A 115343-nucleotide genomic window follows, 5' to 3' on the forward strand; every position below is an offset into this window, starting at 1 on the left:
CACCCCGGTATTGTTCCGGAGGTGGGGCTTTTCGCTGTGCGCCATCAGGGACTCGAACCCCGAACCCGCTGATTAAGAGTCAGCTGCTCTGCCAATTGAGCTAATGGCGCTTGGTGTTTCTGTCTCCGGGCCGTTGTCCCGGCGACGAAGAGAAGATTACACACCTCAGAAGATCGCGCCAAATCGCCTGGTCAGGGGCCTTTCGCGGCGCTGGCGCTGTAACGGACGGCGCGGTGGGGGCGATTCGGTATTCGAACGTTATCGACGTCGGGGGGCGTCGTAGAGCCTGCTCGGAATGTGGGCTGGCAAGATTGTTTTCACATGGGTTACCTGCAGTTTTGGTGTCTGTGGGGAGGCGGAGCGGAGAGTGGCAGTGCAACAAGAACAAGTGACGAGTCCGCGTCGGCGGCGGACCGGGGCGGTACTGGGGTTGATGGTCGTCGGGCTTATGGCCTTCGTCACTGCCTGCTCGCCTGGATCGGGTGGCGGGGCCGACGAAGTGCCGATCGACTCGAACCCACTCGCCGCACTCATCAAACCGACCGTGTCGGCCAGCGTGGAAGACGGCGGCGTCGGTTTCTCTCCGATCGACCCGGTCACGGTGTCGGTGGTCAACGGCAAGCTCGAATCGGTGACCCTCCTCACCCCGGAGGGAGAGCCGGTCTCCGGTGCGATCGAGGACGATGCGACCTGGGTGAACACCGAGCCGCTCGGGTACAACCGCCAGTACGTTCTCGAAGCCGTCGCTTACGGGCTCGGAGGTGCGACCACCTCGAGCCTGTCGTTCACGACATCGTCTCCGTCGAATCTCACCCAGCCGTACGTGATGCCCGGTGAAGGTTCTGTCGTCGGTATCGGTCAGCCGGTTGCGGTGCAGTTCGACGAGAACATCCCGAATCGCCTCGCTGCCGAGGAAGCGATCACCGTCACGACGAACCCGCCGGTGGAGGGTGCGTTCTACTGGGTCAACAACCGCGAAGTGCGGTGGCGGCCGGAGCACTACTGGACGCCGGGCACCACCGTTTCGGTCGATGTGAAGGCTTACGGCAAGGATCTGGGCGACGGCCTGTTCGGCCAGTCCGATGTCGCGACCTCGTTCACGATCGGCGACTCGGTGATCATCAGGGTCGACGACAACACCAAACAGGTGGTCGTCAACCGCAACGGTGCCGATGTGATCACGATGCCGACTTCGATGGGGAAGAACGACACACCCACCCCCAACGGCATCTACACGATCGGCGACCGGTTCGATCACATGATCATGGACTCGTCGACGTACGGAGTGGCCGTTGACTCGTCTGAGGGGTACCGCACACCGGTCGACTGGGCCACCCGCATGTCCTACAGCGGTATCTTCTTCCACTCGGCTCCATGGTCACTCGGCGACCAGGGGTACCGCAACACCAGCCACGGGTGCCTGAACCTGAGTCCCGCGAACGCCAAGTGGATCTTCGACAACACCAAACGCGGCGATATCGTCATCGTGAGCAACACCGTTGGTGGGGTGCTGTCCGGCACCGATGGGCTCGGCGACTGGAACATTCCGTGGGCCACCTGGAAAGCCGGCAACGCGAATGCATAGCCGGTGACCGGCATTCGAACGTGGCTCAGCGCTGTTGCGGCGCTGGGCCTCGTTGTTCCTCAGCTGATCGGGTCGCACATTGCGACCGCCGCACCCGCTGGGCCGGAACCCGGCGCACTCGTGTCGGTCGGATCGCTTCCGGCCGAACTTTCCCTTCCCGGCGTCGCCGTCGCCGAGAAGATCGAGTACCGCACCCAATGGCGTTCGGGTGAGCCCACCGTCGCCACGGGCGCGCTGTTCGTGCCGGAAGGCGACGCTCCCGACAGTGGCTGGCCTGTCGTCGCCTGGGCGCACGGGACCACCGGTGTCGGTGACGACTGTTCGCTGACGACCCGTACCCCCCGCTCCGATGTCGAGAAGATGTATCTCGGCCACTGGCTCGACCAGGGTTACGCGGTGGTGGCGGCCGACTATCCAGGGCTCGGTTCGGAGGGCCTCCACCGGTACCTCGATGGCAAGAGTGCCGCGAACAGTGTCGTCGACAGTGTTCGCGCCGCCCGCGCAGCCGATCCGTCCCTGTCCGACAGTTGGGTGGTGATCGGACATTCGCAGGGTGGTCACGCGGCCCTGCACACCGCCCACATCGCGACCTCCCGGGCGCCGGAACTCGACTTCCGGGGCACCGTGGCCACCGGGGCGCCTGCCAATCTCGAGTCGGCGTTCACCCTCGGAGTTCCCGGGTTCCCGGATCCTGGTCTGTGGGGGCTGGTGTCGTTCAGTGGGTACTTGTTCTCGGGAGTGCGCGACGCTTATCCCGATGTCGACATCGACAGCTACTTCACTCCGGCCGGTCAGGAAATCCTCGATCAGGCGGAGGTGCTCTGCTACGACGATCTGGACGCGGTCGCGCAATCGGTGAGCATCGGTGACCTGCCGGCGCGTCCGATGTTCGAAGGAGAGTTGCCCGCAGTCCTCGCCGACTATCTGGCGGTCCCCACCGACGGCTACGACCGCCCGATCTTCCTCGGCCACGGCATACACGATGTGATGGTGCCGATCCCGTTGTCGGCGAAACTGGCCTCGGACATGACGGCGTCGGGTACGGATGTGGATTATCGCGTCTATATGGCGGGGCACTTCACGGCCATCGAACGGTCGATGCCTGATACGACGCCGTTCGTCGCAGGACTCTTCGCGCAGTAGAAAAGAGGGCCGAAGGAAAGAACCCCGACCGGAATCCGGTCGGGGTTCTTCTTGAGGGGTGAGTGACGGGACTCGAACCCGCGACAGCCAGGATCACAACCTGGTGCTCTACCAACTGAACTACACTCACCATCGCAATCGCGAACGGTCTTCGACCGCGTGCGCTTGCGGTACAGATACTAGCGTGACTTTGCCGGAAACACCGAATCGCCTGGTCAGGCGGGTCCGAGATCCTTCACGACGGCGATGAGCTCTGCGGACGTCGGTCCGGGCTCAGGGACGAACGCGGTACGCCGGTAGTAGCGCAGTTCGCGGATCGATTCCTTGATGTCGGCCAGTGCGCGGTGCGAGAGCCCCTTCTCGGGCTGGCCGAAGTAGATCCGCGGGAACCAGCGTCGTGTCAGCTCCTTGATCGAGCTGACATCCACCATCCGGTAGTGGAGGAAGCCGTCCAACTCGGGCATGTCCCGTGCGATGAAGGTGCGATCGGTTCCGATCGAGTTACCTGCCAGCGGTGCGGTGCCCGGCTCCGCGACGTGCTCCCGGATGTAGTCGAGCACAAGTTTCTCTGCCTCGGCAAGACTGACCGTCGAGCGGCGCACCTCCTCCGTGAGTCCGGACTTCGCGTGCATCTGCTGCACCACGTCCGGCATGGAGGCGAGCGCGTCGTCGTCGGCGTGGATGACGATGTCCACTCCGTCGCCCAGCACATTGAGGTCGCTATCGGTGACCAGCGCGGCAATCTCGATCAGCTTGTCGCTGCCGATCCGCAGCCCGGTCATCTCACAATCGATCCATACGAGTTTGTCCTGCACGACTCACAGAGTAGCGAGGCGGAGGAACGGCTAAGGTCGTCGGTGGGGTGCGCCGAGGTCTGTCACACATCGATAGGGGATATCGGATGGCCGAAACTTCGCGTCCGAGCACAACGATCGCCGATGGTTATGCCGTCATCGGAGAAGCACTGGAACTGGGTGCTGTAGTGCACGACGGTGCGGTCGATCCGGCAGCCCACGTGCGGATACCGTTGGCAACCTTGAATCGGCACGGTCTGGTTGCCGGCGCCACGGGCACCGGCAAGACGAAGACCCTGCAACTCATTGCCGAACAGCTCTCGTCTGCGGGTGTGCCTGTCGTGATTGCCGACGTCAAGGGCGACCTGTCGGGGCTGTCTGCGGCAGGGGAGACGAGTGATGTGCTCGCCGGCCGTGCGGTGGACACGGGCGACGACGGGTGGAACCCGACCGGTTTTCCGGTGCGGTTCTTTTCACTGGGAACCGAGGGTGTGGGGATCCCGGTTCGCGCGACCGTCACCGCGTTCGGTCCGATCTTGCTGAGCAAGGTGCTCGACCTGAACGCGACCCAGGAATCCACGCTCGGACTGATCTTCTATTGGGCCGACAAGAACGGTCTCGCTCTGCTCGACCTGAAGGATCTGCGCCAGACCATCGCACACCTGACGAGCGACGAGGGGAAGGCGGAACTTCAGGGGATCGGCGGGGTCTCCAAGGCGACTGCCGGCGTGATCCTGCGCGCGATCGTCAACCTGGAGGCTGCTGGCGGCGACACGTTCTTCGGGGAGCCCGAACTCGAAACCGAGGACCTGCTCGATGTCGTCGGTGGGCAGGGGGTACTCAATCTGATCGAGCTCGGTGATCAGGCGATGCGTCCGCGCTTGTTCTCCACTTTCCTGATGTGGCTGCTGGCAGATCTGTTCCAAGCACTGCCGGAAGTCGGCGACCTCGACAAACCGAAACTGGTATTCGTATTGGACGAGGCCCACCTGCTGTTCGCGGATGCCTCCGACGCGTTCCTCCAGCAGGTCGAGCAAACGGTGAAGCTGATCAGGTCGAAGGGTGTCGGCGTGATCTTCTGCACCCAGCTGCCCACCGATATTCCGAACGCGGTGCTCTCGCAACTCGGCGCGCGGGTGCAGCATGCGCTGCGCGCATTCACCCCCGATGACCAGAAAGCACTGGCGAAGACGGCCCGTACGTACCCGATGACGGAGTTCTACGACCTCGAGGAAGTGCTTACGACGTTGGGGACGGGTGAGGCTGTTGTCACGGTGCTGTCCGAGATGGGAGCCCCGACGCCCGTTGCGTGGACGCGTATCCGCCCGCCTCGATCGCTGATGGACACGGTCGGTGAGAACGCCATGCGGGCGGCGGCGCAGGCGAGCCCGATGTACGGGAAGTACGGCCGCACCATCGATCGCGAGTCGGCGTACGAGAAGCTCACCGCGACAGTGGCGGGCGCACCGAACAACGATCCGGATTTCGAGGCGCCACCTGTTCCGGACTACGCCGCAGAGCAGGCACCCGCCGCACCGCCCGACGAGGGACCGTCCATCGTCGAGCAGGTGCTCGGTAGCAGTGCGGTGAAGGGGTTTCTGCGGTCGGCAGCGTCGGCGGCGGGCCGGGAGATCTCACGGAGCATCTTCGGGACCGGCAGGCGCCGCCGACGCTAGACGCTAGACGTTCGCGGTGACGCGCGCCTCGGCAGAGCGGAGCGTGCCCGGGATGCGTAGACGCTCGGTTCGAGGGGCCACGACCTTGTCTTCGGGTTCGTCCTTTTTCTCGGCTTCGAAATCATTGCGCAGGAAGGATTCTCGGGAATCGTCGAGGATCTCCAGCCACGGTGCGGGGAGCGGCGGTGCGGTGGTTCCGGTGAGGGTGGACGTATAGCTACGGTTGCGGTAGCCCATGATGTCGGCCTTCTTGTCCTTCTTCCACTGCTTGAACACCTCACCCTGGCGCTCGACGTGGAACTCGGGATAGTCGGTCGCATCGACGAGATCCCGGATGTACGCGGCCTGGAAGTCGATGTCCTCGATCGGGTTGCTCAGAGCCTCTTCGCGGGTTCGCCACGACTCGATATCTGCGTCGCGACTGTCGAAGTCGGGCAACGCGATCCGGCCGAGCATCACGTCGCGGGCGTACCACGCCTGCGCGTCGAACATGTTGAACGTGAAGTACTGGTCCTGCATGCCGAGGTACATCAGGCGCGGGTTGTTCTGGAAGAAGATGCCCTTGTAGATGTTTCGCGGGTACAGCCGGTTGTTGGTACGCAGTCGCAGCTCGTCGGGCAGGAACGGGAAGTGGTGCTGGTAGCCGGTGCAGAGCACGATGGCGTCGACCTCGCGGGTGCTGCCGTCCTTGAAATGTGCTGTGCTGCCGTCGACATGCGTGAGCAGTGGCACTTCGGAGAACGCATCGGGCCAGTCATGTCCCATCGGCGCGGAGCGGTAACTGAAGGTGACCTGCTTTGCACCGTACTTGTAGCACTGCGTTCCGATGTCCTCGGCCGAGTAACTGCTGCCGACGAGAAGCAGTCGCTTGCCTGCGAACTCGGCGGCGTCACGGAAATCGTGCGCGTGCAGGACGCGCCCGGGGAACCGGTCGAGGCCCTCGAATTCGGGCACGTTCGGAGTGGAGAAGTGCCCGGTGGCGACGACCACGTAGTCGAATTCGTCGGATTCGAGTTCGCCCTTGTCGTGGTCCATCACGGTAACGGTGAACTTCTTGGTCTGTTCGGAGTAGTCGACCCACCGCACCGCTGTGTTGAACCGGACGTACTTGCGCACATCGCTTTTCTCTACCCGACCCATGATGTAGTCGAGGAGGACCGCGCGCGGCGGGTACGAAGGGATGGGTCGTCCGAAATGCTCCTCGAAGGAGTAGTCGGCGAACTCGAGGCATTCCTTGGGGCCGTTGGACCACAGGTACCGGTACATGCTCGCGTGAACCGGTTCGCCGTGTGCATCGAGGCCGGTGCGCCACGTGTAGTTCCACATTCCGCCCCAGTCTGCCTGCTTCTCGAAGCACACGATGTCGGGGACGTCGTCGAGACCGGCTTTCCGTGCTGCCTCGAAGGCGCGCAGCTGCGCGAGCCCACTCGGTCCTGCTCCAAGAATTGCGATCTTCGGCGACAAAGTACTACTCCTGTGTTTGTGAAAATTTTCCGTAACTACTTGTTAACACAGGTATCGATTTGTGGGAATTTGCGCGACTCATGCCAACTGCACCCTGGTCGACAGGGAAACAGCAGATGGGAGTAGGTGAGGCGAAGCGGAAAGAGCACCCTCGGGAAGTGAGGGGGATCACTGTAATGCGCCAGGACCGGCATCCGATGCGAGATGCGCCGGACGCCGGTCGGGGACATGTGCGAGGCGTCAGCCTCCGAGCTTCTTGTAGAACGCGCCGGCGATAGGGGCGGAGATGGACCGGGGAGCAAACTGTCCCGCGGCCGACATCGCCTTCGAGATCACGCCGGGAACGATGCGCATGCGGTTCTGTGCGAGTGCGTCCAACGACACCTTCGCGGTGTGTTCACTCGAAATCCACAGGAAGTCGGGAACGATCCGATCGACGATCGACGCCTCGGACGGATCCGGAACCTCGGTGCGCACAGGTCCGGGAGCCAGCAGCGTGACATGCACGCCGCTGCCCTTGAGTTCCCCGCGAAGCGATTCGGAGAAGGTGTTCACGAACGCCTTGGTCGCGGCGTAGGTCGCGTTGTTGGGGATTGCCATGTTGCCTGCCGCAGACCCGACCATCAGGATCGCGCCCGACTTGCGCTCCACCATCCCGGGAAGAACCGCGAGAGTCAGATCATGCACCGCAACCGCATTGAGTTCGACCTGCGCCCGCTCATAGGACGGATCCAGCTCGGCCACAGCACCGAACGTGGCGATACCCGCGTTGTTGCACAGAATGCTGATCCGTCGCGAGGACAACTCGTCGACGAGATCGGTACGGGCCTCGGGGGCGGACAGGTCGCATGCGCGCACGTCGACTTCGACGCCGTGTGCGGACCTGAGCTCGGTCGCGAGCTCCTCCATGACGTCGCCACGTCGCGCGACGAGGATCAGTGAATGCCCGCGCGCCGCGAGCTCGGTGGCCAGCGCCTCGCCGATACCGGAGGAGGCTCCGGTGACAACGGCACGGGCATCGGGGTGGGGGTTCGGCAGAGTCACGGCGTTCAGCCTAGCCGGGCAGCGGCACTCGTTCGAACGGCCGACCCCCCGTGCCGGTCACGCGTTCTTCTTGTCTTTCTTGACCTGACGGCGCGCACCCGCGGCGATCGTCGATGCTTCGTATTTCTTGCGGCCGGACGAATCGCGGGTGGAATCGACGCGTGACTTTCCCTCCGATTTCACCTTGCCTTTGCCCTTGCCACCTGCGCCGTCCGACGGCACCGGGGAATCACTCCGGGCGAGCGCCAGCTGCTCTTCTTTGAGCTGCTGGGCAGACTGGCGTGCCACCTTGGCCAGCCGACGGCTGACCCGCGCAAGGGCGTCCTCGAACAGCTCGGCTTTACCGGCATTGCGCTTGTTCGCTGCGCGACCCGAGGCGCGGGACTTCTTCTCACCGACCTTTTCTGCGCCGCTTCTGCGGTAGAGCTTGACGTACTTGTTGCGCGCCCGGCGGGTCCGAGTGTGCAGGTCGATGAGGTCGTCTTCGGTGAGTTCGGCAATCTGCGACTTCTTCGTTTCCCGGATGAGGACGAATTCGTCCTCGGACAGCGTGTTCGGAAGCTTTGCCATCTTCGATTCCCATCGTCGCGATAATTCGCTGCTACGCAGCAGACTATCGGAATGGACAGGTCGGCGACCGGTCTTCTGGTCCGAGAAAGCAGGTCTTGTCCGATCTCGGATTCCGGTCGAACGAGAACGGGGTCGGTCGCCCCCGACGTCGACCGACCCCGCACCCAGAGACCCGATCCGGAGTGACACCTATCCCGTTGCGTACTCGACGACGGGGTCGCCGGGGGTGTCGGTGGTGGTGTACGACGGCCCCATGTACTCCTGGATCCCGCCCCGGACCTGGTTGATACGCGCCCCGCCTGCCCCAGCGTGGTCATCGGCCGAGAAGCGGAACGGGACGAGGTTCGGTCCGTCGAAACCGTTCTCGGTGATCGCGGCGACGATCGATTCGCGGGTCGGGTTCTCACCGGCAGCTTCGAGCGCCTGCACGAACAGATGCGCCATCGACATTCCGTAGACGATGTTGCCGTCGAACTCGGCCCCGCCGTTGTACTTGTCGTTGATCTCCCGGAACAGGGTGGTCCATTCGTCGTCTTCACTGAAGTGGGACGGCAGATAGTTGGTGCTCAGCAGGCCTTCCGCGAGGGGAGCGGCCTCACCGAGCGTCTTGGACAATGTCACGAGGTCACCGCCGACCGACGCGGTGGTCCACTGCGGAGCGAACCCCAGACGACCCGCGGTGCCGATCGCCAGCGCGGTGAATCCGGGGATCGTGGCGAGCATGACCACCTCGCATCCCGCGGCCTGAAGGGCTCCGATCTGGGGTGCGACGTTGGTGTTGCTCGTGGAGTAGGTCTGGCGTTCGACGACGTTCTCGGCACCGACGATCTGCTCGACCCCGTCGAGGTAGTCGGCTCCGAAGTCGTCGTCCTGGCCGAACGTGCAGATCTTCTTGTCGGGAAGGTTCTTGTCGACGTAGTCGGTCATGACCTTCGCTTCGACCGTGTAGTCGGCGTTGTATCCGAAGGTCAGCGGGTACTTGTCGGGCTGGTTCCAGGTCCGCGACCCGGACGCGACGAAAAGGTCGGGCACGCCGTTGGTGTCGAGGAAATCGAGAACGCCCGAGTGTGTGGGTGTGCCCAGTCCGCCCAGGATCGCGAAGACCTGGTCCTGCAGCACCAGTTCGCGCACCACCTGCTGGGTGTTCGCCGGGTTGTAGCCGTCGTCGAGCACCTTGTATTCGATGGTGCGTCCGTGCACACCTCCCTGCTCGTTGACGTGGTCGAAGTACGCCTGGGTTGCGGCCGGGATCTTCGAGTAGCCGGCCGCAGCGGGCCCGGTCATCGGCATGTGGGTGCCGATGAGCACCGACGTGTCGGTGATACCGGTGGTGTCACCCTCGCCTGCGGAGCCGCCCGTCGCGCTGGTGCCGCTGCCGCATCCGGCTGCGGTGAGAGCCGCGGTCGCCGCGAGTGCGACGATCGGGATCAAGTGTCGCCGGGATCTGATCATCGGTGTGCCTCAGCTTTCGGTGTGGTGGAGACGGGAACGGGCGCGGGAACCGAACCCGATCGGTGGCACGGGGCGCGCCCGCGCGGTGACACGGCGTGCACAGCGCGTGAGAGCAGACCCTGAAGGCCTGCGGGAGCTACGAGAACGACGGCGATCACGGCAAGGCCGAACAGTGCGATCGCGAGATTGCCGTCGAGGCGCTCGGCCAGCGCCGGCGACATGTGCAGAGAATCGGTGACTGCCGCAACGAGTGCGGGCAGCACGACGAGCAGCACCGCACCCCACACCGCGCCGAGCAGGGAACCGAGGCCGCCGATGACCACGCCCATCAGCAGGAACAGGGAGAACGTCACACCGAATGCACCGGGCGACGCGCTCTGCGTCACCATCGCCAGAACGCCGCCGCCGAGTCCCGCGGCTCCGGAGCTCGCCACGAAGGTGGCGATCTTGGTGCGGGTGACGTCGATTCCGGAGAGTCGGGCGGCGATCTCGTCGTCGCGCACAGCCTGCATCCGTCGCCCGAATTCGCCGGAGGTCAGGTTGGACAGCGCGAGGACGGTCACTGCCGCAGCGAGAACCGCGATGGTGGCATGCCACTGTTCGACGGTGAACAAGGCGGCGATCCCACTCGGTGGGCCTTCGACGTACGCCCACAGTCCCTGATCTCCGCCGAGCAGACCCGAGAACGTGGTGGTGATCGACGGGATCGCGACGACGAGGGCGAGGGTGAGACCAGCGAGATACGGGCCGTGCAACCGTGCGGCGGCCGCACCGACGATCACTCCCACGACCGAGGTGAGGACGACCGCGGCGGCCAGGGGGACGAGCAGTACGGCGATCCCGGTGGCGCCCGCATCGCCCATACTGTTGGCGGTGAGTGCGAATGTGTAAGCGCCGCATGCCATCAGCGCTCCGTGGCCGAGGGAGAGCTGACCGTTGCGCCCGATGAGTACCGTCAATCCCGCTGTGGCACACACGTACGCGGCGATCGTGGCCAGTTGGTAGTTGCGGAACGGCGGTAGGACGAAGACCGCGACGATCACCACTGCGGTCGCGCCGACGATCAATGCCGTGCGGGTCACGGATGTGGCGAGTTGTGTCGACGACATGTCAGACCTGCCTTGTCGCTGTGCCGGAGAAGATGCCCTGGGGTCGGATCAGGAGGACTCCGAGCAACGCCAGGAGCACGGCGAGGGGCGCGATGCTCCCGCTGAGGTATCCGCTGACGTAGCCGAGCAGCAGGCCGGTGACCAGGCCACCGATGACTGCGCCGACCGGGCTGTCGAGTCCGCCGATCACCGCTGCCGTGAACGCGAAGATGAACACGAGGTCGACGGCGTGTGGGTTGAGTCCGAGTTCGGTGGGGACGACCAGCAGAGCCGCCAGGGCTCCGACGGCGCCGGCCAGGGCCCAGCCGAGGGTGAGCATCGCCGAGACCTTCACACCCAGCAGCCGCGACACGTCCGGTGCGAACGCGGAGGCGCGCATCTTCAGGCCGGTGTCGGTCCGTGTGAACAGGTACGCCAACGCGAGGACCACGATGCCGACCGTGATGAACACGAACAGGTCGTAGGGGGAGAGCACGGCGACGTCGCCGAACCGGAACGGTTCGCGGCTGAACGGCAGTTGCATCGGACGGAAGTCGTTGCCGTAGATCATGCCGAGCACTGCATGCAGCACCATCACCACACCGAGCGCAACGATGACGGCGGCCAAGGGGCGGTTGGTGTCGAGGCGGCGCATGAGCACCCGTTCGACGAGCCCGCCGAGGACGAATCCGCCTGCGATGGCGGCGATGAGGCCGTACCAATACGACCCCGTCGCGGAGGTGACCGAGTATGCGATGTAGGTCGTGGCTGCTGCCATCGCACCCTGCGCAAAGTTGATCACCCGGGTCCCGCGCCAGATGAGGACGAGCGCGAGGGCGAACGCAGCGAAGACGGCTCCGCGGGCGAGACCATCGACGGTGAGAAACAGGAATCTGTCCATGGTGTCTCCTCAGAAACCCAGGTATGCGGTGCGGAACTCGGGGTCGTGCGCGAGTTCCGCGGCGGATGTGGCGACCGTGACGCGCCCCAGTGACAGCACGATCGCCTGATCGGCGACGGGGAGAGCGCTGTGGACGTTCTGCTCGACGAGTACGACCGTGAGTCCGGTGCGGTCGCGCAGGTCGCGCAGGGTGGTCATGATCAGGTCCACGATGCGCGGGGCGAGGCCGAGTGAGGGTTCGTCGAGCAGGAGCAACGTCGGTCGTGCGACGAGTGCGCGGCCGATCGCGAGCATCTGTCGTTCCCCGCCGGAGAGTTGGTGCCCCGAGCTGTCGCGGCGCCGGGAGAGCGGCTCGAACATCTCGTACATCTCGGCGACTGCGCGGGCGGCGTCGGCGCGGTCCTTTCGCCACAGGCCGCCGAGCCGGAGATTCTCGTCGACGGTGAGTTCGCCGATCACGCCGCGTCCTTCGGGTACGTGGGCTACACCGTGGTGCACGAGCTTCTCGGTGGGTACCCCGACCAGAGACGTGCCTGAGACACTGATCGTGCCTTGGATGGCAGGGAGTGACCCGGAGAGTGCGCGCAGCAGTGTCGTCTTGCCTGCGCCGTTGGGACCCACCACAGCAGCGATCGTGCCTGCGGGTACCTCGAAGCAGACGTCGTGGAGGACTGGCACGGGACCGTAACCTGCCGTGAGGTTTTCGACCTGGAGCAGTGGAGTGCTCATGAAGCCTCCCGGTCGCCGAGGTACGCCTGGGCAACCACGGGATCGGCTTTGATCTCGTCGGGTGTGCCTTGCGAGATCACCCGGCCGAAGTCGAGGACCGCTATGTGGTCGCACACCGACATGATCAGGTCGACGTTGTGCTCGACGAGCATGACGGAGACGACGCTGTCTGCGCGCTGCGGCAGAGCTCTGATGAGTTCACGCAGGTCGTCGATATCGGTCTGGTCGAGTCCGCCGGCGGGTTCGTCCAGAAGTAGGAGGGTGGGGTCGGAGATGAGTGCGCGCGCGATCGCGACCTTCTTTGCGACCGGATAGGGAAGCGCAGGCGGGAGGGTATGTGCGTAGCTGCCGATGCCGAGTTCGTCGAGCAGGTTCGAGGCGTCGGCGACGGCCTGTCGATTGCGGTGGGCTGCGGGGGGTAGTCCGAGCATGCCGGCGACGAACGGCGAACGATGTCGCCCGGAGGCGCCTGCGGCGACGTTCTCGACGGCGGTGAGTCCGGCGAACAGGCCGAGGCCCTGCAGGGTCCGGGAGACGCCTCGGGCGGCGAGTCGGTGTGGGACGGGAGTGAACGGCTTCCCGTCGAGCGACATGGTGCCGTCGCCGGGGCGGATGAACCCGCAGATGACGTTGAACAATGTGGTCTTGCCTGCGCCGTTCGGCCCCATGATCCCGACGACGGATCCGGCGGGGACCTGCAGGGAGACGTCGTCGAGGGCGACGATACCTCCGAAGCGAACTCCGATACCGGCCAGTTCGAGGCGCGCGGTATCGGCACTGTCGGTGCGAGAAAGAGTCTGTAGCTGCACTTGCGATGCACCTTCTGATTTGTGATCCGCGAATGATGGGTGCGAATCATGTTGAAGTTGAGATCGACATCACGTTAGCCGAAAGATTACAACACTGACAGTGTAGATTCCTACTGTCCGACGAAAGTTTGGTATTCAGCGTGGTCTAGCCAGGCGCGAAGTATGCGGCCGTGCGTCCGCTCCGCTGGCAGACTGTGTGGGATCCAGAGGTGTCACGAACGAAACGAGGAAGTGTGGGGATGAACGGCTCCGACGGCCGGACCGCCCGTGCCGAGCGCACCCGCCGGTTGGTCATCGAGGCGCACATCCGGCTCATCGAGGGTGGCGAACTGAAGCCGACCGGCGGTCAGATTGCCGAGGCTGCGGGGGTCTCACTTCGCGCACTGTGGGCCAACTTCAGCGATCTCGAAACATTGTTCGCTGCGACAGGAGAGGAGGTCTTGCGCCGTCAGGATTCCCAGTTCGTTCCGGTGGCTCCGGAGCTGCCTCTTCCTGACCGGATCGAGGCGTTCTGCGCTCAGCGGGCGCGGCTACTCGAATACGTTGCGCCGCAGGCGCGGGCCGCTGGGCTTCGTGAATCGGTCTCGCCACAGCTCCGTGCGAATCGACTGCTGCACATCAATCGTGTGACCGACGAGATCGAGGTCCTGTTTGCGCGCGAGCTCACCCTCTTGACTCGTCACCGCCGCACCCGGACAGTGCAGGCGCTCGGGATTGCCTCCACCTGGGCATCATGGTCGGTGCTGCGCGACGAATACGAGCTCACCGTGGACGAAGCGGTCGCGGTCATGCGCCAGTCGGTCTCCGCGCTCCTGGCAGCAGCTGTTCACGTCGCATTGGGATGATGCGGGTCCGGTCGGGCTCACGAGTTGCGCGGTCCGCCCGTGGTTCTCAGCTTCTTCTGGACACGACGGCCCTGTGCAACCATGAGTGGGACGGCTGCGAGGCCGAATCGGGGCAGCGCGTCGCCCAACCGGGCGACGACTCCACGCCAACGCGGAATCGTGGTGACGAGTCGAGGTTTGTCGAGCACGGAGCGCACCGCATCGACGACGTCGTCGACCCCCAGCAGCTTTCCTGAGAACGACAGCGCCGAGGCCGGATCGTCCAGCTTGTCGTGCAGCATCGGTGTCCAGATGCCGTCCGGGCAGACACAGGAGATGTCGATGTTCGTGATGCCGCGGGACCGGAGATCGGCCATGGTGCTCAGGCTGAATCCGAGAGCTGCGTGTTTGGACGCCGCGTACACCGCTTCGCCGGGCACGGCGGTCAGGCCGGCGAGCGAGACGATGTTGACCACGTGGCCACTGCCGGTGTCTCGCATGGCAGTAATGGCGGCAACGGTCCCGTTGATCGTGCCGAGTGCGTTGACCTCGATCATCAGCCGGCGGGTCGCTTCGTCCTGCTCCCAGGCCGGGCCGGTGAGCAACACTCCGGCATTGTTCACCCACAGATCGAGACGTCCCGCGTGTTCGATGATCGCCTTGCGGGCGGCGTCGACCTGGGCATGGTCACGGACGTCGACCGCCAGAGCTATGGTGCGGCTGCCTAGTTCGTCGGCTGTCGCCTGCGCAGTCGCGGGGTCGACGTCGGTGACCAGCACCCGGTAGCCACGCTCGACGAGGAGGGCAGCGATCTTCTTGCCCAGACCACGGCCTGCTCCGGTGACCACTGCGCCTGCGCGAGCACGACTCATCGCTGCCCGGCCTCGATCGTGCCGTACTCGATACCGCCGTGAACGTAGGTCGGTACGACAGGCCACTGCCGCTTGCGCGGAGCAAGCTCGCTCGAGGGCAGAATCTGGAGCCAGCGAGGGTCGGTCTTGCAGGGGTCGGCGAGCGTCTTCTCCTTGATCATCGAATCGTACTGATCGAGAGAATCTTCCAGCGTGTTCGCGTTGGGGCAGATCTCGCGGCCGAATCGCTCGTGGTACTTGCGCACACCGGGAATCCTCGAGAGCTCCGGCTGCCAGTTGTCCAGAGCAATACCGTTCTCCGACGAGACCCAGACCCCGTCCGGAGTGTTGACCACCAGAGAATGGTTGCCGTCGGTATGGCCGGGCGTCCACAGGAGCGCGATTCCCGGGCCGAGTTCGATGTCGCCGTCGAATGTCACGAATTTGGCGGGATCCACCCCGGCGAGCCCGCCGTCGACGTACCACGCCCATTGCATGGGGTGGAGGGACTGCAAGGTGGCCAGCTCGCGCCTGTGCACCAGCATTTTCGCGTCGCCGAACAGCGCTCTGCGTGGTTCGGTCTCGCCTTCGATGACCTCGGTGGAACCCAGGATCATCCGTGGGTCCTGCACGTGAAGGTGGTCGAAGGTGCAGAAGTCGATGTCGTCCGGTGCCAGGCCGAGCTTCTCGAGCACCTCGCCCGGCTCGTTGTAGTAGCTCAGGACGAGTTTCTCCGCGAGGTGGCCACCGGGGATCTTGTCGATGAGCGCGCGCAGGTTTCGGTAGAACGGGGCTTCGGCCGACCCATCAGGCACGGTGGGTTCGAACACCAGTGTGCGCGCGGTGCCGTTCCAGTCGTCGTACTGAACGACGATCATGCGGTTGATCATCGAGATCAGGGGGAGGGTCGGTACCGACACGGCGTTGTGGAAGGCGTATTCGACCGGGTACGGTGCTGCGGCGATATCGACCGACTTGATCGCACGGATGCGACCCTGAGACGTGAAGCGTTGCTTGTACATTTGCGCGGCGCGGCGCACGGCTTTCAGACGCTCACCCCGTGGCCAGACGTCGTGTACACCCTCGAACTCGGGGATGGTGCGTGCCCCGATGTTCGAAAGCTCGACGTCGGTTCGCTCTGCCTGAGTCGCCATCAGATCACTCCTTGCGCCTGAATCGTTCTCGGTCCAGGGTGCAAGGCGCGTCTCGAGAAAACTTGTTTCAGCGCGACAATCCGGTTTCGACGGTGTTGCGGAGTTCTCTGGGGCTCATCCCGTACCAGCGCCGGACCGCATGGCTGAGAGTGGCCTGTTCGGTGAAACCGACGAGTCCGGTCACCTGCGAGAACGGCACATTGCCGGTAGTGATGAGTCGATGGGCAGTGTCGCGGCGAATGGCGTCGAGAACCGTGTCGAAGGTGGTGTCCTCCGCGGCGAGCCACCGTTGCAATGTTCGAGGGTGCATCGCGAGCGCGCGCGCAACCTCGGGCAGGGACGGCGGCGCGGACAATGTCGCGGCGAGGATGCTGCGCACGCGCGCAGGCAAGTCGGTTGCCGGGTCGGAAAAGTTCTCTACCAGGAATTGGAAAGCGTATTGCCGAATGGTCTCGTCGGCATGCGCGAAGCGTTCGTCCAGGATCCGCCTGTCGACACAGATGGCGGCGACCGCGCGGCCGAACTTCACGTCGCTGCCGAAGAAGTCGGTGTATCGGCGGACGGATGAGAGCGGACGGTGTGGGATCTCGACCGATCGGAGTCCGATCCGGCCTCCGATGAGCAGTTCCGCGATCCGGAAGAAGAGGCCGAGTCCCAGCTCGATGCCCTGCCGTGAGTACGACGATTCCCGGAGATCCTTGCGGTACGTCAACGCGACGACCCCGCGACGGCCGTAGGGGTCGGGCTCAACGTCCACCCTGAGTGCGGGACTGTGTACGTACAGGAACCGCGACGCGCAATGGAGTGCTTCGGCCACGGTCGAGGACTTCTGGATCGCCAATGCGAGCGGTCCGAGAACACTCACGTCCTGCACCGCTGCCAGCCGCAGACCGAGGTCGGGACATTCCAGCTCGGTCGCAGCGGTCTCGAGCATCAAGTCGTGTGCATCGATCGGGATGAGTTCGTCATCGGACGTGAGGAGTTTCCGAGACAGCGCGAACCGCCCGAGCAGCCGATCCGGATCGCCGCCGAGTTCTTCGACCAACGACGCGAATCCGCGAAGGCTGGCGGCGCGGATCTTCGGGACCATGAGACGACAGACTAACCACTGCGTGCGCGCAGTCGCATCGCCGACCGGTCGCTCATAAGCTGCGGGGCATGAACGCACATACGGACTTCAGACCCGGCACGGGTACTGACGCGACACGTCGGCAGGTCTTCGCATGGGGCCTGTGGGACTGGGGTTCGGCAGCATTCAACGCGGTGATCCTCACTTTCGTGTTCTCGGTGTACCTGACCGACGCGGTCGGCGATGATCTTCCCGGGTCGATCTCGGCGAGTACCTGGCTCGGTTGGGCTCTCGGCATCGCAGGATTCGCCATCGCCGTACTCGCGCCCGTGTCGGGACAGAAGTACGACGCGAGCGGACGCCGGAAGCGTTCGTTGGGGGTTCTGACCTTCGCGACAGTGGCGTTGATGGCAGCAATGTTCTTCGTTCGGGACGACCACCATTTCCTGTGGCTCGGGCTTGTACTCCTCGGAGCAGGCTCGGTGATCTTCGAACTCGCCAATGTTCCGTACAACGCGATGCTCAGTCAGGTCTCCACCGAGAAGAACATCGGCCGGGTCTCCGGATTCGGCTGGTCCATGGGCTATTTCGGTGGCATTGTGCTCTTGCTGTTGTGTTACACGGGGTTCATCGCCGGAGACGGCGACACCCGAGGATTCCTGTCGATCACCACCGGCGACGGACTCAACATCCGGCTGGTGGCATTGCTCGCTGCGGTGTGGTTCGCGGTGTTCGCCTTGCCGGTGTTGTTTGCCGTGCCCGAAAAACCCCACCAACGTTCCGACGACGACCGCCGGGTGGGTTTCGTCGAGTCGTACCGTGTGCTGTGGAACGATCTGAAGGAGCTGTGGAACGAGGACCGGCGCACCGTCTGGTATCTCGGTGCGTCCGCCTTGTTCCGCGACGGCCTTGCGGGGGTGTTCACCTTCGGGGCGGTCCTCGCGGTCACCGTGTACGAGATCAGCGCCGCCGACGTGTTGTTGTTCGGCGTGGCCGCAAACGTGGTGTCGGCGGTCGGTGCGCTCGTAGCGGGCCGCGTCGACGATCGGGTCGGCCCGAAGGCAGTCATCGTCGCTTCGTTGGCGTCGATGATCGTGGTCGGTGGGGTGTTGTTGGTGGTGTCCGGGCCTCTGATGTTCTGGGTCTTCGGCCTTCTTCTGTGCCTGTTCGTCGGCCCCGCCCAGTCGTCGGCGCGTACCTTCCTCGTTCGCATCACCCCGGCCGGCCGCGAAGGCCAGATGTTCGGTCTCTATGCCACTACAGGCCGTGCAGTGTCGTTCCTGGCGCCGACGTTGTTCGGATTCTTCGCGTGGTGGTTCGGCGCGGACCGGGCGGGCATCGCGGGTCTGCTTCTCGTGCTGGCGTCGGGTCTGGTCGCGCTGCTCGCCGTGCGTGCACCCGAACGCTCAGTTGTCGGCTGACAACGCGCTGACCACCCGCTCTGCCGCATTGCGATGGCCCGCTGCATTGGGGTGCAGTGGGATACCCGGAGATGACGGAACGATCCCTTCCATCCACCGCTGCTCGGGGGTGGCGCACGCGTCGTGCCCGATCGTCGATGTGCGAAGGTCCACGAATCGGGCTCCGGCGCCGACGACCTGCTCGGCCATCACCGTGTTGAGCCGGTCGATCTTGGACTGCAGATATGTGGCGTCCTGCGGCCACATCTGTTGTTCCGGAAAGCATCCGCCGTCACGGATCCCCGTCGGGTAGCCGACGAACACGATGTCTGCGTGCGGTGACCGCGTCCGGATTTCCTCGACTATCACGGCATACCTGGACGCGAAGGTGTCGATCGCGATGTCGTAGGGATCGGGCCGGCCGGAATTGCTCTCCGCGCACGACACACCCTGCGGGGGAGGAGCGACATTGGTGCAGGAGATCGCCAGCTGGACCAGGCCGATGTCGTTTCCGCCGATTCCGACCGTGACGAGGTCGGTGTGGGGCCGCAGAGCGTCGTACTGCGGTGGCACTGCCGAGCGGGTCAGGACGGAGATCTGTCGACCATGCAGATCGCTGGAGACGGCACCGCTGCACGAGGCGTCGACGAATTCGGCGACGCCGAGCGTTTCGGCTACCAGGGTGGGGTAGTTCACTTCGGAACGTCCGCACTCGTCGCTCGTGCTCGGTGGGATTCCCGGCCCGGCCACGAACGAATCACCCAGCGCGACGTACGACCCGATCGCCTGCTCCGCCGATGCCGGTGGTGCGACGCTCAGAGCAACAACTCCGGCCGCTGCGAAGGCGGCTGCAGAGAATCGACATTCGATCGACCAGCGCACGTGTCCCCCCGTCGTCTGATGACGATCATCATGACGGGGTGTGCCTGATCTGTCAGGAGAATGGGCCTCAGGCTCACAACAGTCGATGAGAAATCCGATACTCCCTCATACTCACTGATATCTCCTCCGACCTCCTTCGCCCCCGAGGTGACCACGGAATACCGCAGCACCCTGCAAAACGAAAGTTCACCTCCCCCGGCCGTCGGACCGGTTCCGCTCCCCGCACCATCGCAGAAACAACCCTCGTGCATCCCGGGACACCCCGTCACACACACCCCAGGCGCCGCGGTGCGGGCCGAACAGAACATGTCGGTACCCCGGCGTTATCGTCACCGCCGAGACCGCACACCCACATCACCGGGCGATGACGAGAAGGGACGCGATGGCCGGCACCGACCCGACCGAGCGACGCCGGTCCGCGTTCACCACCAGCCCCATACGGCGGTCGACGACACCACCGGCAACCCGATCGGGCTCGACGACATCGACAGCCGGGGCCGGGCACTACCGACACACGGACACGTCGTCGCCGCCCGCCTCGGCTGGACCCTCACCTACCCCGACGGGTGTTATGTGCCATCGCGGGTGTCGCGGGTGGTCACCGCACAGGCCACCGCGACGCTACGGACCTTGACCTACCGCGACACCGCGATCGCGTCGCTCTCGGCCCGCTTCGATCCCGCCACCGGACACATCGCCCCGCCGGCGAGCGGGGAGGCGTACGTGCCGCCGGGGTTCGCCCGGGGTGTACGACGGCAACTGGTCGCCCGTACCCGCAGGCGCGAGGAGGTGAGCTCGGGTACAGCAACCGACCCTGACCCTCGACGGGCGGGGGCTGTTGCTGCGGTGCGCGGCCACCGAAGTCGTCCCCGCCGGTGACCTGAGCAGTGCCACGGTGGGGGTGGACTGGTCACCGGCCACGCTCGGGGCCGCCGCGATCGTCACCGGCGGCGGCGACGGCCTGGTGTCCGATTTTCGGGGTTACACCTACGACGACCGCGGCCTCGGCATCAAAGTCGCCCGCCTGCAGACCGAAGGCCAATTCCTGCACCGCAAGGCAGCCCGCCTACGCCAACTGGCCGAGAACGCGCCACCGCAGGCACGAGTGGAACTCGAAGCGAAGATCGCGGTGCTCGACGCCAATCGCACCGCGGTCGGTGCCAAGCGGGGGGAAGATCAATCGGGAACTCGCGTTTCATTTCGCGCGTCAGGTCACCGACTACGCGGTCGCCGCCGATACGACAGTGATCGCGGTCGAAGATCTCGCGAGTCTCGAACCGCGTGGGCGTGGCCGGGTGAACAACACTCGGGCTGCGCAGTCCGCGCGCCGAAAGGCCGCCGATGCATTGGCGTACACCGCCGCGGGGGTGGGTGTGGTGGCGGTGACGGTGCCGGCGAAAGGGTCGTCGGCGTGGTGTCCGGGCTGCAACGAGGAACTGGCACGGCCGGGTGGCTATCACCATGCGTGGTGTGAATCCTGCCGACTGGGTGGGGATCGTGATCATGTGGCGGCGGTGAACCTTGCCAAACGCGCCCTCCTCGGCCGAGGGGCTGCGGTCCGGACTCGTGCCGGTGGTCGGGAGATCCGCACCACCATGCATGCCCCGGTGCACAAGTGCCGGGACAAGACCGGCCCGACTCCGGGGAGGCCGCGGCATCGCAGGATGTTTCGGGTAGCCGTGAGGGACGTGGGTCTGGACTGCCTGGCATGTTGGTGGCAGGAAGTATCAGGTTTACGTAGACGCTTTGAAATACACCAATTGATGGGCGGTGGCGAGCAATGTGTCGCTCGAGCCCCACAGATGCGCGGTCTGATCGAAGTAGTTCTGACCGAACCGGTGGCTGCGGGCTGTGGCGAGGATCGGATGATCCGACTGGGCTTCGATCTCGGCGGCGTCCGCGTGGAAATAGATCGTCAGCGTCACCGTGCCTGCGGGGAGCGCGTGGCCGCGGCGCAGGAACGCGCGGGGATAGAACACGTCGCACAGGGCGGTCAGAGAGGTGAAGTCGAGTGGGCGCGCGGGCTCGTCACGGACCCAGAGGGTGGAGGTGGAATCGGGGTGCGGGGCGGCGTCGGCGCCGGGAATCGGGCCCTCGACGAACCGCATCTCGTAGTTCTTGCCCCACGCAACGAAATCGGGGAAGGGGGTGGCCGCCACCTCGTCCGCAGGTGGTGCGGTGGGCGCGGCGAGCTCGGTCGATGCCCAGGTGTCCTTACGATTGCCGAACACCGCGGTAGCGGTGGTCGTGACAGACCCGCCCTGGGTCAGCTCGACCACCCAGTGCTGGCTCGAGCGATTGGTGCGCACCGGCCGGGCGACAACCTCGAACTCCCCGTACGCGATCGCCGCGGCGAAGTTGACCGTCAGTGACAGCGGTGTCCCGAGAACCTCGGGATGAAGCCGGACGGCCTGCAGCATCGTGGCGGCCGTGACACCGCCGAAAGGGCCGACCATGTTCGCGTACGCGGGGTGGGTGTTTCCGGTATAACGACCCGCATCGATGGCGGTGAGCTCTACAGCGGCGTCGAAGACGTGGACGGCGTTCTCGGTTTCGGGCATGACGTCATGAAACCAGAGTCGGCGGTGCTCCTCGATTCCCGCCCGGGTAAGTGGGTCGGCAGGTGTGGCGCATTGGTCACTGCCACGGTGTGGCGCACAGTTCCTGACGTGCTTTGTTCCAGAAGGGGGTGAGCTCGACGGATCCGGCGTCCGGGTGCGTGCGCTGCCCCAGCTCGATGAACTCGAGGACCGTCATTCCCGCCGTGCGTGAGTACACGCATGCTTGCAGGGCCAGCTCGGCCGCCTCCGCGAAGGGCAAGGAGTTACCCCACGGCCCGAGGTCGGTCGAGTCCACGAAGGTGTCGAGATCCGTGCCCCGACGGTTGTATTCGAGCTGGGTTTCGTAATCACATGGCTTGCGGAACAGGGCGGCGCAGGTCGTGGACTGCCCGTCCAGGACGAACGCGCTGTTGTCGAGGGTGCGCAGAGGTGGGTCCTTCGGCCCGTCCCACGCAATGAAGAACGCTGCCACAGCAGCCGCGATCAACACAACCAGCAACAGCGCGCCCCGTTTCATGGTGATCTCCTCACCGGCAGTTCCTCATCGACCTTGTCTCCTCATCGACTTTGTCCCACCTGGTGGCCGATGGCGGCCGTGACGGCACCGGGAGCTTCGTCCGGGATCCAGTGCGATACGCCGTCGAGCACCTCGAACGTGTAGTCGGCGTCGACGTAGTGACCGCAGAGTTCCGCGGCGAACCGGCCGACCGCGGCATCATCGGTACTCCAGATGTAGGTGGTGGGGACCTTCACCGGAGGGAGCGCGCCGGTGTCGGGGGTCATCGCCCGATACCAGTTGAGGGTGGCGGTGAGCGCGCCCGGTCGCCGGAGCACGCGCACGTATTCGTCGACTGCGTCGGCTGCTACTCCTTCGCCGTAGAGGGCGCGCAACCGGTGCGCGTCGTCGGCGAGCAGGACGTGCTCGGCCTTGCCGGCTTCACGGAACAGGGAGAAGTACGTCGAGCGTGCTTTCTGGTCCTCGTCTTCGCGCAACGCCGCTCCGAACGCAGCCAGGTGCGGAATCGACAGTGCGGTCAGTGATCGCACCCGCGCGGGATGATGTGCCGCCACGTGCCATGCGACCGACGAACCCCAGTCGTGTCCGACGATGTGCGCGTCGTGGACATCGAATGCGTCGAGAATTCCGAGAACATCCGCGCGCAGGTGATCGATCCTGTAGTCCATGACCGCGGTCGGGCGGGCGCCGGGGGAGTAGCCGCGCTGATCAGGTAGCAGTACCCGCATACCGTTGCGGACAAGTTCCTCGGCCACCGCGTTCCAGCACCGCGAGGTCTGGGGGAAACCGTGCAGCAGTACGATCGGTGGTCCGTCGTTCGGGCCCGCGGACCGGACGTCGAAGGTCAGGTCGCCGAGCGTGACGGCAGTCGACTCGAACCCTGCTGAATCGCACGCTACTGTTTCGGGCACCCTTCAACGGTACGTCCCGAAGTCAGTCGTGGAGCGGATTCCACGCGGCCATTCCGAGCATGATCAGGCGCATCTGCTTCTCTGCGCGCGTGAGGACCTCCGCTTCTGCGGCGCGTCCGGGGGCGACGGCGAGCAGGTCCAACACGACTTCGAACATGGAAGTGACGAGCAGGTCGGCGGCCATCTCGAGATCGTCGGATTCCCATCCGGCGAGTTGGGGGATACGGGCGAGGTCGACTGCGAGTTCGCGGGTGAGCAGGCGCAGTTCGACCGTGAAGGCCCGCGCCACTTCCGGGTGACCACCGTGACGTTCGCGCGCGAGAAATCGGAAGGCGAGTTCGTGGTCGCGCACCTGCCCGAGTAGTGCGGCCAGCGATGCTTGGGCGTTGGAAGGGCCCGGATTGCGACGCGCGTCGCGCAGGACGGAGCGCAGCAACCGCATGGTGTCGTCGGCGAGTGCGACGCCGAGCTCCTCCATCGACGCGAAATGGCGATAGAACGCCGTGGGCACGATGCCGACCGATCGGGCCACCTCGCGCAGGCTCACGCTCGCGAAACTGCGGTCCGAGGACAACTCGAGCGCGGCGTCGAGGATCGCCTGGCGGGTGCGCTCCTTGCGTTCGGCCCGGCTGGTCGGTTCAGGGGTGGAGGCTACGGGCACGGTCCCGAGTGTAGGCAGGCGGCGTGTTGCGCGGTCGTGTCGCCCCCTCGTGGGGTGTTACCGCTGTCACAGCAGGGTTGACAGCGTCCGGTCCGCTCCTGGCACACTGAGTTCAGTGTACGAATGTGCACTGAAATAGCGCCTCCGGATCAGGAAGGGTGGACACCATGACCTCGACCCAAGCGCCGAGCCGTGCCCCAATCAGAGGAAAAGCCAGAAAACTCCTGGTCGGAGCGCTTGGTGCACTGTCCTCACCGCACCATCTCGACCGCTACCTGGAACTTGCCGACCCGCTGCTCGCGACCGCGTCGAATCGGGCGAGGATCACCCATATCGATACAAGTGTGCACGGATCGACGACGCTGGCAGTACGGCCAGCACGGCCCTGCCGGTTCGTTCCGGGGCAACACGTCCAGTTCGCCATGGTGATCGATGGAGTGCGGCACGTGCGTACGTTCTCACCTGCGATCATGCCTGGATCGCGCGAGATGGTGTTCACCGTCGGTACGCGGCACGGAGGGCTCGTATCGGGTCATCTCGCGGAACACGCGCGGGTCGGAGATATTGTCGAAGTCGGTGACGGCGCGGGGGACTTCGTGCTCCCGAAGTCGCGACCCTCGCGTCTGCTGATGATCAGCGGCGGGTCCGGTATCACTCCCGTGTTGTCGATGTTGGGATCGCTTGCTGAAAGCGGCGCGACCGCGGTCACGTTCGTGCACTACGCGCGTAGTCCGGGGCACGTCCCCCGCCGCGCAGAACTCGATGCACTGTCCTCGCTTCCCAACGTCGAGGTCGTGCTGGTCCATACCCGTGGCGAGGGTGGGCACCTGCGCGGTCGGTTCGAACGCGCGCACCTCGATGCGGTCGCACCGTGGTTCGCCGACACCCCTACCTATGTATGCGGGCCGTCCGGATTGGTCGGGAGAGTGCGCGAGCTGTATGCCGAGACCGGCTCCACGGAGCTGTTGCACACCGAAGAGTTCACGCCGCCCGCATACGTCGTCGACCCTGACGATGTGTCGGGGTCGGTGTCGTTCGCCGAATCCGGAATCGTCGCTGCGAACAGTGGCGCGACTGTTCTGGAGCAGGCCGAGAATGCGGGACTCACACCGGAACACGGCTGCCGCATGGGAATTTGTCACACCTGCACCGCGATCCGGTCGTCCGGATGCACGCGCGATATCAGGACGGGCGAGACCGACTCCGAACCGGGCGCGCGCATCCAGATCTGTGTTAGCGCGCCGATCGGCAACGTCACCGTCGAGCTCTGACGAAAACCACAGTCGAACACAGACGACAATTCATTTGAGAACCGAACACATTGGAGGACAGCATGTTCGGATTGACCATTCCGGCGATCCCGTTTCTGCCGTTCCTGTCGCGCAGCCGTGCGGAACCCGCCGTCGCGGAACCGATCGTGCTCGATCGCGATCAGATCGACGAGATCGGACGCGAACTGGACGCGCTGCGGGAGCGTACCGTTGCCTCGCTCGGCGCCGAGGATCGCGACTACATCTACCGGATCATCAAGGCCCAGAGGGGGTTCGAGGTGGCCGGTCGTGGACTGTTGTTCCTCGGCTTCTTCCCTCCGGCGTGGGTGGCCGGTGTCGCCGCGCTCAGTGTGTCGAAGATTCTCGACAACATGGAGATCGGCCACAACGTGATGCACGGCCAGTACGACTGGATGCGCGAGCCGTCGCTGAACTCTCGCACCTTCGAATGGGACACGGTCTGTCCGTCGGATCAGTGGCGGCACTCGCACAACTACATGCATCACACCTACACCAACATCGTGGGGAAGGATCGGGATATCGGATACGGGATCCTTCGGATGGACCCCGCGCAGAAGTGGCATCCGTACTACCTCGGAAACCCATTGTATGCAACAGCTTTGATGCTCTTGTTCGAATGGGGGGTGATGCTCCACGACGCGGAGGTGGAGCGATTGGTCTCGCGTGAACGGAACTGGCGCGACGTGATCCCACTGGCGAAGGGCTGGTGGCGCAAGGTGCGGCGTCAGGTGGTCAAGGACTACATCGCGTTCCCGTTGTTGAGCGGCCCGATGTTCGTTCCGACACTGGTCGGGAATGCGACCGCCAACCTGGTCCGCAACCTGTGGACCTTCTCGATCATCTTCTGCGGCCACTTCCCGTCGGGAGTGCAGTCCTTCTCGAAGGAAGAGACCGCGAACGAGACACGCGGCGAGTGGTACGTCCGTCAGATGCTGGGGAGCGCGAACATCACCGGCACCCCGTTGTTCCACATCATGTCGGGCAACCTGTCGCATCAGATCGAACACCACCTGTTCCCGGATCTGCCGGCGCACCGGTATCCAGAGCTGGCACCGCAGGTGCAAGCGCTGTGCGAGAAGCACGGATTGCCCTACAACACCGGCGGCCTGTTCGCGCAGGTCTCGTCCGTTTGGCGGAAGATCTTCCGGTTCGCTCTTCCGCCTTCGCTGGTGTCGCCGGAGCCGGAGACGACGGTGTTCCTCGATCGGGCGCCCAGTTCCGAGCGCGGAATCGAGACGGCGGGTACTCTCGCGCGGGACAACGCGTGAGGGGATCCGGCATGGTTGGAAGATTCGAGCGAAACAAGGACGTGATCCAGGAGGTCACCGAATCGACGGCGACACATGTCGGGGCCATCGCCAGCATCATCGCCGGCGCGGTCCGCGACGTGACCCGTGAAATAGGTGACCTGATCACCGAAGGAATCGAGATGCGCGAAGCCTCACGGAAGGCGCGCAGTGATCATCGCAGTGACGAGGTTTTCGGCAAGGACGAGAACCGCGACGAGCAGTAAGCCCCGCAGCCCTGGTGGACGACCACCAGGGCTGCGGGGCTCCACAGCAGGTCTGCGACCTTCGTCAGATGACGCCGAGCGCGAACATCGCGTCGGCCACCTTCACGAAGCCGGCGATGTTGGCGCCGTGCACGTAGTCACCCGGCTTGCCGTACTCGGCGGCGGTCTCGATGCAACGACCGTGGATGTCGGCCATGATGCCTGCGAGACGCTCATCGGTGTAGTCGAAGTGCCACGAATCGCGCGAGGCGTTCTGCTGCATCTCCAGCGCGGAGGTGGCGACGCCGCCTGCGTTGGCTGCCTTGCCGGGAGCGAAACGGACACCCGCCTCACGGAACACAGAGATACCGCCCGGGGTGGTCGGCATGTTCGCGCCCTCGGCGACGACCTTGACGCCATTCTTGACGAGGGTCTTGGCGGCATCCTCGTCGAGTTCGTTCTGGGTGGCGCAGGGGAGTGCGACGTCGCACGGCACGGTCCAGATGTTGCCTTCGGCGAAGAACTCGGCGTCGGTGCGCTCGTCTGCGTACTCGCAGATGCGGCCGCGACGGACTTCCTTGATCTCCCTCAGCAGCGCACAGTCGATGCCGTTCTTGTCGTAGATGTAACCCGACGAGTCCGAGCACGCGACGACCTTGCCGCCGAGCTGATGGATCTTCTCGATCGCGTAGATCGCGACGTTGCCGGAGCCCGACACCACAGCGGTCGATCCCTCGAGCGAGTAGCCACGTGCCTTGGCCATCTCGGCCACGAAGTACGCGACGCCGTAGCCGGTGGCTTCCTTGCGGACCTGCGATCCGCCCCAGGTGAGGCCCTTGCCGGTGAGGACACCCGACTCGTACGAGTTCGTCAGACGCTTGTACTGACCGAACAGGTAGCCGATCTCGCGGCCGCCAACGCCGATGTCGCCTGCGGGAACGTCGGTGTACTCACCGATGTGGCGGTGCAGCTCGGTCATGAACGACTGGCAGAAGCGCATGATCTCCTGCTCGGAGCGACCCTTGGGATCGAAGTCCGAGCCGCCCTTGCCGCCGCCGATGGGCAGGCCGGTGAGCGCGTTCTTGAAGATCTGCTCGAAGCCGAGGAACTTGACGATGCCGAGGTTGACGCTCGGGTGGAAGCGCAGTCCGCCTTTGTAGGGACCGAGCACGCTGTTGTACTGCACGCGGAAGCCGCGGTTGACGTGCACCTGCCCGTTGTCGTCGATCCACGGCACGCGGAAGATGATCTGCCGCTCAGGCTCGCAGAGACGCTCGATGAGCCCGGAATCGAAGTAGGACGGGTGTCGTTCCAGTACGACGTGCAGAGACTCGAACACCTCGGCCGCAGCCTGATGGAACTCGGGTTCACCCGCGTTGCGGGCCTTGACCTGTTCGTAGATCTCTTCGATGCGGTCCGAGGTCGACACGCCCACCTACCTGACTGTGAGAAGACTGTTACACCGTATTTACGTCGTGAACTATAGGGGCCGACCAATACTGTCTGGTAATCCGGTCCGCTTGTGCGAGAAGGAACACAGCTGTCGAGGAACGTGGAAATGAGAGTCTGTGAGGCGCACGGGACGCATGTTCTCGATCGCGTCGGGTGCTCGAGCAGCACGTACGAGTCTACCGGCGCGCGCGAATGAACGTCTCGATACTTCGAAGTGATGCATGGCTGTGACCAGTGCGTACGGTGCGATGCAGGGCGTCTTGCCCGTTCGAGCGAGTCCGGTCTGGTGAGGTTCTTGGGATGTGGGTGCCCCCGGCAGGACTCGAACCTGCGACCTAGAGATTAGAAGGCTCTTGCTCTATCCAGCTGAGCTACGGGGGCGCGGCCAGAATCTTAACGGGACCGCGGTGTCGGGTGCAGGCAGGGTCGACTACAGGGCGCGGGTGGGTCCCGGTTCTCCGGAATCCCCGACGTCGCCGGTCTCGGTGGCGTCGCGAATCGACACGTCGTCGCTCGCATCTGCCTTGTCGCTCTGCAACCTTTGCATCACGTGGTCGACCCCGATGCCCAGCAGTACCGCGACGCAGATCGAGACCACCGCACCGAGTAGCGGTTGCTCGTGGAAGAACCCGCCCACGAGACGCCCCATCATCGACGAGTACACCGCCCAGGTGATCCCTCCGATGATGGTCAGCGGCACGAACTTCTTGCGCGGGTAGCGTGTCGCCCCCGCGGTCATGTTCACCGCGATCCGGCCGATCGGGATGTACCGGGCCGTGATGATGATCGCGGCTCCGCGCTTGTCGAGTCCCCTGCGAGCCCAGGCGAACGCTGCTCGGGCTTTGGGTTTGCGCATCCACGCGAACCGCTCGGTACCGACCTTCTGTCCGATCGTGTAAGCGATGTTGTCGCCGACGATTGCGCCCAGTGCTGCGAGGGGAATGACCGCCCACAGATACGGCTTGCCCGTGGAACCCGAGAGTGACGCGAGGGTGACCAGGATGGTCTCGCTCGGTACCGGAGGGAAGAAACCGTCGAGGATGCAGACGAAGAACAAGAGTGGATAGACCCACAGGGCTGCTGCCTGGCCGATGATGAATTCGTTGATCACGTCCATTGAGGCGGTGATGCTCCTGTCGGGTCACGAGGTTGCTGCTTCCACGGTATTCGTAGTCAAGGGTGAACACATCAGGGTGACCCCCGATCTCGGTCTCTGGTGCAGCCCTCGATCGCACATTGAGATGTGATCATCAGCACTCTCGTCGGGTATCGGAACGAGGTTGGTCGCAAAAGTCCGATTTCGGCGCGGAGCTCGGAGATCGGCACTACCCTGGGCGGCACGGGATATGGGGATGCATCGGCGCGACCGGTGTGGCTTGATTCACCTAGGTCGGGAGTGGGACATGCAGGTTCCGGGCCCTTTCGAATACGAGCGTGCTACCGGCGTGGAGCACGCCATAGCGTTGCTGGACCGCTTGGGGGAGGAAGCCCGAGTCGTTGCCGGCGGGCACAGTCTCCTGCCCATGATGAAGCTCCGGCTCGCCAATCCTGAGTATCTGATCGACATCAACGATCTGGACGAACTCGCGTATCTCGAGATCGAGCCGGAGTCGGTCCGAATCGGAGCGCTCACCCGTCACCGTGTACTGCTCGAATCCGACGACCTCGCCGCCGTGTTCCCGATCTTCCGGGACGCAGAGGAAGTGATCGCGGATCCGGTGGTGCGCAATCGTGGCACGATCGGCGGCTCGCTGTGTCAGGCCGACCCGGCCGAGGATCTCTCGACGGTGTGCTCGGTACTCGACGCCGTATGTGTCGTTCGCGGTCCGTCGGGGGTGCGTGAGCTGCCGTTCGCAGAGTTCCATCTCGGCCCGTATGAAACAGCGGTGGCTCCGAACGAGCTTCTCGTCGAGATCCGCTTGCCACGCAAGGGGCCCTGCTCGAGCGCCTACGCGAAGGTGGAGCGTCGCGCAGGCGACTGGGCCGTCGCTGCGGTAGGCGCCGCGGTGTGGATTGCCGACGGCGTGTTCTCCGACGCCCGCATCGGACTCACGGCAGTCCGCGCCGATGACGATGCCCTCGCTGCGATCGGAGATCTGCTTCACGGCAGCGCCCCGACGGAAGAGCTCTTCCGCGACGCCGGAGCACTTGCATCGGCTGCCTGCTCGCCGGAATCAGACCAGCGTGGCACCGCCGAATACAAGCGTCACCTCGCGTCGGAACTGACCGTACGGACACTGCGCCGCGCGGCCGAACGACTCGACTTGCTCGAAGGGAATCGACATCGATGAGAATCTCGATGACCGTCAATGGTCAAGACGTCGAGGCCGACGTCGAACCACGCACGCTGCTCGTACATTTCCTCCGTGACCACCTGGGGCTGACCGGAACCCACTGGGGGTGCGACACCAGTAACTGCGGAACGTGCGTCGTCGCGATCGACGGCGAACCCGTCAAGTCCTGCACGACACTCGCTGCGATGACCGCAGGCCACGATGTGCGGACCGTCGAGGGCCTCGAGCAGGATGGCGTCCTCGACCCGGTGCAGGAGGGATTCATGCAGTGTCACGGACTCCAATGCGGCTTCTGCACGCCAGGCATGATGATCACGGCCCGTGCGCTGCTCGACCGCGACCCCGACCCGGACGAAGCCACGATCCGCAAGGCGATCTCCGGACAGATATGCCGGTGCACCGGCTACACCACGATCGTCCGCTCGGTGCGCTGGGCGGCCGAGCACACAGACCAGGATGCTCACTCGTCCCAGAACGCGAGGGCCACCTCATGACCGCCGTCGATCCCGGCTTCGAAGCCTCGGTGACCGAGGACAACGACCACAAGCCCTGCGGACACGGCCGGATGCTCCGCAAGGAGGACCCCCGCTTCATCCGCGGACAGGGCCACTACGTCGACGACGTTCAGCTGCCGGGGATGCTGCACCTCGCGGTGCTGCGCTCCCCGGTCGCGCATGCTCGGATCAACGGCATCGACACCTCCGCGGCATTGGCGCACCCGTTGGTCAAGGCCGTCATCACCGGCGCCGATCTCGCAGAGAAGGGCCTGGCGTGGATGCCGACCCTGTCGAACGACGTGCAGGCAGTACTCGCCACCGACAAGGTGCGGTTCCACGGACAGGAAGTCGCGTTCGTCGTCGCGGAGGACCGCTACTCTGCCCGCGATGCGCTCGAACTCATCGATGTCGACTACGACATCCTCGATCCGGTCGTCGATGTCCGCACTGCCCTGTCGCCCGATGTGCCCGTCATCCGGGACGACCTCGACGGCAAGACCGACAATCACTGCTTCGACTGGGAAGCCGGCGATGCCGCCGCGACCGATGCGGTGTTTGCGCGCGCCGACGTCATCACCCGTCAGGAGATCGTCTACCCGCGAGTGCATCCTGCGCCGATGGAGACCTGCGGTGCCGTCGCCGACTACAACCGGGTCACCGGAAAGCTGACGCTCTGGTCGACATCCCAGGCACCGCACGCCCATCGCACACTGTATGCGCTGGTCGCCGGCTTGCCCGAACACAAGATCCAAGTGATCTCACCCGACATCGGCGGTGGATTCGGCAACAAAGTGCCGATCTACCCCGGTTACGTGGGTGCGATCGTCGCATCACTGATCCTGGGCAAGCCCGTCAAGTGGATGGAGGATCGCAGCGAGAACCTGATGAGCACAGGTTTCGCGCGTGACTACATCATGGTCGGCGAGATCGCGGCGACCGATGACGGGAAGATCCTCGCGATCCGGTCGCGGGTCCTCGCTGATCACGGCGCCTTCAATGCCACCGCCGCCCCAGTGAAATATCCGGCCGGGTTCTTCGGCGTGTTCACCGGAAGCTACGACATCGACGCGGCCTACTGCCACATGACGGCCGTCTACACGAACAAGGCGCCCGGCGGCGTCGCGTACGCGTGTTCGTTCCGGATCACCGAGGCCGTGTACTTCGTCGAACGACTCGTCGACTGCCTCGCATTCGACCTCGGAATGGATCCGGCAGAGCTACGGCTGAAGAACCTGCTGCGGCCCGACCAGTTCCCCTACACCAGCAAAACCGGCTGGAAGTACGACTCGGGCGACTACGAGACAACGATGCGCAAGGCCATGGACATGATCGGCTACGAGGACCTGCGCCGTGAACAGGCAGAGCGGCGTTCCCGCGGCGAACTCATGGGTATCGGCATGGCGTTCTTCACCGAAGCAGTCGGCGCCGGCCCCCGCAAGGACATGGACATCCTCGGACTCGGCATGGCCGACGGCTGCGAATTGCGTGTCCACCCCACTGGTAAAGCAGTGGTGCGGTTGTCGGTGCAGAGCCAGGGGCAGGGACACGAGACCACCTTCGCGCAGATCGTCGCTGAGGAGATCGGCATCCCTCCGCAGGACATCGATGTCGTTCACGGAGACACCGACAACACCCCGTTCGGTCTCGGCACCTACGGAAGCCGATCCACCCCGGTGTCGGGGGCGGCCGCCGCCCTCGTCGCCCGCAAGGTACGCGACAAGGCGAAGATCATCGCATCGGGCATGCTCGAGGTTTCCGTCGCCGACCTGGAATGGGAGAAAGGCTCGTTCCACGTCAAGGGCGACCCGTCCGCGGCCGTGACGATCCAGGACATCGCGATGCGCGCGCACGGCGCAGGCGATCTTCCCGAAGGGCTCGAAGGTGGTCTCGAGGCCCAGATCTGTTACAACCCCGAGAATCTCACCTACCCGTACGGCGCATATTTCTGCGTCGTCGACATCGATCCCGGCACCGCCGAGGTGACAGTCCGCCGATTCCTCGCCGTCGACGACTGCGGCACCCGCATCAACCCGATGATCATCGAGGGACAGGTCCACGGCGGAATCGTCGACGGAATCGGTATGGCCCTCATGGAGATGATCGCGTTCGACGAGAACGGCACCTGCCTCGGTGGCTCGTTCATGGACTATCTGATCCCCACCGCGCTCGAGGTCCCGACACTGGAGACCGGGCACACCGTCACCCCGTCGCAGCACCATCCGATCGGTGCGAAGGGAATCGGTGAATCCGCGACGGTCGGTTCGCCGCCCGCGATCGTCAATGCAGTCCTGGATGCGTTGAAGCCGCTCGGGGTGAAGCACGCGGACATGCCGCTGACCCCGTCACGGGTGTGGGAAGCGATGCAGGGGCGGGCGACACCCCCGATCTGACGAACGTCCGGGCGCGAGAGGAGACGCGGGAATGGATCTGAGCATCCGTGAGACACAGTTGCACGAGAAACGGCTCCCGTTCGTTCGGGCGACCGTGGTGCGCGCGCAGCCACCGACCTCGGCGCACTCCGGTGATTGCGCGCTCGTTCTCGTAGACGGCACGATCGAAGGGTTCGTGGGCGGGCAGTGCACCGAGTCGTCGGTGCGTGCCGCCGCTCAGCAGGTGCTCGACCGAGGCGAAAGCCTGCTTCTGCGGGTAGTGCCCGCCGATTCGAAAGGATTCCCCGAGACGCCGGGTGCGACCATTGCGGTCAACCCCTGCATGTCGGGCGGGGCGATGGAGATCTTCCTCGAGCCGCAGCTGCCGCCCACGCTGGTCGCCGTGTCCGGCACATCTCCGGTAGCGCAGGCGGTCGAGGATTTCGCCCGCCGGGTCGGGTACACGGTCGAAGCGGTACACCGATCCTCCGTTCCGTCGGGCGCGTCGGTCGTGATCCTTGCGATGCACGGCGGCGACGAAGCAGGTGTGATCCGCAGCGCGCTCGATGCCGGCGCCGGGTACATCGGACTCGTCGCAAGCCGGACACGCGGTGCCGCCGTCCTCGACGAACTCGAGCTGACCTCCGATGAACGCGCCCGGATCCATACCCCCGCGGGACTCGATGTCGGGGCGCGGACCGCGGCGGAGATAGGGCTGTCGATCGTCACCGACATCGTGCGGGTGGTGCGTAGCGGCGAACTCGCCCGAGCGCCGCGAACGGTCCGTTCGGCGACACGGACCGCAGTCGACCCGGTGTGCGGGATGACGGTGACGGTGACGGACTCGACGCCACACCTCGTCGTCGCAGACACCGACGTGTGGTTCTGCTGTCCCGGTTGCCGACGCGCCTACCAGAAGGAACACGCAGCGTGACCGACCCTGCTCGACCGTGGGCCTTCGATGACGTCGACGATGTCGTCGCACGGTTCGATGCCCGAGACCATCTCCTCGACGAGGGCACTGCGAGCGCAATGTATCTGGCGGTCGAACTGGGCCGGCCGCTGCTTCTCGAGGGGGAACCCGGTGTCGGCAAGACCACGGCGGCGAAGGTGCTCGCAGAGATCTTGGGGAGTCCACTGATCCGATTGCAGTGCTACGAGGGACTGTCGATCTCGGAAGCGTTGTACGACTGGAACTATCGACGTCAACTACTTGCGATTCGGCTTGCCGAAGCGCACGGGACCACGCCGACGGAAGACGACCTGTACACCGAGGAATACCTGCTCGAGCGTCCGATCCTGCAGTGCGTCAGACATCGGGGTGACGCTCCGGCTGTTCTACTGGTAGACGAGATCGACCGCGCCGACGACGAATTCGAGGCTCTCCTGCTCGAGTTCCTCGGTGAATTCACCGTCACCGTACCGGAACTGGGAACACTCACTGCTGCACAGCGACCGGTGGTCGTGCTGACGTCCAACCGCAGTCGCGATCTGCACGACGCGTTGCGGAGGCGCTGCCTGTATCACTGGATCGACTATCCGGACCGTGAGCGTGCCGTCGCGATTCTGCGGCGCACAGTCCCGGAGGCCAGTGCAGCGCTGATCGAGCGGGCCACCGATTTCGTTGCGACCGTGCGCGCACTCGACCTGGACAAGGCACCCGGCATCGCGGAGACCATCGACTGGGTGTCCGCGCTCTCGGCTCTCGGTGTCTCGGATCTGGCGCGTCCCGGCGCCGGTGTGTCGTTGGCGGCGCTCGCCAAGACCCCCGACGATCGCGACGTCGTGGGGGAGGCGTTCAGCGAGTTCTTGGTGGCCGGCGCACCGTGACCGCTTTTCTCCTCCCGGGTATCGATCTGGCGGCATTCGCGGTGGGGCTCGCAGATCGGCTTCGCCGATCCGGCATTCCCGTCACGGTCGATGGTGCCGCGACTCTCACGCGTGCGCTGCGTCTACAACCTCCGCGTACTCGTGCGCAGCTGTACTGGACCGCGCGGCTCACTCTCGTCGACCGACGCGAGAACCTCGAGAAGTTCGACGCCGTGTTCTCAGCGGTGTTCGACCACGGTGCGGTGCCGATGGATCCTCATGCTCGCCGCACCGGACCCCATGACGGCGGGCACACTCGGCCCTCGACGAACCCGGCGAATGTGAGCCGCCGTCGAGCCGGGAGGAAGTCCGACGTGCCATGGGTGACCCGCACCGTCACCGGTACGTTCAGCGACGACCGATCCCCGCCTGCGACACGACCCGGCGACCGGATTCCCAGCGCCCTCGAGGCGGTCGCCGATCAGCGGTTCTCCGACCTCGATCCCGCTCGTCTGGCAGAGATCGCCTCATGGCTCGAGCACGCTGCGGTGACGTGGCCGACCCGGGTCGGCCGCCGCCGCGCACCGCATCACAGCGGACACCTCGATCTGCGCGCGAGCATCGCGGCGTCGCGGTACACAGGCTACGAGCCGGCACGACTCGTCCACACCCGCCCTGAGCGGCGTCGCCGGCGACTCGTGTTGTTCTGCGACGTGAGCCGCTCGATGCGTGCCTACGTCGACATCTATCTACACCTGATGCGCGCTGTCGTGCGCACCGGAGATGCCGAGGTCTTCGCATTCTCGACCACGGCGACCCGTCTGACACCGACGTTGAAGAACCGGTCTGTCGAGCAGGCGATCGACGCCGTCAACGACCACGTCGAGACGCGTTTCGGCGGGACCCGCATCGCGGGATCGCTGTCCTCCGTCCTCCGCTCACATCGTGGCCACGTGCTGCGCGGCGCGATAGTCGTGATCGCGTCGGATGGGTGGGACAGCGACGATCCCGACGACCTGGCACGTGTGATGAGACAGATCCGTCGCCGCGCGCACCGGGTGGTGTGGCTCAACCCGCGTGCGGGTCTGCGCGATTTCGCCCCGGCAACAGGGTCGATGACGGCGGCCCTGCCGCACTGCGACGCCCTGCTACCTGCGGACACTCTCGATGCGCTGCACGACGCGATCGATGTGGTCGCCGGTGCGCAGCTCGCGAGACTCCGCACATCGCCGCTCGAGGGGACAATGGTGTCGTAGGTGTCGCTGCGCCCGGTGTCACCTCCACGCGTAATTACCTGCCCACAGACTTGCCGTGGTCATGGGTGCCGCCGGTGCTTTCACCGCTGCCGCCCGTTCGCGGAGTCTGCGGAGCACGCCATGTGGGCGCGGTGTATCGCGCTCGACCGCCTTGTGGGCCTCGATCATTGCGACCTCACCGCGTCGAACATTTCGCAACGTCGGTGACATGCGAGTGCCTGCGTCGAGAACTGCTCGAACCGCAGGCATCTCGTCCGCCAGACGGACATACGCCGCGTCCAGCGATGTGCCGTCCTCGAGCGCTTGATCGAGGCGGACAGCGAGGTGCGTGGTCCAATGACGCTGCAAGGTGAGCAGGACGTTGTCTCCGGATCCGAAAAGCTCTATCGCGCCGTGGATCTCATCGAACCGGAGCGACGCATCGAGATCTTCTTGTGCTCGGGTGAGCACGTCGTCGAGTACAGCCCGCCGTGCTCGGTATGTTTCCCAGGTCATCCCCGTCAACCCCCTGAATCGGTTCGAGCGCTGCCTTCGAAGGAAACGCTACGGAGATTCGGCCCCTCTTTCGTCGTGCCACCGTCGAGTCTTTCTCTCCTACCGTGGGTGGAGAAGGGATCCGCTCCAGGAACGACGCCGCAGCGGATTTCTCCGCCTACGCTGATCGTGTGGAATTGATGGCGTACCTCCGTCGTCGTATCGCATCGAGCGGCTACGACTATCCGGTCGGTGTGATGCTGTTCGGCCACATCGGGTTGGTCGTCGTCGCCGGTATCGCGGTCGCGCAGCGTGACGGGATCGTGCCGCCTGGGTGGGTGCTCCTGTTCGGGCTGATCGCCGCGACAGCACCGATCCTCGGCGACGCGATCGAACCGGATTCGATGCTCGTGCGACTACTCATGGGATTCGTGGTGCTGGCGGCGACCTCGTTGCTGCTGGTGCAGCCACCGGACTCGGCCTTCGATTTCGCCCCACTCGTGCTCGTGTTGATGGTCGGTGAGATCGCGGCCATGACGCCCTTCTCGATCAGCGTCGGGGCGTTGGCCGCGGCCGCGGCAACGCTCTCGGCGTTCGCCTTCGCCGGTCATCTCGAGGGCGTGCTGTACTACCTCGGCGGCGTCGTGCTCGGGTGGATCGTCGGGCGCCTGCTTCTCACCCAGTTGCGCCTTCTACACCAGGAGCGCGCCTCGCGAGCGATCCAGGCCGAACAGGCCGCGACCTCCGAGCGCCAACGCATCGCCCGCGAGGTCCACGACGTCGTGGCGCATTCGTTGAGTGTCACGCTGCTGCATCTGACGGCTGCTCGTCGCGCGCTGGAGCAGGACCGGGACATCGACGAGGCCGTCGATGCCCTGACCGACGCAGAGAGATTGGGGCGCGAAGCGATGGCCGACATCCGACGCACAGTGGGCCTTCTCGATGCGGGACCCTCGGGTACCAGACCGGAACCGACGATCGGGGACATCCCAGAGTTGATCGACGACTTCCGTCGTGCGGGTCTGCCCGTGACATTCGAGATGTCGGGAGACGTGGACGTGGCCTCCGGCGCCATCGGCCACGGAATCTTCCGCATCTGCCAGGAATCGCTGGCCAACATCGTCAAACATGCCCCCGCAGCGAAGACGGATGTGCGGCTCGAGATCGGAGCGCAGGTGCTGACTCTGCAGATCCACAACGATCTCCGCGCTCCGGCGATGCCCCCGAGTGGTGGGGTGGGCTCGGGGCTGCGCGGCATGCGGCAGCGCGCGGCGCTGCTCGGCGGTCAACTACGTGCCGGCCCGGACGGCGGAGGGTGGTCCGTACACGCTCGTGTTCCGCTCGCGGCAGACTCGTGCCCGATCGTGCGCCGCATCCCGGGGCTGACGTGACCGCCCCGGAGATCGGGGTGCTCCTCGTCGACGACCAAGAACTCGTACGGTCCGGTCTGCGACGCATCCTCCGTCGCAAGGACGGGTTCGTGATCGTCGCCGAGTGCGGCGACGGCGCCGAGGTACCTGCGGCCGTGGTCGAACACAACCCTGACGTCGTCGTCATGGACATCAGGATGAAGAACGTCGACGGCATCCAGGCGACTCGTGCGCTTCGACACCTCGAGACCTCACCGCCGGTGCTCGTGCTCACGACGTTCGACGACGACGAACTGCTGTCCGGCGCCCTGCGTGCCGGTGCGGAGGGATTCATTCTGAAGGATTCGCCGGCGGAGGACCTCATCCGCGCGGTGCGGAGGGTCGCGGCGGGGGACGGCTTCCTCGACCCCACGGTGACCGGTCGTGTGCTCTCGACCTATCGCACCGCCGCGCAGCCCACGGGGAACGTCGGTCCTGGGCTCGACGGGCTGACCGCCCGTGAGGTCGATGTGCTCGCGCTCATCGGGCGCGGATTCAGCAACGCGGAGATCGCGCAGGAACTCGGTATCGCCGGTGTGACGGTGAAGAGTCACGTCGGCCACATCTTCGTCAAACTCGATCTCCGCGACCGCGCCGCCGCCATCGTGTATGCCTTCGACCACGGTGTCGTCACCCCAGGGGAATCGCTTCGTGAGTGAGCATCGCCGGGTGACACGAGTCTCCGACGGGGCGTCGTAGCCGGGTTCGGCGGGGTCTTACCCTGGTAGGTATGGCAACACCGGATCTCGAGCGGGAGGCGCCGCAGCCCGCGCCGGCCTCTGCGCGCAGCAGCACCTCGGCGCTGTTCGTTCTCTTCGGCATTGTCGCGGCGATCGTCGCGGCGATCGTCGTGGGTCTGTCGGCAGCGCAGGCGCTGGTCCTGCTCGGTATCCCCGACCCCGGTCCGCTCACCACCTACGGCTTACCGATGGTGCGTGCGGTGTCGGAGATCGCAACGGTTCTGACCATCGGATCGTTGTTCTTCGCCGCGTTCCTCGTGCCGCCGCAGGCGAACGGGGTCCTCGACGTCGGCGGGTATCGCGCGGTGCGGACCGCCGGCGCATCCGCGATGGTGTGGGCCGTCACGGCCGCGCTGATGGTTCCGTTGACACTGTCGGACACCTCGGGCCAGCCGCTGTCCGAGGCGATCCGGCCGGAGAACCTGTTCTCGGCGCTCGGTCAGGTCGAGACGTCCCTCGCATGGGCTTGGACCACGGTGCTTGCGCTGATCACTGCGATCCTGATCCGGCTCGCACTGCGCTGGTCGTGGACTCCGTATCTGCTGTTGCTCTCGATCGTGGCGTTGATGCCGATCGCATTGACGGGACACTCGTCCACCGGCGGCTCCCACGATATGGCCACGAACAGCCTGGTATTGCATCTTGTGGCTGCGTCGGTGTGGGCAGGCGGGTTGTTCGCGGTGCTCGCCCACGCCTGGCGCAGAGGTGACCACTCCGACCTGGCTGCCCGGAGATTCTCGTTCGTGGCGTCGATCGCGTTCGTGGTCATGGCGATCAGCGGTGTCATCAATTCGGCGGTGCGCGTGCCGTTCGAGGACTTGTTCACCACCACGTACGGTCGGCTGGTGGTCGCGAAGACGGTGGCTCTGGTCGTGCTCGGAATCTTCGGCTGGGCGCAGCGACGGCGCGCACTTCCCGACCTCGAAGCCGATCCGACGAACCGCGGCGCGTTCGTGCGGTTCGCCGCGGTCGAGTCCCTCATCCTCGCCGCGACCGTCGGTCTGGCGGTGGGACTCGGGCGCACCCCGCCGCCCCCGCCGGCGGCATCACCCTCGGTACTGGAGGTGGAACTCGGCTACAACCTCGACGCACCGCCCACGTTCATGAACCTGTTCTTCGGCGAGTGGCGATTCGATCTGATCTTCGGCACGGCAGCGCTGGTGCTCGCGGCCGGTTACGCGATCGGGCTGCGGACGCTTCGCAAGCGCGGCGACACGTGGCCGATCGGTCGGTCCATCGCGTGGTTCGCAGGATGCTTCGTCCTGCTCGTGACGACCAGTTCCGGTGTCGGGATGTACTCGCCGGCCATGTTCAGTGTCCATATGGGCGCTCACATGGCGATGTCGATGCTCACTCCGGTGCTGCTTGCCCTCGGTGGTGCGATGACGCTCGCGTTGCGTGCGTTCAAACCTGCAGGGCGCGGTGCGCCTCCCGGGCCGCGCGAATGGATCCTCGAGTTCCTGCACAGCCCCCCGTCACGCTTCTTCACCCACCCGCTCGTCGCTTCCGTGATGTTCGTCGGCGGGTTCTATGCCCTGTACCTGGGCGGGATCTTCACCACGTTTGCCGACAGTCACACCGCGCACGTGCTGATGAACCTGCACTTCCTGTTGAGCGGCTATCTCTTCTACTGGGTGGTGATCGGGGTCGACCCGGCACCGCGCGATGTGCAGCCCGTGACGAAGCTGGCGATGGTGTTCGGGTCGCTGCCGTTCCACGCGTTCTTCGGCGTGACGCTGATGAGCATGGGTTCGGTCATGGCCGAGTCCTACTATCGCGGGCTGGCCCTGCCGTGGAACGCCGATCTGTTCTCGGATCAGAAGGTCGGTGGCAGTATCGCGTGGTCGGCGGGGGAAATTCCGCTCGTCCTCGTGATGATCGCGCTCCTGGTGCAGTGGTCGAAGAGTGACGAACGCACGGCACGTCGGGTGGATCGCGCCGCCGATCGCGACGATGATGCAGATCTGGCCGCGCACAATGCGATGTTCGCCGAACTGGCGCGGCGGGACCGGGAGAACAGTTAGCGGTCAGCGAAGCGGACGAACCGGCGTGCGTTGCACGTAAGGTGCTCGGTGTGTCGAGCCGAAATGGGATCAGCGCACCTGCTGCGCGCTGGCGGGTGGCACCGACCGTCACCGGCGTCGTGATGTGTCTTCTACTTGCCGCCGCTGTGATGGTTGCACCACCGGCTCACGCACAGGAAGCGCCCGGCGCCGTCGTCTCGGTCGAATCGCTGCCCGGCGAACTGTCGGTGCCAGGTGCCTCGACCATCCGGAAGATCACCTACCGGACGCAATGGCGTTCCGGGGCGGACACCGTCGGTACCGGTGTGCTGTTCTTACCGCCCGGCGAGGCACCCGAGGGTGGGTGGCCGATACTCGCGTGGGCGCATGGCACGACCGGACTGTCGGATTCCTGCGCCCCATCGCGTAACCCGCGCAGTGCCCGCGACACTGCTTACCTCGACCACTGGCTTGGACAGGGCTACGCGGTGGTGGCAGCGGATTACCCCGGGCTGGGCAGTGAGGGGCTGCACCGTTATCTGGACGGACAGAGCGCCGCGAACAGCATCGTCGACCTCGTTCGCGCCGCCCGCACAGCCGAACCGACCCTGTCTGCCGAGTGGGTCGTGGTCGGACAGTCGCAGGGTGGCCACGCCGCGCTCCACACCGCGCACCTCGCGACCACCCGTGCGCCCGAACTCGACTTCCGCGGCACGGTGACCACCGGTGCACCGTCCAATCTCGAACTGGTCTTCCCTCTCGGTTTCCCCGGATTCCCCGATCTCGGTCTCGACGGCCTCACCACGTTCAGTGCCTACATCTTCGCCGGGCTCCGTGACGCGGATCCGGGCCTGGGCCTCGACAGCTATCTCAGCGATACCGGCCGTGAGGTGCTCGCCGCGGCCGAGGACCTCTGCTATGACGAGTTGACCGAGCGCTACGCTGGCGTGGACATCGGCGACCTGCTGACGAGACCGCTCTCCGACGACCGCTTCCGTTCCGCGTTCACCGACTACCTCGGAGTTCCCGTCACGGGATTCGACCGGCCGATGTTCCTCGCCCAGGGGCTACGCGACACGATGGTGCCGGCTCCGTTGTCGTTCAAGCTCGCCGCCGACCTGACCGCCGGGGGTGCAGCACCGCTGTTCCGGACCTACCCGACGGGGCATTCGGAGACGATGGCTGCGTCGCTGCCCGACACCACACCTTTCGTCGCGGACCTGTTCTCCGCACCCTGACCCCAGGCTTCGTGGCCCGATGTCACCTCGGGTGCGTTGAACTGTATGAATGTCACCTTCGGCCATGGCGGTGCGACGTCAGAGCCGCAGGATATGGGATCTGCGCGCGGGGCGGATACGCTGGTCGTCATGGCGGAGTTCATATACACGATGAAGAAGGTGCGCAAGGCGCACGGTGACAAGGTGATTCTCGATGACGTCACCATGAGCTTCTACCCGGGCGCGAAGATCGGTGTCGTCGGGCCCAACGGCGCGGGTAAGTCGTCGATCCTCAAGATCATGGCGGGTCTGGACCAGCCCAGCAACGGCGAGGCATTCCTCGATCCGGAGGCGACCGTCGGCATCCTGCTGCAGGAGCCCCCGCTCAACGAGGAGAAGACGGTCAAGCAGAACGTCGAGGAGGGCCTCGGCGAGATCAAGGTCAAGCTCGACCGGTTCAACGAGATCGCCGAGCTCATGGCCACCGACTACTCGGACGAGCTCATGGACGAGATGGGCAAGCTGCAGGAGGAGCTCGACCACGCCAACGCATGGGACATCGACTCGCAGCTCGAACAGGCCATGGATGCGCTGCGCTGCCCGCCGCCGGACGAGCCTGTCACCCACCTTTCCGGTGGTGAGCGCCGCCGTGTCGCGCTGTGCAAGCTGCTGCTGAGCAAGCCCGACCTGCTGCTCCTCGACGAGCCCACCAACCACCTCGACGCCGAGTCGGTGCTGTGGCTCGAGCAGTTCCTCGCGACGTACCCCGGCGCAGTCCTGGCCGTGACTCACGACCGGTACTTCCTCGACCACGTCGCCCAGTGGATCTGTGAGGTCGACCGCGGCAAGCTGCACCCCTACGAGGGCAACTACTCGACCTACCTCGAGAAGAAGGCCGAGCGCCTCGAGGTCCAGGGAAAGAAGGACCAGAAGCTGCAGAAGCGCCTCAAGGAGGAGCTCGAGTGGGTCCGCTCCGGTGCGAAGGCAAGGCAGACGAAGAACAAGGCGCGTCTCGCTCGTTACGAGGAGATGGCGACCGAAGCCGAGAAGCATCGCAAGCTCGACTTCGAGGAGATTCAGATCCCGACGCCTCCGCGTCTGGGCAACGTCGTCGTCGAGGTCGAGCACCTGGACAAGGGCTTCGACGGCCGCGTCCTGATCAAGGACCTGTCGTTCACGCTCCCGCGTAACGGCATCGTCGGCGTCATCGGTCCCAACGGTGTCGGTAAGACCACGCTGTTCAAGACCATCGTCGGTCTCGAAGAGCCCGACAGCGGCACCGTCAAGGTCGGTGAGACGGTCAAACTCAGCTACGTCGACCAGTCCCGCGCGAACATCGACCCGAAGAAGACCGTGTTCGAGGTGGTCTCCGACGGACTCGACTTCATCGAGGTCGGCCAGAACGAGATGCCGTCCCGCGCGTACGTCTCCGCCTTCGGGTTCAAGGGGCCGGACCAGCAGAAGAAAGCCGAGGTGCTCTCCGGTGGTGAGCGCAACCGCCTGAACCTGGCGTTGACCCTCAAAGAGGGTGGCAACCTGATCCTGCTCGACGAGCCGACCAACGACCTCGACGTCGAGACCCTCAGTTCGCTCGAGAACGCGCTCCAGCAGTTCCCGGGTTGTGCTGTCGTGATCTCCCACGACCGTTGGTTCCTCGACCGCACCTGTACCCACATCCTGGCGTGGGAAGGGAATGTCGAAGAGGGCAAATGGTTCTGGTTCGAAGGAAACTTCGAAGCGTACGAGGCGAACAAGGTCGAGCGTCTCGGTGCCGAGGCGGCACGTCCGCACCGGGTCACCCACCGGAAGCTGACGCGTGACTGAGCGGTCCGTGCCCGGCGACTCGGTCGAGCCCTACCGGTCGCAGATCGAGGTCCGTTGGGCGGATTCGGACCGGCTCGGACATGTCAACAACACCAAGGTCGTCGAGTACATGCAGGAAGGGCGGATCAAGTTCCTGCAGTCCGGTGAGCTGAGGCGGGGCGCGATCGCCGTGAGGAAAATGGACGTCGAGTTCCTGAGACCCATCAAGGACGAGTCGGGCCCGCTCACGATCGAGATCGTCGCCCTGCATGTGGGAAACACCTCCTACACACTCAGGCATACGGTGCTCGACCGCGACGGTGGCGTGTGTGCTCGCGGCGACGCGGTCCTGGTCGGGTTCGACGTGGCGACCGAGCGTCCGCGACCCATCACCGACGGTGAACGCGAGGTCCTCGCCCGGCATCGGGTTGTCGCGACGAGCTGACCACAGGATCGGATCGGTGACTGCGCGCGCTTTCACCTCCTGGCATCGGACGCCGCGGATAGGCTCGACAACGGGCCCATCCGCGGCGTCTGCGGTTTCGGCGGCAAGCGAGGGGAGTGATGTCGATGTCGGAATCTGCGGATTCGCGAGATCTTTCGTCGACGGTGCGAGTTCTGAAGCACGCGTATCTGCAGTCCCCTGACGGAATAGGCGACCTCGAGGCTGCTGCAGCGGCGCATCTGGCTCTCGGACTCGACCGTCCTGCGGGCGCGACAGCGACGCGCGTGTACCGGGCGGACGAGGCGGCCGGTGCAGCAGTCCAGATCGTCACCGACGACATGCCGCTGCTCGTGGAGTCCACCACTGCATTGCTCTCGCGTCTCGGCGCGACCATTGCCGCGCTCGTCCACCCGGTCTTCGCGGTGGACCGCGACTCGGACGGGGTGCTTCTCGCAATGACACCGGATGGTGCGCTGCAGAGCGACGCGCCCGCCGAATCGTGGATTCATATCCAGCTGCAACCGTCCACACCGCCGGACGTCCTCGCCGGAATCGAAGGCGAGATCGACGGTGTACTCGACGATGTGCGACAGGTCGTCATCGACAGCGACGCCATGAGCACCGTGCAGAACCGGCTCGCCGAGGAACTCGACGTACTCGTTGCAGACCCGCCGGCGACCCAGTCCGCGGACGACCTCACCGAAACAGCGGAGTTGCTGCGATGGCTCGCTCGCGGGAACTACGCGATGCTCGGGTATCGCTGCTACGAATTCGACGAACCCGACACTTCCGGCGTGTGCCGTTCCCGCGCTGTCCCGGACAGCGGCCTCGGTGTGCTGCGCACACTCTCCGACACGGACGACCCGATCGACCTGCCCTCCGAGGTGAATCCAGACCGGCGGCCACTGCTGGTGCTCACTCAAGGTGCTCGTCCGGCGACTGTGCACCGCTCTGTGTATCCGTACTTCGTCGGAGTCGGGATCCTCGATGACGAGGGCCGAACCGTCGGCGAGCACCGCTTCCTCGGCATCCTCACTGTGACGGCAATGCACGAGAACATCCTCGATATCCCGCTGCTCCGACGGCGTGCACGCGGCGTGATCGCACGCGCAGGTGTCGAGCTGTCGTCGTACGGCGGGCAGTCGATGCTCGAGATCATGCAGACCCTGCCGCGTGCAGAGTTGCTGTCCATGGACCCGGACACCCTCTACGAGACGGTGACCTCCGTCGTGGAGATCCGCCGACAGGTGCGGCTCTTCGTTCGGGTGGACACGTACGGACGATATGTATCGTGCCTGGTGTACCTTCCCCGCGATCGATACACGACGAAGGTCCGGGTCCGGATGCAGAACGTACTGCTCCACGAATTCGGCGGTGGCACTCTCGATTACACCGCACGGGTGTCCGAAGGTGACTTGGCGCTGTTACACGTGACCGTCCGGTTCCCCGAGCATGTACGTCCTCAGGTCGACACCTCCGAGAGCAACAGGCAACGAATACAGTCACTCCTCGCGGAGGCCAGTCGCAGCTGGGAAGATCGGATCACGGAGGTCGCAGGGTCCCGTCCGATGGTGGACCCCGCACTGGTCCAGCGGTACGTCGATGCCGCTCCCGAGGCATACAAAGAGGACTTCAGTTCCGAACGCGCACTCGCCGACCTGATGCGCCTCGAAGCGCTCGGTCCCGGCGACTTCGACACCTACGTCTACCGCTCCGACACCGACGACCACCGCAGCTGGCGTTTCACCCTGTACGTCGGAGCGGAACCGGTGACGCTCGGCCGTGTGCTCCCGGTGTTGCAAAGCCTCGGTGTGGAAGTCGTCGACGAGCGGCCCTACTTGTTGCCGCGATCCGATGGCGTCGACTGCTGGATCTACGACTTCGGCCTGCACCTTCCGAGCGATGTCGATCCCGGCCTGTTCGACACCGACCACACACTCGCCGCCCGGATCACCGATATGTTCGCTGCGGTGTGGCGTGGCCACGCCGAGACGGACCGTTTCAACGAACTCGTACTTCGCGCCGGTCTCACCTGGCGGCAGGTCACGATGCTCCGCGCGTACGCGAAATTCCTTCGGCAGACAGGGTTTCCGTACAGCCAATACAACATCGAAGGTGTCCTGCTCGGCACACCCGATACGACGACGCTACTCGTAGAACTGTTCGCTGCCCGCTTCGATCCCGATCACGCATCCGAGGTACGCGAGCAGGCCATCACCGATGAACTGCTCGAGAAGATCGACGCGGTCACCGCACTCGTGGCCGATCGCATCCTGCGGGCGGTGCTGTCGTTGATCCGATCCACTTTGCGAACCAACTTCTTCGTGCCGGAGATTGACGACGAGGCGCGCGGCCGGACCCTGGCGTTCAAGTTCGACCCCAGCGGCATCTCGGAGCTCCCGGAGCCGCGGCCGAAGTTCGAGGTATTCGTGTACTCACCGGATGTCGAGGGTGTGCACATGCGCTTCGGCGCCGTCGCGCGCGGCGGCCTCCGCTGGTCGGATCGACACGAAGATTTCCGCACCGAGATCCTCGGCCTCGTGAAGGCGCAGGCGGTGAAGAACGCGGTGATCGTCCCGGTCGGAGCGAAAGGCGGGTTCGTCGTCAAGCGTCCACCGGCACCCACCGGCGATGCGACCACGGACCGGCAGGCAGCACGCGCTTCCGGCGAAGCCTGCTACCGGCGATTCATCGCCGCCCTGCTCGACCTCACCGACAACCTCGACCGCACGAGTGGCACCGCGACTCCGCCGCGGCGAGTGGTGCGACACGACGACGACGACACCTATCTGGTGGTTGCTGCGGACAAGGGCACCGCGACCTTCTCGGATCTCGCCAACTCGGTTGCCGCCGAATACGGGTACTGGCTCGGTGATGCATTCGCATCGGGAGGGTCGGCCGGGTACGACCACAAGGAGATGGGGATCACCGCGCGCGGTGCATGGGAGAGCGTCAAGCGGCACTTCCGTGAACTCGGCGTGGACACCCAGAGCCAGGACTTCACCGCGGTCGGAGTCGGCGACATGAGCGGCGATGTGTTCGGCAACGGGATGCTGCTCAGCAAACACATCCGGTTGGTCGCCGCGTTCGATCATCGCCACATCTTCCTCGACCCGAACCCTCGGGCGGCACCCTCGTTCGCGGAACGCAGCAGGCTTTTCGAGATGCCGCGCTCGTCCTGGGCGGATTACAACCCGGCCCTGATCGGAACCGGCGGGGGAGTGTGGGAGCGCACCCGCAAATCGATTCCGATCAGCGAACAGGGTCGCGCGGCGCTGGGGTTGCCCGGTCACGTCACCGAACTCACCCCCTCCGAACTGATCCGCGCGATCCTGCGTTCACCCGTCGATCTGTTGTGGAACGGAGGTATCGGTACCTACATCAAGGCGCGAACCGAATCGCACGCCGACGTCGGTGACAAGGGCAACGACACGGTTCGCGTGGACGGCGCGGATCTGCGTGTCCGGGTGATCGGAGAGGGAGGAAACCTCGGGGTCACCCAGCTCGGGCGGATCGAGTACGCGCGCAACGGCGGAAAGATCAACACCGATGCCATCGACAACTCCGCCGGTGTCGACTGCTCCGACCACGAGGTCAACATCAAGATCCTGCTCGACTCGATGGTCACCTCCGGCGACCTCGACCTCGCGGAACGCAACCCACTGCTCGCCTCGATGACAGACGATGTCGCCGAACTCGTGCTCGCGGACAACATCGGCCAGAACGGTGTCCTCGGCCTGGAACGAGCATCGGCACCCGCGTTGCTCGGCGTCCACCAACGGCTCATCGCCGAACTGGAGAAAGAGAGGCGAGTCGACCGTGTCCTCGACGCACTCCCCGACGACACCGAGATCGAACAGCGTCACGCCGACGGAGAAGGACTGAGCTCGCCGGAACTCTCGCAACTGCTCGCCCACGTCAAGCTCGCCCTCGTCGATGACCTGCTCGACACCGACCTGCCCGACAGCGACACATTCGCGACCCGGTTACCCGCCTACTTTCCGCCCGCACTCCGCACGAAGTTCCGTACGGGTATCAAGGCACATCCACTCCGCAGACAGATCGTCGCGACGATTCTCGCCAACGACACTGTCGACAACGGCGGTGTGTCCTTCGTCTTCCGCCTCTGCGAGGAGACAGGGGCCTCGCGTACCGACGCCGTCCGAGCGTTCGCCGCGGTCACCGAGATCTTCGGCCTGCGCGGGATCTGGGACCGGATCCGCGCGGCCGACCTGCCCACCGACCTCGCGGACGAGTTGCTGCTCGAATCCCGTCGTGTCCTCGACCGTGCGTCGCGGTGGCTCTTGTCGAATCGGCCCCAGCCACTGGCCGTGGGCGCGGAGATCAGCCGTTACCGGCAGTTGTTCGCGAATCTTGCTCCGCTGGTGGGGGGGTGGATGCGCGGTCACCACGTACTGGATCTGGAGGAACGGACGCGGCACATCCTGTCGCACGAGGCGCCTCCGGAACTGGTCGCGATGGTGTACCGCCTACTCGATCAGTTCCCGATTCTCGACGTCATCGACATCGCGGACATCGTCGAACGGAAGGAGGACGAGGTCGCGGAGCTGTACTACGCGATGGATGCGCACCTCGGCATCGACCGGCTGCTGTCCGCGGTCACGGAACTCGAACGCGGCGACCGGTGGCATTCCCTTGCACGACTCGCACTGCGCGACGAACTGTACGGATCGTTGCGCACGCTCGTCCTCGATGTCCTCACCGGGGCGGAGCCGGGGGAGACCTGCCCGGAGATGATCGAGGACTGGGAGATGTCGAACGGCTCGCGGCTCGTGCGCGCGAGGTCGGCACTCGACGAGATCTTCGCATCTGGGAGTCTGGACTTGGCCACCCTGTCAGTGGCCGCACGGCAGATCAGGAGCATGGTGCGCACTGGCGCACCCGATCGGAGGTAGACGCGTGAGTGATGCGCGCCAGCAGTTCGGATTCCATACGGAAGTGACCGTGCGATGGTCCGACATGGACGTCTTCCAGCACATCAACCACGCGCGGATGGTGACTCTGCTCGAAGAAGCCCGCATACCGTGGCTCTTCGCCGACGGGCGACCCACCCAGAGTCTCCGCGAGGGCGCCGTGATCGCCGACCTCCACGTCCGCTATCGCAGACAGCTGCGACACGACGACGGCCCCCTCGACGTCATGATGTGGACCGAAAAGGTGCGCGCCGTCGACTTCACGATCGGTTACGAGGTTCGGCCCGGCGGTGCGCCCGCCGACGCGGCACCCTCGATCGTCGCGTCCACCCAGATCGCCGCATTCGACATCGACGCGCAGAAACTCCGTCGGCTCACCGACGAGGAACGCGCCTACCTGCTGCGGTGGCAGCGTGACTGACCTCACGCCGAGTTTCGGGGAGCGGGCGGTCGCACTGGCCGGAGAGAGCGACCGCACCGATCTCGCCGCCTTCCTCACCCGCGCACTGCGTCTCGACGAGGCCGCGGTCGTGAGGCTGCGGCGTCGCGGTGATGACGTGCTCAGCGCGTGGATCATGACGGGATTCGATGTGCTCGCGGCTCGGATCGTGAGAGGAACCGTCCACCCCGCAGACCTCTGCGTCGCCGCCGATTCGCTGCGCACCGCGCTCACCGCGTCGCTGGGAACTGCGAAGGCGATCGATCCGGGATGGGCGATGGACTCGGCATGGCGCGGGGCGCTGCCGCCGGACGAGGGATTTGCACACGTCGATGATGTTCCGGCCAGGGTTCTCGTCGAACTGGCCCAGCAAGGCGTCGCACTGACACGCGACGCGGGAGCGCAGGGGCCGCCCGCGTCGCTGCTCGCACAGGAGGTGCTCGAGGTCAGCGGCGGCGAGACCGTCGTCGGCGTGCCCATGCGGATGGTGTTCGCGCTCGGTGCGATGGGGTTCGTGCCCACCACCGGCCGTGACTCGATGGCCGCTGACGACATTGCCGCCGACGAGGTCGTACGGGTGCGGGCGTCGAACACCTGGATCCGCCTCGACGCCCGATACGGATCCGTCTACCTGCGCAGAAGTGGAGGTCTCGGTCTGACCGTTCTCTGACGAACGTCCGGATCGAGACCTGGACCGATCACACCGGCGAGTTCATCAATGAATCCGCCGCCATATCGATGTAGTCGACAAGTTGACGACGATGCGCGGAGTCGAGTGTCCGATCGTCGATCGATGCGATCGCGGTGTGCATGCATCGCAACCAGGCGTCGCGCTCGAGGGGGCCGATCTTGAACGGATGATGGCGCATCCGCAGTCGCGGGTGACCGCGCTCGTCCGAATAAGTGCGTGGACCACCCCAGTACTGTTCGAGGAACATCCGCATGCGGCGCTCCGCCGGGCCGAGATCCTCCTCGGGGTAGAGGGGCCGGACGATCTCGTCCTTAGCCACCTCTTCGTAGAAGCGCGCGACGATCCTGCGGAACGTGTCGGCGCCGCCGATTTCGTCGTAGAAGGTCTGCTGGTCGGTCATCGTCTTCTGCTTACCTCCCTCTCACCGGCCATTGTGCCCGTACGGGCACGAGCGCGCCCGTACGGGGTCGCGTACCTCGCCGTATCCATGACACAGGATGTTCATCGGACAGTCCTTGATTCGTCCGCGGAAATCGGGTGCGATTCGGAGGTATCCGTGGTGCACTGTTTCCAGTCTTCCGGAGGTCGTATGAAGCACGGCAGCACAGCACATCGACAACTCCCGCCCGCGGACGTCCCGATCGGGGCGCCGGGGGCCACCACCTTGCGCGTGGTACGCGATGACGTCGGTCTTCCCGATTGGGTGAAACTTCGGGTGTTGCTGCTCAATGCCACCTACGAGCCGCTCACCGCACTGCCCGCACGACGCGCTGTTGTTCTCATGGCCGGCGGTAAGGCCGACACCGTGCACGACGACCCGCTTGCACCGATGGTCCGATCGGCCGAATGGTCGGTGCAGTTGCCGTCGGTGATCCGGTTGCGCACCTACGTCCGGGTTCCCTATCACGCTCGGGTACCTATGACCCGGGCCGCTCTCATGCACCGCGACGGCAATCGCTGCGCGTACTGCGGATCCAAGGCCGAGACCATCGATCATGTCGTTCCCCGCAGTCGCGGTGGTGCGCACGCCTGGGAGAACTGCGTGGCATGCTGTGCGCCCTGCAACCACAAGAAGGCCGACAAACTACTCAGCGAACTCGGATGGACGTTGCGTGCGTCGCTGGTTCCGCCGAAAGGCAGGCACTGGCGACTGCTGGCCACGCTGCAGGACCTGCATCCGACCTGGCTTCCATACCTGGGCGAGGGTGCCGCCTGACCGGCGAGTCCTGGCAATTGCGCTCTCGTCGGGACCAAATCCGGGGCATGTGAGGTCTTTCGCAGCCACCTGGGATACCTTCTCCGTGTGAGCATTCTCGAGACAACGCTGATATTCGTCGGCATCCCGCTGCTGATCGTTCTGGTCTTCGGGGCTATCTCCTGGACCGCGCCTCGCAAGCCCGGCCCGGCCGCGTCCGACCACCCCTACAAGCTCGGCGACGAATGGAACCACAGTGCACTGCTGTGGACCGCCGCCGACGAGGTGACCGAGCACGGTCGTCACGCGCATCACGGACACGTGGCCGGTGCACCGGCAGAGCTGATCGGAGGTACCGCAAGTGGCAAGTGGTGACGTGATTCATGCCCCGGCGCGCAGCGACGCGCCGCTGCCGCACGCTGCGGCTCTGACCTCGAGCGGCCGAATCTCCGAAGCTCGTGCCGACGGCATCGAGTTCGCAGGCCCGCCGTTCGCGGACGACGAGATGGTCGCTCTCGACGACACGCTCACGTCTGCGATCCGCGCCACCGGTGTGCGCTTCAACGTATACGTTGCCGATGCCTCGGACCCGGCTGCGGCGACCGACACGATCTTCCCGTCGACGCCCGAAGCCGAGAACTCGGTGCTCATCGCGGTGTACCCGAATCAGAAGGCTGTCGAGGTCCGTAGCGGACGCGATGCCGCTCAGGTCACCGACCGGATCGCTCAGCTCGGCGTAACCGCAGCGGTCGGGCCGTTCGGTCAGGGACAGCTCATCGACGGCATCATCAGCGCCGTTCGCGTGATCGCCAACGCGATCATCGCCCCGTAGGACCCGCTTCGGCCCGATGTCACCTTCGGTCACTTCGAGTGACCGAAGGTGACATCGGGCCGTATGCGTTCTACGTCAGGACGCGTCGAACGCCTGTGCCCGCAGCGACCGCACGATCCCGGCGCGCCCCTCGGTGATCAATCGGCGCAGCGCAGGAGGACGATCACCGGCAAGGAATTCGTCGGCCGCAGCGACCGAGGCCTCACTGATCGACCAGGACGGATACAGGCCCACGACGACGGTCTGCGCGACCTCACTGGACCGGCGCTCCCACACATCGGGCACCTCCGCGAAATACCGCTCCACGTAGGCCTCGAGCAGCTCCGACTGACCGGCAGGCGCGAAACCGCCGATGATCGAACGAGCAGTGATGTTCGGAACGGTGTCGTCGCCGACCACCGTCCGCCAAACCTGGGCTTTGACCTCTTCCTGCGGACGAGCCGCGCGTGCCGCCGCTGCCTGCCGGGCACCGGCCGCAGTCGGGTCGCGCTCGGCTTCCGCATCGATGAACGGCGACTCCACTCCCTCTGCGTCGACTTCACCTGCGGCTGCGAGCGCCTGCACGAGACGCCACCGCAAATCGGTGTCGACAACCAGGCCGGGCAGTCCGACCTTCGCCGGATCACCGCCGAGCAACTCTTCGAAGACTTCGGTGTGCCACGGTGAGAGCCGAGCTGTGGACAGTGCGTTGACGAAGGCGAGCTGATGGTCCGACCCCGGCTCCGCTTCACGTGCCAGCTCGAGTAGCCGGTTCGCGTAGTCGCTCCAACCCGAGGCGTCGGCCCATGTGGGGTCGGCGTAGCTGCCGACCGCCGTGTGCGCCTGCATCAACAGACGTTGCACGACGCCCACCTCGGTCTCCGCGGCGATACCGCGCTGCACCAGTGCAACGAAATCGCGCGCTTTGAGTTCGGCCTGCCGGGTCATCTCCCACGCCGCCGACCACACCAGCGTGCGTGGCAGCGGCTCGGCGATGTCGCCGACGCGGTCGATCACCGTAGCGAGCGACTCGTCGTCGAGCCGGACCGAGCAGTAGGTCAGATCGTCGTCGTTGACGAGCACGAATTTGCCGCGACCTACGCCGACGAGCTCGGGGATGTCGGTGCTTGCGGCGGCGTCGACATCGACCTCGACGCGGTGCGTGCGCACGAGAGCGCCCGAACCGTCGTCGTCGTAGACACCGATGGCGAGCCGATGCACGCGGAACTCACCGGCTCCTGGCTGCGCGCCCTCCTGCACGACGGCGAAACGCGTGAACTTGCCGTCGGCGTCGAGCTCGAAGTCGGGGCGCAGAATGTTCAGACCTGTCGTCTTGAGCCACTGGGCACCCCACCCCGACAGGTCCCGGCCGGAAGACTTCTCCAGCGCGGCCAGCAGATCGTCGAAGGTTGCGTTGCCGAAGGCGTGGTCGCGGAAGTATGCGCGCAGGCCTTCGAGGAACGGTTCCTGCCCGACGTAGGCGACGAGCTGCTTGAGCACCGAGGCGCCCTTCGCATAGGTGATGCCGTCGAAGTTGACCTCGACGGCGGCGAGGTCGGGGATGTCCGCGGCGATCGGGTGGGTGGACGGCAGCTGATCCTGCCGATACGCCCATGACTTCTCGACGTTGGCGAACGTCGTCCACGCGTTGGTGTACTCGGTGGCCGAGGCCTGCGAGAGGACGGATGCGAACGTCGCGAAGGACTCGTTGAGCCACAGGTCGTCCCACCAGCGCATGGTGACCAGATCGCCGAACCACATGTGTGCCATCTCGTGCAGGATGGTTTCGGCGCGTCGCTCGTAGGAATAGCGGGTGACCTTGGAACGGAAGACGTAGTCCTCGAGGAACGTCACAGCGCCGGCGTTCTCCATTGCGCCGGCATTGAACTCCGGCACGAACAGCTGGTCGTACTTGCCGAAGGCGTACGGCATGCCGAAGTTCTCGTGATAGAAGCCGAAGCCCTGTTTGGTTTCCGTGAACAGGCGCTCAGCGTCCATGAACTCGGCCAGGGACGCGCGGCAGTAGAGGCCGAGAGGGATCGTGCCGTGCTCGTCGGTGTAGGTGTCGGTCCACTCGGCGTACGGGCCCGCGATGAGCGCGACGAGGTAGGTGCTCATCCGCGGCGTGGTGCGGAAGTGGTGCTGACCGGGCGTCGCCGCGGTGGTCTGCACGGTCTCCGAGTTCGAGATCACCTTCCAGTCGACGGGCGCGGTCACGGACAGAGTGAAGGTGGCCTTCAGATCGGGCTGGTCGAAACACGCGAACATCCGCTTGGCGTCGGCCGTCTCGAACTGCGAGTACAGGTACACCGCGTCGTCGGTCGGGTCAACGAACCGATGTAGACCCTCGCCGGTGTTCGTGTACAGGCAGTCTGCGTCGACCACGAGTTCGTTGCGCGCGGCGAGTCCGGACAGCGCGATGCCGGTGTCCTCGCTGTATCCGGACACGTCCACGGGGGAGCCGTTGAGTGTTGCCGAATGCACGGTCTGCGCGATCAGATCGATGAAGGTGGACGCACCCTCGGTCGCATCGAACGTCACCGTGGTGACGGAGCGGAATGTGGTGGCTCCCGGCCCTCCGGACCCATCGGTGAGGTCGAGGACGACGGTGTAGTTGTCGACGCGCAGGACCGCTGCCCGCTCGGCGGCCTGCTCACGGGTCAGGTTCGGTGGTGCCACAGAAGAACTCCTTCTCACGACGGGATGTCGGTCGGGATCCATCCCATCATGGTGGGGCCGTGTTCAGGTGGCGACGTCCGCCAACGGCACGTTCGCGTCGGCAAGACGAACGGCGTCGACGCGCGAACCCGACGAGATGAGCGTGCGGATGTCGTCGCCCGCGTCCCAGACGTTCACGTTCATGCCTGCCCTCACCGTGTTGTCGTCGTCGAGCCAGAACGCGAGGAATTCGTGTTTTGCTACGTCTCCTCGCGTGACCACGTGTGCGTCGGACGGGGCGAGCCCGACGTACTCCATCCCGAGGTCGTACTGGTCGGTGAAGAAGTAGGGCAGCCTGTCGTAGGAGGCGTCGATTCCGAGCATCGTGGCCGCGGCCACCGCAGGCTGATTGAGAGCGTTGGCCCAGTGCTCCACCCGGACACGGCACCCGAGTCCGGGATGCTCGGCCGCCGCGATGTCGCCGACCGCAACGATGTCGGGATCGCTGGTGGCCAGTGATGCGTCGACGAGCACTCCGGTGTCGACCTCGAGACCGGCGTCCCGGGCGAGTTCGACATTCGGTGCGGCGCCGACAGCGACGAGCACAGCGTCGGCGTGCACCGGAGTGCCGTCAGCGAGAACGACGCCGGCAGCGCGCCCGCCCGCGACGGCGATCTCGGATACGGACGTCCCGAGCCGCAGGTCCACACCGTGCGACCGGTGCAACTCGGCGAACACCGCACCCATCTCGGGGCCGAGCGCCGCATACAGGGGAGTCTGCGCCGATTCGATCACCGTTACTTCGGCGCCGCGGCCCCGCGAGCCCGCCGCGATCTCGAGGCCGATCCAACCGGCCCCGATGATCGCCAGGCGAGCGGCAGGGCCGTTGTCGCGGCGGATCGCGGCGAGAAGTTCGTCGGCTTCCCCGACGGTGCGTAGGACGTGAACTCCCGGCGCATCGGCGCCGGGCAGGGGGAGACGCCGGGATCGTGATCCGGTCGCGAGTGCCAGCTTGTCGTAGTGGACGGTCGAGCCGTCCGGCAACGAAACCGTGTGCGCGGCGGGATCGATCGCGGTGACCGTCGTCCCGAGACGAAGGTCGACACGATGGTCCCGGTACCAGTCGCCGCGCTGCACAGTGAAGTCGAGAAGTCGCTTGGCGCCGGCGAAATACTCCTTCGACAGCGGCGGTCGCTCGTACGGCAGATGCTCTTCGGCGCCGATCAGTACGACCTGCCCCGGAAAATCGCGTGCACGCAGTTCCTCCGCCACCTTTGCACCGGCGAGTCCGGCACCGACGATCACGAAGGTCTTCTCACCAGACATCGCATGACCTCTCGTTCGCTTGTCCGTACGCGATGGCGCTTACTCGCCCGATGCGCTACGTCCCGGTCTTCGTGTCCGACGGTACGGGGACCGCGCGTTGCTGCGGCGAAGATCGGGAAGAATGCCCCGCTGGACTGTGTTGCACTCCGTGCAACCCGACCCGTGTGAGGAGACCGTCTTGAGCAACCAGACAACCGGTGCCGCCGGTAAGGACACCGCCGACTTCTGGTTCGACCCGCTTTGCCCGTGGTGCTGGATCACCTCGCGGTGGATTCTCGAAGTAACCAAGGTCCGCGATATCGAAGCACGCTTCCATGTCATGAGCCTCGCCGTCCTCAACGAAGGCCGTGAGCTGCCCGACGCCTACGCCGAGATGATGAAGACGGCGTGGGGGCCGGTGCGTGTGGCGATCGCCGCATCCCAGAAGTATGGCGACGAGATTCTCGAGAGTCTCTACACCGCGATGGGCACCCGCATCCACAATGAGGGAAACAAGGACTTCACCGACGTCATCGCCGGTGCCCTTGCAGAGCTCGACCTCGACCCCGTCCTCGCCCAGGCCGCCGACAGTCAGGACTATGACGAGGCGCTACGCGCAAGTCACGCGGCGGGGATGGACGCAGTGGGCCCGGACGTGGGCACCCCCACGATCCACGTCAACGGTGTTGCGTTCTTCGGGCCGGTGCTGTCGAAGATCCCGCGTGGTGAAGACGCGGGCAAGGTGTGGGATGGGGTCGTTGCGCTCGCTTCGTACCCGCACTTCTTCGAACTCAAGCGCAGCCGCGACGAGGATCCGGCCTTCGACTGACGGGCCTTCGACTGACGAGGCGCGCTCGAAAAGGTGTCCTCCAGCTCAGGCGGAGGTGGAGGACACCTTTCTGCGGAGGTTTGTCAGCCCAGGGTCTTCTCGAGGTCGTCGAGGATGGTGTTCGCACCGACAACGCCGATGCCGACCATCCAGGTCTCGTCCTCGAACTCGTGGACGTTTCCTGCTGCGACACCGGGCTGTGCGCCCCACAGCCCGGTCACCGCTGCCATCGTGGTTGCTGCCGGATCGCCTCCGGGGTTGGTGAAGAAGACCACCTCGCCGTCGATCTCGGTGTAGTTCTCGGGGCTGAGTTCGAGCATCGAGTACTCGTTCCAGGCGCGGTCCGCGCCGAGATCGTAGCCGACCTGGGTGAGGATCGTGCCGGAGAAGGTGTCGGGACCGTACAGACGGAAGTTGTCCGGCCGGAACCGCACCATCGAGGCGGTCTGTCCTTCGGCACCGATCTCGTCACCGATCTGTGCGGCGCGTTCCTCGACCCCGGTGAGCAACGTTTCCATCTGATCCGTCTCGCCCACTGCGGCGGCGGTGATGCGCGCCTGCTCCTCCCAGTCGGTTCCCGAGTTCACGGAGAAGACCGTCGGCGCGATCGCCGAGAGCTGCTCGTAGAGCGCCTCGTGTCGTACCTGCGCGCCGATGATGAGATCGGGGTTCAGGCTTGCGATGGCCTCGAGGTCGGGCTCCATCGTCGGGCCGACGATCTCGGTGTCCTCGAGATCTTCGGCGAGGTACGCGGGGACACCGGTCGCGGCACCGGATTCGGTGGCACCGACCGGCGTGATCCCCAGCGCAACGAGGGCGTCGAGGTGCGGAGAGTCGATGACGACGATCCGTTCCGGCGTGCCCTCGATCGTGGTCTCGCCCATGGCGTGCTCGACGGTGTAGGACTCGGCAGAGGCAGTCGTGTCGTCGGACGAACTCGTGCCACACGCCGACAGGAGAAGTGCGGTGACGGCGGCGGCCGCGCCGAGGATGAGGCGTGCCGATCGGCTTTGTGTTGTGAACATTCGCTCAATCTAGCGGGTTAGGTGAGGTAACCCTATGTGAAGGGGTGGCGTGATTCCGTGCTCCTCGCAGTGCTTGTCTAGACTCTGTTCATGCGCGTTTACCTGGGAGCCGACCATGCCGGTTTCGAACGGAAGAATCAGATCATCGAGCACCTGACGGCGAACGGTCACGAAGCCGTCGATTGCGGTGCCTTCGAATACGACGCACTCGACGACTACCCGGCGTTCTGCATCGAGGCCGCGCGCCGCACGGTTGCGGACCCGGGCAGCCTCGGCCTCGTCCTCGGCGGCAGCGGCAACGGCGAGCAGATCGCCGCGAACAAGGTTCCTGGTGCGCGCTGCGCGCTGGCCTGGAGCGTCGAGACGGCCAAACTTGCCCGTGAGCACAACAATGCCCAGCTGATCGGTATCGGCGGCCGGATGCACTCGCTCGAGGAGACACTCGCGATCGTCGATGCTTTCCTGTCGACGGAGTGGTCGAACGAGGAACGCCACCAGCGGCGCATCGATATTCTCGCGGCATACGAGAAGTCCGGCGACGCACCCGCAGTGCCGGGCGCGAACTGACCGGTGCCCGAAGGACACATCCTGCACCGGCTCGCCCGGTTGCACCACGAGTGGTACGCGGGTGCGCCGGTGCGGGTGTCCAGCCCCCAGGGGCGCTTCGCCGACGGCGCAGCCGCGGTGACCGGACGGGTCCTCACGCACGCCGACGCGTGGGGTAAGCACCTGTTCCATCACTACGAGGGCGCGCTGACCGTGCATGTGCACCTCGGAATCTATGGCGCGTTCACCGATTCCGAGCTCCCACTCGGCGAACCCACCGGGCAGGTCCGCATGCGGATGACCGGTTCGGGACACGGCAGTGATCTGCGCGGACCGGCCGCATGCGAGGTCCTCACCGAGGGCGAGGTCGACGCCATCGAAGCGCGCCTCGGCCCGGACCCGTTGCGTGCCGACGCCGATCCGGAGCAGGCGTGGGCGAGGATCAGCCGCTCCCGCAGCCCGATCGGGGGTCTGCTCATGGACCAAACGGTCATCGCCGGAATCGGCAATGTGTACCGCGCCGAAGTGTTGTTCCGGCACGGAATCCACCCCGAACGACCCGGTAGGAATCTCTCACGTGCCGAATTCGATGAGATCTGGGCCGATCTCGTCGAGTTGATGCAGGTGGGGATGGCGCGGGGCCGCATGCACGTCGTGCGTTCCGAACACGACCACGGCGCACCCGCATATGCGAAGGACCGGCCCCGCACCTATGTGTACCGGCGAGCGGGGGAGCCGTGCCGGGTGTGCAGCACGCCGGTGCTCCACAAGGTGATGGGAGCGCGGAACCTGTTCTGGTGCGAGGTCTGCCAACCGAAGTGAACGTGTGATCGGTAGGTCAGAACCCGTCGAACCCGAAGTCGCCGAATCCGCCGTCGCCGCCACCGACATCACCGATCCCGCCGTCGGAACCGCCTCCGTCGAAACCGCTGCCGTCGTCGCCGACGTGATCGCCCGCGACGCCGTCCGAACCGTCCGCCGCTCCACTCTCGAACTCCTGCGCACCGTACGGCACTCCCGCCATGCCCGTGAACAACGACGAGAACAGCAGCATCGACCCGACGCCCCACGCACCCGCGACGAGCGCAGGCTTCCACCACGGCTCGGAGTACCATCCCGCCGGAACCGGACGGCCCGCGACACGGCCACCCGGGTAGTAGTTCGGAGTGCGCGCTGACGGCGATGGTGACGCTGCCACCTGGCGGCCCTCGAACTCGACCTGCCGGTCCTCCGTCACGGCACCAGCAGACTTCTGGCCGTCCAGCGTGGGGATCTCGGGCCCGGGGTCCATGTCCATCGCGATGCGTGCGGCGCGAATGTAGTACAGACCCTCGAGCGCGGTCTGTTTCGCCAGGCGCGCTTGGACGGCGGACCGGGCCTGGTCGATCTGCGAACCGGCCGCTGTGTAGCGCTCGGCGGCGTCGGCGAGTGCCTGACGGGACGCGTCGTCGGTGCCGGTGAGGTTGTAGACCTGGCCTCCGAGCCGTTCGATGGCCTGTCGGGCCTCGGCTTTGGCGTCGTCGAGGTTGCCGGCGGCCTGGCGAGTGGTGGATTTCTGTGAGCGTGCCACGAAGTACACGACTACTGCCACAACGGCGAGGATCAGCAGGAGTTCCACGGTGAGTCCCTACGACGAGGTCTTCCGGTCTGCGCTCCAGCGTACCGATTCGGTCAGCTGTCGAGGACGGTCCGCAGACCCGTGCGCAGGCATTCGTCGAACACGGTGCGGTCGGGCACCGCGGCGGGGTCGACAGTGAGGCCGACACAACACATGTCCAGGTACGACATCAGGGTTGCGTTGATCGCAGACCCCAGGGTGCGGCCGAAACCGTAGTACCGCGCGATGCCGGCGCCCGCCACGAACAGGGGGGTCGCCGAACCGGGGACCGTGCAGGTCAGCACATCGTCGTGACCGAACATCCGCGTACTGGGAAGTGCGTTCGGGTCGTCGGGCATGCCCGCGGTCACACGGTCGATGCGCTGCATCAAGGCGACTGGTCCGTCCTCGATCTCGGTGCCGCCGAGGCTGACCTGAGCGGGTTCCTCGGATCCGGCGCCAGGGGTCGCGGCGAACGGATCGTCCGCGGGGGAGCCGTGCACGTGCCGATACGACGCGTATCCGAGCAACACAGCGGCTGCGACACCACTTTCGAGTCCGCAACCGGCGCGCTTCGCTGCGGCGTGCATCTCGCCGCGGGGGATGTCGAGGGTATGAAGTCGGTGCGGGCCGCTCGTCGGATAGGCATGGTGCGGGAGTGGTTGCGAAGCCGGTGCGACGATTGCTTTCACCAGGTCGGTGGTGCTGCCCACGAGAAGTTCGGTCGACGAGCGAATCGCTTCCGCAGTGTGTTCCGACATGCTGCGCAGCCACGTCCATACCGAGCCGTGGTGTTCGCGGCCGTTCTGCCCGGGTGCACCGTGTCCGCCCCGTTCGGGACGAACGATGCTGATCACGAGTGCAGCCTGGCCACCGGTCAGACCGTCCACGAGCGTGAGGCCCCAGCTCGCACGATGGCTCTCCATGGTCTCGGGGACGGTGGGCGTCAGCGCCAGCACGTCCGGAAAGCCGGCGGTGCCGGTCAGCGATATCCGGTCGAGGTGCCACGGTGTGTCGTCGTGATCAGCGCTGCGGCGGGTGACCTCGAGTCCGATGGGAACCTCGACCACCCGGTGCCGGAACGCCGCTGCTTCCAGATTCCCGGGCGCGAGCATCGCGGTGACACGATCCCATTCCGGCACGGCGTCGAGGAGCACTGCTGCGACGACGGACGACCGCGAGGCGGCGGCGGCCTCCGCCGCGCCGGACCTCATCGACGTGCGGTGGGGTGTCGCGCTCACACTGGCGACGCTCTCACAGCGGACGGGTGTTCGGTCTCGGATTCGAGTCGGCTTCGAGGGATCGAGTCGAAACGGTGATCCGGGCGGTGCAGAAACGAGAACCGCCCGAGATCTCGACGAGATCCGGGCGGTTCGCTGGAGGGGATGACGGGAATCGAACCCGCGTAGCCAGTTTGGAAGACTGGGGCTCTACCATTGAGCTACATCCCCGTGCCTGTGGCTTCGTCGGTGCTCACCGGGTAGTTTTCCGATGTTCTCCGGCGTTTGCCGCTTGCAGGATGAGACTGTACCGAACCCGGCTTTGGAATTCATAATCGGGGGGCCGTAGGATTCAGTCCGGCCCCCGGCGCCATGGCGGGAGCACTAGGTACGACGGGATGTGGCGCAGCTTGGTAGCGCATCCGCTTTGGGAGCGGAGGGTCGCAGGTTCGAATCCTGTCATCCCGACCAGATCGAACAGCGTCAGGGCGCTCAGTAGTGAGAACGAACGACCGACAAGAGCACGACAAGAAGGAGTCATGTCCGTGAAGAGCACCGTCGAGCAGCTGAGCCCGACGCGAGTCCGTATCAACGTTGAGGTGCCCTTCGAGGAGCTCCAGCCTGATTTCGACCGCGCCTTCAAGTCCCTCGCAGGTCAGGTGCGGATCCCCGGGTTCCGTCCCGGCAAGGCCCCGCGCAAGATTCTCGAGGCTCGCGTCGGTCGCGGTGCGGTGCTCGAGCAGGTCGTCAACGACGCGATCCAGTCGCGCTACTCCGAGGCAGTGACCACGAACGAAGTCAAGGCGATCGGTCAGCCGGAGATCGACATCACGAAGCTCGAGGACAACGTCGAACTCGTCTTCGCTGCGGAGGTCGACGTACGCCCCGAGGTCACCCTCCCCGACTTCTCCGAGATCGCGGTCACCGTCGATCCCGTCGAGATCTCCGACGAGGACATCGAAGAGCAGTTGCTGTCGCTGCGGCAGCGTTTCGGCACTCTGACCGGTGTCGAGCGCGCTGTGCAGGACGGCGACTTCGTCTCGATCGACCTGTCTGCCACTGTCGACGGCGAAGAGGTCACTGAGGCTGCCACCGAGGGGCTGTCCCACGAGGTCGGCTCCGGCCAGCTCATCGAGGGCCTCGACGAGGCCATCGTCGGTCTCGAGGCCGGCGGGTCGAAGGAGTTCACCTCCACGCTCGTCGCAGGTGAGTACGCGGGCAAGGAAGCCGTCGTCACCGTCAAGGTGAACACGGTCAAGGAGCGCGAACTTCCGGCTGAGGACGACGAGTTCGCCCAGCTCGCGAGCGAGTTCGACACCCTCGACGAACTGAAGGCAAACCTGCGTGAGCGTGTCGGCCGCGTCAAGCAGGTCGAGCAGGCAGGTCAGATCCGCGACAAGGTGCTCGAAGAACTCCTCGAGAAGGTCGAGGTGCCGCTGCCCGAGGCCGTCGTCCAGGCCGAGATCGACAGTGCACTGCACGACGCGATCCACGAGCTCGACCACGACGAGGCCGAGCTCGACAAGCTGCTCGAGGCCCAGGGTTCGAGCCGCGAAGAGTTCGACAAGGAAGCTCGCGAGTCCGCAGAGCGGTCCGTCAAGACCCAGCTGCTTCTCGATGCGATCGCCGAGTCGGAGAACACGACGGTCGAGCAGGAAGAGCTCACCGAGCGGATCTTCTTCCAGGCACAGCGCTACGGCATTCCGCCGGAGCAGTTCATCCAGCAGATCAGCCAGGCCAACCAGCTCGGCGCGATCTTCGCGGACGTTCGTCGCGGCAAGGCTCTCGGCACCGTCGTCGACCGTGTCGCGGTCACCGACACCACCGGCGCGACCGTCGACACCTCCGAGCTCTTCGGTGGCCCGAAGGCCGACTCGGATGAAGCTGCCGAGGACGCCGAGGCGGCCGAGGAGAAGGCATCCGAGTAATCGGATCTTTTCCGCTTTGAGCGAAGAAGGGCGGCACCGGGCATCCGGTGCCGCCCTGTTTCGTTACTGTCAATGACAGCAATCCACGATTGACGAGAAGGCAGGTACCCGTGACTCCTCAGAATCCGGCGACATCCATCGGCCCGACGATGACCTCGGCCACCGCTGGGCTGAACCTCAGCGACTCGGTGTACGAACGCCTGCTCCGCGAGCGCATCATCTTCCTCGGCACCCAGGTCGACGACGACATCGCCAACAAGCTCTGTGCACAGATCCTGTTGCTGTCGGCGGAAGACCCTACCCGCGACATCTCGCTGTACATCAACTCCCCGGGTGGTTCGGTCACCTCGGGTATGGCGATCTACGACACGATGAAGTTCGTGGAGTGCGATGTGGCGACCTTTGCGATGGGGCTGGCTGCGTCGATGGGGCAGTTCCTCCTCTCGGCAGGCACCAAGGGCAAGCGTTACGCTCTGCCGCACGCGCGGATCATGATGCACCAGCCGTCCGCCGGTATCGGTGGTACTGCCAGCGATATCGCCATCATGGCCGAGCAGTTCGCACACACCAAGCGTGAGATGGCCGAGCTGATCGCCGAGCACACCGGGCAGACCGTCGAGCAGATCACCCTCGACTCGGACCGCGACCGCTGGTTCACGGCACAGCAGGCACTCGAATACGGCTTCGTCGACCACGTCGTCGCGCGGGCCCAGCAGGCCGGCGGCACGTCGAGCTAGTCCCCGAGGCCCCGACCCGCTCCACGTCCCACACTTTCTTGGAGAAGCGATGACCAACATGTTCGATCCGCGCCAACTCGGCGGCCAGGCCCCGAATTCACCGGCGAGCCGTTACATCCTCCCGTCGTTCATCGAGCACTCGAGCTACGGCGTCAAGGAATCCAACCCGTACAACAAGCTCTTCGAAGAGCGCATCATCTTCCTGGGCGTTCAGGTCGACGACGCGTCCGCGAACGATGTCATGGCTCAGCTGCTCGTGCTCGAGTCGCTCGATCCCGACCGCGACATCACCATGTACATCAATTCACCCGGTGGTTCGTTCACGTCGCTGATGGCGATCTACGACACCATGCAGTACGTCCGCGCCGACATCACCACCGTGTGCCTCGGCCAGGCGGCCTCGGCGGCAGCTGTGCTGCTCGCGGCAGGTACCCCGGGTAAGCGCCTTGCGCTGCCGAACGCCCGCGTGCTCATCCACCAGCCGGCCACCGGCGGCATCCAGGGTCAGGTCTCGGACCTGGAGATCCAGGCCGCTGAGATCGAGCGTATGCGCCGCTTGATGGAGACGACGCTGGCCAAGCACACCGGTAAGGATCCCGAACAGATTCGCAAGGACACCGATCGGGACAAGATCCTCACCGCTGCCGAGGCGGTCGAGTACGGTCTGATCGACAACGTGCTCGAGTACCGCAAGTTGTCTGCTCAGGCATAGTCACGCCCGGCCCGGTCGAACCTCCGAGTGTGTTCGACCGGGCCGTTGTGCAGGGTGTGAGCTGCGCCGCTGTCGGCGCGCACAAATCTGACCGGAAACGCGGAGAACCTGTCGACCCGCGTACCGAAGTCCGGGTACGGTCGATCAAAGGGCCCGCTCCCCGGGCCGGCGTTCGTCGACGGACACGGGATCGGTTGCACGCACACGAGGAAGTAGGGACCTGACAGATGGCACGTATCGGTGACGGCGGGGATCTGCTCAAGTGCTCGTTCTGCGGAAAGAGCCAGAAGCAGGTCAAGAAGCTCATTGCGGGCCCCGGGGTCTACATCTGCGACGAGTGCATCGACCTCTGCAACGAGATCATCGAAGAGGAACTCGCCGAAACGAGCGAGGTCAAGCTCGACGAACTGCCCAAGCCGGCCGAAATCCGGGAGTTCCTCGACAATTATGTGATCGGCCAGGATTCTGCAAAGAGGTCGCTTGCGGTGGCCGTCTACAACCATTACAAGCGCATCCAGGCCGGCGACAAGACGCGCGACTCACGCGGTGAGTCGGTCGAACTCGCCAAGTCGAATATTCTTCTGCTCGGACCCACGGGCTGTGGCAAGACCTACCTCGCCCAAACTCTCGCGAAGATGCTCAACGTGCCGTTCGCGATCGCCGATGCCACCGCTCTCACGGAGGCCGGATATGTCGGTGAGGACGTCGAGAACATCCTCCTCAAACTGATTCAGGCCGCCGACTACGACGTCAAGCGCGCCGAGACCGGCATCATCTACATCGACGAGGTCGACAAGATTGCGCGCAAGAGCGAGAATCCGTCGATCACTCGCGATGTGTCGGGCGAGGGTGTCCAGCAGGCGCTGCTGAAGATCCTCGAGGGTACGCAGGCGTCGGTGCCACCGCAGGGCGGCCGGAAGCATCCGCACCAGGAATTCATCCAGATCGACACCACGAATGTGCTGTTCATCGTGGCCGGTGCTTTTGCGGGTCTCGAGCGCATTGTTTCCGATCGCGTCGGCAAGCGGGGCATCGGTTTCGGCGCCGAGGTGCGGTCGAAGGCCGAGATCGACACCACCGATCACTTCGCCGATGTCATGCCGGAAGATCTGATCAAGTTCGGGCTCATTCCCGAGTTCATCGGTCGCCTGCCGATTGTCGCGTCGGTGACCAATCTCGACAAGGACTCGCTCGTCGAGATTCTGTCGGAGCCGAAGAACGCACTCGTCAAGCAGTACGTGCGTCTGTTCGAGATGGACGGGGTGGAACTCGATTTCACCAGGGACGGGCTCGAGGCCGTCGCCGACCAGGCGATTCTGCGCGGTACCGGTGCCCGCGGGCTCCGTGCGATCATCGAAGAAGTCCTGCTGCCGGTGATGTACGACATCCCGAGCCGCGATGACGTCGAGAAGGTTGTCATCACCGCAGAAACCGTGACCGACAACGTGCTCCCGACGATCGTGCCACGCAAGCCCGACCGCGAACGCCGCGACAAGAGCGCCTGAGTCCGACCACACGACTCGGCCCCGGCAGGAAATCCTGCCGGGGCCGAGTCGTGTGAGCTGCCGAACCGATCAGCGCAGTTTGATGCTGCCGCCGTCGACCATCAGTGTTTGGCCGGTCATGTACGAAGCGTCGTCGCTGGCAAGGAACACTGCGACACGCCCGATATCGGATTCCGGATCTCCGAACCGGTGCAGCGGCGTCTTGGCGAGCAGGACGTCCTCGACGCCCGGATTCGCCTCGATGTACGCCTGCACACCTTCGGTCAAGGCCAGCGGCGAGATGAGATTGACGTTGATGTTGTCGGAGGCCCACTCGTTGGCAGCAACCCGGCTGATCCCGCGGATCGCTTCCTTCGCCGCGGCGTACGAGGCCTGCGTGACGTTACCGTCGATGCCGGCTCCGGACGCAAAGTTGATCACCGAACCCTGATTCGCAGCGAGTTCTGCGTGTGCGGCCTGCATGAGCCAGAGGGTCGGATAGAAGCCCGTGCCGAAGGACAGGTCGAACATTTCCTGCGTGGTCTCGAGCAGCGGTGCCTGGCGCGACACGTGCGCGTTGTTGACGAGGACGTCGACCTTCCCGAATGCTTGAATCGCGGCATCGACAATCGTTGCGGCGCTGTTTTTCTGGGAAATGTCTGCGTTGATGAACTTTCCCGCGCCGTCGAGTTCGGCCTCGAGGTCGGTGCCCTTGACTTCGTCGATGTCGACGAAGAGGACGTGAGCACCCTCCTTGGTGAATGCTCGGACGATACCGCGACCGATACCGCCGGCTCCGCCGGTGACGATCGCGACTTTCCCTGCAAGTCTCATGCCGTGCTCCTTCGAGTGACGTGATCAGTCGACTGCGAGTGCGGCCTTCTCCAGTTCCGCAATGCTGTAGGCAGCGTACGTCTCGTACTGGCCGCGACCGGTGAAGTACGACGACAGCTGCTCGTCGAGTTCTTCGACAGTGAAAGCGGAACCTGCGGCGTCGAAACGATTTTCGAGCTTCGGGGAGGCCATGAGTGCGACCATCTTGCCGTACACCACGAACACCTGGCCGTTGATCTCGTGCGAGGCGGGTGAGGCCAGGTACGACACGAGCGTGCCGACGCGCTCGGGTGCGAGTGGGTCGAGACCGGTGTTCGCAGCGTCTGCCTCGCCGAATGCCTCGGCGGTCATGGCCGTCCGGGCGCGCGGGCAGATCGCGTTCGCGGTGACGCCGTAGCGGGAGAGTCCCTGTGCGGTGGACAGCGTCAGGGCGGTGATGCCCGCCTTGGCGGCCGAGTAGTTGGGCTGTCCGGCGGAGCCGAACAGGAACGCTTCCGATGAGGTGTTGATGATGCGGCCGTACACGGGGTCACCGGTCTCCTTGCTGGCTGCGCGCCAGTGGACCGCGGCAGCGTGGGAGGTCGCGGCGTGGCCCTTGAGGTGCACGCGAATTACGTCGTCCCAATCGGATTCGGTGAGGTTGAAGATCATTTTGTCGCGAATGATGCCGGCATTGTTGACGAGGATGTCGAACGAGCCGAACGCCTTGACGGACTCCTCGATGAGGCGGCCACCGAGCGACCAGTCGGAGACGTCACCGGTCACGGCGATCGCCTGTCCGCCTGCCGCAATGATCTCTTCCGCGACTGCGTGTGCTGCGTCGCCCATGTCGTTGACGACGACCGCGGCACCGGCTGTGGCCAGTGCGAGCGCCTCGGAGCGGCCGAGGCCGGCTCCGGCGCCCGTGACCACTGCCGCGCGTCCGGCCAGGCTGACAGATTCACCCATGGAGAGTCTCCCGTGTTCGGTCGGTTCGGCTCCTCGGAATCGGCTCCGAACCAAAATTAGTATTCATTCTAGTTTGAGTGCGGTGGGTTCGGCGCGTGGATGTTGTCCCGCTGTGCGGGAGTGGGTTGACCGGGCGAGGCGGATCCTGCTGACCAGGACGGAAGCGCTCGAGCGGTGTTGCCCGATCTACTGTCGGCCGTCGACCGGGCAAAGGAAGAGGTGAGGAATGCCCAGGCTCTCAGAGGCTCGTGATGCGGCCGAGCCGAGTTCGATGGAACAGCGTGCGCGGCACGGGCGGATCCTGAAGGCGGCTGCCCAGCTCGGTGCGGAGAAAGAACTCGAACGTGTCCAGATGCAGGAGGTTGCGAGGCTGGCCGGCGTCGCGATAGGCACGCTCTACCGCTACTTCCCGTCGAAGACCCACCTGTTCGTTGCGGTCATGGTCGACCAGATCGACCGGATGGGCGCCCAGCTCTCGAGGCGTGCGCACGCCGCGATGGCGCCTTCGGAGGCGGTGTGCGATGCGCTGCTGCAGGCGACGCGCGCACTGTTGCGTACGCCGCGGCTCGCGACGGCCATGATTCAGTCGGCCGCGATGTCGAACGCGGCCACGATCCCCGATGTAGCGAGAATCGACCAGCAGTTCGACCGGTTGCTTCTCGGCGCTGTGCGGATCGAGGAGCCGACAGTCCTGGACGCGACCGTGCTCCGGCTCGTCGTCGCGTTGTGGTTCGGGCTGGTGCAGTCTGCGCTCAATGGGCGTACGTCGATCCCCGAGATTGAATCGGATCTGCGGGTCGCGTGCGATCGATTGCTCGGTGACCTCGTCTGACGAATCCGGCTGCACCGAGTCGTGTTCGTGACCAGGGTGGTCCCGCTCGGTGGGACAGCGCAGGTCCTCGCTCCACCTCAGAAATAGAATAAATTTCAGTAACGTAGAAACGCAGTTTTCAGTAGCTCGGTAATGCAGGGAGTGGCATGAACAACGTCGTCATCGTCGAAGCCGCACGGACGCCGATCGGGCGTCGCCGCGGCCAGCTGGCAGGGGTGCACCCCGCAGTGCTGCTGGGTGCGGCCCAGAAGGCAGTCCTGGACCGGACCGGGCTTCCCGCGGAGCAGGTCGGCCAACTCGTCGGTGGCGCCGTGACCCAGGCGGGGGAGCAGTCGAACAACGTGACGCGGCAGGCGTGGCTTCACGCCGGCCTCCCGTACACGACCGCAGCGACCACCATCGACTGCGCCTGCAGCTCGTCGCAGCAGGCTGTGCACATGGTTGCCGGCCTGATCGCCTCCGGCCAGGCCGACGCCGGGATCGGTTGCGGTGTAGAGGTGATGAGCCGGGTATTCCTCGGTCAGGCCAACGCTCCCGGTACGGGAAACCCGTACCCTGCCGACTGGTCCATCGACATGGGCGACCAGTTCACCTCCGCCGAGCGCATCGCCGACCTGCGTGGCATCAAGCGCGACGACGTCGACGCATTCGGACTCGAATCGCAGCGGCGGGCAGCCCAGGCGTGGGCCGAGGGCCGGTTCGACCGCGAGATCGTTCCGGTGGAGGCGCCCGTCGTCACGAAGGAAGGCGAGCCCACCGGTGAGACCGCGACGGTCACCCGCGACGGCGGGCTCCGTGAGACCACTGCGGAGGGCCTGGCGGGTCTGAAGCCCGTCATCGAGGGCGGCATCCACACTGCCGGTAACTCGTCGCAGGTCAGCGACGGCGCCGCGGCAGTGCTTCTCATGAGCGAAGACAAGGCCCGTGAGTCGGGTCTGCGTCCGCGGGCACGTATCCTCGCCTCCACCCTGGTCGGCTCCGACCCGTACTACCACCTCGACGGTCCGATCGACTCCACCCGAGCAGTCCTCGAGCGCACCGGAATGTCGTTGTCGGACATCGACATCATCGAGATCAACGAGGCTTTCGCGTCTGTCGTGCTGTCGTGGGCCCAGGTCCACGGAGCCGACATGGACAAGGTCAACGTCAACGGCGGTGCGATCGCCCTCGGGCACCCGGTCGGCTCCACCGGGTCCCGCCTGATCACCACTGCGCTGCACGAACTCGAACGCTCGAATCGCTCGACCGCGCTGATCACGATGTGCGCGGGTGGCGCACTCTCCACCGCGACCATCATCGAACGTATCTAGCCGTCCCGCTGCCGCACCTGCCGGGTAACGCTCACGCACATTTCCTGCTTCCATCGAAGGACCGGTTCATGACCATTGGATTGAGTGACGACGATCGCGACCTTCGCGATTCCGTCCGCGGCTGGGCCGCACGACACGCCACGCCCGAAGCGATCCGCGATGCGGTCGAGGCCAAGACCGAGGCCCGACCTTCGTACTGGGCTTCGCTCGCCGAACTCGGCATGCTGGGGCTGCACCTGCCCGAAGAGGTCGGCGGTGCAGGGTGCGGTCTGCTCGAAACCGCTATCGTCGCGGAGGAACTCGGCCGTGCGATGGTTCCCGGACCATTCTTGCCGACCGTTGTGGTCTCCGCAGTTCTGCACGAGGCCGGGCGTCCCGACCGGCTCGCCGCGCTGTCCGACGGTTCACTGTTCGGTGGTCTCACCCTGCAGCCCGGCGGACTGAAGATCGTCCGAGACGGCGCCACCGTCGTACTGTCCGGCACGTCGAGCTATGTGCTCGGTGGGCAGGTCGCCGACGTCTTCCTGCTCGCAGCCGACGATGACGGCACCCTCGCGTTCGTCGTCGTCGACCGTGACCGCCTCGACGTGACCGACCTGCCGAGTTATGACGTCGTACGGCGCAATGCCGAGGTCACGGTGGACGGTCTTGTCCTCTCCGACTGCGACATCCTGACACTGGATTCGCAGCGTGTCGTAGACATCGCCGTCACGCTGTTCGCGGCAGAGACGGCCGGCCTCGCCGACTGGGCCACCACCACAGCTGCCGACTACGCCCGCGTCCGTCGGCAGTTCGGCCGTGTCATCGGTCAATTCCAGGGTGTCAAGCACACCGTCGCACGGATGCTCGGCCTCGCAGAGCAGGCCCGCGTCACCGCGTGGGACGCGGCCCGTGCGCTGGGAGAGGACATCTCGGCCGACGAGGCCTCGCTCGCGGTCGCTGTGGCTGCGGCGACCGCCCTCGAAGCGGGCTTCCAGGTCACGAGGACCTGCATCCAGGTCCTGGGCGGCATCGGCTACACGTGGGAGCACGATGCTCACTTGTACCTGCGGCGCGCGCAGTCCCTGCGGATCCTGTCGGGCTCCACGGCATCATGGAAGCGCCGGGTCGCGGGACTCACCCTCGAGGGCACCCGCCGGGTCCTGAGCATCGATCTGCCGACGGAGGCCGAGCAGATCCGCGCCGACATCCGCGCAGAACTCGAGCCCGCCAAATCAATCGAAGGTGCCGCGCAGAAGGCCTACCTGGCCGAGAAGGGCTACACCACACCGCATCTGCCTGCGCCGTGGGGCAAGACGGCCGATGCCGTCACCCAGCTCGTCATCGCCGAGGAACTGCGCAGCGCCGAGCTTCGACCGCACGACATGATCATCGGCAACTGGGTAGTACCGACCCTGATCGCGCACGGCAACGAGGAGCAGCTCGCACGGTTCCTTCCGGGATCGCTGCGTGGTGACATCGTCTGGTGCCAGCTGTTCTCCGAACCCGGTGCCGGGTCCGATCTCGCCGGCCTGTCCACCAAGGCCGTCAAGGTCGATGGCGGATGGAAGCTCCAGGGCCAGAAGGTGTGGACGTCGATGGCCCGCGTTGCGGACTGGGGCATCTGCCTGGCACGCACCGACGCCGACGCACCCAAGCACAAGGGCCTGTCCTACTTCCTCATAGACATCAGGAATTCCCCGGGCCTCGACATTCGTCCGCTGCGGGAGATCACCGGCGAGGCACTGTTCAACGAGGTGTTCTTCGACGACGTGTTCGTACCCGACGAGTGCCTGGTCGGCGAGCCCGGTGACGGCTGGAAACTCGCCCGCACCACCCTCGCCAACGAGCGCGTGTCGCTGTCGAACGACTCCTCACTCGGCTCCGGCGGCGAGGCGCTCCTGACACTCGCATCGACGATCCCGGGTGGAGTGGACGACGAACAACTCACAGTGCTGGGCAAGGTGCTGTGTGATGCGCAGTCCGGTGGGCTCATGGCTCTGCGCACCACGCTGCGGTCGCTGACCGGCGCGCAGCCGGGTGCCGAGTCGTCGATCGCGAAGCTCCTCGGCGTCGAACATCTCCAGCAGGTGTGGGAGGTCGCGATGGAGTGGGCCGGCCCGACTTCTCTACTCGGGGAGCAGGACCGGCTGTCCGCAACACAGATGTTCCTCAACGCGCAGTGCATGTCCATCGCCGGTGGCACGACGAACGTCCAGCTGAACATCATCGGCGAGCGGATACTCGGTCTGCCCCGCGACCCCGAACCCGGAATGTGAGACAACCGACATGCCGATAGATGTGAATGCCGCACTGACGGCAGTACCGACCGTCCGTGAGGCCGCCTGGACCGAGCGCGACGTGATGCTCTACCACCTCGGCCTCGGAGCCGGTGCCGACTCGCTGGACCCGGCCGAGCTGGGATGGGTGTACGAGAAGAACCTGAAGGTCGTGCCCACCTTCGCGATGGTGGCGGGGCAGGGGATCTCGGCCGGGAACGTCACCCCGGTGGGGATGAACCTGCCGGGTATCGACATCGACCTGCGCAAGATTCTCCACGGTGGGCAGTCACTCACGGTGCACGCTCCGATACCGGCCTCCGGCGCCGCAACGATTTCGTCGCGCGTGGCGGACGTATGGGACAAGGGCAAGGCTGCAGTGATCGTGCTCGAGCAGTCCGCCCACACCGCAGACGGAAGCCCGTTATGGACCTCCGCGATGCAGATCTGGGCGCGTGGCGAAGGTGGGTTCGGTGGCGAGGCAGGTCCGGAGGCGAGCGGTTCCGCGCCCGAGCGGGATGCCGACAAGGTCCTCGTGTCGCACACCGGCCCCGCACAGGCCTTGGTCTACCGGCTCAGCGCCGACATGAACCCACTGCACGCCGACCCCGAGTTCGCGAAGATGGCCGGTTTCGATCGGCCCATCCTGCACGGCCTCGCGTCGTACGGCGTCGTGTGCAAGGCAGTCGTCGATGGTGTCCTCGACGGTGACCCGACCCGGGTGAAGTCGTTCTCGGTGCGCTTCGCCGGGTCGCTGTACCCGGGGGAGACCATCGAGACCTCGGTGTGGCGCGACGGTGATGTCCTCACTCTGCTGGCGACGTGCCCGGAGCGAGACGGACAGCCGGTACTCACCCACGCGACGATGGAGGTCCGATGAGAGTCGATCCCGCTACGCACCCCACCGTCGGAAACGCTCCCGATGGCACGGTGCTCACGTCGGCGCCACAGGACTCCGCTGTCGACCGTGCTACCGCAGCCGCGCGCCGCGTGGTCGATGCTCTGCTGCGTACCGATCGCTCCAACGCGAATCTCGAGCGTGTCGCCGAGGAACTCGACAGCATCGCCGAGCACCTCGAGGAGCACGCACCAGAGGTGCAGGAACGCCTGATCGACATGTGGCACGGCGAAGGGGTCACACGGCACGATCCCGTCACGGGCCCCGAGAACGCACTCGCTCCGCCGCTCGTGCTAGCGGGCCGTGACGACGGGTGGGTCGAAGGTGTCGTCGAGCTGACATTCCCGTACCAGGGTCCCCCCGGGCACGTCCACGGAGGCGTCGCTGCGCTGTTGATCGACCACACCCTGGGTGTCGCGAACGCGTGGGCCGGACGAAGCGGTGCCACTGCGCAGCTCAATGTCCGCTACCACCGCCCGACCCCACTTTTCGAGCCGTTGACCGTTCGTGGCCGTCTGGTCGAAGAGAACGGCCGCAAGATCAACACCGTGGGTGAGATCGCAACTGCTGATGGCACGGTGTGCGTGTCCGTCGAGGCGCTCTTCATCGACAAGACCGTTCCCCGCCCCCGCTGACGCAGCGGCGCGACCCCCGTGCGTGTTTCTGGTAGCGGGAGCTACCGGAAACACGCACGGGCATCGACGAAGGAGGTGCCTGGATGGGCAAGTTGGACGGGCGGGTGGCGATCGTCACCGGCGCCGCAATGGGTATCGGCCGCGGTGTTGCGGGTGCACTGGCGCGTGAAGGTGCGAACGTCATCGTTGCCGACATCGATGAGACGGCGGGAGCCGGCACCGCGAAATGGCTCATCGACGAGTGGGGCGTGCAGGCGAAGGCCACGCGCACCGATGTCACCGATCGTGATCAGGTGCACGCAATGGTCGACGCTGCCACAGCGGAGTTCGGGCGGCTCGACATCCTGGTCAACAACGCCTGGCGCCCGCTGGGCTACGCACGGCTCGAGAAGACCGCCGAAGAGAACATGCGGGCCGGTTTCGACATGGGTGTGATGGCGGCGTTCTGGGCGATGCAGCGCGCGTACCCGGCACTTGCCGAACACGGGACCGGTCGAGTGATAAACATGTGCAGCCTCAACGGCGTCAATGCCCACATGTACTCGGTGTACTACAACACCGCCAAGGAAGCGCTACGCAGTATGACGCGCACAGCGGCGCGCGAGTGGGCACCGAAGCACGTGTGCTGCAACGTGATCTGCCCGGGGGCGAAGAGTGCGGCCTACGAACGCGTCGCCGCGGCGAATCCGCAGATGGCCGCGGCACAGGAAGCCGCCAATCCGATGGGGCGGATCGGTGATCCGCTCGATGACATCGGTACCGTCGCCGCGTTCCTGGCGAGTGATGATGCTCGCTACCTGACGGGCAATACCCTGTTCGTCGATGGCGGAAGCCATATCAACGGAGTGCAGTGGGCCCCAGAGGTCGACTGACCTCCCGTAAACGAATCGAATGCTCGATCTGCCCGGCTACGGCTGCGGCAGGTCGAGCATTCTGTTTGCGAGCTGCAGGATCTCTGCCTCGAACGATGCGGAATCGGGTGCGGCGCCGGTCTCCTGAGCGCGCTCGAACGCAGCAAAGGCGCCGATGACGAAGCGCACCATCAAGCTCACTCGACGTCGAGCATCTGGCTCGGGAAGGTCGAGTCGGTCCGCGATCCTGATCAACAGGTGCGACAGCACGTCGAGTGAGGCGTCCGAAGGGTAGTAGTCGGCCTGAACGCCGGTGGACACGGGCGTCGAGAGGACGTCGAGTGGCGCTGTGGACAGCCACTGTTCGTTGAATCGCGCCCAGTAGCTCGGCTGATTCCGCGCGATCTGCGCTGCGAGCGGGTGTATGTAGGCGTGGACGAGCCGGTCCAGAGTGGGGGAGTCCTCGAGGTCGGCCGCAGCCAGTAGCGCGGCGCGTTCGGTATTCATCCGTGGTGCGTGCCTGCTCCAGATCTCGTCGAGGAGCCCGTGCCACGAGCCGAAGTGGTAGGCGATGGCCGAATTGTTCCGTTGCCCGGCTTCTTTGACCACTTCGCGCGCGGCGACTCCGTGAATGCCGCGGTGCGCGACGAGTCGCTCTGCGGCATCGAGTAGTGCAAGACGTCCCGTTGACATCGTCATGCGGCCACTGTACTAAGAACATTGACTTCAAAATTAATACATTCTTCTTAACGGAGGCTTGATGACGACCTTCCAGTCCAGGCACGCTGTCGTGGCACTTGCATTCGCCTCGGCACTCGGCCTCGGAGCGTGTTCGAGTCCGGCGCCGGAGCCGGCCGATTCCGCTGCAATGGCTCCGGGAACATTGGTCACCGATCGCCCGATCACCAGTGCGGCGGCGCTCCCCAGCGCCGAGCGCACCGACCTGGTCACCTACCTCTCCGAGGGTGCCGATGGAGGCTCCACGTTGGTCTCCGGCACCGTCTCGATTCCGAAGGGCCAGGCGCCAGAAGGCGGATGGCCGGTGATCAGCTGGGCTCACGGCACCACCGGGGTAGGGGACGCCTGTGCACCGTCCGCAGACACGGTCGGCGGACCCGCGCATTCCTACGTCGAACGGACCTCGGCCATGCTCGACCGGTGGGTCGCCGACGGATACGCCGTGGTCCAGACCGACTACGAAGGTCTCGGCACCCCCGGCGGGCACCCTTACATGAACGGCACGAGCGCCGCGAACTCCGTCGTCGACATCGTCCGGGCCGCCCGCGACCTCGAGCCCGCCATCGGAGAGAAATGGATCGCGATGGGACACAGCCAGGGCGGGCATGCCGCGCTTTACACCGGCGCGCTCGGGGCCGAGCGCGCACCCGAGCTCGACCTGCAATCGGTGGTGTCGTTCGCGCCGGGCAGTCGCACCAGCGACACCGCGGCCTACTTCGCGGCAGGCGGCCCAGGTATCGCACAGGCGCTCGGCTTCCTGCCGGTTCTTCTTCTCGGCGCGGAAGCGGCGCAACCCGAACTTTCCGCCGACGCGATGCTCACCGACGAATCCCGTCCGCTGCTCGCAGCGGCGCGTACCGGCTGCATGGACGACGTGTGGGCGGCTGCCGCATCCGTTCCCGAGGACCGGATCTTTGCACCTGGAGCAGATCTCGACGGGTTGCGCGACTACTACGCCACACAAGAAATCGAACACCTCGATCTCTCGGTGCCGACGCTCGTCGTACAAGGCAGTGCGGACGCTCTGGTGTCGCGTGCCATCACCGACCAGGTAACCGAGGCGCTGTGCAGCAACGACGCAGACCTGACCTACCGGGTGTACGACGGCGCGGACCATCGCGCGGTACTCGAAGCATCGTTCGACGACGTACACGCGTTCGTCGGGACCGTCCGCGCGGGGGAGACAGCCGGGAACACCTGCAACTGAGGCCGGTGCGGCGGCGTCAGAGCACCGTTCCCGTGTAGACGTTCATCGAGTCGTCGCGCAGGAAGCCGACCAATGTCAGACCCGACTCCTCGGCCAGGTCGACGGCAAGCGACGACGGCGCCGATACCGCCCCGAGCACCGGCACACCGGCCATCACGGCCTTCTGCACGAGCTCGAACGACGCGCGACCACTGACGGCGAGGACGCTGTCGGTGAGAGGCACCCTGCCTTCCGACAGCGCCCATCCGAGCACCTTGTCGACGGCGTTGTGCCTGCCCACGTCCTCCCGCAGCTGCACGAGCGAACCGTCGATCGTGAACAGTGCGGCGGCGTGCAGTCCGCCGGTGGAGTGGAACACCTTCTGCTGTCGATGCATCAGCTGGGGCAACTCGGCCAGTGTGCGCGCGGAGATCTCGACATCGCCGCGCAGCGGAAAACGGGTGCGCGTGCGTACCTGTTCGAGGGATTCCTTGCCGCACACCCCGCACGCGGACGTGGTGAGGAAGTTCCGCGCACGGGCGCTGTCGGGCACCGTGACACCGGGGGCGAGCTGGATGTCGAGCACGTTGTAGGTGTTTGCCCCGGTGTCGTCGACGCCGTCGCAGTAGCGTGCGATCGCAATGTCGTCGCGACTGCCGATGATTCCCTCCGTGAGCAGGAAACCGTGAGCGAGCTCCACATCGTTTCCGGGGGTGCGCATCGTGACTGTCAACGCCTGTCCGTCGAGCCGGAGCTCGAGAGGTTCCTCGACGGCGAGCGTGTCGGGACGTCGAGTCGTGCGGTCGGCAGTGACCCGCAGGACGGTACGACGGGTCGTCACACGGCCCATGCCGAATCCTTCGTTGCTGCAGGTTCGAGTCGCACGGTGATCGCCTTCGATGCCGGAGTGTCGGATTTCTTCGCCACGTGGCCGAGAGGTACAAGCGGGTTGCTCTCGGGACAGTAGGCCGCGGCGTTGCCCTTCGGCGTGCTGTAGGCGACGACACGGAAGCCGTGGACGCGACGCTCCTCGGGTGTGCCGTCCGGTCCCAGCCATCCTCCTGGCAGATGCACCATTGGAATCGAATCGTCCACGGACACAGAGTGTTTCCCGCCTGCCTGGACGTCGAGATCGGTGCGGCCGAGGGTGGGCAGCGTCCTTGCTGTGCGGATCGCGCCCATCTGCTCGTAGGCACGCTCCAATGAGATCAGGACTGCGGGGATGCCTGCGGCGTAGTCCTTGGGGTGCGAAATCCAGAGTTCGGACTCGTCGATGTCCGCATCGGGACCTTGGCGCATCATTCCTCCATAGTGGCCCGCCGTTGCGAGAAATTCACGCCGGGCTGCCGTGGACCTCGAGATACTCGGTCCACCCCCCAGGGAACAGCGATCAACAACAGTTTGCGACGGAGGGTGGGTCTTCGGACCTATCCCACGGCTGTACAAGGTGGACACGTATGGAACAGGCATCGGTGGCCGCCGACTATGAACAGTTCGTGCGCTCTCTGTCCTGTGACCCTCACGGTTCAGCGCGTGGTCCATTGATGATCGACAGTGGTGCACGTCAGGAACTGCGATGGGGCGGCGGGTGACAACCCTGTAAATTTGCCGACCGCGTTCAAGAGCGTCCGGCCGACACCTGCGCACTTTCGTCGTAGGCTGAGAGCATGACCGTCACGGTGCGGGCCGCCGCACGTAGCGACCTCCATGACCTCGCGGCCGTTTTCGCCGACGCCTTCTTCGACGATCCGATTTTCACCTGGATGTTCCCCGACGAGCAGAGCCGTGCTCGCCGAACGGCACGATTCTTCGCGACGGACGCCCGCCACCACATGCTCGCGCTCGGTGGAACGGAGATTGCCGAACTCGACGGTCGGGTCGGTGGTGCCGCGATGTGGGCTCCGCCTGATCGATGGCACCCACCGATGGGTGCAAGGATGCGGATGATGCCGGGGCTACTGCGGGCCCTCGGTCGGCACGTTGGCCGGGGTCAAGCGGTGGAGGATGCAGTCGAAGCCGCACACCCCGAGGAGCCGCACTGGTACCTGTCGACGATCGGAACGGCCTCCCATGCACGAGGCGCGGGAGGTGGTACGGCGCTGCTGAAGTCTCGCCTCGACCGGATCGATTCCGAGCACGCTCCCGCATACCTCGAATCGAGCAAGGAATCGAACGTTCCGTACTACGAGCGGTTCGGATTCACCGTCACCGGTGAGATCCACGTCCCGGGCGGTGGCCCGACCCTGTGGGCGATGTGGCGAGACCCGCGATGATGCAAGGGTGAAAGTGTCGAAATCCGCGCGGATGCTTGACCTCGCCACTTTCACCCGCGCCTAATGGGTACATGTCGTTCGCCGGTCCGGCCGAGCACTACGATCGTTTCATGGGGCGCTACACGCCGTCGCTGGCGGTGGCGCTTGCCGACGCTGCCGGCGTTGCACCTGGTCAGCGCGTGTGTGATGTGGGATGCGGGCCCGGTGGCCTCACGCGTGAACTCGTCGTGCGGGTCGGTGCCGGGAATGTCGCGGCGATAGATCCGGCACACCGGTTTGCGGTGGCGTGCAGCGAACGCAACCCGGGGGTAGACGTACGCGAGGGCGTGGCCGAGGAGTTGCCCTGGCCCGACGACACATTCGACGCGACTCTGTCGTCCCTCGTGATCGGCTTCATGAACGACCCCGACGGTGGTGTTCGGGAGATGGCGCGCGTGACCCGCCCGGGAGGTGCTGTGGCGTCGTGTATGTGGGACGTCGTAGGTGGCCGCATGACGATGCTCCGCGTGTTCTGGACGGCTGTGCGTCAGGTCGACCCCGAAATCATCGGCGAGACCGGGATGGCGGGCACCTCTGAGGGAGATATCGCCACCCGGTTCCGTCGAGCAGGCATGCTTGACGTAGTGGATGGAACGATCACAGCCGAGGCGTCCTATGCTGACTTCGACGACTTCTGGGAGCCGTTTGCCTACGGCGTGGGTCCGGCCGGCCAGTCGTTCGTGGCACTTCCCGAGCAGGCCAAGGCCCGAGTGCGTGAGTTCTGCCGCGAGGCGCTGCCGCAGGGAGCCTTCACTCTCGACGCACATGCGTGGTACGCGCGGGGGACCGTCCCGCCGACGTAGAACGCTCCGTTGGTGAGCGACTTCCGGCCCCGATCGTGCTCCTAGCGCAGTAGCGAGGTGCGCCCGCTCGACCACGCAGACATCACATGCTCGGCGAACCTGTCCTCGACGAACCCGAACGCGCGGATCCCGAAGACCACGTCTGCGGCGAGCGAGGGCTCGCGGGCCAGCAGATCACCTACGACGTCGGTGCGGAGTACCAACTCGTGTACCGCGTCCGCGTGAACGTGCTCTTGGTAGAACTGCAGGCACGGCGCCGGCGCTCCGAGGCGAACCAGTGCCTGGACCAAACGTTTCGAGCCGGGCGATGACGTGATCTCCGTGGCGGCGAGGTGTCCCACGGCCGCTCCTCGGAGAGCTCTGTGGAGTCCGAACATCGACATGAGGTTGACGAGCATCAGGGTTTCGGCCGGGACCTGGTCGATATAGCCGAGGTAGGTCGAATCGAGGTCTGCGGCATCGAGGAGGTCGGCGAACAACTGCGCATGTATCCGATCTCCGCGACCGCCCCCGTACTCATCGAACTCGACAGCAACGAAAGACGCTTTCGATTGCCCGGTCAATCGTGGGATCGCCCACGCATGTGGGTCGGCCTCCTTGAGGTGGTAGAGCGATCGATGCATGAAATACTCCTGCATCTGCGCCCATGTGCCCTGTTCGAACAGGTGCCACGAAGGGCCCGTTCCGGTTTTCGGCTCGATTGCGAGCGCATCCATCTCGCCGACGGCGTCGTCGCCGGGGGCGATTCGTACGCGCAGTTCCGCGAGAAAGAGTCGCTCGAGCTGCGCACGCAGTCGCAGGAGATCCGGCTGCCATTCCCAGGAGTCGTCCACCGTGGAGAAACCCTGGTAGTGAAGTTCGTAGCAGATGTAGAGCGTGAGTTGCAGGTCGTGCCCGAAAGGATCGACGGTCGTGTCGGGCTCGGGTAGTTCCACGCGATCTTCGGGGTCGGATGAGAGCGCGATGATCACAGCATCCGACAGGGGGCCGCGCGCCGCGGGTAGCAAGTGCGCGTGGAGTTCACTGGTGGACCGCATGTATTCACGCTATCGCGGTGGAGGCACATCTTCGACCGAATGCTCACGATCCCGCTGATCGGCCGGCCCCCGCGACCGTGAGGGTCTCGTCACCCGGCGCGCTGCGGTCTCGCGCGCACCGAGCGTCGACCCCTCGCGGTCAGCGGCCGGACCGAAAGAGCGAGCGCAGACCCGGCCGCGGGCGCCGCGTCGACACTGCGGTGGTGCTCTGATCGCAGGTGCAGCGGTCGGTGGCGGGCACGGACCGCATGACGGCGTCGACATGCTGTCCGCAACCTCCCCATCCGGTCTTGTTGCAACGGGAACAGGCGACGGGATAGCACATGAGGAACCTCCAGGAATGATTCGTATGGTCAGGCAGCGGAGTGGGATTCGGCCCAGGCGTTGTATCCGCCCAGCAGGTCCGAGACGTTGGTGAAGCCCTGCGCACGCAACAGCGATGCCGCGACACTCGAGCGCCACCCGCCCGCGCAGTGCACCACGATGGGCTTGTCGTCCGGAACCTGATCGAGCCGGCCTCGCAACTGCGCCAAAGGAATCGGAACCGAACCTGCAATCGATCCGGAAGCGCGCTCGCCGGGATTCCGGATGTCGACGAGGGTCACCGAGTCGGCTGCGAGCAATCGATCGAGATCCTGGACGCTCGTGCGGGGGGCGGTCTCGATCAGCGCGGCGAGTTCTTCGGGGAAGATCCCGTCGTGATCGACGTTCAGATAGCCTGCGGCGCCGTCGGATCCGATCCGGGCCAGACGCATCGCCGCGTCCTGCTCCTCGCCGGGATAGGTGATGAGCACGATCTTCTCGCCGACCTCGGCGACCATTCCTCCCGTTTCGGCGAAGCGTCCGTCGAACCCGACGTTGACCGAGCCGTGTAGGTGGCCGGCGGCGAAGTCGTCGACACCGCGGGCATCGAGGACTCTCGTGCCGGCGATGAGTTCGGTCTTCACCTGCGCAGGTGTGAGTTCGGGGATGGCGTGGTCCTGGGCGAGCAGGGGATGGACACGCTTGTTCATGGCGGCATCGACCGAGAAGTACGCCGGAGCCGCGGGCTGGCCGTCGGTGATCATGGTGACGAACACATCCTCGCTCATCGGCTGCACCGAAGGGTTGGACGCACGCTGCTCGCCGATGGTGGAGGTCAGCTCGGTCGACAGGTTCTTCCCGCACGATGATCCTGCGCCGTGGGCGGGCATGACGACAACCTCGTCAGGCAGGGACAGCAGCTTGTCGTGCACGGTGTGATACATCGCGCGCGCCAGGTCGGTGCTCGATCCCTCGCCGAGGTTGACCAGGTCGGGGCGACCGACATCGCCGATGAACAGTGAATCGCCGGTCAGTACCGCGCTGGGTGTGGCTCCGGGCCGTTCGCGCAGCAGTACCGAGATCGATTCCCAGGTGTGTCCGGGTGTGGCGATGATCTCGAGTTCGACCTCACCGAGAGACAGCTTCTCGCCGTCGCTCAGACGACGGATCGGGTAGTCGGTTTCCGCGGCCTCGCCGAATCCGATCCAGGCGCCGGTGGCGTCGACCAGTTCGAGATGGCCGGAGACGAAGTCGGCGTGGAAGTGCGTATTGATGACGCCTTCGATGATCAGTCCGTATTTCGTTGCGTCGCCTAGGTATTCGGTGATGTCACGGCGTGGGTCGACAACGACCGCGCGGCCGGTGGTTTCATCGCCGATCAGGTACGACGCGTGGGACAGGCACTCGATGTAGTACTGCTCGAGAATCATCGCTTCCTCCGAGGTGTGGTTGCCGGGTGGACTCCCGGGGGTGTGTAGACAGATTGGCATATACCCCCTAGGGTATGTCAAGTACCCCCTGGGGTATCCAGAAATTCCTCTAGAAAGGCCCCCCATGACCGCCTTCTCTGCTGCCACCCTCTATCCGGCCGAACTGCTCGAGCTGATGGAGTCCGGCAAGAACATCCGAGTCATCGATGTGCGCACCCCCGGTGAATTCGACACCGTTCACATCCCCGGCGCGTACAACGTTCCACTGGATCTACTGCGTGAGCATCGTGACGAGTTCTGTGCACATCTCGACGAAGATGTCGTGCTGGTGTGTCGCTCGGGTCAGCGTGCCGTGCAGGCCGAAGAAGACCTGCGGGCTGCGGGCCTGATCAACGTTCATCTCCTCGACGGCGGCATGCTCGGCTGGGAAGGGGAGGGGCTGCCCGTCAATCGCGGTGCGAGCCGGTGGGATCTCGAACGGCAGGTACGCCTGGTGGCAGGCTCGATCGTGTTCGGCTCGGTACTCGCCAGTGTCGCGGTGCCCAAGCTGAAGTGGTTGGCGGCCGGGATCGGCGGGGGTCTCACCTTCGCTGCTCTGTCGAATACCTGCGCAATGGGCATGGTGTTGTCGAAGCTGCCGTACAACCGCGCGGCCTCGTGTGACGCACAATCCGTCGTCGCTCGGCTCACCGCGGCGAAGACCGTCTCCGCCGAAAGGAACTGATCGTGATCGCGCTGACCGTTGCGCTGGCAGTTCTCGTCGGCGTCACACTCGGATTGCTCGGCGGTGGGGGATCGATCCTCACCGTTCCGTTGCTTGCCTACGTTGCGGGCATGGATGCGAAGGAAGCCATCGCCACATCGCTGCTCGTTGTCGGTGTGACCAGTGCGGTCGGCGCGATCTCCCACGCACGTGCGGGTCGCGTGCAGTGGCGCACCGGTATCTTCTTCGGTTTGGCCGGGATGGTCGGTGCGTACGCGGGCGGTCTGCTCTCGCAGTTCATTCCCGGTACCGTGCTGCTCCTCGCGTTCGCTGTGATGATGGTTGCCACTGCGGTGGCAATGTTGCGTGGTCGCAAGAACAAGTCGGCCGGAGAGGGGGGAGCGCATACGATGCCGATCGGCAAGGTGCTTGTCGACGGGGTGGTCGTCGGTCTGGTCACCGGGCTCGTCGGTGCCGGAGGTGGCTTCCTCGTGGTCCCGGCGCTTGCCCTTCTCGGCGGACTGTCCATGCCTCTCGCGATCGGAACCTCGCTGATCGTCATCGCGATGAAGTCGTTCGCGGGCCTGGGGGGATACCTGTCGGCCGTGCAGATCGACTGGCGTCTGGCCTCGATGGTTACCGCTGCGGCGGTTCTCGGCAGCCTGATAGGCGGCAGATTGACCTCGATGGTCGATCCTGATGCCCTGCGCAAGGGCTTCGGCTGGTTCGTCCTGCTCATGTCATCGGTGATCTTGGCCCAGGAGATTCATCCGGCTGTCGGCGTCGCGGTCGCGGTACTTACTGGCACTGCCGCCGCCACTATGTACGCGTGCGCCCGTCGTGAGTTCTGTCCGCTCCGGCGGCTGCTGACCCGGCGCGGTGCTCACGCAGTGGTGGGATGAGCGATGAACATGCCCCCGCAATACCCTGGGGGGTACAATGGTCAGAAACTGGAGACAGGAGCATTGCCATGGTTGGAGACGAAGAAAGCATCGCGCTTGTACTCAACCGGTTGCGTCGAGCCCAAGGGCAACTTGCCGGCGTGATCTCGATGATCGAACAGGGTCGTGACTGCAAGGACGTCGTTACTCAGCTCGCGGCAGTGTCCAAGGCCCTGGATCGCGCGGGATTCAAAATAGTCGCAACCGGCCTACAAGAATGCCTGACCAACGAGAATGAGAACGGCAAAGAGCCGATGAACGTGGCCGAACTCGAGAAGTTGTTCCTGGCCCTGGCGTAGGACGCCGGTCGGTCACTGGCGTGGGACGCCGGTCGGTCACTGGAGAGGAAGGATGACGAACATGGATCTTGCACTGTCGACGACACTTCGCGCGCCGTTTGCCGAAGCTGTAGAGCGCACTCGTAAAGCACTGTCCGAACAAGGTTTCGGCGTTCTCACCGAGATCGATATGCAAGCGACCTTGAAGTCGAAACTCGACGCGGATCTGGAGGACTACACAATCCTCGGCGCCTGTAATCCGCCGCTTGCGCACCGGGCAGTCACCGCGGATCCGCAGATCGGGTTGCTGTTGCCCTGTAACGTCGTGGTCCGCCGCGACCGCACCGACCCCGCGACCGTCGTGATCGATGCGATGAATCCGCAGCTGATGGTTCAGTTCGCCGATGAGGACGGACTTCGCGAGGTGGCGAAGGCTGCCACCGTCGCGTTGCAGTCGGCGATCGATTCGTTGTCGGCCGACGAGGCGAGCTGACAACTCTTGCTGCTGGCGATCGAGCTGGACCTGTGGTCTTCCCGACCGCGGGTTCGGCTTTCGCGATTCCGATTCGGAAGGTGTAGCGCGCCTTGCCGCACCGTGTCGAACGGGGTGTGCGCCGTACCCGAGCCTTGATGTCGGCGGTCGCGAACTCTTCGGCAACCCGGAATCATTCGATGTTCGGGTTCGATGAGGGCGCTGGCGAGTCTGTGGCACTGGGGAGTAATGGCCTGGTCATGACAGTTGGTAGGGATCCACCGTGAGAATGGGGAGGGTCACGGGACGTGTCTGGGATCGCCACCACGCGGTCGTGGCCTGCGCGCGCAGGGCGTAGACGGTGCGAGAGATGGCTGCCGGGTCGCGTAGTTCTTCGCGCGCAGCAGGATTCTCGTAGAAGTGTTCGACCGCTGCGTCGATGATTTCGGGGGCGATCCGGAACGGTCGTCGGTCGATGGCCACGCTGGTCCGACGCTCGCGCGGTCGCGATGGGTGGGCGTGACCATCTATTCGTTTGTCGATGTGCGTCCACAGACGCGTTACTCGGGAGGAGATGATCGCGTGGTGGTCCTCTGCGAGTTGGATGATGAGATTCTGGTGATGGGTCTTGCGCAGGTAGGAGCAGATGCTGTCCCAGGGAACCCATGCATCGTTGGCGTAGCCGCGTAGGTGGATGCCGTCGTGGCGTATGGCGATGTAGCCGGGGCGGACGCGACCGGAAAGCATCCCGACAGCGACGCCGGCTTGCCATCCGCATGTGACAGTAAGCAGGAGTATCCAGGTCGCGATCTCGTGCTGTATCGAGTTGAATACACGGTCCGCGCGGACCTCGCTGGGTCTTAGGAGAAAAGATCCCGGCGGTGAGGGTGGGCAGTGCAACGATCATGGCGAGGTTGTAGATCAGTCGAGACTGACGCGATACGAGGGCCGGTACGCCTTGGTCGGTACGGAACCCTCACGATCTACTTCCACTTCGTAACCGCCTGGCTGCTGACGCTCGGCGCTGCGTGCGTGGCGTGCGGTGGTTGGACGCCCCGGCGGCGTTGCTGCCGCCGGTGGCGGCGAGATCGTCGGCGGTACCCTGGGCTGCCCCGTAGAGCCGGCGCACCTCGTAGTCGGTCCCCGCAGGGACGTTCAGCACGAACTGCCCAAATGGATTGCTCCGGAGATGGACGGACGACTCCATCACGCTCCGTGGAATCGGTGGGTATCGGCGGCGAGGTTGGGTACAGGTACGGTCCGCGTCTGCGAGCGCCACCATGCGGTCGTAGCGTGCGTGCGCAGGGTGTCGACCGTGCGGACGATGGTGGCGGGGTCGCGCAGTTCTTCGCGCGCAGCGGGGTTTGTGATGTAGTGGAAGACTGCTGCATCGATGATTTCTGGGGCGATTCTGTAGATACGCCGGTCGGTGTACACGGATAACGCGCGGTCGTGTGGGGATGATGACCGGACGTAGCCGAACGCACGGTTACCGAGACTCAGCCACGGCCACGGTGCGAGGGAGGAAATAGTCGCGTGGTTGTTTTGACGGAGCCAGACGGTGAGGTACTTCCAGTTCTCACTGGGCAGGATGGGGGAAGCGCTGTCCCAGGGGATCCAGGCGTCGTTGGCATAGCTGCGAATTCGGATGCCGTCGTGGCGAATAGCGATGTAGCCGGGACGGATACGCCCCAGCAGTACCAGCACAGCTATACCCACCTGCCATCCGCAGGTGACAACGAAAGCGAGTGCCCATGTCCCAACGCGAATTGCGGGTGACAGAGAATCGAATTCAGGATCAGACCTCGGCCAGAGCCATACGACCAAGAACACAGAAGATAGTGCAAGGACGGTCATGGTCAGGATAAAGGTCAGACGTGACTGGTGGAGTAGAAGTGAGGGTATCCCCTCGTCGGTGCCGACGGTGATATCACCGAACCGGGTTCGGGGACTGTGCGTGACGACGCCAACGATGGCGCAACCTCCGGTCATGAGGCCACACGCAAGTAGCAGCAATGCGTCATGGGGGAGGGAAGGGAGTCGCCCCCGATGATGTTCTCCGTGATGTCTGCGGTCGCGTAGGCAATCGGGCTGAGGCTCGAGAAGCCAACTACCGACAACGCGAAGTAGGTCTTGCGGGTGCCGTAGATTCTCGACCCGGCCGATTCATCCCAATTCATCCGTGTCCTCCGTCGAGACCAACAAGACCACCCACCCTGCCCCGAAATCTTCGAGTGCACTTCGTACTTGGTTCAGCTCGTTCGAACCGGCGAGACTCAGCGCTACCGTCCCGATGGCCATCGTCCTCGGATCGTTGGTCGGCTCAGCATGTGTCCGGCCGGGATGTGGGTGGATCGGCTTGCGGGGTGAGGTGCTGGACTGCGTCAGTGACTGGACGCTTGCCCAAGGGAGTCAGTGGGCGTCGACCGCGAGGATGGGGATGGGTACGGGTCGCGTCTGGGACCGCCACCATGCCTTGGGAACGTGGGCACGCAGCGATTCGACGGTGCGTGCGATGGCCGCGGGGTCGCGCAGTTCCTCGCGGACTGTAGGGTTTTCGGTGTAGTGGTTGAGGGCTGCGTCGATGATTTCGGGAGCAATACGGTAGCGGCGGCGATCGGCGCTGACGGCGATGATGGGCTTGCGCGGCCGTGATGGGTGAGCATGAAAGGTTTGGCGCTTGTCGATGCTCATCCACATGCGCGGGACGCGGGAGGAGATGACCACTCGATGCTCGGGTGCGATGTGGACCCTGGCGAACAGGCTGTCGCTGTTGAACAAGTATGGACTTACACTGGCCCAGGGCACCCACGCATCGTTGGCGTAGCCCCGTATCCGAATCCCGTCATGCCGAATGGCGATGTAGCCGGGATGGATACGACGAAGCGCCATCAGGGCAACGACTCCCACCTGCCAGCTAGAGACGATGACGATCAGGAGTGTCCGTCCTGAGGCAAACGGGTGGGGTCCAGGGCCGAATACGAGATTCACCATCATGATCAGTACTGCGGTGGCGGCAGCGAGTTGAATCATGGACAGGGTGTAGATCAGCCGGGACTGGCGCAGCAAGAGGGCGGGAACATCCTGGTCGGTACCGACGGTGATGTCGGCGAGCCGGGTTCGGGGACTGTACATGAGGAAGCCGGAGATCGGATAGATGACAGAAAAGACCCCCATGGCCAGCACAAGTAAGGTCATTTCAGGAAGGACCGGGTGTCGACCCAGGAGAGCGTTCTCGACGACCGCCCCGATCAGGAGTCCGAGGGTCATGAGCGTCCAGTATCCGGTTATCAGGAACACGCGGTAGATCAGGCGGGTTCCGTACGTCGCGGATCGGGTGTGTTCGTCAGAATGCATTCGTGTGTCCTTCTCTTACCTCACCAGCCCACCGACCGCGACCCCGAGATCCTTGAGGGAGATTGCGGCTTCGACCAATTCGCTGCCGCTGGCTTCGAGTGTGCTCATGATGCCAGCCGAGGAGTCTTCGTAGAGATGGTCGACCCCGCCTGAGGCGAATATGCCCGCCACTGTCCCAGCCAGCGCGCCGCCGAGGGTACCGACCCCGGGCAATGCTGATCCGATCAGCGCTCCTGCGGCAATCGAAGCCGCGAGGCCGGCGGAGTTGGAAACGACGGCTTGCTCGATCGACTCTCCACCGCCGTAGTAGTCGACACCGACACCGGCGACGAGGCTCAGCGCTCCCACGCCGACGGCCATCCGCCCCGGAACGTCTGCCAGCTGTGCGTGGCGTGCGGTGGTTGCGGCGAGGTCGTCGGCGGTGCCCTGGGCTGCCCCGTAGAGCCGGCGCACCTCGTCGTACGGCGTCCCGTCAGGTAGGTCGAGCACGTACTGCATCGACTGCAGAGATTGCCGCGTGAGGCCCTCGGCCCTTTCTGTGAGACCTTGCACCGTCTTCTTCAACTCTGCGGTCGTGTAGTCGAGCCCGGTGCTGGTGGTGAACGACGCGGCCCACGCTTCACTGGCCCATCGGTTGGCGACTGCGGCTACCTCACGCGCCCAGCGTGCGTGAACGTCCTGCGCCGCGGCTGCGGCATCGTTGTACGCGCGGAGGACGGTCTCGTCCGAATCGGGAGCGGGATCGGCAATGGTGTTGCACACCACGGACAATCCCGAGGCTGCGGCTCGATCGCAGAGCTCCGCCATATCTGCGAGCACCGATGCCAGTGCGGCGGCGATCTGATCGAACTGACCTGCAACGTCGAGGACCTTGTTCTGGAAGGCGTCGATGGAGTGGACGAGATCAGTGGCCACTCGAAGGAACTCCTCGGACGCATCACCGTCCCACGCATCGCCCGCGATTCGACGCGCGGCGGCTGCGTCGTCCCCTGCGCTCTCGACCGCAACTGCAAGACTTCGGCGGACCCAATCGCCGATCCGGGAGATGTCTGCGGGATCGCCGTCGATGAATGTGTCGATCGGCATCGGATCACTCGTCCATGTCGGACAGGCGGGCCACGAGGTACGCGGCCGTGTCGTCGTCGGCTCGGCGGTATGCGGCTCCGCATCCAACGAGAACCATCCCACTCGAACCGAGTGTCTCGACGAGACCGGCGAGGTCGGTGGCCACCTGAGCGAGCATTCCGGTGAGTGCGCCCGTCGCGGCACCTGCGCGCACCGCCTCGGGGAGATGCCGACCGATGTCGGCTGCAGCATAGGCGGACGTTTCGTATCGTTCTGCGGCACGGTCGAGTTCGTCGGGATCGACGTACAGCGTCATCGCGTGGCCTGCGGCGTCGGTGTGTTACCGTTGCGGTACGCGCCCCGGCGTTCGTGCTCGGGGATCTCGATGTCGAGCACGAGTACGTCCCACGAGTACACCTCGCGCAGTCGTGGGAGTAGCTGCGCGGGAACGACGAGCCAGGGCTGCATGTCGCCGCAGTAGGACACCAGACGGTCGAGTGCCGTGTAGGCGAGCAATGCTATGCGGCCGTCGCTGAGGTATCTCAGGTCGATTACGGCATCAGCCGGGTCGGAAACCGCCTGGGCACACGGAAGATACAGATATGGCGGCAGCACCGGTAGTGCGTCGGTCACGACGATCCCCCATGATCGTGTCAGCAAATGCTCGACCCCCCAGGCCGAACACGTTGACGCCGACAATAGCAAGGTCGGTTCTCGACCCGGCAGCGTGACGCGATACTTCGGTGTGTGCTGCTGGTAGCAGGGGCTACCAGAAGCGCGCACGGGTGCGGCTACGCGCCCTGCCAGACCGTGTCGAACGGGGTGTGCGCCGACACGCGACCCTTGATGCCGTTCGTGACGAAATCCTTTGCGGCCTTCACTGCCTCGGCTACCTCGGTGCCCTTCGCGAGCTCCGCGGTGATGGCAGCCGCGAGCGTGCATCCGGCACCGGACACGCGTTCGTTGCCGACCTTCGGAGCGGTCAGGAGGGTGACGTTCTCGCCGTCGAACAACACATCGACAGCTTCGTCGCCGGGCAACTCCACGCCGCCCTTTGCCACGACGTACTTCGGGCCGAGATCGTGGATCCGGCGCGCCGCCTCGGTCAGGTCTTCGATGGACCCGATGGACTCCATCCCCGACAGCGTCTGAGCTTCGAACAGGTTCGGAGTGATCACCGTCGCGTGCGGCAGGATCTGCTGACGCAAGGCGTTGTCGGTGTCGAGCGCCGCGCCGGGTTCCTGACCCTTGCAGATCAGGACCGGATCGAGCACCACGTGTCGCCAGGAGGATTTGCCCAGCCCGTCCGCGACGACGTCGATGGTCGCGGGCGTGCCGAGCATGCCGATCTTCACGACGTCGAGGTCGTGTGCGGACGTGGCGGCCTCGATCTGATCGGCGATGACCTCGGCGGGCACCGGGAAGAAACGGTGTCCCCAGTTGTTCTTCGGATCGAACGAAACGATGCACGTCGCCGTGCCGACGCCGTACACCCCGAGCTGCTGGAACGTCTTGAGGTCGACCTGCAGGCCTGCGCCGCCGGTCGCTTCCGACCCGGCGATGACATATGCGAGATCGACCACTGTACGTTCTCCGTTCGATATCGGGGAGACGAAACCCGAACTGTTTCGTCGAACGACCAGGTTACAACTGGCGGCCGATCGCCCGCCGATCGCGTCACTCAGAGGTTCCGAAGCGACTCGTCGGGCGTCACCTGCTGACGAGTTGAGACGCCACCGCGGTGCCTGCCGCGACGACGCCGACTGCCGGCCAGGCGCCGATCTGCTTCGCCAAGGGATGAGAGGCACCGAACGCGCCCACGTAGGTGGCGACGAGCGCGGCTGTGCGGGCGGGGCCGCTCGTGCGCGCCCAATGCGTCCCGCACACCACACAGGCGACGCCGAGCACAGCGCCGCCGAGCGGACGGTTGCCGGTGCGGCGTGCAACGGCGTAGCCGCCGACGAGCCCGCCTGCAGCGAGCGCAGACACGGCGGTCTTGTTCAATGCCACGAGGTCTCCTTCTGGCTGTTTCTCCAGTTTTCTCCACACGGTAGCGCGGCTGCGAATCTGCCGGCCGCGCGCGAGTGCTCGGACGCCTAGGGTTCTGGACATGACGGACTTCGACGACCTCGACGACTTCCTTGCGCTGCCGCGTGCCACGACGCTCGTGATGTCGCCGGACGGCGCCCGGTTGGTCCTCGCTCAATCGACCCTCGACGACACGGCGACGTCGTTCATCGGTGCACTCTGGGAAATCGACCCCTCGGGCGGAGAACCGGCACGCCGGCTGACCAACGGAGCGAAGGGGGAGTCGAACCCGGCCTTCACCGAGACCGGGGATCTTCTCTTCACCGCGGTCCGGGGCGGAGACGACGAACCGACCGCGCTGTGGCGACTCCCCGCCGCCGGTGGTGAGGCAGCCAAGGTGATCGCTCGCAAAGGCAGTATTGCGGGTGTGCATGCCGCCGCCCGAGCAGACCGGCTCGTCGTCACCGCGAACGTGCTCGGCCACAGCGACACCGACGACGAACGCGTCCGCGCCGCCCGCAAGGACCGCAAGGTCTCGGCCGTGATGCACACCGGCTACCCGGTGCGGTACTGGGACCACGATCTCGGCCCCGACCGCCCGCACCTGCTCACCGTCGGCGCCGACGGTGAGCTCACCGACCTGACACCCGGCGTCCGGAGTTCGCTGCGCGACGCGCAACTCGACGTCGCCGCCGACGGCTCGTTCGCGGCGTCCACCTGGGTCGTGGCGGGGCCCCTCGCTTCGCGACGCACGACGCTCGTGCGGGTCGACCTGACCACCGGACTGCGCACCCCGCTCGTCGACGACGATACCGGTGACGCGACACACCCGGCGCTCTCGCCGGACGGGACGAAGCTCGCATATCTACACGAATCGCTGAGTGATCCGGACACACCGCCACAGATCACACTGCGCATCCTCGATATCGCCGACGGCATCACCACCGTCGAAGCACGCGACTGGGACCGCCGACCCACCTCGATCGCGTGGTTGCCTGATGGTGCGGGTCTCGTACTGACCGCCGACGAGAAGGGGCGAGGCCCGGTCTTCGTGCTGCGGTCCGGAGCCGATCGTCCGGAACAGCTCACCCTCGACGACGCCGCGTACACCGATGTGTCCGTCGCACCGGATGGCGCGACGCTGTTCGCGTTGCGTGCCTCCTACGAGGCGCCGCCGCATCCCGTGCGTGTCGCGCTGACCGGCCCCGACGCCGGAACGGTGACGCCGCTGCAGGCGCCCGCGGAACTGCCGGACCTGCCGGGGCGACTCACCGGCGTCGTCGCAACGGCCGACGACGGCACTCCCGTGCGCGGCTGGCTCGCCCTCCCTGACACCGCGACGGCGGATGCGCCGGCACCGCTGCTGCTGTGGATCCACGGCGGGCCGCTGAGCAGCTGGAACACGTGGTCGTGGCGATGGAATCCGTGGCTGCTGGTCGCGCGCGGCTACGCGGTGCTGCTGCCGGACCCGGCGCTGTCGACCGGATACGGCGACCACTTTCTTCGCCGCGGATGGGGTCGTTGGGGCAAGGAGCCCTACACCGACCTCATGGCGATCACCGACACCGTCGAGGCGCGCCCTGACATCGACGCCGCGCGTACCGCCGCGATGGGCGGCTCCTTCGGTGGATACATGGCCAATTGGGTTGCCGGACATACAGACCGCTTCCGCGCTATCGTGACGCATGCGAGCCTGTGGGCGCTCGATCAGTTCGTGCCGACCACCGACGTCGCGTGGTACTGGCAGCGCGAGATGACCCCCGAGATGGCCGTCGAGAACTCGCCACACCTGTACGTCGCCGACATCGTCACCCCGATGCTCGTCATCCACGGCGACAAGGACTATCGCGTCCCGATCGGGGAAGCGCTACGTCTCTGGTACGAGTTGCTCAACGAATCCGGTCTGCCCGCTGAGGACGACGGCACCACAGCCCACCGTTTCCTGTATTTCCCGAGCGAGAACCATTGGGTGCTCAGCCCTCAGCACACCAAGATCTGGTACCAGGCCGTCGAGGCGTTCCTGTCCGAACACGTCCTCGGCACTCCGATCGAACTGCCGGAGATCCTCGGGTGAGTCCGGAGAACCGGACAGGAACGTCGCGCGAACGCACGCCGACGCCGCGTTGGTGGCGGATCGGAGTGTGTGCGGTGCTTCCGGTTCTCGTCGGCGCTGCGTGTGTGGTGTTGCTGGGTGCGCAGCTTCAGCCGGTCATGCCGTTCATCGTTGTGATCCTCGTGGGTTGGGTATTCGTCCTGCTGGGGTCCGTGTGGCTCGCGCTGGCACTGATCCGGCTGTGGCGGTATCGGCCGGACCGTCGCCTGTGGATCACTCCCGGAATTGTTGTCGCGACTGCCGTCGTGAGTGGCTTCGGAATCCCGTCGTGGATCGGGTGGCACATGTCGAAAGGTGAGCTCGAGCAGCGTGCGGCCACCTGCGAGCCGTCGCTCGACGACATCCGTATCGGTGTCTATAAGGTGCGTCAGGTCACGTCCGAGGCGGGTGGCTGTCATTTCATTACCCGGGGCGGGCTGTTCAATTCGGTCGGAGTCGCGCACCTACCGCAGGGGACCGACAAGATCGGGAATCCGGAAGCAGAAGGCGACATCGGCTATCGGCACTTCCACGGCGATTGGTACACCTTCACCGCGATCGTCTTCTGACTCGGGTCGTGTCCTGGTGATTTGTGCCATCCGCTTACGATTGTCTGGTGACCAGTGCACCAGAGAACTCGCAGAACCGCGCCGACGCCCTCCCGAAGAGCTGGGACCCCAGTGCAGTCGAGGAGGCCCTGTATCAGGGCTGGGTAGATGCCGGGTACTTCGAGGCCGACCCGGCGAGCGACAAGCCCGGGTACTCAATCGTGCTGCCACCCCCGAACGTCACCGGCAGTCTGCACATGGGTCACGCGCTCGATCACACCCTGATGGATGCCCTCACACGCCGAAAGCGTATGCAGGGCTACGAGGTCCTGTGGTTGCCCGGTATGGACCACGCCGGCATCGCGACGCAGACCGTGGTCGAGAAGCAACTCGCCGCCGACGGCAAGACCAAGGAAGACCTCGGCCGGGAACGGTTCATCGAGAAGGTGTGGGACTGGAAGCGCGAATCCGGCGGCACCATCCAGGGCCAGATGCGCCGTATCGGCGACGGCGTCGACTGGTCCCGCGACCGTTTCACGATGGACGACGGCCTGTCCCGTGCCGTGCAGACGATCTTCAAGCGGATGTACGACGACGGCCTCATCTACCGCGCCGAACGACTCGTGAACTGGTCGCCCGTGCTGCAGACGGCGATCTCCGACATCGAGGTCAAGTTCGAAGAGGTCGAGGGTGAACTCGTCTCTCTGCGCTACGGCTCGCTGAACGACGATGAGCCTCACGTGATCGTTGCGACGACCCGTGTCGAGACGATGCTCGGCGACACCGCGGTGGCGGTTCACCCCGACGACGAGCGCTACAAGCACCTCCTCGGTACGACCCTCGAACATCCGATCACCGGACGGCAGATTCCGGTCATTGCGGACGAATACGTCGACCCCGAGTTCGGCACCGGTGCCGTGAAGATCACTCCGGCTCACGACCCCAACGACTTCGAGATGGGACTGCGGCACAACCTGCCCATGCCCACCATCATGGACAAGACCGGCAAGATCGCCGACTCGGGAACCCGATTCGACGGCATGGACCGGTTCGAGGCCCGGGTCGCGATCCGCAAGGAGCTTGCCGAGCAGGGCCGCGTTGTCGCAGAGAAACGTCCTTACCTGCACAGCGTCGGACATTCGGAACGCTCCGGCGAGACCATCGAGCCGCGCCTGTCGATGCAGTGGTGGGTCAAGGTCGAATCCCTGGCCAAAGCCGCAGGTGATGCCGTGCGCGGCGGCGACATGGTGATCCACCCCCAAAGCCAGGAACCGCGTTGGTTCGACTGGATCGACAACATGCACGACTGGTGCATCTCGCGCCAGTTGTGGTGGGGTCATCGCATTCCGATCTGGTACGGCCCCGATGGGGAGGTCGCCTGCTTCGGCCCCGACGAGACTGCCCCCGAAGGGTGGGAACAGGACCCGGACGTGCTCGACACGTGGTTCTCCTCGGGTCTGTGGCCGTTCTCCACGATGGGCTGGCCGGCCAAGACACCCGAACTGGACAAGTTCTATCCCACCAGCGTTCTCGTCACCGGATACGACATCCTGTTCTTCTGGGTCGCCCGCATGATGATGTTCGGCACCTATGTGTCCGGCGACGAAGCGCTCGACGGGGGCGAGGGCGGCAAGGTTCCGTTCAAGGACCTGTTCCTGCACGGCCTCGTCCGCGACCAGTTCGGCAAGAAGATGTCGAAGTCGCGCGGCAACGGCATCGACCCCCTCGACTGGGTCGACCGTTTCGGCGCCGACGCTCTGCGCTTCACTCTCGCGCGCGGCGCGAACCCCGGTAGCGATCTCGCTGTCGGTGAGGATCACGCTCAGTCGTCGAGGAACTTCGCGAACAAGCTTTTCAACGCCACCAAGTTCGCCCTCATGAACGGGGCGGTCATCGGGGAGCTACCCGCCCGCGACGCCCTGACCGATGCCGACCGGTGGATTCTCGACCGGCTCGAGCAGGTGCGCGCCGACGTCGATGCAGCTTTCGACCGCTACGAGTTCTCCAAGGCGTGCGAGACGCTCTATCACTTCGCGTGGGACGAGGTGTGCGACTGGTACCTCGAGCTCGCCAAGGTTCAGCTGGCCGAGGGCAGCGTCCACGCCGACGGCACCAAGACCGTTCTCGGAACCGTCCTCGATGCGCTGCTTCGGCTGCTGCATCCGGTGATCCCGTTCGTCACCGAAACCCTGTGGAAGGTGCTCACGGGTGGGGAATCGGTCGTGATCGCCGACTGGCCCGCTGCTGCAGGTGTCGCGGCAGACGCGGACTCGTCCCGCCGAATCGGGGATCTGCAGAAGCTCGTCACCGAGATCCGTCGTTTCCGTAGTGACCAGGGTCTCAAGCCGTCGCAGAAAGTCGCGGCCCGTCTCGCGAATATCGACGCCGCGCAACTCGACGCCCAGGTACCTGCTGTGCAGTCGCTCGCGCGTCTGACGTCGCCCGAGGAAGGCTTCAGCGCGTCCGCATCCATCGAGGTGCGCCTGAGCCGCGCGACGGTCACCGTCGAACTCGACACCTCGGGGACGATCGACATCGGTGCGGAGATCGCGCGACTGCGCAAGGACCTCGCGGCAGCGGAGAAGGAACTTGCCGGCACCACAGCGAAGCTCGGCAACGAGGCGTTTCTGTCCAAGGCACCTGCCCCCGTCGTGGAGAAGATCACGGGACGAAAGCAGATCGCCGAAGAAGAGATCGACCGCATCACCGCGAGGCTGAAGGAGCTGGGACAGGCGTGAGCGCCGACAACGCGGGAGTTCCCGAGCGTCCGGGAACACCGTCCCCGGTCGATCTTGCGGAACTCGCACTGGTCGAGGCCGAGCTCGACAAACGGTGGCCCGAGACGAAGATCGAGCCGTCTCTGACACAGATCTCGGCGTTGATGGACATCCTCGGTTCGCCGCAGCTCAACTATCCGTCGATCCATGTCGCAGGGACGAACGGCAAGACGTCGGTGACGCGGATGATCGATGCCCTCCTGACCCGGATGCAGCATCGGACCGGTCGCACCACGAGCCCGCACCTGCAGATCGCCACCGAACGGATCAGCGTCGACGGTGCGCCCATTTCGCCGCGCACCTACGTCGACACCTTCCGCGACATCGAGCCGTACGTGCGGATGGTCGACGAACAGTCGGAGGCTGCAGGCGGTCCGAAGATGAGCAAGTTCGAGGTCACGACTGCGATGGCGTTCGCGGCGTTCGCCGACGCTCCTGTCGACGTCGCGATCGTCGAGGTGGGCCTCGGTGGACGCTGGGATGCGACCAACGTCGTCACCGGTCAAGTAGCCGTGATCACCCCGATCGGTATCGACCACACCGGGTATCTCGGGGAGACACTCACCGAGATCGCGGGGGAGAAAGCCGGAATCATCAAGAAGGCTCCCGAGGACGGCCTCGTCCCCCGCGACACCGTCGCGATCATCGCGCAGCAGGAACCCGAAGCGATGGACGTGTTGCTGCGGCAGGCCGTCGAGGCGGACGCCGCGGTTGCCCGGCAGGGTTCGGAATTCTCGGTAGTGCGCCGCGCTGTGGCGATCGGTGGCCAGCAGATCGACCTGCAGGGACTCGGGGGGCTCTACACCGACATCTTCCTGCCGCTTCACGGCGAGCATCAGGCGTTCAATGCGTCGCTCGCTCTTGCCGCCGTCGAAGCGTTCTTCGGTGCCGGCCCCGACAAGCAGCTCGACGTCGATACGGTGCGTGACGCTTTCGCGTCGGTCGTCAATCCGGGCCGGCTGGAGCGGGTGCGAAACGCCCCGACGGTCTTCCTCGACGCTGCGCACAACCCACACGGAGCTAAAGCTCTCGCCGCGGCCCTCTCCGACGAGTTCGATTTTCGTAAGCTCGTCGGCGTCGTCAGCGTGATGGCGGACAAGGACGTCGCGGGACTTATCGAGGCGCTCGAGCCGGTGTTCGACGAGATCGTCGTGACGCACAACGGTTCGCCGCGCGCCATGGATGTCGATGATCTCGCGAACGTCGCAGTCGCGCGTTTCGGTGACGAACGCGTCGTCACCGCAGCAAACCTGGCCGACGCGATCGAGACCGCCATCGCGATCGCAGAGGAAGTCGGCGAGCCGGGCGAAGCGGTGTCGGGCGCCGGTGTCGTCGTGACCGGTTCGGTCGTGACTGCCGGAGCTGCGCGCACACTCTTCGGAAAGGACCCTGCGTGAGTAACGACAATGCCCGGCACAACGAGAGTTCGGGTTCGAGCGAGGACGCCGTGCGCGAGGGGAACGCTGCGAACGCGGAGTTCCTCCCGCCGACAACCGATCCGTGGAAGGGATTCCGCGGTGTGATGGCAGGCACGCTCGTGCTCGAAGCGATCGTCGTGCTGCTGGTGCTCCCGGTGATCGCGACGCTCGGTGGCGGACTGACGGCCGTGTCGACCGGATACGTCGTGGGGCTCGCAGTGTTGATGTTGCTCGGCGCGGGTGTCCAGGGACGGTCGTGGGCAATCCCATTCAACATCGTGCTGCAGGTCCTGACGGTCCTCGGTTTCTTCATCGACCTTGCGTTCGGCGCGATCGGTGTTCTGTTCTGTGTGGTGTGGGCATACATCCTCTACCTGCGTAAAGACATCAAGGACCGTGAGCGGCGGGGTCTGCTTCCCGGCCAGCGTGGCTGAACCACTACGCTGTCTTCGTGACTGAGCGGACCCTGGTACTCATCAAGCCCGACGGCGTTGCCCGCCGTCATGTCGGAGAGATCCTGTCGCGCATCGAGCGCAAGGGACTGAACATCGTGGCTCTCGAGCTGCGCACCGCCCCCGCGGACATCGCGGCGGCCCACTACGCGGAGCATGAGGGCAAGCCCTTCTACCCGGGTCTGCTCGACTTCATCACCGGTGGCCCCCTGGTTGCGGCAGTGCTGGAAGGACCGCGTGCGATCGCCGCGTTCCGGCAGCTCGCCGGAGGCACCGATCCTGTCGAGAAGGCAGTCCCGGGCTCGATCCGCGGCGACCTCGGGCTGGAGGCGGGGGAGAACCTGGTGCACGGCTCCGACTCTGTGGAGTCGGCCGAGCGCGAGATCGCGCTGTGGTTCCCCGCACTCGTGTCCGCGTAGATCCGGCCCTTTCGAATGTGCTCGGCGGCGCCCTTCGGGGCGCCGTTGGCGTATCTGTACATGTCTGTGTGGGATACTGGGGGAGGTTGTACCGCACGAGCCCGCGCGGCACGACCGAAGACATCACGGATCGATGCCCGACATCGCTGTGGCCGAGGAACGCAGGAGATACCTCGCTCGGCCGCACGCTGGATGCACCGGCGCTCGATCCGCGATCTAATCAGGCATCGCTCGGCCGTGCAGTGAAAACGGGCACAGGACGACCGAGTGATGCGCGACCGGAAGAACTCGCGCTTACTGCGCGAGTACACAAGCAGCGCCCCCGTGTGGCCGCTCACATCGCCATTCCGCGGTGATGGACGCGCCCGGGGGTCTTAGGAGACTTACGTGGCCGATCAAGAGCCGCAGGAAAACAACTCGACCGAGGCGAATGCCCTGAACTTGCCCGCGAAGATCCGCGTGCATGCTCTCGCCAAACTCCTCGGGTTGACCAGCAAACAGGTGATGGCGAAGGCCGCCGAGCTCGGTACCGAACTGCGCAGCGCCCACTCGACCCTTCCCCGCGAGGCTGCGGAGGAATTGCACAGCGCGTTGAGCGGCCCGGCCGAACAGGCCCCTCCGGCGCCGACGCCGAGTGACGTCTCGGCGCCCGATGACATACCGGTGCCCACCGAAGCGCCGGTGCCCACCGAAGCGCCGGAAGCCGCAGAGACACCGGTAGCCGACGAATCGACCACTGGCCACACCCTCGAACTCGACGACACGAAGGACGCCGCGGCGACCGAGCCCGTTGCCGCGCCGTCCGTGGGCGGCCCGACCGGATTGTTCACCTCTCTCGAGCAGGACACACCACTGTTCGAGATCCCCGAACCCGTGCCCGCCGACCCGACCGAGCAGGTCGCAGCCCCGCTGTTCCTTCAGCCCGAGGTTCCCTCGGCGGAGGAGGGCGAGAATCGTCCGCGTCGCCGTCGGGCGCGTCGTGGAACTGCGGCGCCGGTTGCCGACGAGGCGGCCGCGTCCACCGAAACCACCGCCGAAGCTGCGCCGGAGACCGGAGCGACTGCCGAGCCGACGGAGTCCGCTCCGGCCGAAGGACACGACGAGCAGGACGACCATCCGCGCCGCCGCCGCCGTGGTCGGCGCGGACGTGGGCGTGGACGTGGTGACAGCGCCGAGAACGAGCAGCAGGACGGCTCCGCGGAGCAGGCCGAGCGCGAGCATTCCGAACCGGCGAAGTCCGGCGACTCCGAGAGCGACAGCAGCGAGGAGAAGGCTGCGCCCGCCGTGGAGCCCGCTGCGGATGAGACCGCTGCAGACGGTGCGGCGGACAGCAAGCCGGAGGAGTCCGAGGACACCTCGGGAGACGACGACTCGGGAGACGAGGCCCAGGGAGACGGCACCTCGCGCCGCCGCCGTCGTCGGCGACGCAGGCGCGGCACCGGTGACGGCGCCGAAACCGTCTCGGAGGACGATCCGCCCAACACTGTCGTCCACGAGCGCGAACCGCGCACCAAGGCGAGGGCTGCGAAGGACGAGGTTCAGGGGATCAGCGGGTCGACCCGCCTCGAAGCCAAGCGCCAGCGCCGTCGCGACGGTCGCGAGGCCGGGCGGAGGCGCCCACCGATCCTCACCGAGTCGGAGTTCCTCGCCCGTCGCGAATCGGTCGAGCGCGTCATGGTCGTCCGAGAGAAGGTCGACGGACCTCACATCGGCATGACCCAGGTTGCCGTGCTCGAAGACGGCATCCTCGTCGAGCACTTCGTGACGAGCGCGGGGTCGGCGTCGATGGTCGGCAACATCTACATCGGCCGGGTCCAGAACGTGCTTCCCTCGATGGAAGCCGCCTTCATCGACATCGGTCGCGGCCGCAACGGTGTGCTGTACGCCGGCGAGGTCAACTGGGAAGCGGCAGGCCTCGGTGGTCAGTCCCGCAAGATCGAGCAGGCTCTCAAGCCGGGCGACCAGGTGGTCGTGCAGGTGAGCAAGGACCCGGTCGGTCACAAGGGTGCACGTCTGACAACCCAGATCAGTCTCGCCGGACGATTCCTCGTGTACGTGCCGGGTGGGTCGTCGACAGGTATCAGCCGCAAGCTGCCCGACACCGAACGGAAGCGTCTCAAGGACATCCTCCGTGAGATCGTCCCGGCCGATGCCGGCGTGATCATCCGCACCGCCGCCGAAGGCGTCAGTGAGGACGAACTCGCACGCGACGTTGCTCGTCTGCAATCGCAGTGGGAAGCGGTCCGAGAACAGGCCGACAAGGTGCAGTCCGACGGGTCGGGCCAGCCGAAGGCTCTGTACGAGGAGCCGGACCTGCTCGTGAAGGTTGTTCGCGACCTGTTCAACGAAGACTTCTCCAAGCTGGTCATCGAAGGTGAGAAGTCGTGGAACACCGTCGAGAGCTACATCCGTACCGTGGCGTCCGACCTGCTGCCGCGAGTGGAGCGTTACCGGTCGGAGTCGACGGTGGATGTCTTCGGTGCGCATCGGATCGATGAGCAGCTCGCGAAGGCACTGGACCGTAAGGTGTGGTTGCCGTCCGGTGGCACCCTCGTCATCGACCGCACCGAAGCGATGACCGTGGTCGATGTGAACACCGGCAAGTTCACCGGCGCGGGCGGCAATCTCGAAGAGACCGTAACCCGCAACAATCTCGAAGCTGCCGAAGAGGTCGTGCGGCAGATGCGCCTGCGCGACATCGGCGGCATGATCGTCGTCGACTTCATCGACATGGTGCTCGAGTCGAACCGCGACCTGGTGTTGCGTCGCCTCACCGAGGCACTCGGTCGCGACCGCACCCGGCATCAGGTGTCCGAGGTGACGTCGCTCGGTCTCGTCCAGATGACGCGGAAGCGTCTCGGGACCGGACTGGTGGAGGCGTTTTCCACGACCTGTGACCACTGCCAGGGACGCGGCATCATCGTGCATTCCGAACCGGTCGAGGCGAAGCCTGCCGAGGAGTCCGGACGGTCGTCGCAGGGCGGAGGGTCGCGCCGCAAACGTGGACGAGACAAGAGCAACCAGCAGCAGGACGTCGTCGCCGAACCCGCCGCCGCGTCCCCGGCGCACGTCCCCGACCCGGAGGAGGCCGCGAAGCGCGCGGCCCATCCGGTGGCGTTGGCGATGGCTGCCCACCAAGCGCACGACAAGCCTGCCGACGACACCAAGCCTGCCGACGACACCGAAACGACCGCCGTGTCGACACCGCAGGTCGACACGGCTGCCGGCGAGCTGCTCGCCGATGCCGTGGTCTCACAGAACCAGGAGGCCGAGACGGTCGAGACGAAGGAGCACGCCTCCGGGGTTCGCGGCGAGTCCGTGTCCGATCTCACAGAGGAACGAGAGCTTCCCGCGAAGTCGGTGGAGCCGGAACCCAGCGAGGAGTCCGAGCCGGTGACGAGCGCCCCTGAGACGACAGAGCAGGAGGCGGTTGCGGAACCCGAGATCGGACAGTCCGCGTCGACTCCGCGCCGTCGGCGTGCCCGCAGGGTTTCGCGGCCGGCAGCGGCACCGGTCGAAGATCGTGCAGGTGAACCCCGGGTGTTCGTGATGTCGGTGCCCACGCCTGAAACCACAGCGGAGGCCCCGTCGCCCGAGCACGCCGCGCCGACGAACGACGGAACGCCCGACGTGGAGATCGTTCGTCGTCCCCGTCGTCGTCGTGCGGCGGGGCGTCCTGCGGGACCGCCGGTCGACGCCGAGGTGTGACATGCTGGGGCCGGGTCGACCCGCGTCGACCCGGTCCCGCCCGCACCTGGTTTGACCCTGGTAGTCACCTTCCCGTAATCTTGCACAGTCGCTACTCGGCGATACAGCCCAGCTGCGCCTGGATGCAGGAAGTCGGCGGGACCCGAGTCAGCAGCCACACCAGACCAGTCGCGTCGCAACACTGTGACGCGAGCACGTTCGAAGAAGCAAGGGGTAGCCGTCCGATGGCAACGTACGCGATCGTCAAGACCGGCGGTAAGCAGTACAAGGTCGCTGAGGGCGATCTCGTCAAGGTCGAGAAGATCGAGGGTGAGCCCGGCACGGCTGTCTCGCTTGCTCCGGTCCTCGTCGTCGACGGGTCCGCGCTGACCACCGACGCAGACGCTCTGGCCAAGGTCTCGGTCTCTGCCGAGATCGTCGAGCACACCAAGGGCCCGAAGATCCGCATCCACAAGTTCAAGAACAAGACCGGGTACCACAAGCGCCAGGGCCACCGTCAGAAGCTGACGGTTGTCAAGGTCACCGGTATCAAGTAACTCGAACTTCGGCTTCACAACCCAGGAGGGTTCGTCATGGCACACAAGAAGGGCGCATCCAGCTCCCGTAACGGTCGCGATTCGAACGCACAGCGACTCGGCGTGAAGCGTTTCGGCGGCCAGTCCGTCAACGCCGGCGAGATCATCGTGCGTCAGCGTGGCACCCACTTCCACCCGGGCGTGAACGTGGGACGTGGCGGCGACGACACGCTGTTCGCTCTCGCGGCGGGTGCTGTCGAGTTCGGCAGCAAGCGTGGTCGCAAGACCGTCAACATCGTCCCGGCCACGGCAGACGCCTGAGTCAGCCGTCCGATAAGGACACCGCGAGAGCATTCTCGCGACATACTCCCAATAGGGGCGGGCCAGGGTCGCACACCCTGACCCGCCCCTATTGCTCGTTTCATCGGTAGTTTTCGTTCGGAGAGAGGTCCACCCATGTCCCGTTTCATCGACCGGGTTGTGCTGCACGTCAGCGCCGGCAAGGGTGGCAACGGCTGCGCCTCTGTCCACCGCGAGAAATTCAAGCCGCTCGGTGGCCCTGACGGTGGCAACGGAGGCAATGGCGGTGACGTCATCCTCGAGGTCGACGAGGGCGTGCACACGCTGCTCGACTTCCATTTCCACCAGCACGCGAAGGCGACGAACGGCGCACAGGGCGCCGGTGGCAACCGCGAGGGAGCGAACGGAAACCATCTCGTGCTGAAGGTGCCCGACGGCACAGTGGTCCTCGACAAGCACGGCCATGTGCTCGTCGACATGATCGGCGCAGGCACCCGCTACGTGGCGGCGCAGGGCGGCCGTGGTGGTCTCGGCAACGCCGCACTCGCGTCCCGTGCCCGCAAGGCACCGGGCTTCGCGCTCCTCGGCGAGGACGGTCAGGAACTCGACCTCGTCCTCGAATTGAAGTCCGTAGCCGATGTCGGTCTCGTCGGATTCCCATCGGCGGGAAAGTCCTCGCTCGTGTCGGTGCTGTCTGCCGCGAAGCCGAAGATTGCCGATTATCCGTTCACGACTTTGGTGCCGAACCTCGGCGTGGTGCAGTCGGGCGATACCACCTTCACCGTCGCCGACGTGCCCGGGCTCATCCCCGGTGCCAGCGAGGGCCGCGGTCTCGGGCTCGACTTCTTGCGTCACCTCGAGCGCTGCGCGGTCCTGGCGCACGTCGTGGACTGCGCAACGCTGGAACCGGGTCGTGACCCGATCTCCGATGTCGACGCTCTCGAAGCGGAGCTTGCCGCATACCAGCCGGCGTTGTCGGGCGACAGCAGCCTCGGCGAGCTCTCCGAGCGCCCCCGCATCGTCATTCTCAACAAGGCCGACGTTCCCGATGCCGCCGAACTCGCCGAGTTCGTCACGCCCGAGTTCGAAGCCCGCGGATGGCCTGTCTTCACAATCTCTGCGGTCAGTCGGGAAGGGCTGCGTCCCTTGACATTCGCGTTGGCGAAGATGGTCGAAGAGTACCGTGAGGCTCACCCACCCGCGGCTCCTGCGCGCCCCATCATCCGTCCCGTCGCTCGCGACGAGACCGGGTTCAGTGTGGTGGCGGACCCGAACGAGCCCGGCGGCTTCATCGTGCGCGGCACCAGGCCTGAACGCTGGATCCGTCAGACCGCATTCGACAACGACGAAGCCGTCGGCTACCTCGCCGACCGCCTTGCGCGCCTCGGCGTCGAGGACGAGCTGGTCAAACAGGGCGCCGAACCCGGCTGCTCCGTCACGATCGGTGACGTCAGCTTCGAATGGGAACCGCAGACTCACGCGGGTGTCGACGTGGTGCCGACGGGCCGCGGCACCGATTCGCGTCTGGATCAGACCGATCGGGTGGGCGCCGCCGAACGCCGTCACGCCAAGAAGGTCCGCCGCGGTCTCGCCACCGACGACGACTTCTGAACCGAGGAGAACAGTGAGCGACACCCGCGGGGTCATCGCTTCCGCACGCAGCATCGTCGTCAAGATCGGATCGTCGGCCATCACGAGCCTGGCCGGGGGGCTCGACCGTGAGCGCCTCGATCGACTCGTCGACGCCATCGAAGGACGTATGCAGGCCGGTTCGAACGTCACCGTCGTGTCCTCGGGCGCGGTCGGTGCCGGGCTGGCGCCCCTCGGACTGACCGCGCGACCACGCGATCTCGCGACCAAACAGGCTGCCGCGAGCGTGGGACAACTCGCACTGGCGCACGCGTGGGGGACCTCGTTCGCCCGGTACGACCGCACAGTCGGGCAGGTGCTCCTCACCGCCGACGACATCGCCCGTCGTACCCAGCATCGCAACGCGCAGCGCACCCTCGACCGACTTCGTTCACTCGGCGCGGTGCCCGTCGTCAACGAGAACGACACCGTCGCGACCGTCGAGCTACGATTCGGCGACAACGACCGTCTCGCCGCTCTCGTATCGCACCTGACCAGCGCGGACGCACTCGTTCTCCTCTCGGACGTCGACGGGCTGTACGACGGCGATCCCCGCAACGGGGGGGCGACCTTGATCCCGGAGGTCACCAGCCCGGAAGATCTCGACGGTGTCGTGGCGGGCTCGGGCGGTGCACTCGGAACCGGTGGGATGGCGACCAAGCTTTCCGCGGCGCGGCTCGCCGCAGACTCCGGGGTCCCGGTGTTGCTGGCTGCCGCGTCGGATGCGGCACGGGCATTGGGCGCTGCCGACGTGGGCACCGCCTTCGCTGCGCGGCCCGAGCGAATGTCGGCCCGCCACTTCTGGGTTCGGCACGCGGCCGATACGGTCGGTACCTTGCACCTCGATGCGGGGGCAGTGCGTGCCATCGTCGAACGACGCAGGTCGCTGCTCGCAGCGGGCGTGACGGGTATGAGCGGCAGCTTCCATGCCGGCGACGTGGTCGCGCTCGTGGGCCCCGACGACCGCACTGTCGCGCGTGGTGTTGTGGCCTACGACCCGAGCGAACTCGACTTCATGATCGGCTTCTCCACGAGGCAGTTGCCTCAGGATCTGCAGCGACCGGTCGTGCACGCCGACGACCTGGTACGCATTTAGTCCGAAGATTCTCGGCGGGCCCTGAAAGGTGTAGCCGCGCGATGTAGTGCGGCGCTCACTGCGGCAAAGGCCGGCCGGTGCTTGCTGCCCGAGCGGTACGCGATGCGGGTTCGTCTCCCGGCAGGGAGGGCTGTGAGCGACACTCCCGGAGGGACATCGATCGCGCCGAGTTGCGGTACCAATGCGACACCGGCTCCTGCTGCAACCAGTCGCAGGACCGTCGCGAAATCGTCGATCCGGTGGGTTACCTGCGGCTCGAAGCCCTGCGATTGGCAGGTGCGCACGGCCATGGTGTGGCACAGGGTTCCGCGGTTTCCGAGAATCCAGCGACTCTCGGCGTGGTCACGCACCACTGCAAGACCGGTCGCGTTCGGGCGGATGGAGGAGGCCAGGTACACGATCTCGTCGAGGAGCGGCTCGAGCTCGATGCCGGATCCCATCGTGGAGGGAACATTGTCGTACTCGTGCACAAGTGCCATCTCCAAGTGCCCTCCGCGCAGGAGATCCGGCACATCGGCTGGGTCGACTTCGACGATCGTCACCTCCAATTCCCTTTCTGAACGGCCGATTTCCAGCATCGCGGGGAGAGCAATCGACTGTAGGGCGGTGGGGAACGTCCCCAAACGGACCGACCCCGACAGCCCCCGCGCGCTCGCGGCGAGCGCAGCCTCGGCCCGTTCCAATTCGGCAAGAAGGGTCTCGGCGTGCTCGACGAGAGTGACCCCCGCCGCAGTAAGGCTCACTCGACGCCCCGTGCGAACCAGGAGAGGCCTCTTCACCTCGCGTTCGAGTGCGGAAAGCTGTTGCGACACCGCTGACGGCGTATACGAGAGAGCGTCAGCCACGGCCGCAATGGTGCCTCGATGGGCGAGCTCGCGGAGCAGTCGGAGTTTGCGGACGTCGAGCATCAGAACAGCTTATGCTAAAAAGCCTGAATGCTAACTGGATCTGTAGTGCATGAGCATCGAAACTAGGTGCATGACTTTTCGGCCATCCGGAATTCTCGTCCCGCTCGTCACCCCGTTCGCAGAGAATGGTGGCATCGCATATGCCGATCTGGAACGCCTCGCACACGACATCGTCGTCGACGGCGCCACCGGGATCGTCGCGTTGGGGACGACTGCAGAGGTCAGTGCATTGAGCACACGGGAACGTCAGGACGTCGTACGAATCTGTGGGAGGGTGTGCCGAGAGCACGACGTTCCGCTCATCGTCGGTGCAGGTTCCAACGACACGGCCGGCACGGTGCGGGCCATCGACGAACTGAGCTCGGAGGCCGACGTCGCGGCAGCACTGGTGGTGGTCCCGTATTACACACGTCCATCCGAGCCGGGAGTCGTGGCGCACTTCGAGTACGTGGCCGAGCGCAGCCCGGTGCCCTCGGTCCTGTACAACGTGCCGTACCGAACAGCGCAGCGACTGGGCTGGGAGTCGATCGTCCGGCTGTCGGAGCATCCCCGAATTGTCGGGATCAAGCAGGCGGCCGGCTCGGTGGATACCGACACTGCGCGACTCCTTGCGGAGTCCTCGGACTCGTTCTCGATTCTCGCCGGTGAGGACACGCTGGTCTCGCCTCTGCTGGCAATGGGTGCCGAGGGGGCGATCCTGGCAACTGCGAACGTCTACGCACGCGAGTTCGCGGAGCTCTTCCAGCTGTGGACCGGTGGCGATCCCGCCCGGGCGCGGGCAGCGGGCAACCGACTCGTCGGACCGGCCAGTGCATTGATGTCCCAGCCCAACCCGACCCTCATCAAGGCGGTTCTTCATGCAGAGGGACGGATCTCCACACCGAATGTGCGGTTGCCGTTACTCCCCGCACGTGAGCTTCCTGCTCCTCGCGACCTACTCCGATCCCTCGCAGAGATCGCGCCGATCGACGAACGCTGCGGCTGATGCAGATCTAGCGACACTTTCCCCACGTAGTGCGGCTTTCCTTTGCCTCACGACCCACGGCAACCCGAGCAACGCGAGGAAAGTTGGTGTGGGATTTGGGGTCGCGCGCGCAATGTCATGATCCGGAGAGCGCGCCAAGCACCTCAGAGGTGCCCGCCTCGACCTTGACCGTCGCGTGGGTGTCTCCGCGGGTAGGTCCCCGGTTCACGATCGCCACCGGGATATCGCGCTCGACGGCGCGACGGACGAAACGCAGCCCCGACTGCACCGTGAGCGAACTCCCCGCGACGAGAAGCACATCGGCCTGATCGACCAACGCGTAAGCGGCATCGACGCGGGGTCGGGGCACGATCTCACCGAAGTACACGATGTCGGGTTTGAGCATGCCGCCGCACTGGTCGCAGTCGACGACGGTGAAATCACCGGTGTCTACGACGACGGCGTCGGCGTCGGGCGCAACCTCGAGGCCGGTAACAGCGTGTGCGCGTTCCGTGAATCCGGGGTTCGCTGCGGACAACCGTTCGTGCAGGGTGAATCGTGAGATGCGGTTGGTGCACGCGAGACACCGGACCTGAGCGTATGAGCCATGCAGGTCTATCACCCGGCGACTGCCGGCCTTGGTGTGCAGCAGGTCGACGTTCTGGGTGATGACACCGAGGACCGCTCCACTTCGCTCCAGCGCGGCGACCGCGCGGTGACCGGCGTTCGGTCGTGCCGCATCCATGTGTCGCCACCCGACGTGGTTACGGGCCCAGTATCGCTGGCGGAACACCGGGTCGCCGACGAACTGCTGGAACGTCATGGGGTTGCGCGGCGGGGAATCGGGCCCCCGGTAGTCGGGAATCCCGGAATCCGTCGACACCCCGGCCCCGGTGAGGACAGCAATGCGTCGCCCGTCCACGAGCGAACGCAATGTCTCGGACGGGATCGTCACCGTCGACTCTCGGGTACCGAACACGGGGCCCTCCTTCGCGGCACCATCCTATTCCCGGACTGTTGTGTTCGGTCCGCGGGCGGGCAGGAGGTCTCGGACAACGTCGATACTGTCGGCGTCGGCAGGAGACTTGTCGGGGCGGTAGCGCAGGACCCTGGCGAAACGCAGCGTGACACCACCCGGATATCGGATGCTGGACTGCACACCGTCGAGCTCGATCTCCACGACCAACGCGGGCCGCAGGTACACGGTGTGCTCATCGCGGTGGGATTCGAACGCGGGAAACTCGCTGGTCTGCCACCGCAACAGTTCGTCGGTCAATCCCTTGAAGGTCTTACCGACCATGATCGGTGAACCTCCGTCGGGGTCGCGCGCACCGAGGTGCAGATTGGACAGGAACCCGGTGCGGCGCCCGTATCCCCATTCGGCACCGAGAACGATCAGGTCGAGTGTGTGCTCGGGCTTGACCTTCTGCCACGAGTGGCCGCGGCGACCGGCCAGATAGCGAGCCGACAAGGACTTGATCATGATCCCCTCGTGACCGTGTTCGAGGGCGGCGTCCAGGTGAGCATGCGCAGCAGCCGGATCCGGTGCCACGACCGACGGAATCCTGTGCGCGCCTGCGGCGCGATCCAGGAACGTAAGGCGTTCGGACAGTGGAAGATCGAGTAGATCCACGCCGTCCAGGTGGAGGCAGTCGAAGAAGAACGGGTGGAGGAGGAGCTCGCGTGTGGTGCTCGCCCCGAAGCGGCTCATGGTCTCCTGGAACGGCCGGGGACGCCCGGAATCGGTGAGGGCGAGTGTCTCCCCGTCCAGCACAACACTGCGGCACGGTAGTGCGGCCACGAGTTCGACGAGTTCGGGCACCGACGAGGTGATCTCGCGCAGGGTCCGGGTGAAGACCCACACCGAATCGCCGGCGCGATGCACCTGGATGCGCGCACCGTCGAGCTTGTACTCGACACTGCATTCCCCGGCGAACTCGTCGAGCGCTGACTCGAGGGATTCAGCGGGCACGGCAAGCATCGGCCGGACAGGTCGCCCGAGTTCGAGTCGGAACGCGGCAAGGGCGCTTTGCCCACCGGCAAGCGCAGCGGCTGCCGCGCGGGAAAGCTGCCCCGAGAGCATCACCGCTCGTCGTACGGTGTCGGCAGGCAGCTCCGCGGTGACCGCTACGGCGTCGATCATCACGCCTTCGAGTGCACCTTGTCGGAGTTCCCCTCCGAGTAGCTGTGCCAGGAATGCCTGTTCCTGCGCCGTGGCACGGGTGAACAGCTCGGAGAGCAGAGTCTGCCTCGACCCGGTCGATCCGGGACCGGACAGGCCGGCGATGCGGTCGACGAGAGAGTCGACATCCGTTACCACCAGCGTCGGATGTGTAGCGGGGGTTGCCTGCAACACCATGAGGGTGCGGAATCCGATGCCGATGCGCCCTTGTGGCAGCGCTCCGGACAGCCACGACACCACCGGCTCGACCTCCCCGGCGGTCGCCTGTTCGAGGAGCGCACGCAGGGCGGCGATCTTGACCTTCCTCGACCGCGTCGCGGCAACTGCGGCGGAGGTCTCGACCACCTGTGTGAAGAACACGGTTCGACGCTATCGCCGGATTGTTCTCGATGTCGACGAATGCGGGATGTGGCGCGCAGCGACCGGCGACCATGGAGTGTAGGGCGACGCGACGAGGGGAGACGGGGATGGGAGCAGCAAAGGATTCGTCGAAGGCTGTGGAAATCGACGTCGACGGCAGGGCGGTACGGATCTCGCATCCCGAACGCATCTACTTTCCGGCGCTCGGCATCACCAAGCTCGACCTGGCCCGGTACTACATCGCCGTCGGAGACGGTATCGTCCGCGCATTGCGGGACCGGCCGTGCATGCTGCACCGATTTCCCGACGGTCTCGACGGCGACAAGGTGCACCAGAAGCGACTGCCGCGCGGTGCACCGGACTGGGTGCAGACCGTCCGTGTGCACTTTCCCCGGTACAACCGAGACGCCGACGAACTGTGCGTCACCCATCTCGCGGATGTCGTGTGGGCGGTACAGATGTCGACGGTGGAGTTCCACCCGTGGAACTCACGCCGCGCCGACGTGGAGAAGCCGGACGAGTGGCGGATCGATCTCGATCCGATGCCCGGATGCGACTTCGGGAAGGTGCAGCTCGTCGCGTCGATTGTGCACGAGGCGCTCGACGAACTGGGAATAGTGGGGTGGCCGAAGACCTCAGGTGGGCGCGGACTCCACGTGTACGTCCGAATCGAACCGAACTGGGAGTTCGGCGATGTGCGCAGGGCTGCACTGGCTTTCGCGCGAGAAATAGAGCGCCGTGCGCCGGATCGGGTGACCACCGCGTGGTGGCGTAAGGACAGAGATCCGACCGCAGTGTTCGTCGACTACAACCAGAACGCCCGCGACCACACGATTGCGAGCGCGTACTCGGTCCGGGGTGTTCCGGAGGCGACCGTGTCGGCACCGGTGCGGTGGAACGAGATCGATGACCTCGATCCCCGCGACTTCACGATCGAGACCGTTCCCGAGCGATTCGCGAAACTCGGTGACCTGCAGGCCGGAATCGACGAGCGTGCGTTCTCGCTCGGGACGCTGCTGGAATGGGCTGATCGGGACGAGCGAGAATCTCCGGAGGGCACGGAACCTCAGTAGCCGGCGCTGACATCGAGCACTGCGACCGGCTCGACGCCCGACGCGAACCGCGTGACATTCTCGATCACCCGTTCCACATAGGCGGGCATCCGCAGGGCCGGTGGATTCGAATCATGCGGGGTGACCATCGCATTGGGCAGCGACCACAAGGGGTGCCCCTCGGGAAGAGGCTCGGGATCGGTGACGTCGAGTCCGGCGCCCGCAATCGTGCCGGTCGCCAGAGCGTGGACGAGTGCCTCGGTGTCGATGAGGCTGCCGCGGGCAATGTTGACCAGCCAGGCGGTCGACTTCATCGCGGCCAACTCGGCCGCGCCGATCAGCTGCTCGGTCTCGGGCGTGGCTGCAGCTGATACGACGAAATGATCTGCAAGAGGCCAGATCTCGTCGATCCTTTCGGCCGAGAAGGTCTCGACCGCGCCGGGGACGGGACGTCCGCTGCGGTTGACGGCCAGAGCCTGCGCGCCGAGCGACGAAAGCATTGGGATGAGGGCACGTCCGATCCCGCCCGCGCCGATGATCCCGACCGTCGCTCCGCGCAATGTGCCCAGACGTGGATAGAACTCCTCGGGTTGCCACGATGTCGTCGCGAGATGCTGGGGGAGTGCTCGCACACCGGCGAGTAGCAACATCAGGGCGTGTTCGGCGACCGTTGCGGAGTAGGCGCCGGCCGCAGACGACCAGAGTATCTGCGGGTGACGCTTGATGATGCCCCACTCGAGCCATTGCTCGACTCCCGCGGAGGGCAATTGAACCCAGCGGACCGACTCGGGCAGAGCCGGAGGGAACGAGTCCGGCCCGCTGGTCCAGATCAGTGCGTCGGGCCTCTCCTCGAGTGGCACCGGGATGCCACCTCCGCTGCTGACCGCCCGTACGAACATGGCGTCGGACCTGGGACCGACAGCAATGCGGGGCGAACGCTGAGTGGAGGCCATGGCCTCGACTCTATGCGTCCACCCCGCATCGGTCACGCTGTGTGACCCCGATGTTCGGAACGATCAGGCGGTTTCTTCGACGATGAGCGGGTAGACCCCGTTCTCGTCGTGCACCTCACGGCCGGTGACCGGGGGATTGAACACGCACAGCATCCGCATGCGGGTCTCCGGCTCGACGCGGTGCCGCTCGTGCCCGTTGAGTAGGTACATGGATCCGGGTCCGAGGTCGTACACGACATCGTTGTCCAGGTCGCGCAGCTTGCCGGTGCCCTCCACCAGCCAGACGGCCTCGATGTGGTTGGCATAGTGGAACTCGTTGATCGTCCCGGCCTCGATAGTCGTCTCATGGAACGAGAAGCCGACCTTGTCACCGGCGAGGACGATGCGCTTGCTGCGCCACTGTCCGTCATCGGAGGTGATGTCGCGCTCGGTATCGGTGATTTCCTCGGTGGTGCGCACGATCATGTGAAGCGATGCTCTTTCTATTGGTGAACTGGGAAGTCAGTGGTCAGGAACGGACCTTGGCGGTGGCCTCCGCGAGGATGTTCAGACCGTACTCGAGTTCGTCATCGGTGATGGTCAGCGGCGGCAGCAGCTTGACCACCTCGTCGGACGGACCCGACGTCTCGGCCAGCAGGCCCTTCTCGAATGCGAGGGCACACACCTTCTGGGCATCCGACGGATCATCGAACACGAGACCCTGGACCAGGCCGCGGCCGCGAGTGGACACACCCTCGAACATGTCCGACAGGTTCATGAAGGTCTGGTGGATGCGCTCACCCTTACGGAGTGTGCCGCGCTCGAGCTCGTCGTTGGTCCAGTAGTGGTTCAGCGCTGCAGTTGCCGTGATGAACGACGGGCTGTTCCCGCGGAAGGTGCCGTTGTGCTCACCCGGGCCCCAGACGTCGAGTTCGCGCTTGAACAGCGTCAGCGCCATCGGCATGCCGTACCCACCGATGGACTTCGACAGCGTCACGATGTCCGGGGTGATGCCGGCTTCCTCGAACGAGAAGAACGCACCCGTACGGCCACAGCCCATCTGGACGTCGTCGACGATGAGCAGGATCTCGCGCTCGGCGCACAGATCTGCCAGGGCGCGGAGCCATTCTGCGCGTGCGACATTGACACCGCCCTCACCCTGAACGGTTTCGACGATGACAGCGGCGGGCCGGTTCAGGCCACTGCCGGAATCGTCGAGGACGCGTGAGAACCACTGGAAGTCCTCGGTGACGCCGTTGAAGTAGTTGTCGAACGGCATGGGGGTGGCGTGGACGAGTGGCACACCGGCACCGGCGCGCTTCATGGAGTTGCCGGTGACCGACAGTGCACCGAGCGTCATGCCGTGGAACGCGTTGGTGAAGTTGATGATCGATTCGCGTCCGGTGACCTTGCGGGCCAGCTTGAGCGCGGCCTCGACGGTGTTGGTACCCGTGGGGCCGGGGAACTGGACCTTGTAGTCGAGTCCGCGCGGCTTCAGGATCACGTTCTCGAAAGTCTCGAGCAGGTCGCGCTTGGCGGTGGTCATCATATCGAGGCCGTGGGTGACCCCGTCCTTCATGATGTAGTCCACCAGCGCGGACTTCAGGACCGGGTTGTTGTGGCCGTAATTGAGTGCTCCGGCGCCGGCGAAGAAATCCAGGTAGTCCTTGCCGTCCTCGCTCCGCAACCAGGAGCCGGACGCTGTTTCGAATACTGCGGGCCACCCACGGCTGTAACTGCGAACCTCGGATTCGAGGTGCTCGAAGATATCGTTACCAGCGTGGGTGCCAGGCTTGTCTTCCAGGATGGTCATTTTCTCTGGTCCTCCTGTTATGAATTTCGATGACGAACTCGGCGCGGAAATTCCCGTAATGCCTGATCAATCGCCGATCGTGTAAAGATCTTCTGCCAGATGTGAATCGGGAAAATCGTCGGGAGCGAACAAGTCGGTTCGCGTGATATGGGTGCCACGGCGTCGTGCCAGGGCGGTGAACATGGCGATCGAAGCAGCGTTGTCGGGGCTC

At 65.3% G+C, this 115343-nt stretch carries 109 protein-coding genes, 5 tRNA genes and 2 pseudogenes (1 of these 116 only partly in view); 62 read left to right on the plus strand and 54 right to left on the minus strand.

Annotated features, from left to right (window positions below):
* Positions 1 to 37: 37 nt before the first annotated feature.
* A tRNA-Lys gene (locus HCA61_RS12480) sits at positions 38 to 110 on the minus strand.
* A 338-nt stretch (positions 111 to 448) separates the two neighbouring features.
* Here HCA61_RS12480 and HCA61_RS12485 point away from each other — a divergent pair.
* Both HCA61_RS12485 and HCA61_RS12490 read left to right on the plus strand, forming a co-directional pair.
* A complete protein-coding gene (locus HCA61_RS12485) occupies positions 449 to 1585 on the plus strand; it encodes an Ig-like domain-containing protein (protein ID WP_240959348.1) in 1137 nt (378 codons plus the stop codon).
* A 63-nt stretch (positions 1586 to 1648) separates the two neighbouring features.
* A complete protein-coding gene (locus tag HCA61_RS12490; RefSeq protein ID WP_240959350.1) occupies positions 1649 to 2728 on the plus strand; it encodes a lipase family protein in 1080 nt (359 codons plus the stop codon).
* Positions 2729 to 2785: 57 nt separating this feature from the next.
* On the opposite strand, the gene HCA61_RS12495 is transcribed toward HCA61_RS12490, so the two are convergent.
* Together HCA61_RS12495 and orn are read right to left on the minus strand one after the other, a co-directional pair.
* Positions 2786 to 2858, minus strand: a tRNA-His gene (locus HCA61_RS12495).
* An 85-nt stretch (positions 2859 to 2943) separates the two neighbouring features.
* Positions 2944 to 3543 (minus strand): oligoribonuclease, encoded by a 600-nt coding sequence (gene orn / locus HCA61_RS12500; RefSeq protein ID WP_169688525.1) that lies wholly within the window; start codon positions 3541 to 3543, stop codon positions 2944 to 2946.
* 86 nt (positions 3544 to 3629) lie between these two features.
* On the opposite strand from orn, the gene HCA61_RS12505 reads away from it, so the two are divergent.
* On the plus strand, positions 3630 to 5198 hold the full coding sequence (locus tag HCA61_RS12505; protein ID WP_169688526.1) for a helicase HerA-like domain-containing protein: 1569 nt from the start codon (positions 3630 to 3632) through the stop codon (positions 5196 to 5198).
* Positions 5199 to 5201: 3 nt separating this feature from the next.
* On the opposite strand, the gene HCA61_RS12510 is transcribed toward HCA61_RS12505, so the two are convergent.
* The 8 genes from HCA61_RS12510 to HCA61_RS12545 all read right to left on the minus strand — a co-directional run bounded on the left by HCA61_RS12510 (position 5202) and on the right by HCA61_RS12545 (position 13255).
* The gene (locus tag HCA61_RS12510) at positions 5202 to 6662 is read right to left on the minus strand and encodes an NAD(P)/FAD-dependent oxidoreductase (RefSeq protein WP_169688527.1); all 1461 of its coding nucleotides are present in this window, start codon (positions 6660 to 6662) and stop codon (positions 5202 to 5204) included.
* A gap of 240 nt (positions 6663 to 6902) precedes the next feature.
* On the minus strand, positions 6903 to 7706 hold the full coding sequence (cmrA, locus tag HCA61_RS12515; protein WP_169688528.1) for a mycolate reductase: 804 nt from the start codon (positions 7704 to 7706) through the stop codon (positions 6903 to 6905).
* 57 nt (positions 7707 to 7763) lie between these two features.
* The gene (locus HCA61_RS12520) at positions 7764 to 8276 is read right to left on the minus strand and encodes a hypothetical protein (protein ID WP_169688529.1); all 513 of its coding nucleotides are present in this window, start codon (positions 8274 to 8276) and stop codon (positions 7764 to 7766) included.
* A gap of 189 nt (positions 8277 to 8465) precedes the next feature.
* Positions 8466 to 9728 (minus strand): ABC transporter substrate-binding protein, encoded by a 1263-nt coding sequence (locus HCA61_RS12525; protein WP_169688530.1) that lies wholly within the window; start codon positions 9726 to 9728, stop codon positions 8466 to 8468.
* Positions 9725 to 10837, minus strand: a complete 1113-nt coding sequence (locus HCA61_RS12530) for a branched-chain amino acid ABC transporter permease (protein ID WP_169688531.1) — start codon at positions 10835 to 10837, stop codon at positions 9725 to 9727. Before HCA61_RS12530 ends, HCA61_RS12525 begins: the two co-directional genes overlap by 4 nt.
* A 1-nt stretch (position 10838) precedes the next feature.
* Positions 10839 to 11717, minus strand: coding sequence for a branched-chain amino acid ABC transporter permease (locus tag HCA61_RS12535; protein ID WP_169688532.1), 879 nt, complete (start codon positions 11715 to 11717; stop codon positions 10839 to 10841).
* 9 nt (positions 11718 to 11726) lie between these two features.
* Positions 11727 to 12446, minus strand: coding sequence for an ABC transporter ATP-binding protein (locus HCA61_RS12540; RefSeq protein WP_169688533.1), 720 nt, complete (start codon positions 12444 to 12446; stop codon positions 11727 to 11729).
* Positions 12443 to 13255, minus strand: a complete 813-nt coding sequence (locus HCA61_RS12545) for an ABC transporter ATP-binding protein (protein WP_169688534.1) — start codon at positions 13253 to 13255, stop codon at positions 12443 to 12445. Before HCA61_RS12545 ends, HCA61_RS12540 begins: the two co-directional genes overlap by 4 nt.
* A 239-nt stretch (positions 13256 to 13494) precedes the next feature.
* Here HCA61_RS12545 and HCA61_RS12550 point away from each other — a divergent pair, with 239 nt between their 5' ends.
* Entirely contained in the window at positions 13495 to 14100 is a 606-nt protein-coding gene (locus HCA61_RS12550; RefSeq protein WP_169688535.1) for a TetR/AcrR family transcriptional regulator, read from the plus strand.
* A gap of 17 nt (positions 14101 to 14117) precedes the next feature.
* On the opposite strand, the gene HCA61_RS12555 is transcribed toward HCA61_RS12550, so the two are convergent.
* From HCA61_RS12555 to HCA61_RS12565, 3 genes are all read right to left on the minus strand, one after another.
* Positions 14118 to 14951: an SDR family NAD(P)-dependent oxidoreductase gene (locus HCA61_RS12555; protein WP_169688536.1), complete on the minus strand. Its 834-nt coding sequence runs from the start codon at positions 14949 to 14951 to the stop codon at positions 14118 to 14120.
* Positions 14948 to 16084, minus strand: a complete 1137-nt coding sequence (locus tag HCA61_RS12560) for a hypothetical protein (RefSeq protein WP_169688537.1) — start codon at positions 16082 to 16084, stop codon at positions 14948 to 14950. The genes HCA61_RS12555 and HCA61_RS12560 overlap by 4 nt, the downstream gene beginning before the upstream one ends.
* Positions 16085 to 16151: 67 nt before the next feature.
* Positions 16152 to 17174, minus strand: coding sequence for an AraC family transcriptional regulator (locus tag HCA61_RS12565; protein WP_169688538.1), 1023 nt, complete (start codon positions 17172 to 17174; stop codon positions 16152 to 16154).
* 68 nt (positions 17175 to 17242) lie between these two features.
* Here HCA61_RS12565 and HCA61_RS12570 point away from each other — a divergent pair, with 68 nt between their 5' ends.
* Positions 17243 to 18574, plus strand: a complete 1332-nt coding sequence (locus HCA61_RS12570) for an MFS transporter (protein ID WP_169688539.1) — start codon at positions 17243 to 17245, stop codon at positions 18572 to 18574.
* Here the strand turns inward: HCA61_RS12570 and HCA61_RS12575 are convergent.
* Complete coding sequence (locus HCA61_RS12575) at positions 18560 to 19435, minus strand: SGNH/GDSL hydrolase family protein (RefSeq protein WP_169688540.1); 876 nt, start codon at positions 19433 to 19435, stop codon at positions 18560 to 18562. The genes HCA61_RS12570 and HCA61_RS12575 overlap by 15 nt on opposite strands.
* A 288-nt stretch (positions 19436 to 19723) precedes the next feature.
* Between HCA61_RS12575 and HCA61_RS26305 the strand changes: the two genes are divergently transcribed.
* Together HCA61_RS26305 and HCA61_RS26310 are read left to right on the plus strand one after the other, a co-directional pair.
* The gene (locus HCA61_RS26305) at positions 19724 to 20314 is read left to right on the plus strand and encodes a hypothetical protein (RefSeq protein WP_240959234.1); all 591 of its coding nucleotides are present in this window, start codon (positions 19724 to 19726) and stop codon (positions 20312 to 20314) included.
* 509 nt (positions 20315 to 20823) lie between these two features.
* Positions 20824 to 20907: pseudogene (locus HCA61_RS26310) on the plus strand (hypothetical protein); the annotation flags it as partial.
* 261 nt (positions 20908 to 21168) lie between these two features.
* Here HCA61_RS26310 and HCA61_RS12585 read toward each other — a convergent pair.
* The 4 genes from HCA61_RS12585 to HCA61_RS12600 form a co-directional block, all read right to left on the minus strand.
* The gene (locus tag HCA61_RS12585; protein ID WP_169688541.1) at positions 21169 to 21996 is read right to left on the minus strand and encodes a thioesterase family protein; all 828 of its coding nucleotides are present in this window, start codon (positions 21994 to 21996) and stop codon (positions 21169 to 21171) included.
* Positions 21997 to 22072: 76 nt separating this feature from the next.
* Positions 22073 to 22513, minus strand: a complete 441-nt coding sequence (locus HCA61_RS12590; protein WP_169688542.1) for a hypothetical protein — start codon at positions 22511 to 22513, stop codon at positions 22073 to 22075.
* Positions 22514 to 22554: 41 nt separating this feature from the next.
* Positions 22555 to 23424: an alpha/beta hydrolase gene (locus HCA61_RS12595; RefSeq protein ID WP_169688543.1), complete on the minus strand. Its 870-nt coding sequence runs from the start codon at positions 23422 to 23424 to the stop codon at positions 22555 to 22557.
* Positions 23425 to 23446: 22 nt separating this feature from the next.
* On the minus strand, positions 23447 to 24085 hold the full coding sequence (locus tag HCA61_RS12600; protein ID WP_169688544.1) for a TetR family transcriptional regulator: 639 nt from the start codon (positions 24083 to 24085) through the stop codon (positions 23447 to 23449).
* Between the two features lie 167 nt (positions 24086 to 24252).
* On the opposite strand from HCA61_RS12600, the gene HCA61_RS12605 reads away from it, so the two are divergent.
* The 3 genes from HCA61_RS12605 to HCA61_RS12615 all read left to right on the plus strand — a co-directional run bounded on the left by HCA61_RS12605 (position 24253) and on the right by HCA61_RS12615 (position 26890).
* The gene (locus tag HCA61_RS12605; protein WP_169688545.1) at positions 24253 to 25356 is read left to right on the plus strand and encodes an iron-sulfur cluster-binding domain-containing protein; all 1104 of its coding nucleotides are present in this window, start codon (positions 24253 to 24255) and stop codon (positions 25354 to 25356) included.
* A gap of 62 nt (positions 25357 to 25418) precedes the next feature.
* On the plus strand, positions 25419 to 26645 hold the full coding sequence (locus HCA61_RS12610) for an acyl-CoA desaturase (protein WP_169688546.1): 1227 nt from the start codon (positions 25419 to 25421) through the stop codon (positions 26643 to 26645).
* 11 nt (positions 26646 to 26656) lie between these two features.
* Entirely contained in the window at positions 26657 to 26890 is a 234-nt protein-coding gene (locus tag HCA61_RS12615; RefSeq protein WP_169688547.1) for a hypothetical protein, read from the plus strand.
* Positions 26891 to 26954: 64 nt separating this feature from the next.
* Here HCA61_RS12615 and gdhA read toward each other — a convergent pair whose 3' ends face one another.
* From gdhA to HCA61_RS12630, 3 genes are all read right to left on the minus strand, one after another.
* On the minus strand, positions 26955 to 28298 hold the full coding sequence (gene gdhA / locus HCA61_RS12620; protein WP_169688548.1) for an NADP-specific glutamate dehydrogenase: 1344 nt from the start codon (positions 28296 to 28298) through the stop codon (positions 26955 to 26957).
* Positions 28299 to 28628: 330 nt separating this feature from the next.
* Positions 28629 to 28702: transfer RNA gene (locus HCA61_RS12625), tRNA-Arg, on the minus strand.
* 49 nt (positions 28703 to 28751) lie between these two features.
* A complete protein-coding gene (locus HCA61_RS12630; RefSeq protein WP_169688549.1) occupies positions 28752 to 29438 on the minus strand; it encodes a DedA family protein in 687 nt (228 codons plus the stop codon).
* Positions 29439 to 29724: 286 nt separating this feature from the next.
* On the opposite strand from HCA61_RS12630, the gene HCA61_RS12635 reads away from it, so the two are divergent.
* Genes HCA61_RS12635 through HCA61_RS12660 form a run of 6 tightly spaced genes read left to right on the plus strand, consistent with a single transcriptional unit; the run spans position 29725 to position 36546 of the window.
* Complete coding sequence (locus HCA61_RS12635) at positions 29725 to 30612, plus strand: xanthine dehydrogenase family protein subunit M (RefSeq protein WP_169688550.1); 888 nt, start codon at positions 29725 to 29727, stop codon at positions 30610 to 30612.
* Positions 30609 to 31109 carry a (2Fe-2S)-binding protein gene (locus HCA61_RS12640; protein ID WP_169688551.1) on the plus strand — a complete coding sequence of 167 codons (501 nt, stop codon included), beginning with the start codon at positions 30609 to 30611 and terminating at the stop codon, positions 31107 to 31109. The genes HCA61_RS12635 and HCA61_RS12640 overlap by 4 nt, the downstream gene beginning before the upstream one ends.
* Positions 31106 to 33502, plus strand: coding sequence for an aerobic carbon-monoxide dehydrogenase large subunit (locus HCA61_RS12645; protein ID WP_169688552.1), 2397 nt, complete (start codon positions 31106 to 31108; stop codon positions 33500 to 33502). The genes HCA61_RS12640 and HCA61_RS12645 overlap by 4 nt, the downstream gene beginning before the upstream one ends.
* A gap of 31 nt (positions 33503 to 33533) precedes the next feature.
* The gene (locus HCA61_RS12650) at positions 33534 to 34415 is read left to right on the plus strand and encodes an XdhC family protein (RefSeq protein WP_169688553.1); all 882 of its coding nucleotides are present in this window, start codon (positions 33534 to 33536) and stop codon (positions 34413 to 34415) included.
* The gene (locus HCA61_RS12655; protein ID WP_169688554.1) at positions 34412 to 35311 is read left to right on the plus strand and encodes a MoxR family ATPase; all 900 of its coding nucleotides are present in this window, start codon (positions 34412 to 34414) and stop codon (positions 35309 to 35311) included. Before HCA61_RS12650 ends, HCA61_RS12655 begins: the two co-directional genes overlap by 4 nt.
* Positions 35308 to 36546 carry a VWA domain-containing protein gene (locus tag HCA61_RS12660; RefSeq protein WP_169688555.1) on the plus strand — a complete coding sequence of 413 codons (1239 nt, stop codon included), beginning with the start codon at positions 35308 to 35310 and terminating at the stop codon, positions 36544 to 36546. The genes HCA61_RS12655 and HCA61_RS12660 overlap by 4 nt, the downstream gene beginning before the upstream one ends.
* A gap of 18 nt (positions 36547 to 36564) precedes the next feature.
* Here HCA61_RS12660 and HCA61_RS12665 read toward each other — a convergent pair whose 3' ends face one another.
* Entirely contained in the window at positions 36565 to 37041 is a 477-nt protein-coding gene (locus HCA61_RS12665) for a hypothetical protein (RefSeq protein WP_206040014.1), read from the minus strand.
* A gap of 104 nt (positions 37042 to 37145) precedes the next feature.
* Here HCA61_RS12665 and HCA61_RS26315 point away from each other — a divergent pair, with 104 nt between their 5' ends.
* From HCA61_RS26315 to HCA61_RS12710, 9 genes are all read left to right on the plus strand, one after another.
* Positions 37146 to 38411, plus strand: coding sequence for a histidine kinase (locus HCA61_RS26315; protein WP_346777557.1), 1266 nt, complete (start codon positions 37146 to 37148; stop codon positions 38409 to 38411).
* A complete protein-coding gene (locus HCA61_RS26320) occupies positions 38408 to 39088 on the plus strand; it encodes a response regulator transcription factor (RefSeq protein ID WP_346777558.1) in 681 nt (226 codons plus the stop codon). Before HCA61_RS26315 ends, HCA61_RS26320 begins: the two co-directional genes overlap by 4 nt.
* 71 nt (positions 39089 to 39159) lie before the next feature.
* Positions 39160 to 41193, plus strand: a complete 2034-nt coding sequence (locus HCA61_RS12680) for a cytochrome c oxidase assembly protein (RefSeq protein ID WP_169688556.1) — start codon at positions 39160 to 39162, stop codon at positions 41191 to 41193.
* 122 nt (positions 41194 to 41315) lie between these two features.
* A complete protein-coding gene (locus tag HCA61_RS12685) occupies positions 41316 to 42410 on the plus strand; it encodes a lipase family protein (protein WP_169688890.1) in 1095 nt (364 codons plus the stop codon).
* Between the two features lie 129 nt (positions 42411 to 42539).
* Entirely contained in the window at positions 42540 to 44213 is a 1674-nt protein-coding gene (gene ettA, locus HCA61_RS12690) for an energy-dependent translational throttle protein EttA (RefSeq protein ID WP_169688557.1), read from the plus strand.
* Complete coding sequence (locus HCA61_RS12695) at positions 44206 to 44637, plus strand: acyl-CoA thioesterase (protein WP_346777559.1); 432 nt, start codon at positions 44206 to 44208, stop codon at positions 44635 to 44637. The genes ettA and HCA61_RS12695 overlap by 8 nt, the downstream gene beginning before the upstream one ends.
* A 125-nt stretch (positions 44638 to 44762) precedes the next feature.
* On the plus strand, positions 44763 to 49553 hold the full coding sequence (locus HCA61_RS12700; RefSeq protein ID WP_169688558.1) for an NAD-glutamate dehydrogenase: 4791 nt from the start codon (positions 44763 to 44765) through the stop codon (positions 49551 to 49553).
* Between the two features lie 4 nt (positions 49554 to 49557).
* Positions 49558 to 49992, plus strand: a complete 435-nt coding sequence (locus HCA61_RS12705) for a thioesterase family protein (RefSeq protein ID WP_247274259.1) — start codon at positions 49558 to 49560, stop codon at positions 49990 to 49992.
* On the plus strand, positions 49985 to 50680 hold the full coding sequence (locus tag HCA61_RS12710) for a hypothetical protein (RefSeq protein WP_169688559.1): 696 nt from the start codon (positions 49985 to 49987) through the stop codon (positions 50678 to 50680). Before HCA61_RS12705 ends, HCA61_RS12710 begins: the two co-directional genes overlap by 8 nt.
* A 28-nt stretch (positions 50681 to 50708) precedes the next feature.
* Here the strand turns inward: HCA61_RS12710 and HCA61_RS12715 are convergent, their stop codons facing one another.
* Positions 50709 to 51101, minus strand: coding sequence for a globin (locus HCA61_RS12715; protein WP_169688560.1), 393 nt, complete (start codon positions 51099 to 51101; stop codon positions 50709 to 50711).
* 189 nt (positions 51102 to 51290) lie between these two features.
* Between HCA61_RS12715 and HCA61_RS12720 the strand changes: the two genes are divergently transcribed.
* From HCA61_RS12720 to HCA61_RS12730, 3 genes are all read left to right on the plus strand, one after another.
* Entirely contained in the window at positions 51291 to 51917 is a 627-nt protein-coding gene (locus tag HCA61_RS12720; protein ID WP_169688561.1) for an HNH endonuclease, read from the plus strand.
* Between the two features lie 87 nt (positions 51918 to 52004).
* A complete protein-coding gene (locus HCA61_RS12725; RefSeq protein WP_169688562.1) occupies positions 52005 to 52271 on the plus strand; it encodes a hypothetical protein in 267 nt (88 codons plus the stop codon).
* The gene (locus HCA61_RS12730; RefSeq protein ID WP_169688563.1) at positions 52258 to 52728 is read left to right on the plus strand and encodes a DUF5130 family protein; all 471 of its coding nucleotides are present in this window, start codon (positions 52258 to 52260) and stop codon (positions 52726 to 52728) included. The genes HCA61_RS12725 and HCA61_RS12730 overlap by 14 nt, the downstream gene beginning before the upstream one ends.
* 75 nt (positions 52729 to 52803) lie before the next feature.
* Here HCA61_RS12730 and pepN read toward each other — a convergent pair whose 3' ends face one another.
* Together pepN and HCA61_RS12740 are read right to left on the minus strand one after the other, a co-directional pair.
* Positions 52804 to 55386: an aminopeptidase N gene (pepN, locus tag HCA61_RS12735; protein WP_169688564.1), complete on the minus strand. Its 2583-nt coding sequence runs from the start codon at positions 55384 to 55386 to the stop codon at positions 52804 to 52806.
* 63 nt (positions 55387 to 55449) lie between these two features.
* Complete coding sequence (locus tag HCA61_RS12740) at positions 55450 to 56691, minus strand: FAD-dependent oxidoreductase (RefSeq protein WP_169688565.1); 1242 nt, start codon at positions 56689 to 56691, stop codon at positions 55450 to 55452.
* Between the two features lie 178 nt (positions 56692 to 56869).
* On the opposite strand from HCA61_RS12740, the gene HCA61_RS12745 reads away from it, so the two are divergent.
* Entirely contained in the window at positions 56870 to 57499 is a 630-nt protein-coding gene (locus HCA61_RS12745) for a DsbA family protein (RefSeq protein WP_240959250.1), read from the plus strand.
* An 83-nt stretch (positions 57500 to 57582) separates the two neighbouring features.
* Here the strand turns inward: HCA61_RS12745 and HCA61_RS12750 are convergent, their stop codons facing one another.
* On the minus strand, positions 57583 to 58524 hold the full coding sequence (locus tag HCA61_RS12750) for an iron-siderophore ABC transporter substrate-binding protein (protein ID WP_206040016.1): 942 nt from the start codon (positions 58522 to 58524) through the stop codon (positions 57583 to 57585).
* Positions 58525 to 58614: 90 nt separating this feature from the next.
* On the opposite strand from HCA61_RS12750, the gene HCA61_RS12755 reads away from it, so the two are divergent.
* Together HCA61_RS12755 and HCA61_RS12760 are read left to right on the plus strand one after the other, a co-directional pair.
* Complete coding sequence (locus HCA61_RS12755; protein WP_169688567.1) at positions 58615 to 59091, plus strand: ribose-5-phosphate isomerase; 477 nt, start codon at positions 58615 to 58617, stop codon at positions 59089 to 59091.
* A 3-nt stretch (positions 59092 to 59094) separates the two neighbouring features.
* Positions 59095 to 59892: an Fpg/Nei family DNA glycosylase gene (locus HCA61_RS12760; protein ID WP_169688568.1), complete on the plus strand. Its 798-nt coding sequence runs from the start codon at positions 59095 to 59097 to the stop codon at positions 59890 to 59892.
* A gap of 16 nt (positions 59893 to 59908) precedes the next feature.
* Here the strand turns inward: HCA61_RS12760 and HCA61_RS12765 are convergent, their stop codons facing one another.
* The 3 genes from HCA61_RS12765 to HCA61_RS12775 all read right to left on the minus strand — a co-directional run bounded on the left by HCA61_RS12765 (position 59909) and on the right by HCA61_RS12775 (position 62118).
* Positions 59909 to 60688 (minus strand): DUF1542 domain-containing protein, encoded by a 780-nt coding sequence (locus HCA61_RS12765; protein ID WP_169688569.1) that lies wholly within the window; start codon positions 60686 to 60688, stop codon positions 59909 to 59911.
* Positions 60689 to 60741: 53 nt separating this feature from the next.
* Positions 60742 to 61908, minus strand: a complete 1167-nt coding sequence (locus tag HCA61_RS26830; protein ID WP_169688570.1) for a WS/DGAT domain-containing protein — start codon at positions 61906 to 61908, stop codon at positions 60742 to 60744.
* A gap of 136 nt (positions 61909 to 62044) precedes the next feature.
* Positions 62045 to 62118 (minus strand) — tRNA-Gly (locus HCA61_RS12775).
* A gap of 163 nt (positions 62119 to 62281) precedes the next feature.
* Between HCA61_RS12775 and HCA61_RS12780 the strand changes: the two genes are divergently transcribed.
* The 5 genes from HCA61_RS12780 to clpX all read left to right on the plus strand — a co-directional run bounded on the left by HCA61_RS12780 (position 62282) and on the right by clpX (position 66769).
* Positions 62282 to 62358: transfer RNA gene (locus HCA61_RS12780), tRNA-Pro, on the plus strand.
* 68 nt (positions 62359 to 62426) lie between these two features.
* A complete protein-coding gene (gene tig, locus HCA61_RS12785) occupies positions 62427 to 63815 on the plus strand; it encodes a trigger factor (RefSeq protein ID WP_169688571.1) in 1389 nt (462 codons plus the stop codon).
* 110 nt (positions 63816 to 63925) lie between these two features.
* Positions 63926 to 64552, plus strand: coding sequence for an ATP-dependent Clp protease proteolytic subunit (locus HCA61_RS12790; RefSeq protein ID WP_169688572.1), 627 nt, complete (start codon positions 63926 to 63928; stop codon positions 64550 to 64552).
* Between the two features lie 49 nt (positions 64553 to 64601).
* Positions 64602 to 65264, plus strand: a complete 663-nt coding sequence (locus tag HCA61_RS12795) for an ATP-dependent Clp protease proteolytic subunit (RefSeq protein ID WP_054716287.1) — start codon at positions 64602 to 64604, stop codon at positions 65262 to 65264.
* A gap of 227 nt (positions 65265 to 65491) precedes the next feature.
* Positions 65492 to 66769 carry an ATP-dependent Clp protease ATP-binding subunit ClpX gene (gene clpX / locus HCA61_RS12800; protein WP_169688573.1) on the plus strand — a complete coding sequence of 426 codons (1278 nt, stop codon included), beginning with the start codon at positions 65492 to 65494 and terminating at the stop codon, positions 66767 to 66769.
* Positions 66770 to 66838: 69 nt separating this feature from the next.
* Here the strand turns inward: clpX and HCA61_RS12805 are convergent, their stop codons facing one another.
* Together HCA61_RS12805 and HCA61_RS12810 are read right to left on the minus strand one after the other, a co-directional pair.
* The gene (locus HCA61_RS12805; RefSeq protein ID WP_169688574.1) at positions 66839 to 67582 is read right to left on the minus strand and encodes an SDR family oxidoreductase; all 744 of its coding nucleotides are present in this window, start codon (positions 67580 to 67582) and stop codon (positions 66839 to 66841) included.
* Positions 67583 to 67606: 24 nt separating this feature from the next.
* Positions 67607 to 68530 carry a 3-oxoacyl-ACP reductase gene (locus HCA61_RS12810; RefSeq protein WP_169688575.1) on the minus strand — a complete coding sequence of 308 codons (924 nt, stop codon included), beginning with the start codon at positions 68528 to 68530 and terminating at the stop codon, positions 67607 to 67609.
* A 226-nt stretch (positions 68531 to 68756) separates the two neighbouring features.
* On the opposite strand from HCA61_RS12810, the gene HCA61_RS12815 reads away from it, so the two are divergent.
* The 6 genes from HCA61_RS12815 to HCA61_RS12840 all read left to right on the plus strand — a co-directional run bounded on the left by HCA61_RS12815 (position 68757) and on the right by HCA61_RS12840 (position 75335).
* Positions 68757 to 69362, plus strand: coding sequence for a TetR family transcriptional regulator (locus tag HCA61_RS12815; RefSeq protein WP_169688576.1), 606 nt, complete (start codon positions 68757 to 68759; stop codon positions 69360 to 69362).
* Between the two features lie 146 nt (positions 69363 to 69508).
* Positions 69509 to 70672 carry a steroid 3-ketoacyl-CoA thiolase gene (locus tag HCA61_RS12820; RefSeq protein ID WP_169688577.1) on the plus strand — a complete coding sequence of 388 codons (1164 nt, stop codon included), beginning with the start codon at positions 69509 to 69511 and terminating at the stop codon, positions 70670 to 70672.
* Between the two features lie 68 nt (positions 70673 to 70740).
* Positions 70741 to 72930 carry an acyl-CoA dehydrogenase gene (locus tag HCA61_RS12825; RefSeq protein ID WP_169688578.1) on the plus strand — a complete coding sequence of 730 codons (2190 nt, stop codon included), beginning with the start codon at positions 70741 to 70743 and terminating at the stop codon, positions 72928 to 72930.
* Between the two features lie 10 nt (positions 72931 to 72940).
* On the plus strand, positions 72941 to 73810 hold the full coding sequence (locus HCA61_RS12830; RefSeq protein WP_169688579.1) for a MaoC/PaaZ C-terminal domain-containing protein: 870 nt from the start codon (positions 72941 to 72943) through the stop codon (positions 73808 to 73810).
* A complete protein-coding gene (locus HCA61_RS12835) occupies positions 73807 to 74463 on the plus strand; it encodes a PaaI family thioesterase (protein ID WP_169688580.1) in 657 nt (218 codons plus the stop codon). Before HCA61_RS12830 ends, HCA61_RS12835 begins: the two co-directional genes overlap by 4 nt.
* A gap of 83 nt (positions 74464 to 74546) precedes the next feature.
* Complete coding sequence (locus HCA61_RS12840; protein ID WP_169688581.1) at positions 74547 to 75335, plus strand: SDR family oxidoreductase; 789 nt, start codon at positions 74547 to 74549, stop codon at positions 75333 to 75335.
* A 36-nt stretch (positions 75336 to 75371) separates the two neighbouring features.
* Here the strand turns inward: HCA61_RS12840 and HCA61_RS12845 are convergent, their stop codons facing one another.
* Positions 75372 to 76013 carry a TetR/AcrR family transcriptional regulator gene (locus tag HCA61_RS12845; protein ID WP_169688582.1) on the minus strand — a complete coding sequence of 214 codons (642 nt, stop codon included), beginning with the start codon at positions 76011 to 76013 and terminating at the stop codon, positions 75372 to 75374.
* Positions 76014 to 76074: 61 nt separating this feature from the next.
* Between HCA61_RS12845 and HCA61_RS12850 the strand changes: the two genes are divergently transcribed.
* Positions 76075 to 77259, plus strand: coding sequence for an alpha/beta fold hydrolase (locus tag HCA61_RS12850; RefSeq protein ID WP_169688583.1), 1185 nt, complete (start codon positions 76075 to 76077; stop codon positions 77257 to 77259).
* A 16-nt stretch (positions 77260 to 77275) separates the two neighbouring features.
* Here the strand turns inward: HCA61_RS12850 and fdhD are convergent, their stop codons facing one another.
* Together fdhD and HCA61_RS12860 are read right to left on the minus strand one after the other, a co-directional pair.
* On the minus strand, positions 77276 to 78088 hold the full coding sequence (fdhD, locus tag HCA61_RS12855) for a formate dehydrogenase accessory sulfurtransferase FdhD (protein ID WP_169688584.1): 813 nt from the start codon (positions 78086 to 78088) through the stop codon (positions 77276 to 77278).
* Positions 78076 to 78285, minus strand: a pseudogene (locus HCA61_RS12860) (hypothetical protein); the annotation flags it as partial. The gene fdhD and the pseudogene HCA61_RS12860, both read right to left, overlap by 13 nt.
* Positions 78286 to 78905: 620 nt before the next feature.
* Here HCA61_RS12860 and HCA61_RS12865 point away from each other — a divergent pair.
* Positions 78906 to 79511: a GNAT family N-acetyltransferase gene (locus HCA61_RS12865; protein WP_169688585.1), complete on the plus strand. Its 606-nt coding sequence runs from the start codon at positions 78906 to 78908 to the stop codon at positions 79509 to 79511.
* A 110-nt stretch (positions 79512 to 79621) separates the two neighbouring features.
* Positions 79622 to 80353 (plus strand): class I SAM-dependent methyltransferase, encoded by a 732-nt coding sequence (locus tag HCA61_RS12870; RefSeq protein WP_240959260.1) that lies wholly within the window; start codon positions 79622 to 79624, stop codon positions 80351 to 80353.
* Between the two features lie 41 nt (positions 80354 to 80394).
* Here the strand turns inward: HCA61_RS12870 and HCA61_RS12875 are convergent, their stop codons facing one another.
* From HCA61_RS12875 to HCA61_RS12885, 3 genes are all read right to left on the minus strand, one after another.
* Complete coding sequence (locus HCA61_RS12875; RefSeq protein ID WP_169688587.1) at positions 80395 to 81390, minus strand: iron-containing redox enzyme family protein; 996 nt, start codon at positions 81388 to 81390, stop codon at positions 80395 to 80397.
* Positions 81391 to 81529: 139 nt separating this feature from the next.
* Complete coding sequence (locus tag HCA61_RS26330) at positions 81530 to 81715, minus strand: hypothetical protein (RefSeq protein ID WP_169688588.1); 186 nt, start codon at positions 81713 to 81715, stop codon at positions 81530 to 81532.
* A gap of 28 nt (positions 81716 to 81743) precedes the next feature.
* A complete protein-coding gene (locus tag HCA61_RS12885) occupies positions 81744 to 83123 on the minus strand; it encodes an MBL fold metallo-hydrolase (protein ID WP_169688894.1) in 1380 nt (459 codons plus the stop codon).
* Positions 83124 to 83247: 124 nt separating this feature from the next.
* Between HCA61_RS12885 and HCA61_RS12890 the strand changes: the two genes are divergently transcribed.
* From HCA61_RS12890 to HCA61_RS12905, 4 genes are all read left to right on the plus strand, one after another.
* Positions 83248 to 83847, plus strand: a complete 600-nt coding sequence (locus HCA61_RS12890) for a rhodanese-like domain-containing protein (RefSeq protein WP_169688589.1) — start codon at positions 83248 to 83250, stop codon at positions 83845 to 83847.
* 2 nt (positions 83848 to 83849) lie between these two features.
* Positions 83850 to 84728 (plus strand): sulfite exporter TauE/SafE family protein, encoded by an 879-nt coding sequence (locus HCA61_RS12895; protein WP_169688590.1) that lies wholly within the window; start codon positions 83850 to 83852, stop codon positions 84726 to 84728.
* 68 nt (positions 84729 to 84796) lie between these two features.
* Positions 84797 to 85066 carry a metal-sensitive transcriptional regulator gene (locus tag HCA61_RS12900; RefSeq protein ID WP_169688591.1) on the plus strand — a complete coding sequence of 90 codons (270 nt, stop codon included), beginning with the start codon at positions 84797 to 84799 and terminating at the stop codon, positions 85064 to 85066.
* A gap of 61 nt (positions 85067 to 85127) precedes the next feature.
* Entirely contained in the window at positions 85128 to 85538 is a 411-nt protein-coding gene (locus HCA61_RS12905; protein ID WP_169688592.1) for a DUF302 domain-containing protein, read from the plus strand.
* 237 nt (positions 85539 to 85775) lie between these two features.
* Here the strand turns inward: HCA61_RS12905 and HCA61_RS12910 are convergent, their stop codons facing one another.
* From HCA61_RS12910 to HCA61_RS12950, 9 genes are all read right to left on the minus strand, one after another.
* On the minus strand, positions 85776 to 86264 hold the full coding sequence (locus HCA61_RS12910; RefSeq protein WP_169688593.1) for a hypothetical protein: 489 nt from the start codon (positions 86262 to 86264) through the stop codon (positions 85776 to 85778).
* A gap of 459 nt (positions 86265 to 86723) precedes the next feature.
* Complete coding sequence (locus HCA61_RS12915; RefSeq protein ID WP_169688594.1) at positions 86724 to 87236, minus strand: hypothetical protein; 513 nt, start codon at positions 87234 to 87236, stop codon at positions 86724 to 86726.
* A gap of 269 nt (positions 87237 to 87505) precedes the next feature.
* Positions 87506 to 87697, minus strand: coding sequence for a hypothetical protein (locus HCA61_RS12920; protein ID WP_169688595.1), 192 nt, complete (start codon positions 87695 to 87697; stop codon positions 87506 to 87508).
* Positions 87698 to 87929: 232 nt separating this feature from the next.
* Positions 87930 to 88874: a hypothetical protein gene (locus tag HCA61_RS12925; RefSeq protein WP_169688596.1), complete on the minus strand. Its 945-nt coding sequence runs from the start codon at positions 88872 to 88874 to the stop codon at positions 87930 to 87932.
* Positions 88875 to 88889: 15 nt separating this feature from the next.
* Entirely contained in the window at positions 88890 to 89960 is a 1071-nt protein-coding gene (locus tag HCA61_RS12930; protein WP_169688597.1) for a hypothetical protein, read from the minus strand.
* Between the two features lie 4 nt (positions 89961 to 89964).
* Positions 89965 to 90255 (minus strand): hypothetical protein, encoded by a 291-nt coding sequence (locus HCA61_RS12935; RefSeq protein ID WP_169688598.1) that lies wholly within the window; start codon positions 90253 to 90255, stop codon positions 89965 to 89967.
* A complete protein-coding gene (locus HCA61_RS12940; protein WP_169688599.1) occupies positions 90252 to 90572 on the minus strand; it encodes an SAV_915 family protein in 321 nt (106 codons plus the stop codon). Before HCA61_RS12940 ends, HCA61_RS12935 begins: the two co-directional genes overlap by 4 nt.
* 158 nt (positions 90573 to 90730) lie before the next feature.
* Positions 90731 to 91522 (minus strand): bifunctional hydroxymethylpyrimidine kinase/phosphomethylpyrimidine kinase, encoded by a 792-nt coding sequence (thiD, locus tag HCA61_RS12945; RefSeq protein WP_169688600.1) that lies wholly within the window; start codon positions 91520 to 91522, stop codon positions 90731 to 90733.
* A 127-nt stretch (positions 91523 to 91649) separates the two neighbouring features.
* The gene (locus HCA61_RS12950; RefSeq protein ID WP_169688601.1) at positions 91650 to 91949 is read right to left on the minus strand and encodes a hypothetical protein; all 300 of its coding nucleotides are present in this window, start codon (positions 91947 to 91949) and stop codon (positions 91650 to 91652) included.
* A gap of 100 nt (positions 91950 to 92049) precedes the next feature.
* Between HCA61_RS12950 and HCA61_RS12955 the strand changes: the two genes are divergently transcribed.
* The 11 genes from HCA61_RS12955 (at position 92050) to proB (ending at position 106921) form a co-directional block, all read left to right on the plus strand.
* Positions 92050 to 94041, plus strand: coding sequence for a prolyl oligopeptidase family serine peptidase (locus tag HCA61_RS12955; RefSeq protein WP_169688602.1), 1992 nt, complete (start codon positions 92050 to 92052; stop codon positions 94039 to 94041).
* A complete protein-coding gene (locus HCA61_RS12960; RefSeq protein WP_169688603.1) occupies positions 94038 to 94628 on the plus strand; it encodes a hypothetical protein in 591 nt (196 codons plus the stop codon). The genes HCA61_RS12955 and HCA61_RS12960 overlap by 4 nt, the downstream gene beginning before the upstream one ends.
* Before the next feature lie 44 nt (positions 94629 to 94672).
* On the plus strand, positions 94673 to 97345 hold the full coding sequence (locus tag HCA61_RS12965; RefSeq protein ID WP_206040069.1) for a valine--tRNA ligase: 2673 nt from the start codon (positions 94673 to 94675) through the stop codon (positions 97343 to 97345).
* Positions 97342 to 98781: a folylpolyglutamate synthase/dihydrofolate synthase family protein gene (locus tag HCA61_RS12970; protein WP_169688605.1), complete on the plus strand. Its 1440-nt coding sequence runs from the start codon at positions 97342 to 97344 to the stop codon at positions 98779 to 98781. Before HCA61_RS12965 ends, HCA61_RS12970 begins: the two co-directional genes overlap by 4 nt.
* Positions 98782 to 98906: 125 nt before the next feature.
* The gene (locus HCA61_RS12975; protein ID WP_169688895.1) at positions 98907 to 99236 is read left to right on the plus strand and encodes a DUF4233 domain-containing protein; all 330 of its coding nucleotides are present in this window, start codon (positions 98907 to 98909) and stop codon (positions 99234 to 99236) included.
* A gap of 17 nt (positions 99237 to 99253) precedes the next feature.
* A complete protein-coding gene (gene ndk, locus HCA61_RS12980; protein ID WP_169688606.1) occupies positions 99254 to 99673 on the plus strand; it encodes a nucleoside-diphosphate kinase in 420 nt (139 codons plus the stop codon).
* A gap of 387 nt (positions 99674 to 100060) precedes the next feature.
* Positions 100061 to 103381 carry a translation initiation factor IF-2 N-terminal domain-containing protein gene (locus tag HCA61_RS12985; protein ID WP_169688607.1) on the plus strand — a complete coding sequence of 1107 codons (3321 nt, stop codon included), beginning with the start codon at positions 100061 to 100063 and terminating at the stop codon, positions 103379 to 103381.
* Positions 103382 to 103605: 224 nt separating this feature from the next.
* Positions 103606 to 103917: a 50S ribosomal protein L21 gene (gene rplU / locus HCA61_RS12990; protein ID WP_169688608.1), complete on the plus strand. Its 312-nt coding sequence runs from the start codon at positions 103606 to 103608 to the stop codon at positions 103915 to 103917.
* 36 nt (positions 103918 to 103953) lie between these two features.
* On the plus strand, positions 103954 to 104217 hold the full coding sequence (gene rpmA, locus HCA61_RS12995; RefSeq protein WP_169688609.1) for a 50S ribosomal protein L27: 264 nt from the start codon (positions 103954 to 103956) through the stop codon (positions 104215 to 104217).
* A 135-nt stretch (positions 104218 to 104352) separates the two neighbouring features.
* Complete coding sequence (obgE, locus tag HCA61_RS13000) at positions 104353 to 105807, plus strand: GTPase ObgE (RefSeq protein ID WP_169688610.1); 1455 nt, start codon at positions 104353 to 104355, stop codon at positions 105805 to 105807.
* Positions 105808 to 105820: 13 nt separating this feature from the next.
* Entirely contained in the window at positions 105821 to 106921 is a 1101-nt protein-coding gene (gene proB, locus HCA61_RS13005) for a glutamate 5-kinase (protein WP_169688611.1), read from the plus strand.
* Here the strand turns inward: proB and HCA61_RS13010 are convergent.
* Positions 106918 to 107829 (minus strand): LysR family transcriptional regulator, encoded by a 912-nt coding sequence (locus HCA61_RS13010; RefSeq protein ID WP_169688612.1) that lies wholly within the window; start codon positions 107827 to 107829, stop codon positions 106918 to 106920. The two genes, proB and HCA61_RS13010, sit on opposite strands and share 4 nt — an antisense overlap.
* A gap of 70 nt (positions 107830 to 107899) precedes the next feature.
* Here HCA61_RS13010 and dapA point away from each other — a divergent pair, with 70 nt between their 5' ends.
* Positions 107900 to 108814, plus strand: a complete 915-nt coding sequence (gene dapA, locus HCA61_RS13015; RefSeq protein ID WP_169688613.1) for a 4-hydroxy-tetrahydrodipicolinate synthase — start codon at positions 107900 to 107902, stop codon at positions 108812 to 108814.
* A 115-nt stretch (positions 108815 to 108929) separates the two neighbouring features.
* On the opposite strand, the gene HCA61_RS13020 is transcribed toward dapA, so the two are convergent.
* Together HCA61_RS13020 and HCA61_RS13025 are read right to left on the minus strand one after the other, a co-directional pair.
* Positions 108930 to 109772: a Sir2 family NAD-dependent protein deacetylase gene (locus HCA61_RS13020; protein ID WP_169688614.1), complete on the minus strand. Its 843-nt coding sequence runs from the start codon at positions 109770 to 109772 to the stop codon at positions 108930 to 108932.
* Between the two features lie 24 nt (positions 109773 to 109796).
* Positions 109797 to 111335 (minus strand): ATP-dependent DNA ligase, encoded by a 1539-nt coding sequence (locus HCA61_RS13025; protein WP_169688615.1) that lies wholly within the window; start codon positions 111333 to 111335, stop codon positions 109797 to 109799.
* A 107-nt stretch (positions 111336 to 111442) separates the two neighbouring features.
* Between HCA61_RS13025 and ligD the strand changes: the two genes are divergently transcribed.
* Complete coding sequence (gene ligD / locus HCA61_RS13030) at positions 111443 to 112408, plus strand: non-homologous end-joining DNA ligase (protein ID WP_169688616.1); 966 nt, start codon at positions 111443 to 111445, stop codon at positions 112406 to 112408.
* Here ligD and HCA61_RS13035 read toward each other — a convergent pair.
* From HCA61_RS13035 to ectA, 4 genes are all read right to left on the minus strand, one after another.
* Complete coding sequence (locus HCA61_RS13035; protein ID WP_240959392.1) at positions 112402 to 113286, minus strand: D-isomer specific 2-hydroxyacid dehydrogenase family protein; 885 nt, start codon at positions 113284 to 113286, stop codon at positions 112402 to 112404. The two genes, ligD and HCA61_RS13035, sit on opposite strands and share 7 nt — an antisense overlap.
* A gap of 117 nt (positions 113287 to 113403) precedes the next feature.
* Positions 113404 to 113805, minus strand: coding sequence for an ectoine synthase (locus tag HCA61_RS13040; protein WP_169688618.1), 402 nt, complete (start codon positions 113803 to 113805; stop codon positions 113404 to 113406).
* 43 nt (positions 113806 to 113848) lie between these two features.
* The gene (gene ectB / locus HCA61_RS13045) at positions 113849 to 115132 is read right to left on the minus strand and encodes a diaminobutyrate--2-oxoglutarate transaminase (RefSeq protein WP_169688619.1); all 1284 of its coding nucleotides are present in this window, start codon (positions 115130 to 115132) and stop codon (positions 113849 to 113851) included.
* Positions 115133 to 115198: 66 nt separating this feature from the next.
* Positions 115199 to 115343, minus strand: the end of a protein-coding gene (ectA, locus tag HCA61_RS13050) for a diaminobutyrate acetyltransferase (protein WP_169688620.1). Its footprint extends 374 nt past the window's final position; the window shows 145 of its 519 coding nt (coding positions 375–519); its start codon lies beyond the right edge, outside the window — the gene reads right to left on this strand; its stop codon occupies positions 115199 to 115201.

Origin of the sequence: Rhodococcus sp. HNM0563 (assembly GCF_012726195.1) — a bacterium.
GTDB lineage: Bacteria > Actinomycetota > Actinomycetes > Mycobacteriales > Mycobacteriaceae > Rhodococcus.

Excerpts from the sequence above, each read along its gene's own strand:
- HCA61_RS12485 (WP_240959348.1), top strand. The coding sequence starts at position 449 with ATGGCCTTCGTCACTGCCTGCTCGCCTGGATCGGGTGGCGGGGCCGAC.
- HCA61_RS12505 (WP_169688526.1), top strand. The coding sequence starts at position 3,630 with ATGGCCGAAACTTCGCGTCCGAGCACAACGATCGCCGATGGTTATGCC.
- HCA61_RS12520 (WP_169688529.1), bottom strand. The coding sequence starts at position 8,276 with ATGGCAAAGCTTCCGAACACGCTGTCCGAGGACGAATTCGTCCTCATC.
- HCA61_RS12525 (WP_169688530.1), bottom strand. The coding sequence starts at position 9,728 with ATGATCAGATCCCGGCGACACTTGATCCCGATCGTCGCACTCGCGGCG.
- HCA61_RS12530 (WP_169688531.1), bottom strand. The coding sequence starts at position 10,837 with ATGTCGTCGACACAACTCGCCACATCCGTGACCCGCACGGCATTGATC.
- HCA61_RS12535 (WP_169688532.1), bottom strand. The coding sequence starts at position 11,717 with ATGGACAGATTCCTGTTTCTCACCGTCGATGGTCTCGCCCGCGGAGCC.
- HCA61_RS12540 (WP_169688533.1), bottom strand. The coding sequence starts at position 12,446 with ATGAGCACTCCACTGCTCCAGGTCGAAAACCTCACGGCAGGTTACGGT.
- HCA61_RS12550 (WP_169688535.1), top strand. The coding sequence starts at position 13,495 with ATGAACGGCTCCGACGGCCGGACCGCCCGTGCCGAGCGCACCCGCCGG.
- HCA61_RS12555 (WP_169688536.1), bottom strand. The coding sequence starts at position 14,951 with ATGAGTCGTGCTCGCGCAGGCGCAGTGGTCACCGGAGCAGGCCGTGGT.
- HCA61_RS12560 (WP_169688537.1), bottom strand. The coding sequence starts at position 16,084 with ATGGCGACTCAGGCAGAGCGAACCGACGTCGAGCTTTCGAACATCGGG.
- HCA61_RS12565 (WP_169688538.1), bottom strand. The coding sequence starts at position 17,174 with ATGGTCCCGAAGATCCGCGCCGCCAGCCTTCGCGGATTCGCGTCGTTG.
- HCA61_RS12570 (WP_169688539.1), top strand. The coding sequence starts at position 17,243 with ATGAACGCACATACGGACTTCAGACCCGGCACGGGTACTGACGCGACA.
- HCA61_RS12585 (WP_169688541.1), bottom strand. The coding sequence starts at position 21,996 with ATGCCCGAAACCGAGAACGCCGTCCACGTCTTCGACGCCGCTGTAGAG.
- HCA61_RS12590 (WP_169688542.1), bottom strand. The coding sequence starts at position 22,513 with ATGAAACGGGGCGCGCTGTTGCTGGTTGTGTTGATCGCGGCTGCTGTG.
- HCA61_RS12605 (WP_169688545.1), top strand. The coding sequence starts at position 24,253 with ATGACCTCGACCCAAGCGCCGAGCCGTGCCCCAATCAGAGGAAAAGCC.
- HCA61_RS12610 (WP_169688546.1), top strand. The coding sequence starts at position 25,419 with ATGTTCGGATTGACCATTCCGGCGATCCCGTTTCTGCCGTTCCTGTCG.
- HCA61_RS12615 (WP_169688547.1), top strand. The coding sequence starts at position 26,657 with ATGGTTGGAAGATTCGAGCGAAACAAGGACGTGATCCAGGAGGTCACC.
- HCA61_RS12630 (WP_169688549.1), bottom strand. The coding sequence starts at position 29,438 with ATGGACGTGATCAACGAATTCATCATCGGCCAGGCAGCAGCCCTGTGG.
- HCA61_RS12635 (WP_169688550.1), top strand. The coding sequence starts at position 29,725 with ATGCAGGTTCCGGGCCCTTTCGAATACGAGCGTGCTACCGGCGTGGAG.
- HCA61_RS12640 (WP_169688551.1), top strand. The coding sequence starts at position 30,609 with ATGAGAATCTCGATGACCGTCAATGGTCAAGACGTCGAGGCCGACGTC.
- HCA61_RS12645 (WP_169688552.1), top strand. The coding sequence starts at position 31,106 with ATGACCGCCGTCGATCCCGGCTTCGAAGCCTCGGTGACCGAGGACAAC.
- HCA61_RS12650 (WP_169688553.1), top strand. The coding sequence starts at position 33,534 with ATGGATCTGAGCATCCGTGAGACACAGTTGCACGAGAAACGGCTCCCG.
- HCA61_RS12665 (WP_206040014.1), bottom strand. The coding sequence starts at position 37,041 with ATGACCTGGGAAACATACCGAGCACGGCGGGCTGTACTCGACGACGTG.
- HCA61_RS12680 (WP_169688556.1), top strand. The coding sequence starts at position 39,160 with ATGGCAACACCGGATCTCGAGCGGGAGGCGCCGCAGCCCGCGCCGGCC.
- HCA61_RS12685 (WP_169688890.1), top strand. The coding sequence starts at position 41,316 with ATGTGTCTTCTACTTGCCGCCGCTGTGATGGTTGCACCACCGGCTCAC.
- ettA (WP_169688557.1), top strand. The coding sequence starts at position 42,540 with ATGGCGGAGTTCATATACACGATGAAGAAGGTGCGCAAGGCGCACGGT.
- HCA61_RS12700 (WP_169688558.1), top strand. The coding sequence starts at position 44,763 with ATGTCGGAATCTGCGGATTCGCGAGATCTTTCGTCGACGGTGCGAGTT.
- HCA61_RS12715 (WP_169688560.1), bottom strand. The coding sequence starts at position 51,101 with ATGACCGACCAGCAGACCTTCTACGACGAAATCGGCGGCGCCGACACG.
- HCA61_RS12720 (WP_169688561.1), top strand. The coding sequence starts at position 51,291 with ATGAAGCACGGCAGCACAGCACATCGACAACTCCCGCCCGCGGACGTC.
- HCA61_RS12740 (WP_169688565.1), bottom strand. The coding sequence starts at position 56,691 with ATGTCTGGTGAGAAGACCTTCGTGATCGTCGGTGCCGGACTCGCCGGT.
- HCA61_RS12750 (WP_206040016.1), bottom strand. The coding sequence starts at position 58,524 with ATGTTCACAACACAAAGCCGATCGGCACGCCTCATCCTCGGCGCGGCC.
- HCA61_RS12755 (WP_169688567.1), top strand. The coding sequence starts at position 58,615 with ATGCGCGTTTACCTGGGAGCCGACCATGCCGGTTTCGAACGGAAGAAT.
- tig (WP_169688571.1), top strand. The coding sequence starts at position 62,427 with ATGTCCGTGAAGAGCACCGTCGAGCAGCTGAGCCCGACGCGAGTCCGT.
- HCA61_RS12795 (WP_054716287.1), top strand. The coding sequence starts at position 64,602 with ATGACCAACATGTTCGATCCGCGCCAACTCGGCGGCCAGGCCCCGAAT.
- clpX (WP_169688573.1), top strand. The coding sequence starts at position 65,492 with ATGGCACGTATCGGTGACGGCGGGGATCTGCTCAAGTGCTCGTTCTGC.
- HCA61_RS12805 (WP_169688574.1), bottom strand. The coding sequence starts at position 67,582 with ATGAGACTTGCAGGGAAAGTCGCGATCGTCACCGGCGGAGCCGGCGGT.
- HCA61_RS12810 (WP_169688575.1), bottom strand. The coding sequence starts at position 68,530 with ATGGGTGAATCTGTCAGCCTGGCCGGACGCGCGGCAGTGGTCACGGGC.
- HCA61_RS12815 (WP_169688576.1), top strand. The coding sequence starts at position 68,757 with ATGCCCAGGCTCTCAGAGGCTCGTGATGCGGCCGAGCCGAGTTCGATG.
- HCA61_RS12820 (WP_169688577.1), top strand. The coding sequence starts at position 69,509 with ATGAACAACGTCGTCATCGTCGAAGCCGCACGGACGCCGATCGGGCGT.
- HCA61_RS12825 (WP_169688578.1), top strand. The coding sequence starts at position 70,741 with ATGACCATTGGATTGAGTGACGACGATCGCGACCTTCGCGATTCCGTC.
- HCA61_RS12830 (WP_169688579.1), top strand. The coding sequence starts at position 72,941 with ATGCCGATAGATGTGAATGCCGCACTGACGGCAGTACCGACCGTCCGT.
- HCA61_RS12835 (WP_169688580.1), top strand. The coding sequence starts at position 73,807 with ATGAGAGTCGATCCCGCTACGCACCCCACCGTCGGAAACGCTCCCGAT.
- HCA61_RS12840 (WP_169688581.1), top strand. The coding sequence starts at position 74,547 with ATGGGCAAGTTGGACGGGCGGGTGGCGATCGTCACCGGCGCCGCAATG.
- HCA61_RS12845 (WP_169688582.1), bottom strand. The coding sequence starts at position 76,013 with ATGACGATGTCAACGGGACGTCTTGCACTACTCGATGCCGCAGAGCGA.
- HCA61_RS12850 (WP_169688583.1), top strand. The coding sequence starts at position 76,075 with ATGACGACCTTCCAGTCCAGGCACGCTGTCGTGGCACTTGCATTCGCC.
- fdhD (WP_169688584.1), bottom strand. The coding sequence starts at position 78,088 with ATGGGCCGTGTGACGACCCGTCGTACCGTCCTGCGGGTCACTGCCGAC.
- HCA61_RS12865 (WP_169688585.1), top strand. The coding sequence starts at position 78,906 with ATGACCGTCACGGTGCGGGCCGCCGCACGTAGCGACCTCCATGACCTC.
- HCA61_RS12870 (WP_240959260.1), top strand. The coding sequence starts at position 79,622 with ATGGGGCGCTACACGCCGTCGCTGGCGGTGGCGCTTGCCGACGCTGCC.
- HCA61_RS12875 (WP_169688587.1), bottom strand. The coding sequence starts at position 81,390 with ATGCGGTCCACCAGTGAACTCCACGCGCACTTGCTACCCGCGGCGCGC.
- HCA61_RS26330 (WP_169688588.1), bottom strand. The coding sequence starts at position 81,715 with ATGTGCTATCCCGTCGCCTGTTCCCGTTGCAACAAGACCGGATGGGGA.
- HCA61_RS12885 (WP_169688894.1), bottom strand. The coding sequence starts at position 83,123 with ATGATTCTCGAGCAGTACTACATCGAGTGCCTGTCCCACGCGTCGTAC.
- HCA61_RS12890 (WP_169688589.1), top strand. The coding sequence starts at position 83,248 with ATGACCGCCTTCTCTGCTGCCACCCTCTATCCGGCCGAACTGCTCGAG.
- HCA61_RS12900 (WP_169688591.1), top strand. The coding sequence starts at position 84,797 with ATGGTTGGAGACGAAGAAAGCATCGCGCTTGTACTCAACCGGTTGCGT.
- HCA61_RS12905 (WP_169688592.1), top strand. The coding sequence starts at position 85,128 with ATGGATCTTGCACTGTCGACGACACTTCGCGCGCCGTTTGCCGAAGCT.
- HCA61_RS12910 (WP_169688593.1), bottom strand. The coding sequence starts at position 86,264 with ATGCTTTCCGGTCGCGTCCGCCCCGGCTACATCGCCATACGCCACGAC.
- HCA61_RS12920 (WP_169688595.1), bottom strand. The coding sequence starts at position 87,697 with ATGAATTGGGATGAATCGGCCGGGTCGAGAATCTACGGCACCCGCAAG.
- HCA61_RS12925 (WP_169688596.1), bottom strand. The coding sequence starts at position 88,874 with ATGCATTCTGACGAACACACCCGATCCGCGACGTACGGAACCCGCCTG.
- HCA61_RS12930 (WP_169688597.1), bottom strand. The coding sequence starts at position 89,960 with ATGCCGATCGACACATTCATCGACGGCGATCCCGCAGACATCTCCCGG.
- HCA61_RS12935 (WP_169688598.1), bottom strand. The coding sequence starts at position 90,255 with ATGACGCTGTACGTCGATCCCGACGAACTCGACCGTGCCGCAGAACGA.
- HCA61_RS12955 (WP_169688602.1), top strand. The coding sequence starts at position 92,050 with ATGACGGACTTCGACGACCTCGACGACTTCCTTGCGCTGCCGCGTGCC.
- HCA61_RS12975 (WP_169688895.1), top strand. The coding sequence starts at position 98,907 with ATGGCAGGCACGCTCGTGCTCGAAGCGATCGTCGTGCTGCTGGTGCTC.
- rplU (WP_169688608.1), top strand. The coding sequence starts at position 103,606 with ATGGCAACGTACGCGATCGTCAAGACCGGCGGTAAGCAGTACAAGGTC.
- rpmA (WP_169688609.1), top strand. The coding sequence starts at position 103,954 with ATGGCACACAAGAAGGGCGCATCCAGCTCCCGTAACGGTCGCGATTCG.
- obgE (WP_169688610.1), top strand. The coding sequence starts at position 104,353 with ATGTCCCGTTTCATCGACCGGGTTGTGCTGCACGTCAGCGCCGGCAAG.
- HCA61_RS13010 (WP_169688612.1), bottom strand. The coding sequence starts at position 107,829 with ATGCTCGACGTCCGCAAACTCCGACTGCTCCGCGAGCTCGCCCATCGA.
- dapA (WP_169688613.1), top strand. The coding sequence starts at position 107,900 with ATGACTTTTCGGCCATCCGGAATTCTCGTCCCGCTCGTCACCCCGTTC.
- ligD (WP_169688616.1), top strand. The coding sequence starts at position 111,443 with ATGGGAGCAGCAAAGGATTCGTCGAAGGCTGTGGAAATCGACGTCGAC.
- HCA61_RS13035 (WP_240959392.1), bottom strand. The coding sequence starts at position 113,286 with ATGTTCGTACGGGCGGTCAGCAGCGGAGGTGGCATCCCGGTGCCACTC.
- HCA61_RS13040 (WP_169688618.1), bottom strand. The coding sequence starts at position 113,805 with ATGATCGTGCGCACCACCGAGGAAATCACCGATACCGAGCGCGACATC.
- ectB (WP_169688619.1), bottom strand. The coding sequence starts at position 115,132 with ATGACCATCCTGGAAGACAAGCCTGGCACCCACGCTGGTAACGATATC.